This window comes from Streptomyces sp. NPDC041122, from assembly GCF_055592445.1.
This window is the reverse complement of sequence record NZ_JBVIYQ010000003.1, coordinates 619,015-732,574: the sequence shown is the minus strand read 5'-3', so window position 1 is coordinate 732,574 and position 113,560 is coordinate 619,015. Positions and strand designations below refer to the sequence as shown.

The following is a 113,560-nucleotide window of genomic DNA, read 5'->3' as shown; positions in this document are numbered from 1 at the left end:
AACTCCGGCGCCGTATCGGCTATGTGATCCAGCAGGTGGGTCTCTTTCCGCACAAGACGGTGCTGGAGAACACGGCGACCGTCCCGCACCTGCTCGGCGTGAAGCGTGGCAAGGCCCGTGAGCGCGCGGCCGAACTCCTCGACCTGGTCGGTCTCGACCCGTCGGTCTTCGGCGCCCGCTATCCCGAGCAGCTCTCCGGCGGACAGCGCCAACGCGTCGGCGTGGCCCGCGCCCTGGCGGCCGACCCGCCGGTGCTCCTGATGGACGAGCCCTTCGGAGCGGTCGACCCGGTGGTGCGCGAGCACCTGCAGAACGAGTTCCTGCGGCTCCAGCAGTCGGTGCGCAAGACGGTGCTCTTCGTCACGCACGACATCGAGGAGGCGGTCCGGCTCGGCGACCGCATCGCCGTCTACGGCGCGGGGCGCGTCGAGCAGTTCGACACCCCCTCGACGGTCCTCGGTGCCCCCGCCAATGAGTACGTGGCCGACTTCGTCGGCGCGGACCGGGGTCTGAAGCGGCTCTCCGTGACGCCCATCGAGGAGGGCGACCTGGAGCAGCCCCCCGTGGTGCACCTGGACGACCCGCTGCCCAAGGAGCTCGACGCCCGCTGGGCGGTCGTCCTGGACGGTGAGAACAACCTGCACGGCTGGATCTCCGCCGAGCACGCGCGCGGGGGCAGCGGCACGGTGCGCGCGCACGCCCGTCGCATGGAGGCCTGGCTCCCGGTCGGCGCGAGCCTGAAGCAGGCGTTCGCGACGATGCTCCAGCACGACGCGGGCTGGATCGCGGTCATCGACAAGGACAGCGAGGGCCGCTTCCTCGGTGTGCTGACGCCGGCCCGGCTGCACGAGGCGCTGCGCCGTTCGACGGCGGCGGAGGCGCGCGACATCGCGCGCGCGGAGGTCGAGCTGGAGTCGGTGACGGCCATCGGCACGGACTGAGCCGTCGGCGTACCGGCTCAGTCCGCGCTGAGCCGGCCGCTCATCCACTCCAGGCTCGCCGGGATCTCCCTGCGCCAGGTGTTGAAGTTGTGCCCGCCGCTGTCGAGCGTGATCGACGACATGCGGGTGGGGGCCTTCACCTTGCCGATGAACTCCTGGGTGTCCTCGTAGTTGTCCTCGCCCTTCTTGCTGCTGGTCACCAGGAGCGAGGTCTTGGGCGGCGGCATGTGGTCGAGGTACCACATGAGGTCGGCGCGCTTCTGCAGGTCCTTGTCGCCGTGGAAGAGATCGCCGGTGGTGACGTCGATGGGCGCCTTGTAGTACGCGGACAGGCCCACCCCCGCGGCGTACGTGCCCGGGTGGTGCATGGCGAGCTTCAGGGCGCAGTAGCCGCCCGTGGAGTCGCCGATGATGCCCCAGTTCTCCGGCTTGACGCCCACCCTGTAGTGGTCGGACACGGCGCGCGGCAGGTCGTCGGCGAAGAACGTCTCGGTCTGCGGGCCGCCGGGGATGTCCACGCACTCGGTGTCGCGCGGCGGGGCGACGGTCGGCCGCATCATGATGAGGATCATCGGCTGCATCTTGCCGTCGGCCGCCTGCTTGTGGGCGGTCTGCGGGTAGTGCAGGCCCTTGATGAGCGCCTCGGCGGTGCCCGGGTAGCCGGTGAGCGCGACGGCCGCGGGGAACTTCCGGTTCTTGTACTGCGGCTGGAAGTACTCGGGCGGCAGGTAGACGTAGGCCGGGCTGGCGATCTTCGACTGGGCGCCGCTGACCTCGATCTTCTGGATCTGGCCCCCGGTGACGGGCCGGCTGCCGCCCGGCACGTTCACGGGCTGGGTGTCGACGACCTTGACGGGACCGTCTCCTTTGGCCGGATCGTGGTCGACCACCAGTCCGGGCGCCGTCTCCTGGCCGAAGAGGTCGGCCCAGGTGGCGTAGAAGCCGAAGGCCTGGTTGGCGGCCAGGCCCACCGAGGCGAATATCGCGAGCTGGGTGGCGATGAGCAGCCCGACGCGGCCGGTGACCGCCTTCCAGCTGCGGCGGGCGAGCCGCGGCCAGAGCCAGATGGTGCCGACGAAGAGCAGTACGGCCAGCAAGACCGCAAGGCCGAGGATCTTGTTGCTCGTGAGACCCATGGGGTGTTCCTGCCTGCGCTTTCTACCTGTGCCGGGCAACGTGCCCCGGCGTGACCGGACCCGGGCCCGAACCGTGCCGACGCCTGCCGGGGGCTTGCCAGAGCTTTTCCATCGGTTTCCGGTCGGGAATGAACCCGGCTCCCGGAAGGACCGTCCTAGAGGGCGCAATGTTGCCGGATGCCGTTTTGGCGCCGGAAATCAAGGTCTCTCGCAGAACTACGGGATGCGATGTCTGTCAGGATAGATGGGGAAATGTCGGGCGGGGTTCCGGGCAGTGAGGTGCGCCACCGCGACAGCCGACTCCGCCGGCTGCTGCGTGGCCCGCGGCCGGAGGCGGTGCCGAACCTCGTCGCCAGAGCCTGCACCCTCGTCGGCCTGCTGAACGTCGCGGCAGGTGTCTTCCCCCGCTTCCGGCACAGCCGCATGCACGCCATCGCCGAGGTGCTGCCCGGCGCGCTCGGTCCGTTCGCGGCCGCACTCGCGCTCAGCTCCGGCATCCTGCTGCTCCTCCTCGCGCACGGTCTGCGGCGGCACAAGCGGCGGGCCTGGCGGGCCGCCGTGGTGCTGCTGCCCGCGGGTGCCGTGGCCCAGTTCGCGTACCGCCACTCGATCATCGGCGTGGTGATCTCGCTCGCGCTGTTCGCGCTCGTGCTGCGCCATCGGAGTGAGTTCACCGCCCTGCCCGATCCGCGCAGCCGCTGGCGGGCTCTGGCCAACTTCGTCCTCCTCGGAGCCGGTTCGATCATGCTGGGCCTGGTGATCGTCAGCGTCCACCCGGGGAAGGTCATCGGCGACCCGAGCATCACGGACCGCCTGGAGCACGTCCTGTACGGCCTCTTCGGCTTCGAGGGGCCGGTCGACTACTACGGACGCACGTCCTGGACCGTCGGTTTCTCCCTCGGCGCCCTCGGCATGCTGACCGCCCTCACCACCATCTACCTGGCCTTCCGCCCCGAGCACCCGGCGGCGCGCCTCACCGAGGACGACGAGAGCAGGCTGCGCGCCCTCCTGGAGCGGCACGGCGGCCGGGACTCGCTCGGCCACTTCGCGCTCCGCCGCGACAAGGGCGTCGTCTTCTCCCCCAGCGGCAAGGCCGCCGTCACCTACCGCGTGGTCTCCGGGGTGATGCTGGCCAGTGGCGACCCGATCGGCGACGTCGAGGCCTGGCCGGGCGCCATCGAGCGCTTCATGGACGAGGCGAAGGCGCACTCCTGGACGCCCGCCGTCATGGGCTGCTCCGAGACCGGCGGCGAGGTCTGGACCCGCGAGACGGGTCTGGACGCCCTGGAGCTCGGCGACGAGGCGGTGGTGGACGTCGCGGATTTCTCCCTTTCCGGGCGTGCGATGCGCAACGTGCGCCAGATGGTCAAGCGAATCGAGCGCAATGGCTACGAGACGCGCGTACGGCGCATCCGTGACCTCGGCGAGCAGGAGCTCGCCAGGATCCAGCGCGCGGCCGACGACTGGCGCGGCACCGACACCGAGCGCGGCTTCTCCATGGCCCTCGGCCGGATCGGCGACCCGGGCGACGGCGACTGCCTGATCGCCACCGCCCACAAGGCCGACGAGCAGCCCGGCCCGTACGGCGACCTCAAGGCCGTCCTGCACTTCGTCCCCTGGGGCAAGGACGGCGTCTCCCTCGACCTCATGCGCCGCGACCGCGCGGCCGACCCGGGCATGAACGAACTGCTCATCGTCGCCGCGCTGCAGGCGGCCCCGAAGCTCGGCATCGCGCGCGTCTCGCTCAACTTCGCGATGTTCCGCGCGGCCCTCGCCCGCGGCGAGAAGATCGGCGCGGGCCCGGTCCTGCGGGCCTGGCGCGGGCTGCTCGTCTTCCTCTCGCGCTGGTTCCAGATCGAGTCCCTGTACAAGTTCAACGCGAAGTTCCGCCCCCGCTGGGAGCCCCGCTTCGTCGTCTACCGCTCCAGCAAGGACCTGCCCCGCATCGGCTTCGCCGCCATGCAGGCCGAGGGCTTCGTGACGCTCGCGCTCCCCCGCCTCCTGCGCCGGCGGCCCCCGCAGCAGCGCCCCTGCCCGCACCGCGCGGCGGAACGGGAGGTCCAGGCGGCGTAGCTCCGCCGGCCACGGGACCTGGCCCTGCCCGACCATTCCCTTCCGCTTCGCGGCTCTCCGGGCGACGAAGGGAATGGTCGGACAGGGCCTAGGCTGGAGCTATGAGTACGTTGCGCGGGCGGGGATCGGTCCTGGGACTGCCGGAGTGGGACCGCTGCGCGGTCATGGGCGTGGTGAACGTGACGCCGGACTCCTTCTCCGACGGCGGGCGCTGGTTCGACACGACGGCCGCGGTCAAGCACGGCATCGACCTGGTGGCGCAGGGCGCCGACCTCGTCGACGTCGGCGGCGAGTCCACCCGGCCCGGCGCCACCCGCGTGGACGAGGACGAGGAGCTCAAGCGGGTCGTCCCCGTGGTGCGGGGCTTGGCCGCGGAGGGCGTCACGGTCTCCGTGGACACGATGCGCGCCACCGTCGCCGAGCAGGCGCTCGCGGCGGGCGCCGTCCTCGTCAACGACGTCAGCGGCGGCCTCGCCGACCCGCGCATGGTGCCCGCGGTCGCCGCAGCGGGCGCCCCCTTCGTCGTCATGCACTGGCGGGGCTTCCTCACCGACCTGCATGCCCGTCCGCACTACGAGGACGTCGTCCGCGAAGTCGTCGACGAGCTGCACGCGCGCGTGGCGGCCGCCATCGAGGGCGGCATCGCCCCCGAGCGCGTCGTCGTCGACCCGGGCCTCGGCTTCTCCAAGGAGGCCGAGCACGACCTGGCGCTCCTCGCCCGCCTCGACCGGCTGCACGACCTGGGCCACCCGATCCTGGTGGCCGCCTCCCGCAAGCGGTTCCTCGGCCGGGTCCTCGCGGGCCCCGAGGGCGCGCCGCCGCCCGCCCGCGAGCGCGACGCCGCCACCGCCGCGGTCTCCGCCATCGCCGCCCACCAGGGCGCCTGGGCGGTCCGCGTGCACGAGGTGCGGGCGACGGCGGACGCGGTCCGCGTGGCCCGCGCCGTCACGGGCGCGGCGGGCGGCGACCGGTGACCGCCGCCAAGACCGACGTCGAGCAGGTCGAGCTCGCCAACACCGCCTTCTACGAAGCGCTGGAGCGCGGCGACTTCGACGCGGTCTCCGACCTGTGGCTTGACTCCGACTCGGACACCGACGGCGTGGCCTCGACCTCCGAGACCGCGGACGACCACGTCCTCGCCGACTCGGTGGACGGCAGCACCGCGGAGACGACGTCCGGGGACACCGTCTCCTGCATCCACCCCGGCTGGCCCGTCCTCAGGGGCCGCGGCGAGGTCCTCAGGTCGTACGCGCTGATCATGGCGAACACCGAGTACATCCAGTTCTTCCTGACCGACCTCAAGGTCGGCGTGGCCGGCGACACCGCCCTGGTGACGTGCACCGAGAACATTCTCAGCGGCGGCCCGCCCCCGGAGGCCGGCGGTGAGCTCGGCCCGCTCGTGGGCCAGCTCGTGGTCGCCACCAACGTGTTCCGGCGCACACCCGACGGCTGGAAACTGTGGTCGCACCACGCGTCACCCGTCCTGGCCGAAACTGACGACGAAGAGGACGACGAGACACCCTCCTGAGTGGGTAAGCGACGGGAAGTGGTTGGGATCACAGGCCGCCGGGTATGGGCGGCTACCAGCCATGAGCCGCGGCCGGAACGCGGCTCGGCCGGCCTGTGCCAGGGCGGTCCGCGGGCCCCGCGGGCAAACGCTGTCGGTGCTCGCAGGTAGATTCGATCGAGGCTGGTGTGCCGACCGCACTCGGTGCAGGCCTGCCGATACCGACGATTGCAGGAGTGATTCGCGTGGATCGTGTCGCGCTGCGCGGCCTCAAGGCCCGCGGGCACCACGGTGTCTATCCGCGGGAGCGCGAAGAGGGCCAGACCTTCATCGTGGACCTGGTGCTTGGTCTGGACACGCGAGCGGCCGCGGCCGACGACGACCTGGCGAAGACCGTGCACTACGGGGTCGTGGCCGAGGAGGTCGTGGCCGTCGTCGAAGGCGAACCCGTCGACCTCATCGAGACGCTCTCCGAGCGCATCGCCCAGGCGTGTCTCAAGCACGACGGCGTCCTGGAGGTCGAGGTGTGCGTCCACAAGCCGGACGCCCCGATCACCGTGCCGTTCGACGACGTGACCGTCACCATCACCCGGAGCCGAGTATGACTGCGCCCTTCAAAGCGGGTCAGAGCGACCCCACCGTCCAGCCGGTGCCCACCTCCGTGGTCGCGCAGGTGGACGCGGCCGACAGCACCCTGTCCAACCCCAAGCGCGCCGTGATCGCCCTCGGCAGCAATCTCGGCAACCGCCTGGAGACGCTGCAGGGCGCCGTCGACGCCCTGGAGGACACCCCCGGCCTGCGGGTCAAGGCGATCTCGCCGGTCTACGAGACCGCGCCGTGGGGCGTCGACCCCGACAGCCAGCCCGCGTACTTCAACGCGGTCGTCGTGGTGAAGACGACCCTTCCGCCGGCCTCGCTCCTGGAGCGCGCGCACGCGGTCGAGGAGGCCTTCCACCGGGTGCGCGACGAGCGCTGGGGGCCGCGCACGATCGACGTGGACATCGTGGCGTACGCCGACGTCGTCTCCGACGACCCGGTGCTCACGCTGCCCCACCCGCGCGCGCACGAGCGGGCCTTCGTCCTCGCCCCCTGGCACGACGTGGAGCCCGAGGCGCAGCTGCCCGGCCGCGGCCCGGTCGCGGGGCTCCTGGAGTCGGTCACCCGCGAGGGCGTCGCCGCCCGCGGCGACCTGGAACTCAGGCTGCCGGAGTAGTCGTTGGAGAAGGCGGTCGAGGTAAGCAAGCCGATGAAGGGTCACCCGTGAAGCAACTGCGCATCAGGACGCTGGCCGGCCTCTTCCTCGCGGCCGGCGTGCTGTGCTGGTCGGGCGCCCGGCTGTGGGACTCCTTCGGCACGCTGCCGCGCGTGCCGCTGGCCGCGCCCATCGTGCTCGCGGTCATCGCCGTCGTCCTGCTCGCGACGGCCCTGTCGCTCCGTACCCGCCTGCGGGCCCAGCGGGAGCGCCGGCCCGGCGCGAAGGGCGTCGAGCCGATGATGGCCGCCCGGGCCGTCGTCCTCGCCCAGGCGAGCGCCCTCGTCGCCGCGCCCGTCGCCGGGATGTACGGGGGCACGGGCGCGTTCCTGCTGGAGTTCCTCGACATGCCGGGCCGCCGCGACCAGGCGGTGTACGCGGGGCTCTCGGTCCTGATGGGCGTCGCGGTGATAGCGGTCGCCCTCTTCATGGAGCGGGTCTGCCGGCTCCCCGAGGACGACGACGAGGACGGCGGGACGGCGGCCCCGGCGGCGTAGCCACGCCAGGACCCCCGGGACCCGCCCGTCCGCCCCGCGGCGGCCGCTACAGCAGCGTCCCGCCCTCCACCTGCGTCTCACCCAGGATCCGGTCCAGGCGCGCGAGGACCTCGGCGTCGAGCGTCACGTGCGCCGCCGCGAGGTTCTCCTCGATGTGCTTCGGTGTACGGCTGCCGGGGATCGGCACCACGTTCGGGTCCTGGTGCAGCAGCCAGGCCAGCGCCAGCTGGGCCGGGGTGATGTCCAGCTCATCGGCGACGCCCCGCACGGGCGCGAAGCGGTCGTTGTTCGCCTTCAGGTTCGCCGCGTCGAAGCGCGGCGCGTTCTGCCGGAAGTCGCCCTCCGCCACCTGCCCGACCGTGCCGGTCAGGAACCCGGCGCCCAGCGGCGACCACGGCACGAGCCCGACGCCCAGCTCCCGGGCCGCCGCGAGCATCTCCGGGTCGGCCGGCTTCCACATCGACCACTCGATCTGGACGGCCGCCACGGGGTGCACGGCGTGCGCGGCGCGCAGCTGGTCGGCCGTCACGTTGGAGAGCCCCAGATGCCGCACGAGGCCCGCCTCGATCAGCTCGGCGACCGCGCCGACGGTCTCCTCGAAGGGCACCTGCGGGTCCGGGAAGTGCGGGTAGTAGAGGTCGATGTAATCGGTCTGCAGACCGCGCAGGCTCGCCTCGGCGTAGCCGCGTACGTGCCGGGGGTCGCCGTTGACCGCCAGCTCCCCGAAGGCGTATCCGATCGGGAAGGGGTGCGGCTCCACGCCTTCGGGAAGCCGGAAACCGAACTTGGTGGCGATCGCGACCTGCTCGCGGCGTCCCTTCAGGGCCTTGCCGATGAGCTGCTCATTGTGGCCGTCGGCGCCGTAGCCGTCGGAGGTGTCGATGATTCTGGCGCCCGCGTCGACCGCCGCGAGGAGGGCGCGTTCGCCGCGCTCGTCGTCGACCTCGCCGTAGACACCCGGAGAGAGCACCATCGCGCCGTAGCCGAGGGCGGAGACCTCCAGGCCGCCGAGGTTGCGGGTGGGAAGGGAGCGACTGCGTGTATTCGTCATGCACGCAGTCTTTCGGCCATCCCCATGGTGCGTCCATCGCTTTCCGCCACCAACCCCGGTCTACTGAGAGGGAGTTGGGGGCAAAAAGACCGGAACTGATCCCTCCGCGCTCAGCGGGCCATGATCAGGCTCATCGCCTCGTTGCGCGTCGCGGGGTCCCGCAGCTGTCCGCGCACCGCGGAGGTGATGGTCTTCGCACCGGGCTTGCGGATGCCGCGCATCGACATGCACATGTGCTCGCACTCCACGACGACGATGACGCCGCGCGGCTCCAGTATCTGCATCAGCGAGTCCGCGATCTGGGTCGTCATGCGCTCCTGCACCTGCGGGCGGCGCGCGTAGACGTCCACGAGCCGGGCCAGCTTCGACAGGCCGGTGATCTTGCCGGAGGTGGCCGGGATGTAGCCGACGTGCGCGACGCCCCGGAACGGCACCAGGTGGTGCTCGCAGCACGAGGTGACCTCGATGTCCTTCACCAGGACCATCTCGTCGTGCCCGATGTCGAACGTCGTCGTCAGCACGTCCTCCGGCTGCTGCCACAGCCCGGCGAATATCTCCCGGTACGCGCGCGCCACCCGCCCCGGAGTCTCGCGCAGCCCCTCGCGGTCGGGGTCCTCCCCTACGGCGATCAGCAGCTCACGCACGGCGTTCTCGGCCCGCTTCTCGTCGAACTCACCGATCGAGCCCTCGCCGTCGAGCGTCACGGGGTCGGTCATCTGTGCCTCGTTCCTGTGCGTTCCCGTGCCTGCCTGCGCGGGTGTGAGCGTGCCGGGTGCGGGCGTACGAAACAAGCCGCGCCCCCCAGGCTAGAACCAGGGGGGCGCGGCATCCATTCCGGGCCTGCTGAGGCAGGCGGGTCAGCTCTCGGGGCGGTCCTCCGGGGCCACCTCGATGGGCTGCTCCGTACCCGCGGTGACCGCGGGGGTGGCGCCGTTCGCACCGTTCGTCAGCGACAGCTCCTTGGGGGAGAGCACCGGCGGGCGGGTCGAGGGCGTGCGCCGCGAGGAACCGGTCCACGCCGGGCGGGCCGGGCGCTTCACGATCGGGGCGAAGACCTCGGCGATCTGCTCCTTGCCGAGGGTCTCCTTCTCCAGGAGCTGAAGGACCAGGTTGTCGAGGACGTCCCGGTTCTCCACGAGGATTTCCCACGCCTCGTTGTGCGCGGTCTCGATGAGCTTCTTGACCTCCTCGTCGACCAGCGCCGCGACCTCTTCCGAGTAGTCCCGCTGGTGCGCCATCTCGCGCCCGAGGAACGGCTCGGTGTTGTCGCCGCCGAACTTGATCGCGCCGAGACGCTCGGTCATGCCGTACTGCGTGACCATCGCGCGAGCGGTGGCCGTGGCCTTCTCGATGTCGTTCGCCGCGCCCGTCGTCGGGTCGTGGAAGACGAGCTCCTCCGCCGCGCGCCCGCCCAGCATGTAGGCGAGCTGGTCGAGCATTTCGTTGCGCGTGGTGGAGTACTTGTCCTCTTCGGGCAGGACCATGGTGTACCCCAGGGCCCGGCCCCTGGACAGGATCGTGATCTTGTGGACCGGGTCCGAGTTCGGCGAGGCCGCCGCGACCAGGGCGTGTCCGCCCTCGTGGTACGCGGTGATCTTCTTCTCCTTGTCGGACATGATCCGGGTCCGCTTCTGCGGGCCCGCCACGACACGGTCGATCGCCTCGTCCAGCATGGAGTTGTCGATCAGCTTCTTGTCGCTGCGCGCGGTGAGCAGCGCGGCCTCGTTGAGGACGTTGCTCAGGTCGGCGCCGGTGAAGCCCGGCGTGCGCCGCGCGACCGCGGAGAGGTCGACGTCCGGGGCGACCGGCTTGCCCTTCTGGTGAACCTTGAGGATCTCCAGACGGCCCTGCATGTCCGGGCGGTCGACGGCGATCTGCCGGTCGAAGCGGCCGGGGCGCAGCAGCGCCGGGTCGAGGATGTCGGGCCGGTTCGTGGCGGCGATCAGGATGACGCCGCCCTTCACGTCGAAGCCGTCCATCTCGACGAGCAGCTGGTTGAGCGTCTGCTCGCGCTCGTCGTGACCGCCGCCGAGGCCGGCGCCGCGGTGGCGGCCGACCGCGTCGATCTCGTCGACGAAGACGATCGCCGGGGCGTTCGCCTTGGCCTGCTCGAAGAGGTCACGCACACGGGAGGCACCGACACCGACGAACATCTCGACGAAGTCGGAACCGGAGATCGAGTAGAACGGGACCCCGGCCTCACCGGCGACGGCGCGCGCGAGGAGCGTCTTGCCGGTGCCGGGCGGGCCGTAGAGGAGCACGCCCTTGGGGATCTTGGCGCCGACGGCCTGGAACTTCGCCGGCTCCTGGAGGAACTCCTTGATCTCGTGGAGCTCCTCGACGGCCTCGTCGGACCCCGCCACGTCGGAGAAGGTCGTCTTCGGGGTGTCCTTGGTGATGAGCTTGGCCTTGGACTTCCCGAAGTTCATGACCCGGGAGCCGCCGCCCTGCATCTGGTTCATCAGGAACAGGAAGATGACGACGATGAGGACGAAGGGGAGCAGGGAGAGCAGGATGCCGACGAAGGGGTTCTGCTTCGACGGCGAGACGGTGTAACCGTCCTTGATCTTCTTGTCCTCGAACTTGGCCTGCAAGGTCTTGGCGAGGTCGACGCCCTGGTCGCCGATGTAGCTCGCCTGGATCTTGCTGCTGCCCTTGACCTTCTGGCCATCGATGAGCTCGGCCTTGATGATCTGGTCGTCACCGGTGGTGAGCTTTGCGGACTCGACCTTGTTGTCGTTGATCGCCTGGACGACCTGGCCGGTGTCCACCGTCTTGTAGCCGCCGGACGAGCCGACGACCTGCATCAACACGACCACGGCAAGGACGGCCAGCACGATCCACATGACTGGCCCACGGAAGTATCGCTTCACGTCCATCCATACGGAGCGATGACGCCCCGTCCCTCCTGCCATAGTGAGTTTGATAAAGACTGTTCTTCGGACGGTACCTCAGCATTGTGACCCGAAGCCGCCCGGGACTGCTGGCAATCCCGCCTTCGCATGCTTCAACGGAGGGAAACGGGTGAGGGTTCCCCGGAGTACCGCCCGCGGTGCTACGGACCGTCAGCCGCCGTAGACGTGCGGGGCGAGCGTCCCGACGAACGGGAGGTTGCGGTACTTCTCCGCGAAGTCGAGGCCGTATCCCACGACGAACTCGTTCGGGATGTCGAAGCCGATCCACTTCACGTCGATCGCGACCTTCGCCGCCTCGGGCTTGCGCAGCAGCGTGCACACCTCCAGGGAGGCGGGCTCGCGCGAGCCGAGGTTCGACAGGAGCCAGGACAGCGTCAGACCGGAGTCGATGATGTCCTCGACGATCAGGACGTGCTTCCCCTTGATGTCGGTGTCCAGGTCCTTGAGGATCCGCACGACGCCGGACGACTGGGTGCCCGCGCCGTACGACGACACGGCCATCCAGTCCATCGTGACCGGGGTGGACAGCGCGCGCGCCAGGTCCGCCATGACCATCACCGCGCCCTTGAGGACGCCGACGATCAGCAGGTCCTTGCCCGCGTACTCCGCGTCGATCTTCGCGGCCAGCTCGGCCAGCTTCGCGTCGATCTCTTCCTTGGTGATGAGCACCGACTGAAGGTCGCTGCCCATGTCTTTCGCGTCCACCCGCATCACTTTCGGTCGTCCCACCGGCCGACTCGGCCCGCAGCGCACACGGGCCTCTCGTCAGCCTTGCCGGATCACCAGTCTGCCACCCTGCCGCTGAGCCACGACTTTGCCCGGGAGATTGATGGCCCCCTGGCCGCGCCAGCCGGTGATCAGACGGTCGACCTCTTCGATGTGCCGGGCGAACAGCGAGCCCGCGGGAGCCCCGGCGTCGATGGCCGCGCGACGCACGATGCGGCGCCGCACGGCGGGGGGCAGGGCGTAGAGCTTGGCGCACTCCAGGAGGCCGGTCGCGTCGCGCACGGTCGTCTCGGCCTGGGCGGCCCACGCGTCGAGGGCGTCGGCATCGTCCCGGGAGAGCTGGGCCGTGCGGGCGAGCGCCTCGACGACGCCCTTGCCGAGCGCCTTCTCCAGGGCGGGCAGGCCCTCGTGGCGCAGCCGGGAGCGGGTGTACGCGGGGTCGGCGTTGTGCGGGTCGTCCCAGACGGGCAGCGACTGGACCATGCACGCCTTGCGGGCGGTCTGCCGGTCGATGTGCAGGAAGGGGCGGCGGTAGCGGCCGGCCGTCCCCGAGGTCTCGGCCATCCCGGACAGCGAGCGGATGCCGGAGCCCCGGGCGAGGCCGAGCAGCACGGTCTCCGCCTGGTCGTCGCGGGTGTGTCCGAGCAGCACCGCGGCGGCTGAATGCCGTTCGGCGGCAGCATCCAGGGCGGCGTAGCGGGCGTCGCGGGCGGCGGCTTCGGGGCCGCCGTCACGGCCGACGCGCACGGCGACGGACTCGACCGGGGCCAGCCCGAGCGCGGTGAGGCGCACGACGACCTCGGCGGCGCGCAGTTCGGAACCGGGCTGCAGGCCGTGGTCCACCGTGACGCCGCCGGCGCGGATGCCGAGCTTGGGGGCCTCGAAGGCGAGCGCGGAGGCGAGCGCCATGGAGTCGGCGCCGCCGGAGCAGGCGACGAGCACGAGCGGCGTCGGGGCCTGCTCGCGCGCGCGGGGCGGGGGGTCGTTCTCGGTGCTGCGCTGTACGTCTGTCAGTACGTCGTGGAGTACGCGGCGGACCGCCAGGCGTATCGCCGCGACCGCAGGATGGGGACCCATGTCCGGTTCCCTTCATGAAGTTCGGGGGTGAGCCTCGGACCAGTCACTCAGGACGCACTCGGGGTGTCCGGGCCCGCTGGGGGTCCTTCTTTCCCTCGAGTCCGGTCACTCAGAGTGTGTCGATGGTGACAGAGCCGAGCCGTTCCCCGAGCATTGCACGCCTACCCATCGCCCACGGTCCCTCGGACGGGTGATTGCGGAGGCGTTCTCCTGCCATCGGCCGCATCCGGCCTCTCAGTCTCCCTTACGGTGCACCCGCGCGACCCAGTCCGCCGGTTTGGCGATCTCCGCCTTCGTGGGCAGGGTGTTCGGCGAGGTCCACACGCGGTTGAAGCCGTCCATGCCGACCTCGTCGACGACCGCGCGCACGAAGCGCTCGCCGTCGCGGTACTGGCGCAGCTTGGCGTCGAGGCCGAGGAGCTTGCGCAGGGCCTGGTCGAGGCGGCTCGCGCCGCGGGCCCGGCGCTCCTTGAACTTCTCGCGGATCTCGCCCACGGAGGGCACCACGGACGGGCCCACGCCGTCCATCACGTAGTCCGCGTGGCCCTCCAGGAGGGACATCACGGCGGTGAGGCGGGCGAGGATCTCCCGCTGGGCGGGGCTCTGGACGAGCTCGACGAGGGAGCGGCCGCCGTCGTCGGACGCGGTGTCGTCCTGCTCGCCGCGGCCGTTGCCGAACGACTGGGCGGCCTCCCTGATGCGCTCCAGGAACGTCATCGGGTCGACCTCGGTCTCGCCGAGGAACGACTGGATCTCGCCCTCGAGGTGGTCGCGCAGCCAGGGGACGGCGGTGAACTGGGTGCGGTGCGTCTCCTCGTGGAGGCAGACCCAGAGGCGGAAGTCGTGCGGGTCGACGTCCAGCTCGCGCTCGACGTGCACGATGTTCGGCGCGACCAGGAGGAGCCTGCCGCCGCCGTTCGCCGCGGCGGGGAGGTCGCGGGTGGGCGGGGCGAAGGTCTCGTACTGGCCGAGGACGCGGGAGGCGAGGAAGGACAGGAGCATGCCCAGTTCCACGCCGGTGACCTTGCCGCCGACCGCGCCGAGGACGGCGCCGCCCGCGCCGCTGCCCCGCTTGTCCTGCATCTTGTCGAGGAGGGGCTTGAGGATCTCCCGGAAACCGGCGACGTTCGCCCGGATCCAGCCGGCCCGGTCGACCACCAGGACCGGGGTGTCGTGGGTGTCCTCCGAACCCATCCGCGTGAAGGAACGGACGTGTTCCTCCGAGGACTTGGCGTGCCGACGGAGCTCGGCGACGACGGCACGCGCCTCGTCCCGGCTCACCTCTGGGCCCGGCCGCACGAGTCGGGTCGCGGTCGCCACCGCGAGGTTCCAGTCGACCATCTCCGCACCACCGATGCTCGTCATGCGTCAACGGTACGTGCTCGCTCCCTCTCGTGGAGGGGCTTGCACCCCCGGATTGGGCCCGGGGCGGGCCCCTAGGGGGTGGGGGGGCCGGTTGGAGGCGAGGTGCGGGTGCTCCGTGGCTCCGGGGCTGGGTGCGCGGTTCCTCGCGCCCCTTGGGTGGGCTGCGGTTGTGTTTCGTGTGCGGGTGCCTCGTGGCTTGGCGCGCAGTTCCCCGCGCCCCTTGGGTGGGCTGCGGTTGTGTTTCGTGTGCTTGGTGCTCGGTGGCTTGGCGCGCCGTTTCTCGTGCCCCTGGGGGCGCCTTCGGTCCTGTCGTCGTTAGCGGCAGCCGCAGTTGGCCACTGTTGAGGCCATGTGGTCCAGGGCCTTCTGGGCCGACAGGGGGTCCGTCGTGCCTGTCGTCATGAACGCGAAGACCAGCAGGCGGCCGTCCGCGTCGACCACCGTGCCGGCCAGGCTGTTCACGCCCGTCAGCGTGCCCGTCTTGGCGCGGACGACGCCGGTGCCCGGTGAGTCCTGGGGGTAGCGGTCGACGAGCGTGCCGGTGAAGCCCGCCACCGGCAGGCCCGTCACCACGGAGCGCAGGCCGGGGTGGGCCGGGTCGGCGGCGCGCTCCAGGAGCGCCGCGAGCAGCTCCGCCGGGACGCGGTCGGCGCGGTCCAGACCGCTGCCGTCGGCGAACGTCGTGCCGGAGAGGGGCAGGTCCAGCTTCTCCAGGCGGGCGCGGATCGCGCGGCCCGCGCCGTCGAAGCTCGCCGGTTCCTTGGCGGCGAGCGCGGCCTGGCGGGCCAGCGCCTCCGCGATGTCGTTGTCGCTGTGCGTCAGCATCCGCTCGACCAGGGCGGAGAGCGGCGGCGATTCGACCGTGCCGAGGGACTCCGCGCGGTCCGAGGCCTTCGAGGCGCCGGGGTCTTTCTCGATCTTGATGCCGCGGTCCTTCAGGAAGCCCGCGAACTTCTTCGCCGCGTCGCCCGCCGGGTCACCCGCGCGCGGGGCGGGCCCGCTGGAGGAGTCGTCGAGCCGGCCCTCGTCCGCCATCAGGGCGCTGACCAGGGTGAGGTTCTCGTTGGGGCCGATCGGGTGCTGCTCGGGCCCGGAGTACAGGGAGGTGTCGTAACGGAGCTTCACCTCGTCGATGCGGCGGCTCTTCAGGGAGCGTGCCGTGTCCTCCGCGAGGGTGCGCAGGCTCGCCGCGGTGTCGGTGTAGCGGCCGTCCTTGCGGGCGGTCAGCGTGGGGTCGCCGCCACCGACCAGGACGACCTCGGGTGCCTTGGCGGAGCCGGGTTCGAGCACCGCTCTGGTGGTGATGCGGTGGTCGGGGCCCGCCGCGGACAGCGCCGCGACCGCCGTGGCGATCTTCGTGGTCGACGCGGGCGTCAGCGCGTCGCCCGCGCCCTTGCCGTAGACCCGCTTGCCCGAGGCCGCGTCCAGTACGACGGCCGACCGCTGCGGGCCGAGCGCCGGGTCCTTCAGGAGCGGTTCCAGGACGTCCGCGAGGGCGCGGTCGGTCGGCGCGGGCGCCACCCCCGCGGGCGCGCCGAGCCCGGCGAGCACGGAGGGGGCGCTCGGGGCGGTCTCGGGGAGGCCGCCGGGCCCGCGACCGGCGTGATCTGTACCACCCCCGGCCTCCTGGGAAGCGGCCCGGACCCGCTCCGCCGTACGCTGACCGGAGGAGTCCCAGGGGCCGGCCGCGGCCACCGCCCCGGCCGCGATGATCAGACCGAAGGCGGCGGAACCCGCCGTGAGCTGCAGCGTCGTGAGTTTCTTGGGGAAGCCGGCGAGCTTGGCGGCGACCGGCTCGGACAGCTGTCTCAGCATCTGTCGAGGCCGCTGCCACGGCTTGAGCTCCGGCACGACGACCAGCCCCTTTCGCGATCACACATCTGCGTGAGGGACACTTAATCACCCGAAGTATGTGCTGATCATGGAGGAGCCACCCGTGGAGTTCGACGTCACCATCGAGATTCCGAAGGGTTCGCGGAACAAGTACGAGGTGGACCACGAGACCGGCCGGATCCGTCTGGACCGTCGCCTCTTCACGTCGACCAGCTACCCCGCGGACTACGGCTTCGTCGAGAACACCCTCGGCGAGGACGGTGACCCGCTGGACGCCCTGGTCATCCTGGACGAGCCGACCTTCCCGGGCTGCCTCATCAAGTGCCGCGCGATCGGCATGTTCCGCATGACCGACGAGGCGGGCGGCGACGACAAGCTGCTCTGCGTCCCGGCCTCGGACCCCCGCGTGGAGCACCTGCGGGACATCCACCACGTCTCCGAGTTCGACCGCCTGGAGATCCAGCACTTCTTCGAGGTCTACAAGGACCTGGAGCCCGGCAAGTCCGTCGAGGGCGCCGACTGGGTCGGCCGTACGGACGCCGAGGCCGAGATCGAGCGTTCCTACAAGCGTTTCAAGGACGAGGGCGGCCACTGAGCCACCCCGCCCCGAACGGGCCGTGTGACCCCCGGGGGTCGCACGGCCCGTTCGTGTATCTGTGCCCATACTGGCCATACGGAGGGTGCGTACGAGACTTATGAGAAGTGAGGGCATCAGTGGCCGAGCAGGAGGCCGAGGACCGCAAGCCTCAGTCGGACGAGGCACGCAGCGCCTTCGTGCAGCCCAGCGGTGTGGCGGCGCAGGCGCCGGTGGTCGAGGACGAGTCCCAGACCACCTCCGAGTTCGCCCTTCCCGACGGTCTCGCCACCCCGTCCGCCACGACGCAGGAGACCGAGAAGTCGGCGTTCACCACGCCGCACACGTACAGCGCCCGTAACGCCCCGCCGGCGTTCACGCCCGCGCAGGGCATACCTCTGGTGAAGCTCACCAAGGAGGTGCCCTGGCAGGACCAGATGCGCACCATGCTGCGGATGCCGGTCACCGAGCGGCCCGCTCCCGAGGCCGCGCAGAAGCAGGAGGACGAGACCGGGCCCGCCGTGCCGCGCGTGCTCGACCTGACGCTGCGTATCGGCGAGCTGCTGCTGGCGGGCGGCGAGGGCGCCGAGGACGTGGAGGCGGCGATGTTCGCCGTCTGCCGCAGTTACGGCCTGGACCGCTGCGAGCCGAACGTGACGTTCACGCTCCTGTCGATCTCGCACCAGCCGTCCCTGGTGGACGACCCCGTCACGGCCTCCAGGACGGTGCGCCGCCGCGGCACCGACTACACCCGGCTCGCGGCCGTCTTCCACCTGGTGGACGACATCAGCGACCCCGACATCGAGGTCTCCCTGGAGGAGGCCTACCGGCGCCTCGCGACCATCCGGCGTAACCGTCACCCCTACCCCGGCTGGGCCCTCACGGCGGCCGGCGGGCTGCTCGCCGGCTCCGCGTCCGTACTGGTCGGCGGTGGCGCGCTGGTCTTCCTGGTGGCGGCGGTCGGCGCGATGCTCGGCGACCGGCTCGCCTGGCTGTGCGCCGGGCGCGGGCTGCCGGAGTTCTACCAGTTCGTGGGCGCCGCGATGCCGCCGGCCGGGATGGGCGTGGCGCTCAGCTTCGTGCACACCGAGGCGTCGATGGCCTCGGCGGTCATCACCGGTGGGCTGTTCGCGCTGATCCCGGGGCGGGCCCTGGTGGCGGGCGTGCAGGACGGTCTGACCGGTTACTACATCACCGCGGCCGCGCGTCTGCTGGAGGTCATGTACCTGATCGTGGGCATCGTCTGCGGCGTGCTGATGGTGCTCTCGCTCGGCGTGATGCTCGACGCGACGAACCTGACGCCGGAGACCAAGTTCGGTGTGACCTCGTCGCGGCCGATCATCCAGATCCTGGCGTCCATGGCGTTGAGTCTCGCCTTCGCGATACTGCTCCAGCAGGAGCGCAACACGGTGCTGATCGTGACCCTCAACGGCGGCATCGCGTGGGTGATGTTCGGCGCGCTCGCGCAGACGCCGCTGGCGCTCTCGCCGGTCGCCGCGACGGCCGTGGCGGCCGGTCTGGTGGGCCTGTTCGGGCAGCTCTTCTCGCGCTATCGGTTCGCGTCGTCACTGCCGTACGTGACGGCGGCGATCGGGCCGCTGCTGCCCGGTAGCGCGACGTACTTCGGGCTGCTCGCGCTGGCGCAGAACGACCTGAACACCGGGATCAACTCGCTGACCAAGGCCGTCGCGACGGCGCTGGCCATCGCGATCGGCGTGAACCTGGGAAGCGAGGTCTCCCGGCTGATCCTGAAGTTGCCGGGGGCCGCGACGGCGGCGAACCGCCGCGCGGCGAAGCGGACCAGGGGCTTCTAGCGCGTCAGCGCTTGGCGTGGCGGCCGCGCTGGGACGGGGGCGTGCCCGGCGCGTCCTGCCGCGTCGCCGCCGCCTTCTTGGACTTGCCGCGCGCCCGCAGGAACTCGATGGCGATCGGCACCACCGAGACGAGGACGATCAGGATCAGGATCGCCTCGATGTTCTTGTGGACGAACTCGATGTTGCCGAGCCAGGAGCCGAGCAGCGTGACGCCGGCGCCCCACAGCACACCGCCGATGACGTTGAACGTGATGAACGAGCGGTACCGCATGCCGGAGACGCCGGCGATGATCGGCGTGAAGGTGCGCACGATCGGCACGAAGCGGGCCAGGACCAGCGACTTCGGCCCGTACTTCTCGAAGAACTCGTGCGCCTTGACCACGTTCTCCTGCTTGAAGAGCTTGGAGTCCGGGCGGTTGAACAGCGAGGGGCCGACCTTCTTGCCGAAGAGGTAGCCCGCCTGGTCGCCCAGGATCGCGGCGACGCAGATCAGCAGCACCGCGAGCCAGAGCGGGAAGTCCAGCTTGTTGGTGGTGATCAGCAGGCCGGTGGTGAAGAGCAGCGAGTCGCCCGGCAGGAAGAAGCCGATGAGCAGCCCCGACTCCGCGAAGACGATCAGGAGCAGGCCCCAGATGCCGAACTGGTTCAGCAGATAATCCGGATCCAGCCAGCTTGGTCCGAGCGCAAGCGTCGTCACGGTTCCGGGCTCCTGAGGGTGAGGGGGCGGTGCGGCGGCGGGTGCAGCCGCCCAAAGTTATCAACGCCGGGCGGTGCAACCGGGTTCCACGGTCCCTCTCAGGGTGCATCGTGCGACAACTGGGACAAAGCCCGGGGTGTCAGCCGTTGCGCGCGGCGTTCGCCAGGATCGCATCCCGCAGGTAGACCGCGAGGCCGGGCCGGACGGCGTCGTAGAAGGCCGTGAAGCGCTCGTCCGACACGTACATCTCGCCGAGGCAGGTGTGCAGCTCGTGCGCGCACTCGTAGTGGTGCGCCGAGATGCAGCGGCGGTGCTCCTCCGCCGCGTCCATGGCCTCGGCGGAGTCCGCGGGGACGCCGCGGTCCAGCAGCTCCGCCACGCGCGCGTGCACCGCGTTCATCTCGTCGTTGATCCGCTTCCAGTCGTCCTTGGTGTACGCGGCCGACCTGCGCTGCGACTCCCGGTAGGCCTCGGTGTCGCCCCAGCGCCGCTCGACCTCCTCCGCGTACTGGTCGGGGTCGTGGTCCCCGAAGACCTCGAACTTCTCCTCGGGGGTGAGATCGATGCCCATCTTCTTCGCCTCCATGGCGGTCTCCACGGCGGCGGCCATCTCCTGGAGCTTGTGGATCCGCGCGGTCAGCAGCTCGTGCCGGCGGCGCAGATGGACCCGGGGGTCGGTGTCCGGGTCGTCCAAGAGGGACGCCACCTCGTCGAGGGGGAAGCCGAGCTCCCGGTAGAACAGGATCTGCTGCAGCCGGTCGAGGTCCGCGTCGCTGTAGCGCCGGTGCCCCGCGTGGCTGCGCCCGCCGGGTACCAGCAGGCCGATCTCGTCGTAGTGGTGCAGCGTGCGCACCGTCACTCCGGCAAAACCGGCGACCTGTCCCACCGCGTAGCTCATGGCTTGTGCCCTTCTTCTTCCGGTACGCGGTTCAGCTTCCGTCCTCACGCCGCGTGAGGTGCAAGCCCGCGTTTTCCGGAGACCGCCGCCGGCCCCGCGGCACCGGACCGCTCAGCGGTGGTCGTCCGCGTGCGGCTCGCCCGTCGCGTACGGGTTCTCCTCGTCGTCGGCGAGCACGGCCACGAACCGCTCGCCCTCGCCCGCGAAGGTGTAGGCGCCGCCCTCGATGCGCTCGATCAGCCCGCGCGCCCACTCCAGGCCGGCGTCGGCCATGTGCACCCAGTGGTTCATGATCTCGCCGATGTGGCCCAGCTGCCCGGGGCCGCCCTCGGGCGTGTAGTAGTCCGTGACGGACGCGCGCCACGCCTCGATGGCGCTCACCCGCTCGGCGAGCAGCGCGAGCGCCTCCTCGCGCGGCAGGTCGACGATGAACCCCAGGGCAGCCGTGAGCATGTCCGGGCGCTGGTCGTACGTGGAGAGGGCGCCGCGCAGGAGGGTGAGGTACTCCTCGGTGCCCTGCTCCGTCATCTCGTACTCGGTACGCGGGGGGCCGCCCGCGGTGGACGGCGCGATCTCGTGCGCGTACAGGAATCCCTGCTTCGCGAGCTGCTTCAGGGCGTGGTAGATCGAACCCGGCTTGGCGTTGGACCACTCGTGGGCGCCCCAGTACTCCAGGTCGTTGCGGACCTGGTAGCCGTGGGCGCGGCCGTGCTGGCGCACGGCCCCGAGAACGAGCAGCCGGATCGCTGACATGTACCGCGCCTTCCCCTCAGGGCGCTCCACCACCGGGCGCCTCAGTCATCAATTTTGACTAGGGTACGGGCCCGCCAGCTCGACGAGCTCGAAGGCGGTCCTGCCGTCCAGGGACTCGCGGACGATGTCGGCGTGGCCCGCGTGGCGGCCGATCTCCTCGACGAGGTGCAGCATCAGCCAGCGCATCGACACGGCGCCGTCCTCGGGGAACCACGGCGCCTCGGGCAGCGGGAAGGTGTCGTCGAGGCTCGGCACGCCGCGGACGAACGCCTCGGTCTCGCGGGCGACGTCCGCCCAGAGGTCGAGGACCTGGGCGAGCGTCTCGCCCTCCACCAGGCGGAAGCTGTCGCCCCAGGTCTCCTGGGTGCGGGCGCGCTCGTTCGGCTTCTGCTGGGCCATGCGCAGCCAGTTCAGCTCGGTCTCCGCGACGTGCTTCACGAGGCCGCCCAGGGTCAGCTCGCTGGCGCTGGGACGGGCGTCCGCCTGCTCGTCGGTGAGGCCGATGACCGCACGGCGGACGGCGCCCCGCTGGGCCGCCACGAAGGCGATCAGGGCGCCGCGCTCGTCGCCCCGGGCTTCCGCGCTGACGTGGGTGACCATGGTGTCCGCCTCTCTCCGGCCCGCGGTGCGGGCGCTGCGGCCGGACTGCACCGCCGGCCTTTCGACACCACGGACACTACGGAGCCTTGCGGTCAGGTGCTGTCCGCAAGGCTCCGGGAGGCGGGAGAGGTGTTCCCTCAGAACGGGAAGCGCGACCTGCCGTGCTGCACGGAGATCCACTTCATGGTGGTGAAGGCGTCCACCGTGGAGTCGCCGTTCAGCCGGCCGACGCCCGAGTGCTTCTCACCGCCGAACGGGACGATCGGCTCGTCGTGCACGGTGCCGTCGTTGATGTGGATCATGCCGGTGTCGATGCGCTGGGCGAGCCGCACGCCGCGCTCGATGTCGCCGGTGTGCAGGGCGCCGCTCAGGCCGTACCGGGAGGCGTTGGCGATGCGCACCGCCTCGTCCTCGCCGTCGAAGGGCAGGACGAGCGCGACCGGGCCGAAGATCTCCTGGTCGAGCACCGGGGAGTCGGCGGGCAGGTCCGTCAGGACGGTGGGGGCCACCAGGTTCCCCTCGGTGCGCCCGTGCAGCAGTGCCGTGGCGCCCGCGGTGACCGTCTGCTCGACGAGCGTCGACACGGCCTCCGCCTGCGTGGAGTTGATGAGCGGGCCGATGTGGGTGGCCGGGTCGGACGGGTCGCCCACCTCCAGCGACGCGACCTTGGCGACGAACTTCTCGGTGAACTCGGCCTGCACGGAGCGGTCCACGAGGATGCGGTTGGCGGCCATGCAGACCTGGCCCTGGTGCACGAAGCGGCTGAAGACCGCGGCGTCGACGGCGTAGTCGATGTCGGCGTCGTCCAGGACGATCAGGGCGCTGTTGCCGCCCAGTTCGAGGACGGAGCGCTTGAAGTGCGCCGCGCAGACCGTGGCGACGTGGCGGCCGACCGTGTCCGAGCCGGTGAAGGAGATGACGCTCGGCACCGGGTGCTCGATGAGCGCGTCGCCTATCTCGGCTATGTCGGTGATGACGACGTTGAGGAGACCGGCCGGGAGCCCGGCGTCCTCGAAGACCTTGGCCACCAGGCTGCCGCCGAGGACCGGGGCGTTCTGGTGCGGCTTGAGGACGACGCCGTTGCCCAGGGCGAGCGCCGGCGCGACCGACTTGATCGACAGCAGGAAGGGGAAGTTGAAGGGGCTGATGACACCGACCACGCCCACCGGGACGCGGTACAGGCGGTTTTCCTTGCCGTCGTCCGGCGAGGGCAGGATCCGCCCCTCGGCGCTCAGCGAGAGGTGCACGGCCTCGCGCAGGAACTCCTTGGTGAGGTGGATCTCGAAGGCCGCCTTGAGCCGGGTGCCGCCCAGCTCGGCGATGATCGCCTCGGTGATCTCTTCCTCGCGGTCCTCGACGATCCGCAGGGCGCGCTCGAACACGGCCCGCCGGGCGTAGGGGTTGGTCGCCGCCCAGTCCTTCTGCGCGCGCTCGGCGGCGCGGTAGGCCTGGTCGATCTCGTCCGCCGTGGCGACCGTGATGGACGCCAGCTTCTCCCCGTCGTACGGATTGAAGTCGATGATGTCCCAGGAGCCCGACCCGGCCTTCCACTCCCCGTCGATGTACTGATGAGCCAGGTCAGTGAAGAAGGACATGAGACGGACCCCTTGCCGCGGCAGCAGACGGACGCAAACGGAAGCGCATACCTGATCTCACGTCATAGTACTTATGTTTCAGGTGAGTTGGAGAAGACCCCGGAGAAGATCTCGACTGCCCACCGGGTCGGGACTGTCCTGGTGCAGCTGCGCCACCACGCGCTCGTACTGGGCGACTTCCTCCGCCTTGTCGAGGTAGAGGGCGCCGGTGAGCTGCTCCACGTACACGACGTCGGAGAGGTCGGACTCCGGGAAGCTCAGCATGGTGAAGGCGCCGCTCTCGCCGGCGTGCCCGCCGAAGCTGAACGGCATCACCTGGAGCGTGACGTTGGGGCGCTCGGAGATCTCGATGAGGTGCTGGATCTGCCCTCGCATCACTTCCCGGTCGCCGTACGGGCGGCGCAGCGCGGCCTCGTCCAGGACGCAGTGGAAGCGGGGGGCGTGCTCGGAGGTGAGGAGCTTCTGCCGCTCCAGGCGCAGCGCCACACGCCGGTCGATCTCCGCCCTGCTCGCGCCCTTCATGCCGCGCGCGACGACCGCGTGCGCGTACGCCTCGGTCTGCAACAGGCCGTTGACGAACTGGACTTCATAGACACGGATGAGCGAGGCGGCGCCCTCCAGACCGATGTACGTCTGGAACCAGCCGGGCAGGACGTCGGAGTAACTGTGCCACCAGCCGGTGAGGTTGGCCTCTTTGGCGAGGGAGAGGAGCGCGCCGCGCTCGGCCTCGTCGGTGACGCCGTAGAGCGTCAGCAGGTCCTCGACATCCCTGGACTTGAAGCTCACCCGTCCCAACTCCATGCGGCTGATCTTCGATTCGGAGGCGCGGATCGAGTACCCGGCCGCTTCACGGGTGATGCCGCGCGACTCCCTGAGCCGCCTCAGCTGTGAGCCCAGCAGGATGCGCCGCACCACCGAGCCGCTCGACTCCCCTGCGGTCACTTCGCTCAATCCTCCCCATCGACTGGAAGCCAGCAGTCTGCCATTAAACGCTCCGGGCCGTACACGCCCGGTTACAGAAAGGAAAAGCCTTCGAAAGGCCTCCACAAGAAGTCCCGGGAAGAAATGGGCAAGAACTGGCACGGTAGCGACCAAGTCCGGCGCGTGCACGTGCATCTGCCCTTGCATCTGCTCTACGCATTCGGAACCATGGTCCGCGCGCCACCGTTGTACCGACCGCACCACCGGCGACCGACCGCGCCATCGCACCACCGCTCCATCGCTACGTACCGCGAAACCGGGGAGTGCCTCGCATGGGGACGAATGGATCGACCATGCTCGAGCCGTTAAGGCAGGGGCTACCTCCGATCGACCCATCGGCCGTCTCCGACGCGGCCTCCGTCGCCCTTCCGGCCCGCTACGAAGCGGTGGGCAGCGCACGGCAGTTCACCCGCGCGACGCTCGGCCAGTGGGACCTCGACGAGCGGTTCGACGACATCGCACTCGTGGTCTCCGAACTCGTCACCAACGCGCTGCGCCACGCGCTGCCGGCGGACGCCCCGCGCGATCACCGGGACCCGCCCGTGCGGCTGCATCTGATGCACTGGGCGTCGCGTCTGGTGTGCGCGGTGCGCGACCCCAGCGACGACAGCCCGGTGACGCGTGACGCCGAGGCCGACGACGACTGCTCGGCGGAGTCGGGCCGCGGCCTGTTCCTGGTGGACTCCTTCAGCGACAGCTGGGGCTGGCACCCGCTCGCGGGCGCGCTGCGCGGCAAGGTGGTCTGGGCGCTGTTCCGGCTGGGGTGAGGCGGGGGCCGGGCGGGGCGAACTCGGCCTGGGATGAGACTGGTTCAGCCGGTTCAGCCGGTTCAGCCGGTTCAGCCACCTATGAGGTGGTCGAACTCCCCGTCCTTCATGCCCAGAAGCATCGCCTCGATCTCGGCGCGCGTATAGACGAGCGCCGGGCCGTCAGGGAACCGCGAGTTGCGCACGGCGACATCGCCGCCCGGCAGTTTCGCGAACTCCACGCACGATCCCTGCGAGTTGCTGTGTCTGCTCTTCTGCCAGACGACCCCGTGAAGCTCCGTGGCCGCCATGCCGTTGAATGCGTGGTGCACAGGTCGCTCCCCGGTGGTGCAGTGCCGTCAGTGGCTGTAGATGCAGTGGTCAACTGTTCCGGATCATAGCTGTGTTCACATGCCGATGCATGGGCAGATGCACGTGCACGCGGGGTGTTCCCTTGGTTACAGGCCTGTCGGCGCCCGCACCGAATCCCTCCCGAATCCCCCATGTCGTGCGAACGCCGGTCACCGGCCGTGAAGTTCCTTGCCGTCGATAACGCCGGATAGCCCTGGATCGAGCCCTTCGTGCACCAAGAAGAGACGCACCCGGCGCCCTTTCTGTTCCAGGATTCAAACAACTCGTCCCGCATCAAGGTTGGCCGGATCGGTTTCCGCACGGCGAAAGGCCTCCCGTCACACCCGGGGGAATGGGGGTGACGGGAGGCCTGCGCGCCCTTTCGGGGCCGCGGTCAGCGCTTGCCGAAGCGGCGCTCGAAGCGCTCGACACGGCCCGCCGTGTCCAGCACGCGGGCCGTACCCGTGTAGAAGGGGTGGCTCGCGGACGAGACCTCGACGTCGACGACCGGGTACGTGCGGCCGTCCTCCCAGTCGACCGTCTTCGTGCCGGTCGCGGTCGAGCGGGTGAGGAAGGCGAAGCCGGCGGCCTTGTCGCGGAAGACGACGGGGCCGTACGGGGGGTGGATGTCCTTGCGCATGACGGTCAGCGCTCCTCTCGGAAGTCGGCATGGCGTCCGGCCATGGGGTCGTACTTGCGCAGCACGAGGCGGTCGGGGTCGTTGCGGCGGTTCTTGCGGGTCACGTACGTGTAGCCGGTTCCCGCGGTGGAGCGGAGTCTGACGACGGGGCGGAGTTCGTTGCGGGCCATGGGCCCAGTATACGAAAATGACTTCCGTTTTCAATAGGGGGTGCTGTTCCCCCGCCGAGAGGTACGTCACCTGGTAGCTTGGCGCGCGATTCGGCCGGGGACGGGGACGAAAGCAGGGACAGGGCACGTCCGACCCGATTCCGGCACGCCGGTGCCATGAGGGGGACTTCAAGTGCGTACGTACGTCCGTAGTGTCCGTGTGGGTGCCGCGGTGGCCGGGCTGGCCGCCGCGCTCGTCCTGACCGGTTGCAGCAGCGACGGGGACGGGGGCGGGGGTGACGGCGGGGGCAGCGGCAAGAAGGACCGCGGCGCGGCCGGGGCGAGTGGTTCGAGCGGGTCGAGCGGTTCCGAGGGGTCCGGAGACTCCGGGAGCGCGGACGGGAACGCGTCCGGCGGCTCGGGCGGCAGCCTGGAGGGGACGTGGATCGCCACGGCCGGCGGCAAGCCGCTCGCCCTCGCCGTCACCGGCAAGACGGCGACGCTGCTCGGCGAGGACGTGCTGTGCAACGGCACGGCGGACGAGAAGGCGGGCTCCCGGATGATCGACCTGAAGTGCCCCAAGGGGAACTCCGACCGTACGACGGGTCGGGTCGAGTCCGTGGACGGCAAGTCGATGAAGGTCGCCTGGGAGGGGGCCGGCCAGGACGAGTTCCTGAAGACGGAGGGCGGCAAGCTGCCCGAGGGGCTGCCGACGCAGGGCATGCCGCAGTCCTGAGGACTTGGGCAGACGGAGCTCGGGCAGGGGGGCCTGGGCAGACGGGGCTTGGGCAGGGAAGCTTGGGCACGGGCTTAGGCGGGCGGGCTTGCGCCTCCCGCTGCCTGTGCGTCCTGGCCTCAACCTGGCGTGGCCTCACCGGAGTTCCGCGGTCCGTCGCCGTCCGGTGGCGGTTGGTGCCGCGGCTGGTTCCCCTTCGTCGCCGAGCCGTCCACCAGCATCGGCGGGGGTGCGGTGTCCAGGGCGTCGGACAGTTCGTCGAGGGTCTGGAGGAGCAGGCCCGCTCCCCTGCGGACCACGCGGTCGGGGACGCCCTCGCCGTCCCACTCCGCCAGGGCCGTACGGACCGCGTCCCAGTGCGGTACGCGGCGTTCGCGCACCGCCTTCGCGCCCTGTTCCGTCGCCTTGCGCAGCGCGTCGGCGAGGCGGGCCGCGGCGGGCACGGGGGTGTCGCCCCGCTCCGGCAGGTGTGCCTCCATCAGCATGGCGACGCGGCCCATCTGGGCGAGCGCCTCCTCCGCGTCGGCGGCCACGGCGCGGGAGAGGCCGCGGTGGCGCACCGGCTCGTTCTCGGCCCGGTTCTTCGCCTCCTGCCAGGCGACGCGGGCGTCACGGGCGGCGAGCAGGGCCTCCCGTACGTCGGGGCACGCCTTGCCGGCCGGGTGGGCGTAGTGGTCGACGACCGCGGCGGCGTACCGCCCGTACGCGATCATCCAGTCGGCGAGGCGGGTGCGGAGTCTCGGGGTCTCCCAGGCGGGGTAGACCGCGTACGCGATCATCCCGAGGATGCCGCCCATCAGGGTCAGGACGACCCGCTCCGGCACGGTCTGCGTCCACTGCTGGCCGCCCATGCCGAGCAGGAACACGACGTACGCGGCGACGCAGGCCTGGGCGGCGACCTGGCCCGTGCGCATCAGCAGGTACATCATCCCGGCGCAGAACACGGCGAGCGCGGCGGACAACCCCGTGCCGGGGTGCGCCAGTTGTACGAGTCCGGAGGCGAGGGCGACCCCGATGAGGGTGCCCCCGAAGCGGGCGACGGCGCGGGAGTACGTCTGCGAGAAGTCCGGCCGCATCACCATGACCGAGGCCATGGGCGCCCAGTACCCGTGCCCGAACGGCAGCCAGGTGCCGAGCAGATACCCGGCGGCGGCGACGGCGGTGACCCGGATCGCGTGCCGGGTCACGGGCGAGTCGTGCCGGAAGTCGGCCCGAACGGCCCGCACGGCGGCGGGCAGCAACGCGAAGAGGCTGGGCCGGAGGAGCGGGACGGGCTGGGTCTCGGACGGGGGACGGGGGTGAGGGTGGGGGTGGGGGGTGCCGTTCGGGTCCGGGGGCGGGGTTACGGAGGGTGGCTTCGGGGGCGGCGGCGCCGTCACGGAGGGAGTGTCGGGGCGCGAGGTCGCGGGGGATGCCGTGTCGGGGCGGGGTGGCGTGGGGGGCGCGGGGTCAGGGCTCGGCGGCGTGGCGGATGCGGAGTCGGGGCTCGGCGGTGTGGCGGATGCGGAGTCGGGGCTCGACGGCGTGGCGGATGCGGAGTCGGGGCTCGACGGCGTGCCGGGCGCCGTGTCAGGAGGCGGTGGCGCTGCGGACGCCGAGTCAGGGCTCGGCCGCGTGCCGGACGGCGAGTCGGAGCGCTGCGGTGTGGAGGGCTCCGAGTCAGGGCTCGACGCCGTGCCGGACGGCGAGTCCGAGCGCTGTGGCGTGGACGGCTCCGAGTCAGGGCTCGGCCGCGTGCCGGACGGCGAGTCGGGGCTCGGCGGCGCGGGGGACGCCGTGTCGTGCGTCGGGGTGTTCTGCGTGTTGCCCGCCGTCTCCAGTACGTCCCTCAGGAGCGCGCCCAGGCGGGTCGCCGCGCGGTAGGCCGGGCCCGTCAGGATCGCCCCCGTGTCCGGGGTCTTCAGCGCGGCCATCGCCGCCGGCGGGACCCTGACCGGGTCGCCGTGGCGGATCGCGCGGGCCGCGGCGTCCAGGACCGAGCCCGCCGCGGCGAGGAGTTCGCGGACCCGGTCCCGCTCCTTGCCCTCCTCCGGGACGCCGACCGCCGGGTCCGCGAGGGAGGCCAGGACCGGGCGGATGCGTTCGGCGAGGCCCCGTGCGCCGTGCAGTTCCGCGGGGCGGGTGCGGGCCTGGCGCGGGGTGATCGTCGCCGCGTCGCGCGCCGCCATCAGGGGTTCGGGGTCGAACGGGGCCACCGGATCGTGACGGAGCCGGCGCGCGTAGTCCGCCTCGGCCGCCAACGCGTCGGCCAGGGCGTCGCGGTGGGCGCCCCATCTGCGTACCGGAAAGAGGATCACCAGAGCCGCCTGCACGCAGCCCCCGACGACCATCATCGCCGCGTGCCCCGCGGCCTCCGCGACCGAGGTCGGCAGGGTGACCGTCACCAGCATGATCGCGACGTTGGACGACGCGATGATGCCGACCGTCGGACCCGCCGCCCAGCTCAGGCCCGCCAGGAAGGTCCAGAGGCAGAGGAGGGCCAGGAAGAGGAGCAGGTGGGAGCCGGTGAGATAGCCGAGGAAGGTGGAGACGGCGAGGCTCGTGCCGGAGGCGAGGGCGAGCTCAGGACGCGGGCGCCAGCTGCGCTGGAACGTGGCGATCGCCGCCTGGAACGCGCCGAACGCCGAGCTCGCGGCCACCGCCGGGCCGAACAGGGTGAGGCTGACGCCGATGATGATCGCGAGGCCGGCCGCGCCCCGCAGGGCGACCAGGGGTTCCAGGCGTTTGCGCTCGACGGTCAGGCCCGAGCGAGCTGTCTCTTTCAGCGCGCGGAGCCAGGTCACTCTGCGATGATACGGGGCATATCGGGCAGGGCGGAGGCGGCGGCACCGCACCCTGGCCCCGTAGGACCCCCGTCCTCCGGGCCCTCGGTCCCCTCGGCTCCCCCCTGGCCACCCCGACCCCCGTGGCCCCCGTGGCCCCCGCATCAGGTCAGGGCAGTGCCCGGCCCCGGCCCCGGCCTCCCCGCCCGACCTCCGCCCGGTCCGCCGCCGCCGTGCCGTGGGCCCAGCCCTCGCCGTCCGTCACGCCCCGCACCCGGGTCGTGGTCGTCTCCGGGAACATCCGCTCGGCGCGGTCGGTGACGGCGACGTCGCGGGCGGCAAGCACCGGGAGCAGGTCGGGAGGCGGGCCGGCCCCGTCCCGCGCATCCCGCGCCGCCTCCCGCGCCGCCTCCGTCACCGCGTGTTCGCCGGCCTCGGCGAGGCGGGCGCCGATGCGGTGCGCGTACGCCACCAGGAAGGACTGCCGGAACGTCTTCGTGCGCTTGCGGCCCGCCGCGCGCTGCCCCGCCTCCGCCTTGGTCATCGCCGTCGTGCCCTGCACCAGGAGGGAGGTGTGGAGCAGTTCGACCGCCTCCAGGTCGGACTCGAAACCGACGACGGCCGAGAAGCCGAACGCCTCGTTCCACACCGCGCGGCAGTGGTTGGCGGCGGCGACGGCGTCGAGGAGCATCGCCTTCGCCGTCTCGTAGGGGGCGTCGACTCCGATCCGGCACGCCCCGGGGGCGTCCTCGGCGTGCGTACGGGCGGCGAGCAGCGCCTCGTCGAGGGAGTGCCGGGCCATCAGCTCCTGGGCCTTGGCGGTGAGCGCCTCGGCCTCCTCCGGGTAGCCGGTGGCCTCGGCCTTGGCGAGGAGGGCGCGGATACGGGTGAGCGTGCGGGACTCGCCCTCGACCGGGCCGGGGACGGACTCGCCCGGGGGCGGCCCGACCGGTTCGAGCGGGGGCAGGCGCAGGAGCAGGCGGTAGAGCTGGAGGTGGGTGGTGGCCCGGGTGAAGCGGTCGGTCCCGGCCGCCCGGGTCCGCGCGGGAGGCGCGCTGTGCGCGGGCGCAGTGGGCGCGGTGGGTGCGATCTCCGCCAGCTGGGCGGCCCAGCGGGGCGGCAGGTGGGCGTAACGGCCGGTCTCCGCGTGGATCAGGGCCGCGGTCAGCCGGACGTGCGGGTCGTCCAGGTCGCGGCGGACCATGCGGAGCACGTCGGCGGGCTGCCAGCCGTGCCGCCAGGCGCGGGTGAGGTACTCCTCGCCGCGGCGCCGCAACTCGTCGTCCGATGCGGGGGACGCGGCCAGGAGGGACGCGCCGGTGTCCAGGCCCGCGTCGCCGTCGCCGTACAGCGCCGCCGCGAACGCCCTGTCGATCACCGAATCCATGAGGTCAAGGGTAGACACGCCGCGGCGCCCCGAATCCCGTCCCCACGTCCCGTCCCCCACGTCCCGTCCCCCGAGACCCGGAGATCCCCTAGGGGTAGGGCAGGCCCTACCCCTCACCCGCCCCCCAGTGGTCGTGTGCCGGGCGGCTTCGGGCGGTTGGCTCCAGGCATGAGCGAAAACGTCGTACGCAACGACGGTGACGGCCGCCTCCGTCGCCTCCCCCGCCACCTCCCCCGCCGGTGTTCCGGCCGGCTCCCCCGTGCCGCGCGGACGGCGGGCGCGGCGGAGGTGACGGGACGATGAAGCGGGTTCTTCTCGCCTCCCTGCGCCGGCGGTGGAGCAGTCTGCTCGGGGCCTTCGTGGCCGTCGCCCTCGGCGTGGGGCTCGTCGCCGCCATGGGGCTCGGTCTCGACGCGAGCCTGACGGCGCCGGACCGGGCGCCCGTGCGGTTCGCCGGGTCGCCGGTCGTGGTCATGGGGCAGGACCGGCTCACGGTGCGGGTCGAGCGCGGGCCCGGCACCGACCTCGTGTCGAAGCCGCTCGCTCATCCACACCCTGTGGACATCGAACTTCTGCGCGAGCTGCGGCGGCTCGGCCCCGTCCGGCTCGACGGCGACGCGCGGGACGCCGTCGGCGTCGACGCCCCCGCGCGGCAGGTGCGCGAGACCGTCGGCGACCGTGCCCTCGTCCTCACCGGCGACGCGCGCCGCCGCGCCGACCCGGGCGCCGCGCGGGACGCCGCGGCGCTGGTGGCCGTCAACGCCTTCCTCGGCACGGCGGGCGGGGTGGCCGCCTTCGTCTCGGTGTTCGTCACCGCGTCGACGTTCGGGTTCGTGGTGGCGCTGCGGCGGCGGGAGTTCGGGCTGCTGCGGATGGCCGGGGCGACGTCCGGCCAGGTGCGCCGGCTGCTCCTGGGCGAGGCGCTCGCGGTGGGCGTCCTGGCGTCCGCCGCGGGATGCGCGCTCGGGGCGTGGGGCGGGCCGCTGCTCGCGCGGCAGCTGGTGGAGGCCGGGATCGCGCCGTCCTGGTTCCGGGTGCGGGCGGAGCTGCCGGGTGCCTGGCCGGCCGGGCCCCTCGGCCTCTCCGCCGGGTCCGGCGCCGCACCCTCGTGGCCCTTCCACCTCGCCTTCTGGACCGGTCTCGTGGTGGCCGTCTCGGGTGCGTGGGCCGCGGCGCGGCGGGCCGGGCGCGTCGCCCCGGCCGAGGCGATGCGCGACGCGTCCGTGGACACCGGCGTGCTGCCGCGGAGCCGGCGGGTCGCGGGGGCGGTGCTGCTCGCCTGCGGGATCGGCCTCCTCGTACGGGCCCTGGGCACGGACCCCTCCGCCCTGCTGAAGCGGAAGACGTACACGACCCAGCCGATGGTCCTCATCACCGCGGCTGCCGCGCTCGCGCCGCTGCTCGTGCCGCCCCTCGCCCGCGCCTTCCGGCTGCCCGGCGCCGTGGGGCGCCTCGTCCGCGCCAACTCCGCCGCCGCCGTGCGCCGCACCGCCGCCGTCGCGGCGCCGGTCCTCGTGACCGTCGCCCTCGCGGGCAGCCTCCTCGGCTCGGCGCAGACGGTGGGCGCCGCGCGGGCGGCGGAGGCCCGGGAACAGGTGCGGGCCGACCTCGTCGTCACGGGCGGGAAGCTGCGGCGCGTGGGCGTCGGGGACGTGCCGGGGGCCGCGGCGGTCTCGCCGTCCGCGTCCACCGCCGTGTTCGTACGGGAGGGGGGCAGCGCCCTGGTCCGCTCCGAGGCCCGCGCGGTGGCCGATCCCGCGGCGCTGGCGGCGACGGCCCGTCTCCCGGTCGTCGCGGGCGACGTCCGGGACCTGGACGACCGGTCCATCGTCGTCAACGAGGAGTGGGAGCGGCACGAGGTCGGCGAGCGCGTCGCGGTCCGGCTCGGCGACGGGCGGCCCGCGCGGCTGCGGATCGCGGCGGTGCTGGCGCGCGGGACGGGGAACAACGGCGCGTACGTGACGTCGGCGAACGCGCGGGCGGCGACGGTGGACCGTATCGACGTACGCCTGGAGCGGAGTCCGACCGTCGGCGGCACCGAGCCCGCTGCGGCGGCCACCACGCCCGGCACGCCCGCAGCGCCCGCCCCGGCCGCCGTGTCCACCGCCTCCGCCGCGCTCGCCGCCCGGAGCGGGGGCGAGGTGCGCACGGCCGGCGAGTGGCTGGCCGCGACGCACCCGCGGACCAAGCCCCAGACGCGCCTCGGGCTGCTGATGATCCTCGGCATCTGCCTCGTGTACACGGGCATCTCGCTCGCGAGCACCTTGCTGATGGCCACCCCGGGGCGCCGCACCGAACTGCGCTCCCTGCGCCTCGCGGGCGCCACGCGCGGCCAGGTGCGGCTGGTGGTGGCGGGTGAGGCGCTGGCCGCCGTGGCGGTGGGCACGCTCCTCGGTCTCGCCGTCACCGCACTCGGCCTGGGCGGCCTCTCCGCCGCCCTGTCCCGCCTCTCGGCCCCGGCGGCGGTGACGGTCCCGTGGGACGCGCTCGGGGTGAGCGTGGGGGTGTGCGCGCTGGTGGCGGTGACGGCGGCGGTGGCGGGGACGGCCGGGCTCCTGGGGGCGGCGGGAGGGGGGCGGCAGGACTGAGCGCCGCGAACCCCGCCCCCCTCCGACCTGAAGGACGCCAGGGGCGTCCACCACCAGAGCCCCAGCGCACCGACGGGCCCCGCCGCCGGGGTCAGCTGTCGCCGCCCTCGTCGATCAGGCGGCGCACCTCGCGGTCGACCAGGCCGAGGCGCGCCTCCGCCACCAGGGGGACCGCGCGGCGCGCGCGGCGGGCCTCGTGGACGTCGATGTCGACGGTCACCAGGCCCGGCTCCCACTTCGGCGCCTGCGCGACGACCGTGCCGCGCGGGTCGACGACGCGGGAACCGCCCCAGAACGAGGCGCCGTTCTCGTTCCCGACCCGGTTCACGAAGACGACCCAGCACTGCAGCATGCGGGCCGTGCAGGAGAGCAGCGTGTCCCAGTACAGGCCGGTGTCCATGGCCTCGGGGTCCAGGCTCGCCGCGCTGTTCGTGGGCACGAGGATGACCTCGGCGCCGTCCTGCACGGCGAGCCACGGCAGCACCGGCTGCCAGGCGTCGTTGCAGATGAGGGTGGCGGCGCGGCCGTGCCCGCCGGGCAGGTCGTACGCGCGCAGGTGCTGGCCGGGGCTGACGTGCTTGCGCTCCTCCCACGCCAGGTAGTTCGGCAGGTACAGCTTGCGGTGGACGTGCAGCGGGCGGCCGCCCGAGAAGTACGCCGACGTGTTGTACGCGCGCAGCGCGGTGTGCTCGTGGAGGCCGACCAGGGCGTCCGGACCGCCGGGTTCCGTCAGGGCGAGCAGGCGCGGGTCGTCGGCGGTGATCGACGTGTCCCTCGCCAGGCCGCCCAGGTGGTAGCCGTGCAGGCTCAGTTCGGGGAAGACGACCAGGTCCGCGCCCTGGGTCGCCGCCAGGGCGAGCTGCTCCCGCGCGGTCCGCAGGTTCTCCTCGACCCCGCCCAGGGCGCAGTCGGTCTGTGCCAGCGCCACTCGCATGGGGCGAGCCTCGCAGCGGGGGGCGGGACGCGCACGCGGGGACGGCCGTACGTGGCGCACGGGGACGGCCGTACGTGCCACGCGTGGTGAGCCGTGCGCGGTCCGCGCGCGGTGCGGCCGTACGGGGGCGGGCCCGGGGCGGGCCGGGTGGGGCGGCACCGGCGTGCGGTCGCGATGTCAGTGGCGGGTGCGAGACTCCGGCGTATGGAGCACGAACGGTGGGTCATCGCCGCCGGTGCGGGACGTGGCGCGGAGCTCGTCCCCGTCGGCGCCGACGGGCTGCCCGTCGGCGACGTGGTCCGCGCGCCCGATCTCGCCGAGGCCGTCCGGAGCCGCCCCGCCGTCGGCCGGTGGATCTGGCGGTCCACGGCCGGTGTCTATCCGCGCCTGCTCGCCGCCGGCGTCCGCGTGGAGCGGTGCTACGACATCGAGGCCGCCGAGCTCCTCCTCCTCGGTCACGAGGGCCGCCTCGGCGAGCCCCGTTCCGCGGCCGCCGCCCTCGCCCGGCTGCGCGGCGCACCCGTACCCCCCGATCCCCCGCCCCGCGCCGCCGAGCGCGGTGCCCGCGCGCAGGACTCGCTCTTCGAGGCGGGCCCCGTCGGCGTGGAGCTGTCCCTCGCGGACCTCGTGCGGGTCCACGCCGAGCAGCAGCGACGGCACGACGCCACCGCCCACCCGGCCCGCATGCGGCTGCTCACCGCATCCGAGTCCGCGGGCATGCTGGTGGCCGCGGAGATGAACGCCGCGGGGCTGCCCTGGCGGGCCGACGTCCACCGCGAGCTCCTGCGCGAGCTGCTCGGCGAGCGGTACGCGGGAGGCGGCGAGCCCCGCCGCCTCGCCGAGCTGGCCGACGAGGTGTCGGCCGCGTTCGGCCGCCGCGTCCGGCCGGACCTGGCCGCCGACGTCGTCAAGGCCTTCGCGCAGGCCGGCATCAGGGTGAAGTCGACGCGGCGCTGGGAGCTCGAAGAGATCGACCACCCCGCGGTGCAGCCCCTGATCGAGTACAAGAAGCTGTACCGCATCTGGACGGCGCACGGCTGGAGCTGGCTCCAGGACTGGGTGCACGAGGGCCGTTTCCGCCCCGAGTACACCCCGGGCGGCTCGGTCAGCGGCCGCTGGACGACCAACGGCGGCGGCGCCCTGCAGATCCCCAAGGTGATCCGCAGGGCCGTCGTCGCCGACCCCGGCTGGCGGCTCGTCGTCGCCGACGCCGACCAGATGGAGCCGCGGGTCCTCGCCGCGATCTCCCGCGACCGGGGCCTGATGGAGGTGGCGGGCAGCGAGGAGGACCTCTACACCCGGCTCTCCGACCGCGCGTTCTCCGGCGACCGCGACCACGCGAAGCTCGCGCTGCTCGGCGCGGTGTACGGCCAGACGTCGGGCGACGGCCTGAAGAACCTGGCCGCGCTGCGGCGCCGCTTCCCGCTGGCGGTCGCGTACGTGGACGACGCGGCGAAGGCGGGCGAGGAGGGCCGGCTCGTACGGACCTGGCTGGGCCGCACGAGTCCGCCGGCGGCGGGGGCCGGGGAGCACGACGAGGCGGGCATCCCGCAGGAGGCGCCTGCCGGACCCGGTTCCGGGGCCGACGGCGGCGAACCGGCGGACGGGGGCGGCGAGTTCACGCCCGGGTACGCCTCGTCCAACACCCGTGCGCGGGGCCGCTTCACGCGCAACTTCGTGGTGCAGGGCAGCGCGGCGGACTGGGCGCTGCTGATGCTGGCCGCCCTGCGGCGGACGATCGCGGAGGGCGGCCTCCGCGCCGAGCTCGTGTTCTTCCAGCACGACGAGGTCATCGTGCACTGCCCCGCCGACGAGGCCGAAACGGTGGCGCTCGCCGTCCGCGACGCGGGGAACCTCGCGGGCCGCATCGCGTTCGGGGAGACCCCGGTCCGCTTCCCTTTCACCACCGCGGTCGTGGAGTGCTACGCGGACGCGAAGTAGAAGTGGAAGTAGCGGGAGTAGCGGGAGTAGGGGAAGTGGGGGAAGTAGGGGGAGACCGGCTGGGGGGGGCGAGCGCGAGGGCCGTCTCTGCGCCTTCGCGCCCTCATGCCCTCACGCCCCTCACGCCCCACACGCCCCACACGCCCCACATCTTCGAGAGCGTCCCCGCCGTCACGCCTCCGGCAGCCGCACCGTGAACAGTGAGCCCTTGCCCGGCACGCTCCGCGCCGTCACCGTGCCGTCGTGCGCCTCCACCAACTTCCGCACGATGGACAGGCCGAGGCCGCTGCCGCCCGTCGCGCGGGTCCGTGACTTGTCGGCGCGCCAGAACCGGTCGAAGACGTGCGGCAGGTCCGCGGCGTCGATGCCGGTGCCGGTGTCGGCGACCTCGATCAGCACCCCGTCGGCCGTGGCGCGGCAGCTGACGCGGACGCTGCCGCCGCGAGGGGTGTGGCGGACGGCGTTGGAGACGAGGTTGCCGATCGCCTGGCGCAGCCGCAGCGGGTCGGCCGACACCCGCGGATCCCCGTACGCGGTGGCGCGCAGCCGTACGCCCGCGGTGTCCGCCCGCGCCTGATGCGCCGCGGCGACCTGCTCGGCGATGTCGGCGGCGCGCACCGGCTCGCGGTGCAGCCGGAGCGTGCCGGCGTCGGCGGCCGCCAGGTCCTGCAGGTCGTCGACGATGTGCTGGAGCAGCAGGGCCTCTTCGAGGAGCGAGGTGACCAGCTCCGGGTCGGTCTCGACGACGCCGTCCTCCGCGGCCTCCAGCCATCCGCGGATGTTGGACAGCGGGGTGCGCAGCTCGTGCGCGACGTCGCTGACCATCGCCTTGCGCTGTTCCTCCAGGGCCTTGCGGTGGGCCGCCATGTCGTTGAAGGCGGCGGCCAGTTGGCTGATCTCGCCCGCCGAGCGGGTGGCGCGCTCGGGGACCGGGGCGCTCGCCTCGCCCGTCTTCATGCGCCACGTCGCGGCGGTGAGCGCGCGCAGCGGCCGGGTGAGCCGGGTCGCGGCGAGCGCGGTGACGGCGACCGTGACGGCGAGGACGGCCGCGGCGAGACCCGCCAGGCGCACGGTGTTGTCCCGCGAGAGGCTGAAGCCGGGCGTGCTCCGGGTGCCGTCGGACGCGGTGATGAAGAGCAGGGCGGGCGCGGAGACGTACGGGCCGAGCTGCTCGCGGCGCGCGGTGTCGACGCAGGACGCGGCGGCGGTGGCGGCGGCGGTCGTCGCGGCCGGGGCGGAGCCTCGCGTCCTGGTGGCGCGGGATGCGGTGCCGTTGTCGGGTGAGGTGCGGGGTGCGTGCTCGGCGGAGCCCCGCGCAGGGGCGGACGGCGGGTCGGGAGCGGGACCGGCGGCGGGACCGGAGGCGGGATCGGGAGCAGGATCGGAGGGGGAGCCGGCTGCGGGGGGCGCTGGGTCGGACGCCGAGTCCGCGTAGGGCGTCGTGGACTCAAACGTCGGTACGACGGTGCCGACCGGACGCGGCCCGCTCCGCCCGCGCAGGTCGAGGCCGACCGGGACGGCGGGGAGACCGTGCCGCTTCATGCACGCGTCGGAGAGGGAGTTGAGCTTCTTGAGCGCCTTCTGCTCGGTCGCGGTGGGCAGGTCGAGCGGCGGCACGCGGCAACTGGCCTTGAGGTAGTCGCCGAGATCGTGTTCCACCTGGACGGTGGGCCGACCGCTCGGGCCGACGACGACCTCGGGGGCCGCGCCCAGCTCGGAGAGGCAGGCCGCGCTCCGGTCTGCGGCCTGCCGGAGCCGGGTGCGTTCCGCCTCGGTGAGGCGGTAGGGCCCGACCGCGCGCGGGTCGATGCGGTCGGCGGTGGTGGCGTCCGGGCCCGCGTCCCCGTCCGTACGTCCGGGGGCCAGCATCGAGTCGACGGCGAGCGGGTCGAGGACGGCGGAGGCGGTCGGGGGGAGGGAGGTGCGCTTGGGGCCGCCCTCCCCCGGCCCGCCCGCCTTTCCGGCGCCGTAAGCCTCTCCGGCGCCGTCAACCTTGCCCGTACCTCCTGCCTTGCCCGTACCGCCTGCCTTGTGGGTGCCACCCTCCCCCGGACCCGCCGCCTTGCCGGAGCCCTCCCCGCCCTCCCCGTCGCGGCCGGACCCCGGCGGTGCCGGGTGCCGCGGGGTCGCCGAGTCCGCGATGACCCTGCGGTCCTGGGTGGTGAGGGCGATGCGGCGGCCGGTACGCCGGGACAGTTCGCGGACGGCTTCGTCGGCGCCCCGCCACTCCGGGGCGCTCGCGCCGACGCCGATGAGCTTGTCGTAGATACGGGCGTCGTCGGCGAGGACCTGGCCCTGCTCCTGACGCAGGGCGCCGGACGTCGTCTGCGCCGCGAGCCACGCCGTCGCGGCGATCGAGCCGACGGAGACTAGGACGGAGACGGCGAGCAGCCGGGCGAGCAGGGACTTGCGGAGCGGGATGTCACGCGCCACGTCGCGCCGCCGCCCCGCCCACGGGGACCGTACCGGCGACGGGGGTCCCCGCCGGGACCGTACCGGCGACGGACGTCCCCGCTGGAGCCGTACCGGCGACGGATGCGCCCGTGTCCCGCGGCTCGTCCCGGCCCGCCGCGCCGCTCGCCAGCTTGTACCCCACCCCGAAGACCGTCACGAGGCGGTCCGGACGGCGCGGGTCGGCCTCGATCTTCTTGCGGAGGTTGAGGATGTGCACGTCGACCGTGCGCGCGGATATGTAGCCGGACGAACCGTGGATGCGGTCGAGGAGCTGCGGGCGCGTGAAGACCCGGTCCGGCTCCTCCGCGAGGACGCTGAGCAGGTCGAACTCGCCCGGCGTGCACTCCACGTGCCGCCCGTCCACCGTCACCTCGTGCCGCAGCGGGTCGACGACGAGACCCGCGACGCGCAGGATCCGCCGGTCGGCGTCGGGCAGCGGCGGATGCACGCCGCCGGTGCGGCGCAGCAGCGTCCGCACCCGGGCCATCAGCTCGCGCGGGCTGTACGGCTTGGTGAGGTAGTCGTCGGCGCCGAGGTCGAGGCCCAGGAGCAGGTCGTCCTCCGTGGTGCGGGCGGTGAGCATCAGGATCGGCAGCCGGGTCAGCTCGGGCGGCCCGTCCGCGTTCCGCAGGAACCGGGTGACCGCCAGGCCGTCCGTGCCGGGCATCATCACGTCGAGGATCAGCAGATCCGGCGGTCTGCGCCGCACCGCGTCGAGCGCGGCGGAACCGTCGTGGACGACGGCGACCGCGTGGCCGTCGCGCTCCAGATAGCGGCGGACCAGCTCGGCCTGTTTCTCGTCGTCCTCCGCGACCAGGACAAAAGCGCACATGGCGTTGAGGATAGGCATGCCGGTGCCCGGTTCAGGAGGGGCGAGGGGGATCCGCGCGCAGGCCTGACAGGATCCTCATAAGTGACCGGTGGGCCGGCTCAGGAGCGGTTCGACCCGCGCCCGGCCCCGCCGCCCTTCGCCCCGTGCCCGCCGCCCTTCGCCTCGGCCTCGCCGGCGCCCGGGGAGAGCTCGCCGTTGGTCCAGGCGTAGACCGTGTCGCCGTCGACCGCCACCCGGTACGCGTGCAGGTCGCCGCATTCCGTACGGGAGCGCGAGGGCGTGCGGTCCGGCCACCAGGACGCGTCCAGGTCCGGCCCGCCGACCCGGGGCGCGTCGGCACCGCAGTCCGCGCCCCGCTCCGTACGACCGTCACGGCCCCGCTCCGTACGCCCGTCATGATCCCGCCCCGCGAGCGTGTAGCGGATCAGTTTCGCCCCGCCGGTCGTCTTCACCTTGACCTTGACGTTCCGGGCGTCGTCCGGGATCCACGCGGGCAGGACGAACGCCAGGTCCCCCTTGGTCGGTGCGCCCGCCGCCGTGGCGAAGGACTTCGTCTTCTCCTTGAAGACGTGCTCGCTGACGGCGTCCGGCATCAGCGCGCTGTTCTTCAGCGTGGGCCCCGCGACGGCGACGGCCCCCGCGGCGACCAGACACCCGGCCACGGTGAAGACGACGATGCCGGCCTTCCTGCTGTCGGCACCGGCCGCGTCCCCACGGCCGCCGTCGCGGACACCGCCACGGCCACCGTCGCGGGCGTCCGCCCTCGGATCGCCCGTCCGCTGCCCGCCGGCACCGGCCTTCTTCTTGTTCAGAGGCATGGCACCAGTCTTCGGCCTCGCGCGCCGGATCACGTACGGCCGCAGGACGAAACCCCCCGTAGGTCTGGAGACAGAGGTCGTACGCCGCGTCCCCCTCAAGTCGGACGCGACCCCACGGCTACACGGGCCCGGCACCGGACCCGGCCCGAGCTGCCGGTGATCACGCCCCGCCCCTCACCCGCGAGATCTCCGCCAGCGCCCGCAACGCCCCGGCGAGCACCCCCGGCGGCGGCGACGCGAGCCCGATCCGCACGGCGCCCGGCGCCACGTGGCCGGTCTCCGGAGCCGAGTGACCGGTCACGGCGAAGGCCGAGCCGGGCGTGACGGCGATGCCCCGTTCCGCCGCCGCCCCGACGAACGTCTCGGCCCGCCAGGGCGCCGGCAGCTCCCACCAGCAGTAATAGGCCCGAGGGTCGGTCCAGAACCGCCCCCGCGCCCCCGCGTCGATCAGCCGCTCCCGGACGATGCGGTGCCGCACGGCCGCGTCGGCGCGCTTGGCCGCGGTCAGCGCCTCCACGGTCCCGTCCCCCGCCCACCGCACCAGCGCCGCCAGATTGAACGCCCCCGCCGTCCACGCCCCCGACCGCAGGGCGCGCGCGAGGGCGTCCAGGTGGCCGGGCGGGGCGGCGATCATGCCGACGGTGAGGCCGGGCGCGAGCCGCTTGGAGAGGCTGTCGAGGAAGACGACGCGGTCCGGCAGCCGGGTGGCGAGCGGCGCGGGCGCGTCCGGCGCGAGAAACCCCCACGTGCCGTCCTCGACGACGGCGAGGCCCAACGCGTCGATCACAGCGGCGAGTTGCTGCCGCCGCTCCTCGCCCGCCGTCACCGACAACGGATTCTGCAGGGTCGGCTGTACGTAGACACCGCTGAGGGACGCCTTCCGGTGGGCGTCGGCGAGCGCACCGGGCCGCATGCCCTGCTCGTCCACGGCGACCGGCACGAGCCGCAGCCCGAGCTGTGCGGCCACCGCCTTCACCAGCGGATACGTCACCTCCTCGACACCGACGCGGTCGCCGGGGCGGGCCAGCGAGGAGAGGGCCGCGGCGATCGCCTGCCGGCTGTTCCCCGCGAACAGCACGCGTGCAGGCTCCGGCCGCCATCCGCCGCGCGCGAGCACGGAGGCGGCGGCGTCCCGCGCCTGCGGGGTGCCGTCGGGCGCGGCGGTCCGGGTCGCGTCGAGCAGCACGTCGGGCCGCAGCAGCGGCGCGAGCGCCCGGCCCATGAGCACCGACTGGCCCTTCACGACCGGGTAGTTGAGTTCGAGGTTGACGGTCGCGGGCGCCGGTGGCCCGGCGGCCGGCCCCTCGGTCAGGGCGGCGCCACCGGGGTGCGGGGCGGCGGCCCGTACGAAGGTGCCGCGGCCGACCTCGCCGACGACGAGCCCGCGCCGCGCGAGCTCGCCGTACACGCGGATGGCCGTGGAGTTGGCGATCCGCCGGCGCCGGGCGAAGAGCCGCTGCGGAGGCAGCTGGTCCCCGGCGCGCAACGTCCCCGCCTCGATCTCCCGGGCCACGTCGTCGGCGACGCGCCGGTAGTCGTCCCGCCCAGTCATGCCCATCCCACCCCACTTCCGCCCGCACCCGCCCCGCACACATTGCACCGAGAGCAAAGACCCTATTGCACCGCGCAGTTGACCGCGCCTAGCCTCCCCCCATGGCAACCGCGCAGCTCAACGGCATCACCATCGGCTACGACGACGAGAACGCCCCGGCCACCCCGGCCCGCGCCCCGCTCGTCCTCCTCCACGGCCACCCCTTCGACCGCTCCATGTGGGCCCCGCAGCGCGCCGCCCTCGCCGCGACGCACCGCGTCATCACCCCCGACCTGCGCGGCTACGGCGAGTCCGGTGTCGTGCCCGGCACCACCGCGTTCGCCCGCTTCGCCGAGGACGTCGCCGCCCTCCTGGACCACCTGGGCGTACGGGAGTTCGCGCTCGGCGGCCTCTCCATGGGCGGGCAGATCGCGATGGAGTGCTACCGCCTCTTCCCGGAGCGCATCACCGGTCTGCTGCTCGCGGACACCTTCCCCGCGGCCGAGACGCCTCAGGGCAAGGCCGCCCGCAACGCCCTCGCCGACCGGCTCCTCGCCGAGGGCATGAAGGGGTACGCGGACGAGGTGCGGGACAGGATGGTAGCCCCGTACAACACGGAGGCGTCCGCGTACGTCCACCGCATGATGCTGGCCGCCCCGCCGGAGGGCGCGGCGGCGGCCCTGCGCGGCCGGGCCGAACGCCCCGACTACCAGGACCTGTTGGCCCGCGTCACCGTGCCGTCCCTGGTCGTCGTGGGCCGTGACGACACCTACACGCCCGTCTCCGACGCCGAATCCCTGCACGCCGCGCTCCCCGACTCCGTACTGCACGTCGTGGAGTCGGCGGCCCACCTGCCGAACCTGGAACGCCCCGACGAGTTCAACGCGGCCCTCCGCACCTGGCTCGCCCGCCTCACCTGAGCGGGTGCCCGCGAGGTCCGCGCCGGAACGGGGGCAAGCGCGCCCTACCAGGTCGGCCGCGCCCCCACCCCGCCGTCCACCACGAGGTCCGTGCCCGTGATCCAGGACGCCGCGTCCGAGGCCAGGAAGACGCAGGCGCTGCCGATGTCCTCGGGGCGGCCGAGCCGGCCGAGCGGGGCCGCCCGGCCCCACCGCTCCACCCCCTCGGGCCAGTCCTCGGCAAGCCCCGGCCGGTCGATGAGGCCCGGCGAGACGCTGTTGACGCGGATGCCGCGCGGCCCGTACTCCAGGGCCGCCGAGCGGGCGAACATGATCAGGGCCGCCTTCGACGCGCTGTAGTGCGCGTGGCCCGGCGCGGGGTGCGAGCCCTCGATGGACGCGATCTGCGTGACCGTACCGCCGCCGTCCTGGCCCGCCATGCGCTCGACCGCGGCCTGCGTGCAGCAGAACGCAGTCGTCACGTTCGCCTCCGACAGCTCCCGCCACTCGGCGGCCGTCATGCCGGCCAGCTCCCGTACCGGCTGGATCCCCGCCCCGTTGACCAGCGCGTCCAGCCGCCCCCGCCAGGAGTACGCCGTCTCGACGAGGCGCCGGCACTCGTCCTCCCGGGTCAGGTCCGCCGGTACGGCGACGGCGTCACCGCCCGCCGCCACGATCCCTCCGGCCAGCTCATCGGCGCGCTGCCGGCCGGTCCGGTAGTGGACGACGACCGCGGCGCCCGCCTGGGCGAACCGCCGGGCGACCCCGGCACCGATGCCGCCGCTCGCCCCGGTGACCAGGGCGACCCGGCCGGGCAGCCCCGGAAGGGTCTCGTCCCGGATGGGGGTCGTCGTCTCGTCACGCATCGGGGACGTCCTCTCCGGAGGGCATCCGCAGCGGTGCCCCTGAGCGGCACAACTCCCTGATGGTCTCCGCGCGCTCCGGGTAGCGCGCGCTCAACTCCTCGGCGTCGCCGCCCTCGTAGTCCTCGGGGACGAACCCCGGGGCCATGGTCGTCCCGAACAGCGTCCACCCGTTCCGTCCGCCGGAGCTGACCCTCGCCCCCATCCACGTCCCGGCCGGCACCACCAGCTGCACCGGTCCCCCGGCGCCCAGGACGGCCGTGCGGTCGGTGCCGTCGGGCGCGAGGAGCAGCAGCTCCAGCGCGTCGCCCTCGTAGAAGTGCCAGACCTCGTCGGTGGGCAGCCGGTGCAGGGCGGAGAAGTCGCCGGGCGCGGTGGTCAGGAGCACGATGATCGCCGACCCGGCGGGCCGGCCGTCGGCGCCCGGCGGGCCCGCCCAGGTGCGGCGGTACAGCCCGCCCTCGACGAGGAGGGGTTCGAGCCCGTGCCGGGCGGCGACCGCCTCGGGGGACGCGGGTCCGGCTTCAGCCGTTGCGGGGAGCGCGGCTGACGCCGCTGATTCGACCATGTCCGATCGCTCCCCGGACCGGGAGCCCCGTAACCAGAGCGGCGGCACCGAAAGCCACATGACCGGAATCCGCGTGACCCGGCCGGAAGCCGCGCCATGCGTTGGCCGCGCGTCAGGAGGGCCAGGTCACCCCGTACTCGCGTGACCTGGCCGCCTCCCCCATGCGTCTCCCTTTCCGCCGCCCGCAGCTCCCGCGGCCTACGCCGTCGGCGTCGCCTCGTACCCGAAGCGTGCCGCCGTCGCCGTGAGGTCCGGGTGGGCGAAGCGTTCGGCCAGGTCGCCCTCGACGATCCACTCGCGCCACTCGCCCACCTGACCGCGCCGCATGATGCGGGCGTTCTTCGTGGTCTCGCCCTCGTCGGCGGAGGCCGCGTCCTCACGGGCGCGCATCGCCTTGAAGGAGCTGCGCTCGGCCGCCCGCTCGACCACCTCCGGCGGCACCGCCAGCCCGAGCGCGGCGAGCATCGCGGTGATGGCGCCGACCGGGTGCGACTTCAGATCCTCGAACCGCACCACCGCGAACTTCGAGAACTCCGGCGCCGCCTCCAGCCAACTCCGGTAGAAGCGCGCCCAACCGGGGATCGACGGCTCGCCGTCACCGAGCCTGACCCGGTCGAGGAAGTCGGGGTACGTGAGCTTCCCGATCATGTCCGCGGCGTCCGGTATCCACGAGCCGCCGAAGGAGGAGAACCACTTGTACGACGAGTAGATGGTGTCGCGCGGGTCCCGCACCACGAGGATCGCGCTGTTCACCGCGGAGTCGGCGAACACCTCGGGGTAGAAGTGGGTCTTGATGAACCGCTTCGCATCGGGGCCGCCCGCGTCGGGTCCCTCCGCGTCGGGACCGTCTGCCGCACCGGTGCCCGCCGCGCCGCCCCGGTCGCGCTCGGACGTCGCCGCCAACCGCTTCCGGTAGTACTCCAGTTGGTCCTCGACGGCCTGCGCAGCGCCGTCCCGCTCGTCGGGCGACTCGACGTACGGGTCGAGGTACTCGAAGCCGAGCTCGTGCACGATGTTGGCCACGAGCGCCTGCCCGGACCCCGGGTCCCCGGCCACGACGATGTCGCGCTCACCGAGCAGGCGCGCACTGCGCCGGGCCAGCTCGTCCGGACGGAGTTTTTCCCGGACGGAGTCCTCGGTCATGTCACCCATCCTGTCTCTCCCCGCGACCGGGGACGTCGGAGCGAAGGCGTTGGCGGAGGCCATGGGGGAGGCCACGGCGGAGGCGCCGGCTCGGGCCGGCGCCGCTCACTTCTTGGCGCGCGCCGCGACCGCCCTGGTCAGATAGGTGACCTCGAGCTTGTCCAGGCCGGCGATGCGCTCCCGGATGAAGTCGAGGAACTTCTCGAATCCGGTGTCGCCGAGCTGGACCCGCACGTCGTTCACCGACTGCCACAGGCCGATGTAGTGGTCGACGGTCTGCTCGACGGAGTGCCGGCCCTCCAGGACGACGACGTCGTCGAAGAGCGGGCTCGCGTTGAACTTGTCCGACAGCTCCTTGATCATCTGGGGGTGGGCGGAGGTGATCCGCTTGCGCTCCCCCATGAGGCGCTTGAGCTCGTTCTCGATGTCCACGAGGATCGGGTTCACCTCGATCAGCCGCGGGTTGTAGAGCGCGACGAACCAGCCGCCCGGGCGCAGCACCCGGCAGAACTCCGCGGTGCCCACCTCGAAGTCGACCCAGTGGAACGACGAGGCCATGCTGATGAGGTCGGCCGACGCGTCCGGCAGACCCGTCTTCTCGCCCTGGCCGGCCCGCCAGGAGATCGCGTAGCCCTCGGAGTCCGAGATGCCCTCGGCCCGCATGTTGTCGTTCGGCTCGACCGCGGTGACCGAGCGGAAGCCGCCGTCCGCCACGATGCGGGTCCACAGGCCCGTGCCGGCGCCGACGTCCACCGCGTCCAGCTCACCGGCGGGCCGGCCCACCAGGCCGATCAGCGCGTCCCGCACCGAGGTCGCGTACCCCTCGCGGTACTTCGAGTAGTCCTTCGCCAGGTCGGTGAAATCTCCGTGCTTGAGCTTCGTCGACGTCGTCATGCGGGGTACGGCTCCTTTTTGTTCTTCACCGGAAACGCTCTGCACTGAAAGGGAAAAGCATCAAGAAGAACTCGTCGAATACGAGAGGTACGAGGAGTACGGGGGTACGGGGAGTACGGGGAATGCGAGTCCGGGCCGACCGCCCCGTCTCACGCCACGGCGGAGGGCATTCGCTGCTCGTGCGCGAGTCGAATCATGGTCGCGGCGGCCTTCGGGTCGACGTCCCCGTAGTTGGTGACGACGAGATCGGGAGCCGTCGGGAACTCGGCGGACTGCCCGATTCCGACGATGTCCTTGTCGTCGTTCCCGCTGTAGACGCCCTTGCTGTCGCGCCGCTTGAGTTCCTCGACCGGCACATCGAGGAGCACCTCGAAGTAGTCGGGCTGGTTCTCCCTGTTCCACCGCTGCACCTCGTGGAACAGGGAGATCGTGGCGACCACGACGACGTGCCCCTGCTCCGCGAGCAGGCGCGACAGACGGCCGTACGTCATGGACGCCTTGATCCGGCTCTCGCGGTCGAACCCGTGGGTCATGCCGAGCGCGGTCCGCACCTGGTTGCCGTCGAGGAGGATCGGCTGCTGCCCGCGCTGGAGCAGCTGGCGGACGAGTTCGCGCGCGACCGTCGTCTTGCCGGCCTCGGCCAGCCCGGTCACCCAGATGACCGTGCCTCCGGAATCGACGCCTCCAACTCCCGTGGTTCCCATGGCTGACTCCCCTCAGTGGACATACGACGGCCGAACTCTTCACAGCGCGGCGGTGCTGCTGTAAAGTTCCTCAGAAAATTTTGCGCAGCGAAATTCCATACGCAATTCCGAGCGAGCCTTGAAATGAGTCGTGAAAGCGAACCCCGAAGCGATCTCATGAAATGGGCCACCGACCGACCCCGTCAGTATTGTCCCGGCGTTTACCGGGCGTCCAATATCTGTTCGTACTGAAGCCTAGATCGGTCAGTTATGGAGATACGCCAGCTCGAGTACTTCGTGGCCGTCGTCGAGGACGGCAACTTCACCAGAGCGGCGGCCCGCGTCCATGTCACCCAGCCGGGCGTGAGCGCACAGATCCGCCGCCTGGAGCGGGAACTCGGCTACGAGCTGCTCGACCGGTCGGGCCGCACGGTCCGCCCCACCGCGGTGGGCGAGGCCCTTCTCCCGTACGCGAAGGCCGCGTTGGACGCGGTGCGCAACGCCCGGCTCGCCGTCGACCAGGTGGCCGGGCTGCTGCGGGGCAGGGTGAACGTCGGCATGGTGACGGTGGTGGCCTCGCTCGACGTGCCCGGCATGCTCGCCGAGTTCCAGGCGGACCACCCGGCCGTGGAGATCGCGCTGCGGCAGGGCGGCACCGACGACCTCGTCGACGCGCTCAAGGACGGCGAACTCGACATGGCCTTCCTCGGCATGGCCGCGGAACCCCCGAACTTCCTGCGCACCGAGGTCATCCGCGCCGACCCGCTCGTCGCGGTGCTGCGCTCCGACGACGAACTCGCCGGGCGCGACGCCCTGTTGCTGGCGGAACTCGCGGGCCGCCAGCTGATCTCGCTGCCGACCGACAGCGGCACCCGGCACCGTCTCGACACCTCGCTCGCCACGGCGGACATCGACGCGCCCGTCGCCTTCTCGGCCAGCGATCCGCAGGTGCTCGTGGACATGGCGGCGCGCGGTTTCGGGGTGGCGATCCTGCCGCGGGGCGCCGTCCGGGCGGCCGGCGACGATCTGCGGCTGATCCCGTTCCGCGACCCGGAGCTGCACGGGCGGCTCTATCTGGCGTGGCCGGACGACCGGACGATCGACCCGGCGGCGCAGGCGGTCATCCAGCACGCGCTCGACCGCATCCAGGACCGGGCGCCCGCCTAGGCCGCGGGCGGCAACCCCCTGCCGAAGTACGAGCCTTGACGTGCCGTCACTTCACTGTCTGCGGTTCACCAGTCTCGACGTCCGTATCCCGGGGCGGCGGCGGCTTGGCGGCCAGGAAGTCCTTGGCGCGGATGAGGAAGAAGGAGAACACCGCGCCGACCAGGGCCACCACACCCGTGATGACCAGCAGGTCGTTCAGCGCGCTCGCGTAACCGGAGTGGAGCGCCGTGGCCACCTGCTCCCGCAGCGCCGGCGGCACGCTGTCGCCGAGGCCGGAGACGTCACCACGCTCGACGGCGGCGGCGACGCCCGGGCCGCTGCCCGCCAGCTCGGGTACGGCCGCCAGATTGCGTACGACGTCGTCGTGCAGCGTCGTCGTGAAGATCGAGCCCAGGACGGGGATGCTCGCGGCCATGCCGACCTGGCGGAAGGTGATGTTCATGCCCGACGCGGCGCCCGACCGGTCCGGAGTGACGACGCCGACGGCGGTGGAGGCCAGCGGCGGGTTCACCACACCGCTGCCGATGCCCGCCACGACGAAGCCGGGGATGAGGTGGGTCCAGCTGCTGGAGGCGTCGTTGCCCGACATCAGGAGCAGGCCGACACCGACCAGGAGCAGGCCGGGTCCGATGAGCCACTTCACCGGCAGCCGGCTGCTCAGCCGGCCGGCGACGGTCGACGCGACCAGGGCGCACATGCTGATCACCAGCAGCCGCACGCTGGACTCCAGGACGGAGTACCCGAGGCCGTTCTGCAGATACAGCACGAGGTAGAGCAACATCGCGAACAGCGAGCCGTTCATCGTGAACGCGGCGATCGAACCGCCGACGAAGGTCGGCGTGCGGAACAGCGACAGGTCGAACAGCGGCTGGGAGGACCGGAGTTCCACGATCAGGAAGGCGATCAGGAGGACGGCGGCCGCGCTCAGCCAGACCACGACGCCGGTGTTGCCCCACTCGGTCTCGCCGGCCCGGATCAGACCGTAGATCAGCGCGACGAGCCCGCCGGTGAAGAGGACGAAGCCCGGCCAGTCGAGGCGGAGCCGACCACGCACCGGAGCCTCGTCGACCTTCCGCAGCGTCACCAGGATCGCGAGGAGACCGATGGGGACGTTGACGAGGAAGATGCCGCGCCAGCTGATGTTGCTGGCGATCAACCCGCCGAAGACGGGCCCGAGTCCGGTCGCGATGCCCGTCACCGCGCCCCAGACACCGAAGGCGACGCCCCGCTCCTTGCCCGTGAAGTTCCGGGCGAGGAGCGCGAGCGACGTGGCGTACATGACGGAGCCGCCGATGCCCTGCGCGGCGCGGGAGAGGATCAGCATCAGCGGTGTGGAGGAGACGCCGCAGAGCAGCGAGCTGACGGTGAAGACGGCGAGGCCCACCAGGAACAGCTTGCGGTAGCCGAAGCGGTCGGCCAGCGAGCCGCCGACCAGCAGCATCGCGGCGAGCGTCAGTGAGTAGGCGTCGACCACCCACTGGGCGTCGGCGAAGCTGCTGTCGAGCCCGCTCTGGATCTGCGGCAGCACGACGGTGACGATGGTGGCGTCCAGCAGGATCATGAAGGTCGCCGCGCAGACGACCACCAACGTCCACCATCGCTTGGCCATGACTGCTCTCCCCCACGCTTCTCGGGACTGCTCGGCTTGGACCGGGCCTACTTGGGCTGGACGAATTCCGGCTGGTCGATGATGCGCAGCCACGAGCCGTCGGGCTGGCGGCGCACGACCTGGGCGCGGGCGCCCGTGCCGTCCTTCGGCGGGGTGGAGGTGAGCGCGATGTCCCCGTTGATCAGCGTGGGAAGCGGCTCCTCCGGTTCGAAGTGGGGGTTCCGCGTCATCGCCATCTCCCAGATCTTGCGGATGGCTTCGCGGCCCTGGGTGATCTGCCCGGGCGGGAAGGCGACGACCGCGTCCTCCGCGTAGAGCTCCGCGACGCCGGCCGCGTCACCCTTGTTGGCGCGCTCGACGAACAGACGCGTAATGTCTTCCGGCCGGTAAGCCTTCTCGTATTCGGACACAGGGGGCCTCTCGTTCAGAGCTGATTTCCAGCACCGTCAAGCTTGGCCGCGCACAAGTGGCAAGTCCAACTCCCTTTGGTTCTGGCAACCAGAAGCAATGGATCTGGTTCGCGGCGGTGGTTGACTCGATGCGGTCGACTTCGGCTCGGCGGGCTCCAAGCCGATCGACTCCGGACCGGCCGACTGAGGAATTCCTCGGTCGACATCCATTCCCCCGGCCCGGCCGGGCCCTGTCGCACGGAGTGGCGCTTAGCACTGCCCTGAAGCGCCCGGAAGATCACTTCAGGACAGAACACATCGCCTTTTCGCCGGGCCCGCCGTACGCTCGCATCCCCCTTCTTCCTCCGCACCGCAGACCCGAAGCAGGAGGCCCCCATGAGCCATGACGGAACGTCCTTACGCGCGCTCATCCGGCGAGTGTCCCCATGAGGGTCGACGTCGCCTGGTGGCACCTGGACGGCACGCCGCAGACCATCGAGTCGATGCGCGCCCATCTGCGGGAGAACACGCTGGACCACTGGACGAAGGTGCCCGGACTGCGGCTGAAGGTCTACTTCGCCGACCGCGAGCAGAACCGCTGGGGCGCAATGATGCTCTGGGAGAACGAGCGTCCCCCGCTCGACGAGATGCCCCCGAACGCCGCCCTGGCGCTGATCGGCAGGCCGCCCGACGTGCGCGCCACCTTCGAGGCCGAGGGCACGGTGGAGGGCCGGTACGAACTCGCCGCGCTCCAGGCCCTCGGCCCCGCTTTCGCCGCCGAACAGACCGTCGGCCACCAGAAATCATGACGTTCCCATGTGCCCGCACCTGCACCTGATCCCGCACCCGCACCCGCACCCGCACCCAGGAACCGGGTGACACCGCCGGGAAGGCGACGCCACCATGAAGACGAAGAGGACGACGACACCATGAAGTCGAACACCTGGGAGATCCTCGACCTCCCGCCCGGCACCCGCCCCGACCCGGACGCCTATCTGCGGGCCGCGATGGAGTGGCACTTCGGCCCCGACACCGGCTCGCCCTACTGGCTGGAGCGCGCGAAGTCCCTCGACTTCGACCCGCGCACCGACATCGCCACCCACGCCGATCTCGTACGGTTCCCCAATGTCGCCGCCGAACTGCGCACCGTCCCCGCCGAGGACCTGATCCCGCGCGGCTACGGCGAAAACCCCGACGTGCGGGGCGTCTTCGAGAGCGGCGGCACCACCGGCGCCCCCAAACGCGTCGTGCTGCTCGGCGACTGGCGCCGCCGGCTGCTGGCGTGGACCAGCGACCAGCTCGACGCCCACGGCTTCCCCCGGGACGCAAACTGGCTGGGAATCGTCCCCAGCGGACCGCACATCGTCGGCGAGTTCTTCCGTGGCTCGGCGACCACGCACGGCACCCACGGATTCACCCTCGACCTCGACCCGCGCTGGGTGAAGCGGCTGATCTCCACGGGCCGCGGCAGCGAGGCCGACGACTACGCCGAGCACGTCGTCGACCAGGCGGCGGAGGTGCTGCGCTCGCAGAACATCGGCGTCCTCACCGTCACGCCCCCGATCCTGGAGCGGATCGCGCGCCGCGACGAGCTGGTGGAGCTGATCAACGAGAAGGTACGGGCGATCCGTTGGGGCGGCACCCAGCTCGACCCCGACTCCCGCCACGTGTACCGCACGGAGATCTTCCCCGACACGGTCTTCTCCGGTAACTACGGCAGCACCATGATCCTGGGCTTCGCCGGCGAGCGCCCGGGCCTCGGCGACGACGACCCCTGCGTCTTCGACACCCTGAGCCCGTACGTCACCTTCTCGGTCGTCGACCCCGAGACGCTCCGCCCCGTCCCGTACGGGGAGCGCGGCCGGGTCGTGGCCAGCCACGTCAGCAAGTCGTTCCTGCTGCCCAACAACCTCGAACGCGACCTCGCCACCCGCGTCGAGCCGCTCGACGGCGGCCCCGGCGACGCGGTGGCCGACATCGCGCCGGTCAGCAGGTTCGAGAACGAGGACGTAGTGGAGGGGGTCTACTGATGCGGCCGACCAGCGATCCCGTACGGCGGCCGGGAGGCGAGCCCGTGGAGCGGACGGGAAGCGAACCCGTAGAGCGGACGGGGGGCGAGCCCGCACCGCCGGGGAGCGATCCCGCGCCACCAGGCAGCGGTCCGGCCCCCTCCGTCACCGAACCGCTCCAGCTCGACGCCCTCGGCCCCCGGGGCGAGTTCCGCGCCCGGAACCGCCTCCAGGTCACCGACGTCACCGGCCGGGTCGCCGCCGAACTCAGCCTCGTACCACCGCCGTTCGTCAGCCGTGCCCTCTCCACGATGCGCCGCGCGCACCCCGCCCCGCCCGCCGAACGCATACGGCGGATCGCCGCCGCGGCCGACCTGTTCGCCACCGGCACCGTCGCGGGCCTGACCGTGCCCGACTACTGCCACCTGGTCAGCCGCGTCGGCGGCGTGCCGATCACCGAGGTCTCCTCGGCCGTCGAGCGCATCGCCGAGCGCCTCCGTTCCCTCGCCGCCGGCCTCGACCAGGCGCGCCCCGCCGGCGCGGTGACCGACTGGCGGGACCCGCTCACCCGCGCCGCGGGGCGGGCCGTGCACACACGGCGCGGCGAGGTGTTCGCCGTGCACGCGGCCGGCAACCACCCCGGCACCCACAGCCTGTGGCCCGAGGCGCTGGCGCTCGGCTTCCGGGTCGCGGTACGGCCCTCCCGGCGCGAGCCGTTCACCCCGCACCGGCTCGTCACCGCGCTGCGCACGGCGGGCTTCGGGAACGACGAGATCACGCTGCTGCCCACCGACCACGCGGGCGCGGACAACGTCCTGCGCGGCGCCGACCTCGGCCTGGTCTACGGCGGCGAGGACGTCGTACGGAAGTACGGCGCCGACCCCACCGTCCTGCTCCAGGGCCCGGGCCGCTCCAAGGTCCTGGTGACGGCCGACGTCGACTGGCGCGACCACCTCGACACCCTCGTGGACTCGGTCGCCGGGCGCGGCGGCACGGGCTGCGTGAACACGACGGCGATCCTGGTGGAGGGCGATGCGACGCCCCTGTGCGAGGCGCTGGCCGAACGGTTCGCGGCCCTGCCGAGCCTCCCGCCGGACCACCCGAAGGCCGTACTGCCCGTGCAGCCTGCCACGGGAGCCCGGGCCATCGCCGACTACGTGGCCCGCCGCGCCGCCGGCACCCGCGCCTGGCTGGGAGCGGACACGATCGCCGACGAACTCGGCGACGGCAGCGCGGTGTTGCGCCCGTCCGTCCACCAGGCCGACCGCGCCGAGGCCCCGCAGCTGGGCGCCGAACTGCCCTTCCCCTGCGTATGGGTGGCGCCCTGGCGCCCGCAGGACGGCATCACCCCGCTCCGGGACACCCTGGTGCTCACCGCGCTGACCACCCAAGAGCCGTTGCTCGACGCCCTGTTGGCGGAACCGACCATCGCCAACCTGTACGTGGGCGACCATCCGACGCACTGGATGCGCCCGGGCCTGCCGCACGACGGGTACCTCTCGGACTTCCTGATGCGCACGAAGACGGTGATACGGGACTGAGGAACTGACCTGAAGGTACGCGACCGAGGTACTGGACTGAGGAGCCTCATCCGGGGGGGGAGCGAACACTCACTGCAGGGAGGCGCGGCTGTCGACCTCCTGCGCGACGTTGAACCAGACCTCGCCGCAGGCGCGGGCCACGTTGGCGACCATGTCGACGCAGTGGGCCGGAACGCTCTCGATGAGCCGGTTCCACTCGTCCGGCGGGAGGGTCGCCGCGTCGAGGAGCCGCAGCAGCAGGCGTCCGGACTCGGTGAAGCGGATCGAGGGGTCGCGCTTCAGGATCGGGATCAGCTCGGCGGCCATCGGCGCGACGGCACCCGGCCCCGCCGAGGGCACCGGCGCCTTCTCGGCGGGGTCGGGTGCCACTCGGGCCGACACGGCCGACGTCGTCGCGGGGTCGGCGGCCACCCGCGCCGGGACGGCCACACCGGGCGCGGGTCCGGGCGCGTCCCGCCGTCCCGCGCGCGGCTCCGCGCGCCGCGGCTCCGGCAGGCCGAGGTCGCCCTGCTCCAGCCTCCTGCGCACGTCACGGGCGGTGGAACGGGAGACTCCGGCAGCCCCCGCGATCTGCCGCAGCGTGGCGTCCGGATGGCTCCGGATGAAGTCACCGGTCGCGGCGCGCGCCCCGGCGCCGTCGACGGGCCGGACCCGGCCGTCGCGGCCGATCCGCACGGGCGCGGCGGGCAGATCGTCGCCGAGCCGCCGCCGCAGGCTCCCCACCGTCTTGGGCGAGAGGCCGGCGAACGAGGCGATCATCCGGTCGGACCAGTGCGGGTGGGAGTGGATGATGCGGGTCGCCGCGGCGTTGCGGTCGGCGCGGGTCAGTGGCAGGCCGTGCGTGGTGTTGGCCCGCACCGCGACGACGAACACGTCCGGCTCGTATCCGTCGAGGAACCGCACGGCGATCTCCCGCTCCCCGCGCAGCGCGGTCGCCCGCAGCCGGTGCATGCCGTCGATGACCCGCATCGTCGCCCGGTGGACCAGGATGGGCGGCAGGTCGGCCCCGGATTCGGCGAGGACCCGGACGTGGTCGAGGTTCTCGCCGACGAGGCGGGGCGAGTCGGCCGGCCAGAGCAGGTCGACGGGGACGCGTTCGACGGGCAGATCGTGCGCCCGTATGTCCCAGGGCTTGGGCGCGGATTCCCCGCCCGCACCGCCCGCACCGCTCGCCCCGCTTGTAACGGCTTCCGTGACGTCCGTTACGGCTTCCGTGACGTCTCTCGACTCGCTCGCATACATGAACCCGTCGCCCCCTGATCAGAGTCGCCCGTCCGCTCGACGTGCGCCGCCGCTCCAACGAAACTGGAATCGCTGATTCCCACAGGTCGTTTAGGCCACCAACCGATACCCCGAATTAGTTGTTCACTCAAATTACCGCCCCCGTACGCGCGGAAGCCATCGTTCCCGATGTCACGGAAGAACCGACCGTGCGGTTTCCCGCCATTTTCGGCAAGTACCTTGACACCGAGAGGCCCATGGGCGACCTGCGGGCAGCCCATGGGCACCCGCCAATGGTCGCCCGTAACCCGAATACAAGAACCAGGACAACTGCCACCCGCGATTACTAGAATCGCGGGACATGGAACTCAGGCAGCTCGAATACTTCGTCGCGGTGGCCGAAGAGGAGAACTTCACCCGGGCCGCCGAGCGCGTGCACATCAGCCAGTCAGGGGTGAGCGCCCAGGTCAGGCAGTTGGAGCACGCCCTCGGGACGTCGCTGTTCGACCGCTCGGGCCGCAGCGTCAGGCTCACGCCCGCGGGATCGGCGGCCCTGCGGCACGCGCGGGCGGCCCTGGCCGCCGCCGACGCCGTCCGCCAGGCGGTGGACGAGGTGAACGGCCTCATCCGGGGCCGGCTCGTGGTCGGCATGGTGACGGCGTGCACGGTCACGCCGCTCTTCGACGCCCTGTCCGCGTTCCATCACAGCCACCCCGGCGTGGAGATCGTCCTGCTCGAGGACACCTCCGACCGCCTCGTCGAACGCCTGCGCGCGGGCACCGCCGACCTCGCCCTGGTCAGCACGCCGGGGACGCCGCCGCCGGGCCTGGAGGCGTACGAGATCATCCGCGAGCCCCTGGTCGCGGCCATGCCGGCCGGCCACCCGCTCACCGAGGAACCTCGGGTGACGCTCAAGGCCCTGGCCCACCACTCGGTGGTGAGCCTGCCGCCGGGCACGGGGGTGCGCAAGGTGTTCGACGACGCGTGCGCGGCGGCGGGGGTGCACATGGAGATCGCGTTCCAGGCGGGCGCGCCCAGCGCGATCGCCGACCTGGCGATCCGCGGCCTGGGGGTCGCGATCCTCTCCGAGTCCCTGGTCGCCCAGCACCGCCACCGGCTGACGACCCGCCCCATCGAGGACATCCACACGGAGCCGGTGCTCTCGCTGGCCTGGTCCTCCACGGACAATCCGGCGCTGCGGCAGCTGGTCCACCACTGCCGCCGGTCCTTCGCCCACCCGTCCCCCTTGGCGGTCCCGCCCCCGGCCGGCCCCCAGCCGCCGGCCCCCACACTGTCCCCTCGATGAGGCAGGATTGAGAACATGGCCCTCGACCTCTTCGCAGGCATCCCCGTGAACGACTTCGCGGCGGCGCTGGCCTGGTACGAACGCCTCCTCGGCACGCCACCCGCCTTCGTCGCCGACGACAAGGAGGCGGTCTGGGAACTGGCGGAACACAGATCCCTGTTCATCGAACACCGCCCCGAACACGCGGGCCACGCCCTGCACACGGTCTTCGTGGACGACCTGGACGCGATGACCACGGCGGCCACGGCCCGAGGCGTCCACCCCAGAACCCGCGAAACCTACGCGAACGGCGTCCGCAAGGCCACGTACGAGGACCCGGAGGGCAACGAACTGAGCTTCGGCGACGCACGGCTCTGAGCGGTGCGCCGGGCCCGCGGCGCCCACAGAACGACGAAACCCCAACTCAGAAGCATCTGAGCCGGGGTTCCAGTGGAGCCGCCTTCGGGATTCGAACCCGAGACCTACGCATTACGAGGGAGCCTTCGACCACGGCGGCTACCTGGCAAAGCTCTGGGTCACATACGTCTGTCCCGCGGCAACTCATCCTGTTCCATTACCCGCGATCACGGGTGTTCCCAGCCGCATCCGTACCCGAATTTGTACCGGATTCGCACTTCGGCGGCTAGGTCTGAGGGACGTCGCGGGTCCCCCCGCAGCGCCGAACCATAGCGCAGCGGTCCCGACGGTCGACACCAGTCTGACAGGTAATGCCGAGGCGTTCTGGCCTGCCATGTCCGACCCATGTGACAGGATCTCGTCGTGAGTAGTGAGCAAGATGTGAGCCAGAAGCGCCTGCGGGTCGCGGGGCTCTTCGCGGGTGTAGGTGGGCTTGAGCTCGGCCTGAAGCGGGCCGGGCTGGACACAGCCATGCTCTGTGAGGTCTGGGCACCTGCCAAAGCTGTGCTCGCCAAGCAGTTCCCCGACGTCCCGCTTGAGCCGGACGTCCGTGAACTTGAACGCCTACCGAGTGACGTCGACGTCGTAACCGCGGGTTTTCCTTGCCAAGACCTCTCGCAGGCCGGACGCACGGCAGGCATCGCGGGCAAGCAGTCAGGCCTCGTCTCCCATGTCTTCCGTCTCCTCAAGCAGCACCATCCGCGGTGGCTCGTCCTCGAGAACGTGCGGAACATGCTGGTGCTCGACAAGGGAAAGGCAATGCTCCATCTCGTAACAGAGCTCGAAGAGCTCGGTTACTCCTGGGCGTACCGACTCGTGGACTCCCGCTTCACAGGTGTCCCCCAGCGCCGCCAGCGTGTCCTCTTCGTGGCTAGCCTCACCGAAGATCCCCGTGACGTCCTTCTGTCCCAGGACGCCGGCGAGCCGGACGAGAGTGGCCGCGCTACCAACGCTCACGGATTTTACTGGACCGAGGGCCTCCGTGGTCTGGGGTGGGCCCAGGACGCGGTACCCACGGTCAAGGGTGGATCGGGATTGGGCATCCCATCCGCTCCAGGCATCTGGATTCCGGGCAATCCACCGGGCCATCGGATCGTGACTCCGTCGATCACGGACGCCGAGCAGCTTCAGGGCTTCGAAAGGGACTGGACGCTGACCGAGGCAACGGCCGATAAGAAGAGCGGCCGTGATCGCTGGAAGCTCGTTGGCAACGCGGTAACGGTCGGGGTTTCGGAGTGGCTCGGTGAACAGCTCCTCGGTCCCGGTAAGTACGATGAGGGCGAGTCCGACAGGTTGTCTGACAGTGCTCGATGGCCTACCGCAGCCTGGGGGCGCAAGGGCGAGAGGTGGCGCTCGAACGTCACCATGTGGCCGCAACACCACGAGTACACACACCTCATGGATCTGGTGGACCCGAGCGGGCTGACCCCGCTCAGCCATCGTGCTTCGGCCGGATTCTACTCCCGTACGCAGAAGGCCAAGCTGAAGTTCGACAAGAGGTTCCTCAAGCACATGGCTGAGCACGTCGAGCTGATGGACCCCGCGAACACCCGTAGCTCGGAAAACCAGGACACGTCTCGCGAGGATCGTTCTCTGGAACATGCAGCCTGAGCATGAAAGCGCCTGCAGCAGGGCAGACAGGACACCCCGTCACCGCCCTTTTGGGTTTCTCGGGTGTTGTCACTTGAGCCGCCTGAACGATCCTTGACCTGCTCCCCGATGGACAGGCGCAATGGCAAGGTGGCGTTCCTACGTGAGCACGTGGCCGCAGCGGTGTCCATACACGCACCTCGTGGACCTGGTCGACCTAGACGGGTTCGCCCCACTGAGCCACCGCGCCGCGGCGGGCTCCTACTCGCATACACAGAAGGCCAGGCTTGATTTCGACGAGTCGTACCTGATGCGCATGAGGCAGCACGTTGCCCTGATGGATCACACGACCCAAGCTCCGGTCGTCGTCAGCGGCGACCGGTAGGGTTCCCCCAGGAGGGTGCACCTTGGACGCCGTAGACATTCTGGTCAGGAGCTTGAGCAAGCCTGTCAAGATCAAGGGCGAGCTCATGCAGTACCACCCCCGAAGCGATCGACATTCAAAGATCGCCAGTTGGGGCATCATGTTCGACCTGCTGCAGACGAGCGCCCTGCTCCGCAGTCATGTCGAGTCGGGGAAGGTCGCGTTCGGCATCAACCACCAGATGACCGACTACGTGAATCACAAGCACAAGGACCTAGACCTCGTCCTGTGCCGGCCAGGCGCAGGGCACAGGCCCAAACGGAAACCCTACACGCTTGACTCCTTGGCTCAGAAGTATGGCGTCGAACTCACAGCTGATGAACAGTCAAGTCTCATGTCCCTACCGGTTATTACCGAGGCCCCCGTCTCAAGCGTGCTCGTCGCGCTGGAGGCGAAAGCGTGCATGACAGAGCACGGAAAGGCCGGCCCACGCCTCTACGACGAACTCAACTCAAGCCATCAGATCGTGCATGGCTCTTCGAACCAGGCACTCTCCGTAGGCTTCTGCATGGTGAACGCTGCAACTTCCTTCTACAGCCCGACCAACCGGCACAACGGAGGCGGGCCAAATGAGCACAACCAACCCCGTGCTGCCGTTAAGGCAATAGAGTCGGTGAGCCGTCTCCCCCGCCGCAGTGGAACCAACTCGGTGGGCTACGACGGGTTCGGAATCGTCGTCGTCGACATGCTCAACGACGGCTCAACACCGGTCGAAATCGTCACCTCGTCTCCCGCCCCCCAGCGCGGAGAAATCTTCCACTACGACTCGATGCTCCACCGCGTGGCTCATGAGTACGACGCAGCTTTCAGGAGCATCTGAGTCCATGACAACAGTAACTAAGGCGACAGGCCTCGACACGTTCCTGGAGGTCCTGGAGGCAGAGCAACGACCGCTCGCAACTGAACCCCAAGGAACCAGGAACAGCTACGCCACACGCTTCGCGAACCGCCTCGCCGTGCTCTTCGCCAACTCCCTCCGTGACACGTTCGAGGGCGTCCTTCCTCGGCCTGACGGATCGGGCCAGGAGTCACGAGCACGTACGGCGAAGGGCTACAAGAAGCTAGACGTAAACTATTCAACTCCAGAACTTGGCCTTGGACTTGGGGTGTCACTCAAGCACATCGGCTACCGAGATGCGAAGACCAAGCGCTACACAAAAAACTACACGCGGAACGACAACGAGCTCCGCGCCGAAGCGATGGACTACCACGAGCGTCAGCCGTACGCGGTCATGATCGGGGTGCTCTTCCTCCCCTACGACGCTTGTGACGACTGCACGGGGAAGAAAGCCCCTTCCTCTTTCGGCGCTGCGGTCCAGCACTTCAGGCCACGAGCGGGACGAAACACCGTGGCCGCTCCCCCCGACCAGTTCGAGAAGTTCTACATCGCCCTCTATGAGCACGATGGTGCAGAGCGGGGCAAGCTGAACTTCTATGATGTAGACCGACAAAAACCGCCTTTCGATCGGCGTCCTCACCCGGAAGAGGTCCGGTCCTTCGAGCAGTTCGTCGACGACGTTATTGAGGTCTACGACGCGAGGAATGCCCCGCCCTTCGAGTGGGCCGACGCTTGACGCGGGCTGACAGCCCAGGTCAGCCGTGCGCCTCCATGCATTCCGCACCTGGCTGCTGCGGCGGCTGTGCACAGGGGCGTTGCTGAGCCTCAGCCACCGCAGCAGCGGCGAGTTCACGAGTGCGCCGCTGCCTCGAAGCCCGCACTGCAGTTTGAACATGTGGTGCCGCGCTGCCCACCTGGAAGCCGTGCGGCCTGCCAAGTTGTCGAACCGCGCTACACCTCCGATGATCTTGCCGTGAAGCCGCAGCAGTCATTGACTTTCGCACTCGATTCGGGCTGCACTAGTAGTGCTTCGTTAGGTTCTTGGTCTGGGTCTGGTGGTTTTGAGGGGGCGGCCGCAGGTGGTGCAGGTGCCGTTCCAGCACCTCAGCAGGTCTTGGAGTATGTCGAGGGTCTGGTGGAGGCTCGGGCTGGTGCCTGGACTTTTGGGTCGAGCCTGCGCAGGGTGAGGAAGGCCTGGGCGGCGGTGACGAGGGTGACGTGGTGGTGCCAGCCGCGCCAGGTGCGGCCCTCGAAGTGGTCCAGGCCCAGGCCGTGTTTGAGTTCGCGGTAGTCGTGTGCGATGCGCCAGCGCATTTTCGCCCATCGCACCAGGTCCGCGACCGGCGTCATGGCGGGCAGGTTACTCACCCAGTAGCCGGTCGGCTCGGCGGCGTCCCAGGGCTGTTCGACGAGCAGAGTCCGTGACGGCAGCGCCCCGTTCCAGCTGTTGCGGCCGCCGGCCTGTTCCTGGCTGGTGCGGGTGGCTTCCTTGCCCGAGGGCCTCACCTCGAGCACGGCGAAGCGCGAGGTCATCGTCCCCTTGCTGCCCTGACGCCAGGAGACCTGCTCGAAGGAGACGTCGGGCGTGACGAACGTGCGCAATGGCCGGGGAGCCTCGCGATAGCGGGGCAGGGTGGGCGGCCCCAGTCCGCTGTAGACGGGCTGATGCGGTCTGGCACCCGCAGGCCGGGCAACCTCTTTGGGATCAACCGCCATGACGTAGGACCAGCCGCGTTCCTCCAGAGCGATGCGGAAAGAGACACTGCGGCCGTAGCCGGCATCGGCCACGATCACCGGCACTGCCAGGCCGTGTGCGGCCAGTTGGTCCAGCAGACCCAGTGCCAGACGCATCTTGGACACGTGACCAACCTCCTCCGGCACCCCGGCCCGGCTGCGGCGATCGTGGTCCGATGCCCATTCTTCGGGCAGGAACAGTTCCCACTCCAACGGGCACGATGCCGTGTCGGTGGCCGCATGCACGCTGACCGCGACCTGACAGTTCGCCCGCTTACCCAGTGCTCCGCAGTACTGGCGGACCACTCCCGCCGACGCGGTCCCGCGCTTGGGAAACGACACGTCGTCGACGACCCACACCTCAGGGGTCATCACGCCGTAGAACCGTTCGGCGATCCGCCGGCGAACCGGCTCCCACTCCCACGGCGACTGGTTCACGAACTGCTGGAGAGCCTGCATGTTCCCGTCCGGCAACCGCTCGGCCATCGGCTGGATCGACTTCCGGCGCCCGTCCAACATCAAACCCCGCAGATAGCACTCGCCCCACCGCCGCTGATCCTTCCGCGGCACCGAGGCAAATACATCCGCCACAAACATCGCTAACGCAGCCCGTAATCGGTTCACTTCACGTGCGTCCACACACTCCCACATGCTCCTGATCAGCATCGACGCATAGACCTAACGAAGCACTACTAGGCCGTTTCCTTCGGATCACCTCGCTGACCAGATGAAGATGGCGGCGAGGTGGAGTCCGGCGAGGTAGTTGGTGGCGGTTTTGTCGTAGCGGGTGGCCAGGCCTCGCCATTGCTTGAGCTTGTTGATGAAGCGTTCGACGGTGTTGCGCTGTTTGTAGGCGTCGCGGTCGAAGGCCGGTGGCCAGCTGCCGAGCGGGCCGAGCCGTTTGTGGTTGGCGGCCTGGTCCGCGGGCTGCGGGATCACCGCCCGGATCCCGCGCCGGCGCAGATGACGGCGGATCGCCCGTGACAAATACGCCTTGTCGGCTAGGACTACCTCGGGCGTGGTCTTTGGGGCGGCCGGTCCGCCGGGGCACCCGCAGGCGGGCCATGAACTGCTCGAATGCGGGTGCGTCACCGGCCTGGCCGGGCGTGACGACGAACGCGAGCGGTCGGCAGCGGCTGTCCGCGGCGAGGTGGATCTTGGTGGTCAGTCCGCCGCGGGACCGTCCAAGGGCATGGTCGTCCGGCTCGCCGACCGGAGCCCCTTTTGACGGGCCCCGGCGGCGTGCTGGTGGGCGTGGACGGCCCCGCCACCCTTCAGCACGTGAAGGCGACCCTCCGCGCGGCCCTGAACGATGCGATCGGGCAGCAGATCATCACGTTCAACCCGGCCGCCCACGTAGAGATCGACTCCGTACGCAAGCCGAAGACGCTCGTGTGGACGGACGAGCGGGTCGTCAAGTGGGAGCAGGCGGGCGAGAAGCCGTTGCCCGTGATGGTCTGGACGCCGCAACAGACTGGCTCCTTCCTCGACTTCGTCGCCGAGGACCGGCTGCACGCGATGTGGCACCTGATCGCCTTCCGTGGCCTGCGTCGTGGCGAGGCATGCGGGCAGCCGTGGTCCGAGACGAACCTCGACACCCACTCCCTCACCGTCTCCTCCCAACTCGTGCAGGACGGCCGGGAGATCGAGGCATCCGATCCCAAGACGGATAGCGGCTATCGCGTGGTCGCGCTCGACGACGACACTGTCGACGTTCTGAAGCGGCACCGCGAGCGGCAGGACGCGGACCACAAGGACTGGGGCTCGGCCTGGGTCGACACCGGTCACGTCTTCACGCAGGAAGACGGCTCCTGGCTCCACCCCGGCAAGGTGACCGACCTCTTCGAGCGCCTGGTCGCCGCCTCCGGGCTTCCGCCGATCCGGCTGCATGATCTACACCACGGTGCTGCGACCCTCATGCTCGCCGCCGACATCGACATCAAGATCGTGTCGGACACACTCGGGCACAGCGACACCCGGATCACGCGGGACATCTACCAGAGCGACCTGCCTCAGGTCGGCAAGAACGCCGCCGAGGCCACCGCCAAGCTGGTGCCACTCCAGCGCAAGGCCGAGGAGGGAGAAGGCCGCGCGCAAGGCCGCGAAAGCCGCCAAGAAGGCCAAGGGCAAGCCGGAAGACCGGGCAAAATCCCAGGCTAAGGCCGAGAAGAAGGTCAAGCGGAAGAAGCCCGAGAAGTAGGTCGCCGAGCGACTCCGCTCACGCAAACACTTCCACGGCACCCCCGTCGTGCCGCTCGACACGCTCAAATCCCAACTCCCCCAGGCCAACACCCGATCTCCCTGGGGCACCGCCTCCGGGCTTGGCGCTATCCCGCAGGATCCTCTTGGGAGGGTTGCCGGACTTCCGTGGCGTTGTCTGGAGGTGCCGGTTCCAAATCGCCCTGGCCGAACCTCAGCAGGTCGCGGGCTCGGACCAAACCTGGTGCGCCTCCGAGGTAGAGCGGGAGCACCAGCACGGGCAAAACGACTATCAAGATCACTTCGTCCGGGATCTGCAGGGCAGAGAGTCCCCAAGCGAGCCCCGCCGACAGGATGATCCCGGCCCCAAGAAGCAGGGCTGTCTGCTTCTTGGGCGGCTCACCAGGATCTGGCTCGGGTACGAGATCCGGCGCGGCAAGCAGCGTCTCGTACGTAGTAGCGGCGACTCCGTGCAGAATCTTGCCGAGCTTGTCGGCCAACTCGGCGGCCGCCGGCGTCCCGCTGGTCAGCAGTTCTCGGCTGCTGGCACGGAGCGTCTCCCGCACCCGCTTCGCATGCGTCGTCATTTCGACTCGCAGCCATCGTCGCTCGTCCTTCTGCGCCCTGTGGACCAGAAGACCACTGAGGCCGCTGACGGCGGCGTCCAGTTCCTTCGAGGTTGCCTTGCCCTGCCATACCTGGTGAGCCGTACTCAACGCACTGCACACCGACCGAACTGCGGGGACCTCAAGTCGGGGGCCGAAATACCTGATCGTGCCCCCAAAGGCGCCAATGAAGACCATCGTCACGGTGAAGAAGGCGGCAAGCCCACGATTAGCCTCCGCGCGCTCCGCCTGCGCCAGCGTCTGCATCCCGAAGGGGATCAGCATGGGCGCCACAATGAACACCACCGTAACGACAGTCATGACCCAGCCCTCCAACAGGCGATCTCGCACGGCCTGTCTGCAGGTAAACGGAAGCCGGAGACCCACCATGGCCGCATCGAGCTTGCCCAGTGCTCCACGGGCAACGGTTCCTGTCCCCGCCCGCTCCCTATCACTGCGCCCGCGAATCCAGCACGCGATCCGGAAGGCGAATGGATGTACGGTCCGCGCGACAGTTGGCGCGAGGAAAAGGCAATAGATCGCACAGCCCAGCAGCACGGCCATGTCGTAGCCAAGTTGGTCCCGAGCTGCTTCAGCGCCGTTCATACGCTCCTCCCCACTCCGTTGCCCACCCAGGTGCCGTAAGCCAGACCAGCCCTCCTGACGCTACGGATCTCGTCCGCCATAGGCCGTGGCTCACCATGCGCACACCGATCACCGATGGGCTTCCGAGTCATCCGTTCCGCATGCCGCACGTGCTGATCCCCCCGGTACTTCAGCATGCGTCTGACACGCTCCCCCAGGCTGCCAGGGGGATCCGCACCCACGAGTGTGGCGGCCTGAGTCCATGTGCCTGCACCCTGGGCATACGCGACGGCAACGCTCCGGTCCCCCGACTCCAGAGTGTCGAGAACCGCTGCGACACAAGGGTCTTGGCCAGCCGGGTGCATACGTTGAAGGACCTGGACGTCCAGCGGCTGCGCACCAGCTTCAGCGAGCAGACCAGTCAGGGGCTCGCTGCCGCTGCGAGTGCCTCCTTCTCCCAGCATCCGAAGCGTCTGCCCACCCACAATGCGCTCCCACAGGGGTTTCAAGGCCGCTCGCGCATGCGCGACCTCTTGGTTCAACGAGGCGATCACCGCACCGGTATCCGTGAGGTCGACGTCGACCAGCCAGTCGCCCATCAGGGCCGTCTCGACAGCTTCCTTGTGCTGCGCCCCAAGCCCGAGCCAGACGGCACCGAACTCCACTACGGCCTCTTGGTCCCCCATAAACCAGCGCCGAAGCGCTTCGGCTCCCGCAACACAGACCGGACTGATCACCTGTTGATCGAGTTCCGTCCGGCTCTTACCCGACAGCACCTGCAGAGCCTGGTCGTTGGAGGCGAGATCGCTCTTCGCGACCTCCTCTACGCCGACGTGGGTATGTTCGAGGCGATGGCAGTTGGCGCAGAGTGCAAGGAAGTTGCCGAACCGGTCCGCGTCGCCTCCTGGCCCCGTCGACACCGAGACCATGAGGTGCAACGGATCGGCAAGGTGGCGCTCCAAAGGCTCTTCGACCCCACAGGTCACGCAGGACGTCGCCACTATCGCGGGGCGTGTCACACGCCAAGTGCCCAACGGGCGCCCCTCGCTAGAACCAAACTCCACCGAACTACCTCCTCGCTGAACTTCCTTTCACCCTCTAGTGATGGGATGGAGAGCAATCAGCAGAAGAAAGTCGTGATGTGCGACACATGCTTCGACGGGCCGCCTCCCATCAGCATGCCAACACTCCGCTTGCACCCCGCCCGACCTGTGAGAACACGGCAAGTACGGCATCCCGGGTTGATCCTCCTCGTCGGCTGCTTCGCTGGCGACCATCCGCGCGCACGCGATCCGCACCAGGCGAGGCCAGCTGCCGCCAGCGACGATCACCTAGGGCTCCCAGGTGGCGGCAGTACGGTCCTCAACCGGCATGTCCGGCTCCAAGTTCGCCGCCTCGTCCAGAAGCGGCCCCGTCCGCGTCCTCATTCCCGTCACCGCGCTGATGCGCGCCGGACTGACCGGACGGCTGCTGTCGGCAAGAGAGCGCGGATGCCCGAGAAGTAGTCCAGCGAGCGACTCCGCTCACGCATGGCTCACGCAAGCACTTCCACGGCACCCCCGTCGCGCGGCTCGGCATGCCCCAGACATGAAAAACCCCAGGTCACGGCGAGTGAGTCCTGGGGTTGATCCGAGCCGCCTTCGGGATTCGAACCCGAGACCTACGCATTACGAGTGCGTTGCTCTGGCCATCTGAGCTAAGGCGGCACGCCGTCCGCACCATCGTGCGATCAGCAACGCGGCCAAGTCTACACAGTTTTCCGGGGTGCTCCGCACACCCCCTCCCCTGGGCCCGGGGAGTGCTATGAGCAGCGCTTTCCGTCCTTCGGGACGGTGCCCTTCAGGAGGTACGCGTTGATCGTCGCGTCGACGCACTCGCTGCCCCGGCCGTACGCCGTGTGGCCGTCGCCCTCATAGGTGAGCAGGTGGCCCGAGGAGAGCTGGGAGGACAGCGCCTTCGCCCAGCGGTAGGGGGTCGCCGGGTCGCGGGTCGTGCCCGCCACCACGATCGGGGCCGCGCCCTTCGCCTCGATGCGATGGGCCGTCCCCGTCGCCTTCACCGGCCAGTACGTGCAGTTCAGCGACGTCCAGGCGAGGCCCTCGCCGAAGACCGGGGAGGCCTTCTCGAAGGCGGGCAGCGCCTTCCCGACCTCGGCCGGCGAGCTGAAGGCGGGCGGCAGGTCCAGGCAGTTCACGGCCGCGTTGGCGAACATCAGGTTCGCGTACTTTCCGTCGCTGTCCCGCTCGTAGTAGCCGTCGGACAGTACGAGCAGGCCCGAGCCGTCGCGGTTCTTCATCGCCGAGGTGAGCGCGTCCCGCAGCTGCGGCCAGCCCGTCTCGTCGTACATCGCGGCGATCACGCCCGTCGTGGCGAGCGCCTCGCCGAGCTTCCGGCCGCCGCTGCCGCTCGTGGGCAGCGGCTTTCCGTCCAGCTCCGTGAGGAAGGCCTTCAGCCGCCTGCCCGCGTCCGCCGGGCTCCGGCCGCCCAGCGGGCAGTCCGCGCCGCGCGCCACGCAGTCCTTCGCGAACGACCGGAACGCCGTCTCGAAGCCTGCGGTCTGCTCCTCGTTCATGCGGCGCGCGGACAGCGAGGGGTCCATCGCGCCGTCGAGGACCAAGCGGCCCACCCGCTCGGGGTAGAGCTCCGCGTACGTCGCGCCGAGGAACGTCCCGTACGACGCGCCCACGTACGACAGCTTGTCGTCGCCCAGCGCCGCGCGCAGGACGTCCATGTCGCGGGCCGCCTCGACCGTGGACACGTGCGGCAGCATGCCGGCCGACCGCTGCTCGCATCCCGTCGCGAACGTCTCGAACGCGGAGCGCAGGGCCTCCGTCTCGCGCCGGTCGTCGGGCGTGACGTCGGTCTGCGTGTACAGGTCCATGCGGGCGCCGTCGAGGCAGGTGACCGGCTCGCTGCGGGCCACCCCGCGCGGGTCGACGGCGACCATGTCGTAGTGGGCGCGGACCTCCGAGGGGTAGCCGAGCCCCGCGTACGACTGGAGGTATCCGATCGCCGAGCCGCCGGGGCCGCCGGGATTGACCAGGAGCGAGCCGAGGCGGCCGCTCTTCTTGGTGGCCTGCTTGCGGGCGACCGCCAGCTTGATGTCGCCCGCCGCGGGCTCGGCGTAGTCGAGCGGCGCCTTCATGGTGGAGCACTCGAAGCCGGGGACGCCGCACTCGTGCCACTTCAGCTGCTGCCCGTAGTACGGCGCGAGCTCGGCCGGCATCGAGCGGGACAGCGACGCCAGGGAGGCCTCCGTCGTCGAACTCCCCGCCGAGCAGCCGGAGATGAGCAGCCCCGCGGTGACGAGCAGGGTGCCGCACGTACGGAGGGAGAGGAGACGGCTGCGACGGCCGCGAGGGCTGAGGTCCATCACGCGAGGGTAACTCTCCGCACGCCATTCGTTACTCAGCGCGCCCGTACGAGTGACTCCGTCAACGGGCGGCCAGGGGCCGGGCGGCTGAGCCCGGCCGTCGTGTGTACGCCCGCCGGACCCGTCACCCCGCCCGCAGCGCCACCGTCATCGCCTCCACCGCGAGCAGCGGCGCGACATTGCGGTCCAGCGCGGTGCGGCAGGCGCCGATCGCCTCGATGCGGCGCAGCGTGGACTCCGGCGAGGAGCCGAGCGCCAGCCGCTGCAGCATGTCCTGCACCTCCGTGTTGGCGATCGCCACCCGCGAGCCCAGCTGCAGCGCGAGCACGTCGCGGTAGAGCGCGGTCAGTTCGGTGAGGGCGAGGTCGAGGCTGTCCCGCTGCGTACGCGTCCTGCGGCGCTTCTGGCGGTCCTCCAGCTCCTTCATCACGCCGGCCGTGCCGCGCGGCATCCGCCCGCCCTGGCCCGCCCCGAGCGCCGCCTTCAGCTCGTCGGTCTCCTTGGTGTCGACCTCCTCGGCGACCTGCTTGGCGTCCTCGGTCGCCGTGTCGATCAGCTCCTGCGCGGCCTTCAGGCAGCCGCCGATCTCCGTGACCCGCAGCGGCAGCTTCAGGACGGCGGCCCTGCGCTCCCGCGCGCGCGGGTCGGTGGCCAGACGCCGGGCGCGGCCGATGTGGCCCTGGGTCGCGCGCGCGGCGGCCGCGGCGACGCCGGGCTCGATGCCGTCCCTGCGGACGAGCACGTCGGCGACCGCGTCCACCGGAGGCGTACGCAACGTCAAGTGCCGGCAGCGGGAGCGGATGGTCGGCAGCACGTCCTCCAGGGACGGCGCGCAGAGGAGCCACACGGTGCGGGGGGCGGGCTCCTCCACGGCCTTCAGAAGGACGTTGCCCGCGCCTTCGGTGAGGCGGTCGGCGTCCTCCAGGACGATGACCTGCCAGCGCCCGACGGCGGGTGAGAGCTGAGCCCGGCGGACGAGGTCGCGGGTCTCCTTCACGCCGATGGACAGCAGGTCCGTACGCACCACTTCGACGTCCGCGTGGGTGCCGATCAGGCTCGTGTGGCAGCCGTCGCAGAAGCCGCAGCCGGGGGCACCGCCCAGCGCGCGGTCGGGGCTGGTGCACTGCAGGGCGGCGGCGAACGCGCGCGCGGCGGTGGACCGGCCGGAGCCGGGCGGGCCGGTGAACAGCCAGGCGTGCGTCATCTTCGACGCCTCCGGCTGCGGGGTGTCGGTGGCGACGGCCGTCACCAGGGCGTCGGCGTCCCGGGCGGCGGCACCCAGCTGCTCGCTCACCCGCTCCTGCCCCACCAGGTCGTCCCACACGCTCATGGGGTCACCGCCTTACGCTGCGCTCTGCCTTCGGCCACCGGACATCGGCCACCACCCACCGGCCATCGGCCACCGGACTGCCCATTGTGGAGGACGCCACTGACAATCCCGTCCGGCGGCCGGTACGTACCGCCGGCTCAGCGGCCCTTCCGGCCGCGGCGCCCCCGGCCGCCCTTGCCCTCGTCCTCGTCCCGGGCCGCGTGCCCGGTCTCGTCGTCCTCGTGCGCGCCGAGCAACTCGTCCGCCAGCGACGGCAGGTCGTCGAGCGGCGTCTCCTCCGCCCACTCGGGGCGCGGACGCCGGGGCACGCCCCGCTCGTCGACCTGGGGCAGCTCCCGGGTGCGCTCGTTCTCCCCGTCGGGCGACGCCTGCGGCGCGGACCGATCGGTCGCCGCACCCCGCTCATCCCGCTCGTCCCGCTCGTCCCTGAAGTAGCCCGGCGGCACCTTGTCCTCGCTGACCGCGGGCAGGACGGCCGTCTCGTCGGCGGACCCCGCGGGAACGGGCGGCTGGGGCAGCACCTCGGTGTCGTCGGCGCCGGACCACTGCGCACCGCCGACCGTCGGCAGCACGGCCGTCTCGTCGGCCGCTCCGGACGGCGGCTTCACCACGGGCGTGGGCACGGTGGTCTCGTTGTCCGGCACGGGCGCGGGCTCCGAAGCCGCGGACGCGGACGGAGAGGGAGACGGAGAGGGAGCGGGCGACGCAGACGCGGACCGCGCGGACGCCGCCTTCGCCGCAGCCGCGGCCGCCGCCGTGGACGCCGCCGCCGCGGAAGCCGCCGCGAGGCGCCGCGCCTCCTCCGCGCGCAACAGCGCCTGCTCGGCCTTGCGCTGCTTCTCGAGCCGCCGCTCCTCCGCCTCGGCCCGCAGCCGGGCCTCTTCCTCGGCCTCGCGGCGCCGGCGCTCCTCCTCGGCCGCCCGTGCCTTCTCCTCGGCGAGCAGCCTGGCCTGCTCCTCCTCGGCCTTGCGGCGGGCCTCCTCGGCGCGCTTCTTGGCCTCCTCGGCCTGGCGCTCGGCCTCGCGGCGCTGCGCCTCCTCCAGCTCGCGCCGCTTGCGGGCCTCCTCCTCGGCGCGGAGCTTGGCGAGCTGCTCCTGGCGCTCGCGCTCCAGGCGCTCCTCCTCGGCCTTGCGCGCGGCCTCTTCCTCGGCCTTGCGCCGCGCCTCTTCCTCGGCGGCCTTGCGGGCCTCCTCGCGCGCCGTGATCTCCGCCTCGGAGAGCGGGAGCACGACGTCGAGCCGGTGCCGGATGACGGTCGTGACCGCCTCCGGCTCCTGGGAGGCGTCGACGATCAGGTACCGCCCCGGGTCGGCGGCGGCGAGCGTGAGGAAACCGGAGCGCACGCGCGCGTGGAACTCGGCCGGCTCCGACTCCAGACGGTCCGGCGCCTCCGTGAACCGCTCCCGGGCGGCCTCGGGGGACACGTCGAGCAGGCAGGTCAGATGCGGTACGAGGCCGCCGGTGGCCCAGCGGTTGATGCGGGCGATCTCCGTCGGCGACAGGTCGCGCCCGGCGCCCTGGTAGGCGACGGACGAGTCGATGTAGCGGTCGGAGATGACCACGGCGCCGCGCTCCAGGGCGGGGCGTACGACGGTGTCGACGTGCTCCGCGCGGTCGGCGGCGTACAGCAGTGCCTCGGAGCGGTGCGAGAGGCCGGCCGACGAGACGTCGAGCAGGATCGACCGCAGCCGCTTGCCGACGGGCGTCGCGCCCGGCTCGCGCGTGACGACGACCTCGTGGCCCTTGGCCCTGATCCACTCGGCGAGCGCCTCGGCCTGCGTGGACTTGCCGGCGCCGTCGCCGCCCTCCAGGGCGATGAAGAAGCCGGTGGCGCAGGTCGCCTGCGCCGGGTCGTCGCCGCCGCGCAGCGCGTCGAGCAGGTCGTGCCGCAGCGGGACGCCCTGCCGGTCGTCGGCCTTGGCGAGGACCAGCGCGGCCACCGGCAGCAGCAGCGCGCCGACCAGCATCAGCGTGAAGGCGGCGCCCCCGTGGTCGAAGACGAACTTGCCGTTGACCATGCGGTGCGGCCCGATCAGGGCGGCGATCACCGGGGCCACCAGCGCGCCGAGCGCGAGGAACAGCCGTACGACCGCGTGCAGGTGCTCGGTGGTGCGGGCCCTGCGGTGGTCCTCGACCTCCTGGTCGAGCAGCGCGTGCCCGGTGTTCGCGGCGACGCCCGCGGCGACCCCCACGAGGACGAGGAGCAGCAGCACGGTCGTCACGTCCGGCACGAGGCCCGCGGCGAGCAGCGCGACACCGGTCAGCGCGATGGCGAGCGCGAGCAGCCTGCGGCGCGAGAGGGACGGCAGCAGGGACGGGGCGGTGCGGATGCCGATGGCGGTGCCGCCGGTCAGGGCGAGAACGATCAGGCCGTACGCGACGGGCCCGCCGCCGAGGTCCTTGGCCTGCAGCACGGCGACGGCGACGGCCGCCGCGACGGCGGTGGCGACGGCGGCGCAGGCCGCGACGAGGAGCGGGATCGCGCCGGTGCGGCCCTTGTCGGGGCCGGTGCCGTTGCCGGTGCGCGGCCTGCGCAGCCCTTCGAGGGGACTGCGCGCGCGGGGCGTCTGCGTACCGGGAAGTTCGAGGAGGTAGACGATCGAGAGCGACGCGGCGAAGAGCCCGGCCGCCACGAAGGAGGCGAGCCCGGCCTGGTGCAGCTCGAACCATTCGAGGCCGGCGCCCAGGAGGTTGCCGACGAGGGTGATGACGACGAGGATCGCGGCCGCGACCGGCACCGCGAGGAATCCGGTGCGCAGGGCAAGCCGGCGCAGCGCGTCCATGTGGTCCGGCAACGGCCTTATGGTCGCGCCCTCCAGGGGCGGCGCGGGCAGCAGCGCGGGCGCCGCGCTCTCCTTGGCGACCGTCCAGAAGCGCTCGGCGACGCCGATGACGAAGGACGTCACGAGGATCATCGCGAGGGCGTTGTCCGGGGTCCAGTCGATCCACAGGGGCGCGACGATCAGCAGCGCGGCCCGCACTCCGTCGGCCCCGACCATGGTCCAGCGGCGGTCGAGGGGGCCGTCCGGCGACGTGAGCGAGGTGAGCGGGCCCAGGAGCACCGCTCCGAAGAGCAGCGTCGCGAGGACGCGCGCTCCGAAGACCGCGGTCACGGCGAGGGCGGCGCCCCGGTAACCGCCTCCGAAGGCGGCCTCGGAGATGCCCGACTGGAGCGCGAGGATCACCAGGACGAGCAGCGCGAGCGCGTCGCCGACACTGTCGACGAGATGGGCGCTCCACAACCTCTTCAGCTGCGGTACGCGCAGCAAGGCGCGGACGGCACGCTCTCGGGAATCTGCGACCAGGGCGTCGTCGGGGGCCGGGATTCCGGCCGTTGGCTGCTCGGCACGCGTCATCCGTCCAGCCTATCCGGACGTGCCGCGTCCCTGTGGAGCCACCCGAACAAACGACCGTCTGGTCCGCTTGCAGGCGGAACGTGCCGTTTCGGGGCACCGCCTGCCGGGCCCCGGAACGCCTCGTGCCGGGCACCTCGGTGAGGTACCCGGCACGGGCGGAGAGGGAGAAGCTCAGTCCTCCGAAGCCGCCGGGGACGAGGCCGCCGTCTTCTTGGCGGTCGCCTTCTTCGCGGTGGTCTTCTTCGCCGCGGTGGTCGTCTTCTTGGCGGCGGTCTTCTTCGCGGGCGCCTTCTTGGCGGGGGCCTTCTTCGCGGCCTTCTTCGCCGTCTTCTTGGCCGGCCCCTTCGCCCGCTTCTCCGCGAGGAGTTCGTAGCCCCGCTCGGGGGTGATGTCCTCGACGGAGTCCGCCGCGCGCAGGGTCGCGTTGGTCTCGCCGTCGGTGACGTACGCGCCGAAGCGGCCGTCCTTGACCACGACCGGCTTTCCGCTGACCGGGTCCTCGCCGAGCTCCTTGAGCGGCGGCTTCGCCGCGGCGCGGCCACGCTGCTTCGGCTTGGAGTAGATCTCCAGAGCCTCCTCCAGCGTGATCGTGAAGAGCTGCTCCTCGGTGTCGATCGACCGGGAGTCCGTGCCCTTCTTCAGATACGGGCCGTACCGGCCGTTCTGCGCGGTGATCTCGATGCCCTCGGCGTCGGTGCCGACCACGCGCGGCAGGGACATCAGCTTGAGGGCGTCCGCGAGGGTGACCGTGTCGAGCGACATGGACTTGAAGAGCGAGGCGGTGCGCGGCTTGACCGCGTTCTTGCCGGTCTTCGGGGTGCCCTCGGGCAGGATCTCCGTCACGTACGGGCCGTAGCGGCCGTCCTTGGCGACGATCTGGCGGCCGGTCTCGGGGTCCGCGCCCAGCTCGAAGTCACCGCTCGGCTTGGCGAGCAGCTCCTCCGCGTACTCGACGGTGAGCTCGTCCGGGGCCAGGTCGTCCGGGACGTCGGCGCGCTGGTGGTTCTCGGAGTCGCGCTCGCCCCGCTCGATGTACGGGCCGTAGCGCCCGACGCGCAGCACCACGTCGTTGCCGACCGGGAAGGACGACACCTCGCGGGCGTCGATCGCGCCGAGGTCGGTGACGAGCTCCTTGAGGCCGCCGAGGTGGTCGCCGTCGCCGTTGCCCGCCTCGGCCGCGCCGCCGGAACCCTCGCCCTCGCCGAAGTAGAAGCGCCGCAGCCACGGCACGGCCTGCGCCTCGCCGCGGGCGATGCGGTCGAGGTCGTCCTCCATCTTGGCGGTGAAGTCGTAGTCGACGAGCCGCCCGAAGTGCTTCTCCAGGAGGTTGACGACGGCGAAGCTCAGGAAGGAGGGGACGAGCGCCGTCCCCTTCTTGAAGACGTAGCCGCGGTCGAGGATCGTGCCGATGATCGACGCGTACGTCGACGGGCGGCCGATCTCGCGCTCTTCGAGCTCCTTGACGAGGCTGGCCTCGGTGTAGCGGGCCGGCGGCTTGGTGGCGTGGCCGTCGACGGAGATCTCGTCGGCGGAGAGCGCGTCGCCCTCGCTGACCTGCGGGAGCCTGCGCTCGCGGTCGTCCAGCTCGGCGTTCGGGTCGTCGGCGCCCTCGACGTATGCCTTGAGGAAGCCGTGGAAGGTGATGGTCTTGCCGGACGCGCTGAACTCGGCGTCGCGGCCGTCGGCGGCCGTGCCACCGATCTTGACCGTGACGGAGTTGCCGGTCGCGTCCTTCATCTGGGAGGCGACGGTCCGCTTCCAGATGAGCTCGTAGAGCCGGAACTGGTCGCCGGTGAGGCCGGTCTCGGCGGGCGTGCGGAAACGATCACCCGACGGGCGGATCGCCTCGTGCGCCTCCTGCGCGTTCTTGACCTTGCCGGCGTACGTGCGCGGCTTGTCCGGCAGGTAGTCGCTGCCGTAGAGCTGCGTGACCTGGGCGCGGGCGGCCGCGACCGCCGTGTCGGACAGCGTCGTGGAGTCCGTACGCATGTAGGTGATGAAGCCGTTCTCGTACAGCTTCTGGGCCACCTGCATGGTCGCCTTGGCGCCGAAGCCGAGCTTGCGGCTCGCCTCCTGCTGCATCGTCGTCGTACGGAACGGCGCGTACGGCGAGCGGCGGTACGGCTTGGACTCGACGGAGCGGACCGCGAACCGGGTGTTCTCCAGGGCCGCGGCGAGGCCACGGGCGTTGGCCTCGTCCAAGTGCAGCGTGCCCGTGCTGTTGGCCTTCAGCTGCCCGACCGAGTTGAAGTCGCGGCCCTGCGCCACGCGCTTGCCGTCGACCGTGGTGAGGCGGGCGACCAGCTGCGAGGGGTCGGAGGCGTCACCGGCGCGGCCGGTGCCGAAGGTGCCCGTCAGGTCCCAGTACTCGGCGGAGCGGAAGGCGATGCGCTCGCGCTCCCGCTCGACGACGAGGCGGGTGGCGACGGACTGGACACGGCCGGCCGACAGGCGCGGCATGACCTTCTTCCACAGGACCGGCGAGACCTCGTAGCCGTAGAGGCGGTCGAGGATGCGGCGGGTCTCCTGGGCGTCGACCATGCGCTTGTTGAGCTCGCGCGGGTTGGCGACGGCGCTGCGGATCGCGTCCTTGGTGATCTCGTGGAAGACCATCCGGTGGACGGGGACCTTGGGCTTCAGGACCTCCAGGAGGTGCCACGCGATGGCCTCGCCCTCGCGGTCCTCATCGGTGGCGAGGAAGAGTTCGTCGGAGTCCTTCAGCAGGTCCTTGAGCTTCTTGACCTGCGCCTTCTTGTCGGCGTTGACGACATAGATGGGCTGGAAGTCGTGCTCGACGTCCACGCCGAGGCGGCGCACCTCGCCGGTGTACTTCTCGGGCACCTCCGCGGCGCCGTTGGGGAGGTCGCGGATGTGCCCGACGCTGGCCTCGACTACGTAGCCGGGGCCGAGGTAGCTCTTGATCGTCTTCGCCTTGGCAGGCGACTCGACGATGACGAGTCGGCGGCCGCCCTGTGCGGTCTCGCTGGTCGGGGACAACTTCGCTCTTCTCTCCGGTCGACGCTCGGTGGTACTGCTCGGTGGCACTGCACGGTGACGTTGCTCGTGGCAGTGCGGGGGCAGTGCCCGCATGGCTGGCAGTGCCCGCATGGCTTGCGTTGCGCTGTCGCTGCGGAGTGTGACGGTACATCCCGCCCCCGTGTCAAACGGGAAAAGCCCGCAACGGCCACTCGAACGGTAACCCGACTACCGCCATTCCTGCCGCCCGGAGTGGCGACCCGCTGTCGCGGGGCCCGGCCGAGTGCCACGCACGGCCGCACCTGCGTGATCGCTGGGGAGCCGGGGCCGTGAGGGTCGGAAGGGGAGCGTCCGCGGGGGCGGACCGAGGGGGCGCGGCGGGCCGTGACAGAGGCCGTCACCGGGTGCTGAGGAGAGCGTCGGGCCTGCGGGGCGCGGTCGCCGGCGGTCTCGGCGACCCGTCGGCCGGTCAACCGGAACGAGGCGCTCCAGCCGGTTCCCCGACCCGCGTCACAGCCTCGTGAAGCACCAGACGCCGAGGAGCAGCGCGGCCGATCCGGCGAGTGCGGCGACGGCCGCCGATGCGACGGGGCTCACACCCTGGGCGACCGGGGCGCGGTGCGCGACACGCGCACCGGTCCACAGCAGCAGCCCGGCGCCGAACAGCGCGAACACCGTCCCCGCGAAGATCGCCGGCCCGCTCTCCATCGCCCTGCCTCCCCCGTGCCGCACGCCTCTGCCGCATGCCTCTGCCGGGAGGCTGACAGACGCGGGAATCGGACATACGAAATCGGGGTGAACGACGGGTTGTCGTCCGGTTTCCCGCCCCCGCCGCGTCCTCCCCGGCTCCCCGCCGTGTACTCCCCGACTCCCCCGCCGTCTACTCCCCGACCGGCAGCAGGAACCCCTGCCGTACGAGGAGCCTGATCTGCTCGGGCGTCCGGTCGCGCAGCAACACCGGGTCCTCCCCGACCAGTTGGGCGATGGCGTCCAGGATCCGCCCCGCGCTCAGCGAGCCGTCGCACACGCCCGCGAACCCGGCGCCCACCGTGTCCACCTTGGTGGCCCGCCGCATCCCGCGGTGCTGCCGCAGCACGACGTGCTCCGGGTCCTCGGCGCCCGGCAGCCCGACCTGCTCCTGCACGACCTCGTCGGCGAGCCTGAAGTGCGCGGCGAGCAGCGCGGCGTCGTCGTGCGTCCGCAGGTACTCCTGGCGCTCGAAGAACTCCCGCACCGTCTCGCCGAGCGGCTGCTCGACGGGGTGCGGCCACTCCTCCACGGTGACGGTCGGCTCGGCGGCGGCGGTCTTCCGCAGCGTGATCCAGCCGAACCCGACGGCCCGCGTGCCCCGCGCCTCGAACTCGTCCAGCCACGCGTCGTAGCGCGCGGCGTACTGCCCCGGGTCCGTGTGGTGGTCCCCCGCGTCCCGCAGCCACAGCTCGGCGTACTGCGTGATGTCCTGCACCTCGCGCTGCACGATCCAGGCGTCGCAGTCGCGCGGCACCCAGGAGCGCAGGCGGTCCTGCCACTCCTCGCCGTCCACGTGCTGCCAGTTGGCCAGGAAGTGCGCGTATCCCCCTTCGTTCAGGTACTCCCCCGCCTCCTGAACGAGCGACCGGCACAGATCGTCCCCGCCCATCCCGCCGTCCCGGTAGGTGAGCCGGGCGCCGGGCGAGATCACGAAGGGCGGGTTGGAGACGATCAGGTCGTACGTCTCGTCGGCCACCGGGCCGAAGAGCGATCCCTCCCGCAGGTCCGCCTCCGGGGCCCCGGAGAGCGCCAGGGTGAGCCGGGTGAACCGCAGCGCGCGGGGGTTCAGGTCGGTCGCCGTCACGCGCGTGGCGTGTTGCGCGGCGTGCAGCGCCTGGATGCCGGATCCGGTGCCGAGGTCGAGTGCGCTCGCGACGGGTGTGCGCACCGTGATCCCCGCGAGGGTCGTGGACGCGCCGCCGACCCCGAGGACGACGCCCTCCTCGTGCTTGCCGATGCCACCCGCGCCGCCGACCGCACAGCCCAGGTCGGAGACGATGAACCAGTCCTCGCCGCTGGGTCCGCCGTACGGACGTACATCCACCGTCGCCCGCAGCTCCCCCTCCCGCTCCGTCAGCCAGCCGCTCTCCAGGAGCGCGTCGACGGGCAGGACGCCGGCCACGCGCGCGCGTGCCACCGATTCCTGCAGCAGGAAGAGGCGTACGAGCGCCGCGAGCGTCCCGTCCCCGCGCGTGGCGCGCAGCGCGGGCACCGTCTCGCTGCGGGCGAGCGCGGTGTACGCGGGCGCCCCGAGCAGCTCGAGCAGCCCGTCGGCGGTGAAGTCGGCGCCGAGCAGCGCCTGGCGCAGGGAGGCGGCCACGGCGGCGTCGTCGGACGAGGGCAGGGGGAGGCTGGCATTACTCACCCGTCCATTGTGGCCCGGCCGGTGCGCCGACGCCCCCGGCACCGCCAGGGGTGCCGGGGGCGTCGGGAACGTACGACCCGTCAGGGGCGGGCGACCGGGAGGGGTCCGGGCCGGGCGCTAGCTCTTGGCGGACGGCGTGGCGGACGCGCTCTTGCAGCTGTCCTGCTTGCCCATCGCCTTGCCGACCTCGCCTTCCTGCAGCTTCTCCAGTGCTTCGTTGCCGCTCTTGCTCAGCTTGTCGAGCTCGCCCGCGACGTCCTTGAGGCCGTCCGCGAAGTCCGCCTGGTTCTTGGTGTCCAGGCCGTCGACCTGCTTCTTGAGGTCGCCGTAGGACTTGGAGATGCCGTTGAGCTCCTTGACGGCGTCGTCCGTCTTCTTCTTGCCATCGTCGACCGGCGGGGCGCCCGCGCTCTTCACGGCGTTGCCCATCGACTTGTAGGCGTCGGACATGTCCTGGAACGCCTTGGAGTCGGTCTTCTGGACGTCGGCCGGGGAGCTGTTGTCGGAGGTCTCCTTCTGGATCGCGGCGTTGGCGTCGGCGATCTTCTTCGACTGCGGCTGTACCGAGTCACAGACCTTCTTGGCCCAGTTGTCGAGCTTCTCGTTGCCGTCGTCGCTGCTGCACCCTGACAAAGCGAGTACCAGTACCGCACCGCCGGACAGTGCGGCTGCAAGCTTCTTGTTCACCGGATTGGTCCCTTCCATGGCTCTCGGCCCCGGAACTTACACGCCAACTGGGCGACAACCGCATGTCGGGGGCCCGGTACCACCCCTATTGCAGCCATTTGCACCAAGCGGCGTAAGGCTCCGGAGCGCGAGAGAAGCCTCACGGCTCCACCCGGGCACGCCGACGGGCGGACGGCGCATCAAAAAGCGCCGCCCGCCCGTCTGTTGGGCCGCTACCGGGCCGGGGTCAGGAGACCACTGCCGGGTCCGTCGGCTTGGCCACCCGCTCGGCGGTGTTCTCGTCGCCGACGGCGATGCCGCGCCGCTTGGAGACGTAGACCGCGCCGATGATGATCACGATGGAGAGCACCGCGATCAGCACCCGCACCCCGACGCTGGCGTCGTCCCCGTAGCTGAACTTGATGACCGCGGGCGCGATGAGCAGCGCCACCAGGTTCATCACCTTCAGCAGGGGGTTGATCGCCGGGCCCGCGGTGTCCTTGAACGGGTCGCCGACCGTGTCACCGATGACGGTCGCGGCGTGCGCCTCGCTTCCCTTGCCGCCGTGATGGCCGTCCTCGACGAGCTTCTTGGCGTTGTCCCAGGCACCACCGGAGTTGGCCAGGAAGACCGCCATGAGGGTGCCCGTGCCGATAGCGCCGGCCAGGAACGAGCCGAGCGCGCCGACGCCGAGCGAGAAGCCGACGGCGATCGGCGTGAGCACGGCGAGCAGACCCGGTGTGGCCAGCTCGCGCAGCGCGTCCTTGGTGCAGATGTCGACGACGCGCCCGTACTCGGGCTGTTCGGTGTAGTCCATGATCCCGGGGTGCTCGCGGAACTGCCGCCGCACCTCGTAGACCACGGCGCCCGCCGACCGCGACACCGCGTTGATCGCCAGCCCCGAGAAGAGGAAGACGACCGCGGCGCCGAGGATGAGCCCCACCAGGTTGTTGGGCTGTGAGATGTCCATCACCAGGTTCATCGGGGCGCCGTCGCCCAGCTTCTCGCCGACGTCCTTGGCGGCTTCCGCGATGGCGTCGCGGTACGAACCGAACAGCGCCGAGGCCGCGAGGACCGCGGTCGCGATGGCGATGCCCTTGGTGATGGCCTTGGTGGTGTTGCCGACGGCGTCCAGGTCGGTGAGCACCTGCGCGCCCGCGCCCTCGACGTCACCGGACATCTCAGCGATGCCCTGCGCGTTGTCGGAGACGGGGCCGAAGGTGTCCATGGCGACGATGACGCCGACCGTGGTCAGCAGCCCCGTGCCGGCGAGCGCGACCGCGAAGAGCGCGAGCATGATCGACGTGCCGCCGAGCAGGAACGCCCCGTACACGCCGAGCCCGATCAGCAGCGCCGTGTAGACGGCCGATTCCAGACCGAGCGAGATGCCGGCGAGGACGACGGTGGCCGGGCCGGTCAGCGAGGTCTTCCCGATGTCCTGGACGGGACGCCGGTTGGTCTCGGTGAAGTAGCCGGTGAGCTGCTGGATCAGCGCGGCCATCACGATGCCGATGGCGACGGCGACGAGCGCGAGCACCCGTGGATCGCCGTCGTGGCCCTTGATCGCCGCGTCGGTGACCCCGTCCAGGTCGGTGTACGAGGACGGGAGGTACGCGTAGACGGCCGCGGCCACGAGCGCCAGCGAGATGAACGCGGAGATGAAGAACCCGCGGTTGATCGCGCTCATGCCACTGCGGTCGGAGCGCCGGGGCGCCACCGCGAAGATGCCGATCATCGCCGTCACGACACCGATGGCCGGGACGATCAGCGGGAAGGCGAGGCCGGAGTCGCCGAACGCCACCTTCCCGAGGATCAGCGCGGCGACCAGCGTCACGGCGTACGACTCGAAGAGGTCGGCGGCCATACCGGCACAGTCGCCGACGTTGTCGCCCACGTTGTCGGCGATGGTCGCGGCATTGCGCGGATCGTCCTCCGGAATGCCCTGCTCGACCTTGCCGACCAGGTCGGCGCCGACGTCGGCGGCCTTGGTGAAGATGCCGCCGCCGACACGCATGAACATCGCGATCAGCGCCGCGCCGAGGCCGAAGCCTTCGAGCACCTTCGGCGCGTCGGCCGCGTAGACGAGCACCACACAGGAGGCGCCCAGAAGACCGAGCCCCACCGTGAACATGCCGACGACGCCGCCCGTGCGGAAAGCGATCTTCATGGCCTTGTGCGAAACAGCGGTGAGATCCTTTTCGGGTTCACCTTCCGCGGGAGTGGCCTCTCGGGCGGCGGCCGCCACGCGCACATTGCTGCGCACGGCGAGCCACATACCGATATAGCCGGTGGTCGCCGAGAACCCCGCACCGATCAAGAAGAAGATCGATCGTCCGGCGCGCTGATTCCAGTCGTCCGCGGGCAGCAGCATGAGCAGGAAGAACACCACGACGGCGAATACGCCGAGAGTGCGCAACTGTCGGCCCAGATAGGCATTCGCGCCCTCCTGGACCGCTGCCGCGATCTTCTTCATGCTGTCGGTGCCCTCGCCCGCCGCGAGCACCTGGCGGACCAGGACTCCCGCGACGACGAGCGCCGCGAGTGCGACGGCCGCGACGACGATCACGATGATCCGATTGTCGTCCGTCAGGACTGCGGCTGCGAAGGTTGAGGGGTGGTCAAACTGATGAGGGGTAGAAAGCCCCGCCATTCGTCCTCCTTGACGCTTGGGCTGAGCTCAAGATGTGGACGGATTGTAGGGAGCGGAACCTGATCAAAACAGAGCGCCACAAACGGAATTGACCTGAGATTGCTTCTCAGCAAATGATCGCGGACGGGGATTGACCCCAAAAGCGGTAATGCCTCAAAACCGTTGACGCCACCGCTTTACCGCTTCACCGATCAAGACCAATCAGTGATCCGATAATGATCAGAAATGGAAAAAGCCCTGTTCACCGTGGTGGCGGCAGGGCTACGGGCGGGGTGCCGGGCCGGAACCGGTACGACGGGGAGGGGCCACGGGCGCCGCGCCGGCCTCGTGCAGGGAGAGGCCGAACCCTGGGAGATCGCCGCGGTGACCCGGGCAGGGGCTCGGGCCGAGAGATCAGGAGAGGGGGAGCCGCAGGGGGCGGATCAAGCCCCGCACCCCACGATTCAGGCCGGATCGCACCGGTGTGAGGGGAGGGGCGGGTCTGGGGATCGGCAGAGGTCCGGGGGCAGGCCCCTGGGGAGGCAGGCGCGGGGAGGGCAAGACCCGCGGCGAGCGGGATCAAGGGATGCGTCTGGGGCCGCTGGAGGACGGTGCGGCCACCGCCCTGCGAGCTGGCTTCCAGGGAGGGGCTGGATCAAGGGACGAGCGGGATCAGGGCACGAGCGGGATCAGGGCACGAGCGGCGCCGGCGTCGTCGGCCAGCTCATGCGGATGAGGCCGCCGGACTCGTCGGCCGTGACCTCCACGTCGTCCACAAGGCCGCTGATGACCGCGAGGCCCATCTCGTCCTCGCCCTCGGCCTCCAGGTCGTCGCCCGCGCCGGGGCCCGTGCCGGGCGCGCGGTCGCCGGGCGCGGCGCGAGGCGCCTCGTCACCGACCTCGATGGAGAACTGCTTCTCGTCCTCGATCAGCGCCACCCGCACCGGCGCCGTCACTCCGCTGCTCTGATGCAGCCCGACGGCGCGCGTGCAGGCCTCGCCGACCGCGAGCCTGACCTCGTCGAGAACGGCCTCGTCCACTCCGGCCCTGCGCGCCACCGCGGCCGCCACGAGACGGGCGGTCCTGACGTGCTCGGGCAGCGCGCTGAAGCGGAGTTCAACGGTGGCCATGCATCCCCCTCGACATACGCGCGTGCGGTCAGGGGGCCGGGCCGCAGGCCCGGTCCCCTGCTGTACTGCCGGCCCGGGCCCGCGGGCCCGGGGACTCCGGCTTCCGGTCGACCGACACCACGGCCGCCACCCGATCGGCGGCAGCCACTCGGTCGGCAGCCACTCGGTCGGTTCAGTCGGTGGCCGCGACCGCTTCCTCGACCGAGGTGTGAATGGGGAACACCTTGGTCAGACCGGTGATACGGAAGATCTTGAGAATGCGCTCCTGGTTGCAGACCAGGCGCAGCGAGCCCTCATGGGCACGCACCCGCTTCAGGCCGCCGACCAGCACGCCGAGCCCGGTGGAGTCGAGGAAGTCCACGCCCTCCATGTCGACGACCAGATGAAAACTGCCGTCGTTCACCAGCTCGACCAACTGCTCGCGCAACTTCGGCGCGGTATATACATCGATTTCACCACCGACCTCGACGACCGTACGATCGCCGACGGTACGGGTCGACAGGGACAGGTCCACGGATCCTCCAGCACCTTGCTATCGAGCGGTCATCCCTCGGGACACCTCGGCAGAGCCCCCAGGACGGATCGCCAGCCGCGATGGCATTCAATCACTTACCGGCGGGCGTGCACGACGCCTTGGGACCATTGTCCATCCCGCCAGTGACACACTCGATGCCGATGGCCAAAATTTCTCCGGCCGGAGGACCCTCCACGGGCGCCCCGGCACGCACGTCCCCGCGGACCGTCCTTGACCGGCTCACCGCGGGTTCGAGCCGTGCATCGCGCGTCACTCATACGGAGCACTTGCCCCCACGTGAGGCCCGGTATGCAGTCTGGCCCGACCGCATCCGTCCCGAGGTCATATCCGCCGTCCGCGCCGCCGGGATCGAGCATCCCTGGGCCCACCAGGCAGCCGCCGCCGAGCACGCCCTGGACGGCGAATCCGTGGTCGTCGCCACCGGCACCGCGTCCGGCAAGTCGCTGGCCTACCTCACCCCCGTCCTCTCCGCCCTCCTCGACGGCTCCGAGGCCCCCAACGGTCGCGGCACCACCGCCCTGTACCTCGCCCCGACCAAGGCCCTCGCCGCCGACCAGCGCCGCGCCGTCCGCGCCCTGGCCGACCCCCTCGGCAACGCGGTGCGGCCCGCCGTGTACGACGGCGACACCCCCTTCGAGGAACGCGAATGGGTCCGGCAGTACGCCAACTACGTCCTGACCAACCCGGACATGCTGCACCGCGGGATCCTCCCCGCCCACCCCCGCTGGGCCTCCTTCCTGCGCGCCCTGCGCTATGTCGTCATCGACGAGTGCCACACCTACCGCGGCGTTTTCGGCTCCCACGTCGCCCAGGTCCTGCGCCGGCTGCGCCGCCTCTGCGCCCGCTACGGCTCCGAGCCCGTCTTCCTCCTCGCCTCCGCCACCTCCGCCGACCCCGCGGTCTCCGCGGAGCGCCTCACCGGACTTCCCGTGAAGGAGGTCGCCGACGACGCCTCACCCCGCGGCGACCTCGTCTTCGCCCTCTGGGAACCCCCTCTCACCGAGCTGCACGGCGAGAACGGCGCGCCCGTCCGCCGCACCGCCACCGCCGAGACCGCGGACCTCCTCACCGACCTCACCGTCCAGGGCGTCCGCTCCGTCGCCTTCGTACGGTCCCGGCGCGGCGCCGAGCTGATCGCGCTCATCGCCCAGGAACGCCTCGCCGAGGTCGACCGCTCGCTGCCCCGGCGTGTCGCCGCCTACCGCGGCGGCTACCTCCCCGAGGAACGCCGCGCCCTCGAACGCGCCCTGCATTCCGGCGAGCTCCTCGGCCTCGCCGCCACCACCGCCCTCGAACTCGGCGTCGACGTCTCGGGGTTGGACGCCGTCGTCATCGCCGGCTACCCGGGCACCCGGGCCTCCCTCTGGCAGCAGGCCGGACGCGCCGGGCGGTCGGGGCAGGGCGCCCTGGCCGTGCTCGTGGCCCGCGACGACCCGCTGGACACGTATCTCGTCCACCACCCCGAGGCGCTGTTCCAACAGCCCGTGGAGGCCACGGTCCTCGACCCCGACAACCCCTACGTCCTCGCGCCGCACCTCTGCGCCGCCGCCTCCGAACTCCCGCTCGTCGACGAGGACATGGCTCTCTTCGGCCCCGCCGCCGAGGAGCTCCTCCCCCAGCTGGAGGCCGCGAAGCTGCTCCGGCGCCGGACCAGGGCCTGGCACTGGACCCGCCGGGAGCGGGCCGCCGACCTCGCCGACATCCGCGGCGAGGGCGGCAAACCCGTCCAGATCGTGGAGGAGGGCACGGGGCGGCTGCTCGGCACGGTCGACGCGTCCGCCGCGCACACCACCGTCCACGAGGGCGCGGTCCATCTCCACCAGGGGCTCACGTATCTCGTGCGCCGGCTCGATCTGGAGGACTCGGTGGCGTTGGTGGAGGAGGCCGTGCCGCCCTACTCCACGACCGCGCGCGACACGACCGCGATCTCCATCCTGGAGACGGAGACCGAGGTCCCCTGGGGCGCGGGGCGCCTCTGCTACGGCTCCGTCGAGGTCACCAACCAGGTCGTCTCCTTCCTGCGTCGCAAACTCATCACCGGCGAGGTGCTCGGCGAGACCAAGCTGGATCTCCCTCCTCGTACGCTGCGGACGCGGGCGGTGTGGTGGACCGTGACCGAGGACCAACTGGACGCCGCCCGCGTCCATCCCGAGATCCTCGGCGGCGCCCTGCACGCCGCCGAGCACGCGTCCATCGGCATGCTGCCGCTGTTCGCCACGTGTGACCGATGGGACATCGGGGGTGTCTCCGTGCCGCTCCATCCGGACACGCTCCTCCCCACGGTCTTCGTGTACGACGGCCACCCGGGTGGGGCGGGGTTCGCCGAGCGGGCCTTTCACACGGCGCGGGAGTGGCTGACTGCTACGCGGCAGGCGATCGCGTCCTGCGAGTGCGAGGCGGGCTGCCCTTCGTGCATCCAGTCCCCCAAGTGCGGCAACGGCAACGATCCGCTGCACAAGCGGGGGGCGGTGCGGCTTCTTTCGGTGTTGTTGAGGGACGCGGAGGGGGAGACGGAAGGGGATGCGGAGGGGGCGGGGTAGGGGTTCGGGGGGAGGGCGTGAGGTAGGGGCCCGGGTGCGGGGGCGTGCGTCTGCGCCTGAGGGTCGGTTGTGGGGGCGAAGGCCTGGTGTAGGCCCCGGGTGCGTGGGGGCGTGCGTCTGCGCCTGGGGTTCGTCTGTGGGTGCGGGGCCGCGGGGGTATGTGCGTACTCGCCATCCCTGCGGCGCTGCCTCGCGGACAATGTTGCTATTGCGGGCTGGGTGCTCCGTGCGCACATACCCCCAGGTCCCCTCCCGTCTCGTACGCGCCTGCCGGCCGGCGGGACTGACGCCGGACTATTTGTCCTCGCCGCACCGCGCGTCCCTACCTCCGCCGGATGTGGGGTGGTGGCCGCAGGGGGAGGGGGCGGCCTAGGGGGCAGGGCCCCCGGGTGGGAGGGGGCCGGCTGGGCCCGCGCGGGAACTGGCCGTCGCGGAGAAGGGGCCCGCCGAAGAGGAGGTCGTGACCTCGGAGGTCTCGCCGTGCAGTACGCACCGCACGACCCTCACCCCCTGCGCTCCGGCCACGCGCACCGCCCCCTCGCACGCCTTGGCGGGGCCATCCGCCCACCGGTCCGCCGCCGCCAGCGCCGCCAGGTCCGCCGCGCCGCCCGCGCGGTGCCGGGCCAGCATGACCTGGGATATGGCGAGCCCCGCACCGCAGACGATGCCCAGCACGGCCATCACCACGACCACCCACACGGTCGCCGCCCCGCGGTCCCGGTCGGCCCTCATGCGTCCACCCCCACCGTCTCCTCCGCCAACGCCACCGCCTCGGAGCGCAGGCGCACTCCCAGGCCCAGTACCGAAGGCCCCGGTGGCTGTGCCGTCACCTGGACCCGCACCAGGTCACCCTCACGCCGGACGGCTACATGCGCCCCACGCGGGGCCGCCTGCCGCGCCGCCGCCACGGCCACCCCGTCCGGGTCCTGGCGGGCCGCCGCCCGGGCTCCGGCCCTGGCGGCGTCCACACACTGGATCTGCGCGGATGCCGCCAGCAGCGTCCAGATCAGCGCCATGGTGAACAGCACCAGGGTCGGCAGCACCACAGCGGCCTCCGCCGTGACGAATCCCCGGTCCGAGAAGCGCTCCACCTCAGAACGGGACATCGAGCGCCTTCTCCACGACCGCCTGCAGCGCCGCCTTCACCTGCCCGCTCGTCACCACCTTGTAGAGCAACCCCGCGAAGCCCACCGCCGCGATCAGACCCATCGCGTACTCGGATGTGACCATCCCCGCGTCCGCGCCCCTGGCGCGAAGCCACCACCTCCGTCCTCGTCGCGTCATCGCCCTCATCGGGTCCCAGCTCCGACCCGACGGTTCCTGTCGGCGCCCCGCCGTCTCGTTCATCGCATTCCCCCGCATTTCAACCTCCGTGAACATTCTTTGAGTTCTGGTGATCTCTGCTTGTCCTGCATGCGTCGCCGGCGCATGTGCCGTCGTCCTCACCCCGCCCTCAGCAGGCCCTCCGCCATGCCGATGACCACCGGCAACACCCCGATCGCCACGAACGCCGGCAAGAAGCACAGGCCCACTGGTGCCGTCATCAGGACGCCGGCTCTGCGTGCCGCCGCCGTTGCCGTGCGGCCGCGTTCGGCTCTCGCGTCCGCGGCCAGGCGGGTGACCGGAGCTGCCGTCGGGGTGCCGGAATCTCCCGTTCGTTCCAGGAGTCGGGCCAGCGCCGTCGCAGCCGGCAGCTCGGCCAACTGGCGCCATGCGCGCGAGGGTTCGCCACCCAGGCGCACCTCCGCCGCTCCGCGTGCCAGTCGTGTGCCGACCGGGCCCTGGAGGGACTCCCCGACTGCCTCGGCGGCTGTCACCGGGCTCGCACCGGCCGTTACGCACGCGGCCAGGAGGTCGGCCGCGAGGGGAAGTTGGCGGGCCGCCTCCGTCCGCGCCGATTTCTCGGCCGGGGCATTCGGGGACGCGCGGCTCCGCCCGCCCCACCGCCATGTGCCGTAAGCCACCGCCGCGCCAGCCAGCAAGCCGGGGGCCCCGCCCACCAAGGCGTAGGCGGCGCTCGCCGTACCGGCCACCAGGAGCCACTTCCGGGCCGCTCCCCCACGGCTCAGGCGCAGGGTGCGGCGCCGTGCCCGGGGGCGCGGCCCGTGGAGTGCTGAATCCGCGCGTCGGCGCAAGGTCCGTTCGCGTCGTGCGGCCCGCACGGTCAGCGCCAGCCAGAGCACGGCCACGGCGCCCCACAGGAATACCCCCAGCCTGTGGACAACGTTCATCACTCCTCCGCCCCTCGCACGATCCGCAGCGCCCACCACGCCCCGGCTGCCTCCAGCGCTCCCCCGACCGCCAGGCACACCAGGCCCGGTCCGGTGTGGAACAGGACCCGCAGCGGTTCCGCCCCCAGCGCCCCACCCATCAGCAGGCCCAGGACAGGCAGGCCCGCGAGCATCACGGCCGTGGCACGGGCGCCCGCCAACTGGGCCCGCATGTCGGCGCGTTGGTCGCGCTCCGCGCGCAGCGCCCCTTCCAGCCGTTCCAGGCCCGCGGCGAGTCCCGCGCCACGGTCCACCGCCACCCGCCAGCACGCGGCCAGCCCCAGGAGGCCTTCGGCGCCCGGTGTCCGGGCCGCCTCCCGCAGCGCCCCCGGCACATCCCCGCCGAACCGCGCCGCCGCCAGCACCGCATTCCGGGCCTCGCCGACGCCACCCCCGTCGCCTTCATCGAGAGCCAGACGCAGAGCCTCTCCCGGCTGCCGGCCTGCCCGCACCTCCCCCGCGAGCTCCCCGCAGAGCGCGATCACCGCGTCACCGCGCCGCTCCCGCTCCATGCGCGCCTCCCGGGCCCGCCGCACACGCGCCGCCACCGGCACCCCTGCCGCGCCCACGACCAGCGGCACCACGGACGCGGCCAGCAGGGCGACCGCCGAACCCGCCGCCAGACACCACCCTTCGCGCCGCATCCGCCCCCGCGCGACCGCCAGCACCCGCTGCCAAGGCCTCACTTGGGCTTCCAGTGGGGTACGCACGCCGAACAGCGCCGCCAGCCGGTGCTCCTCGGCACGTCGGGCCGTCAGCCACGCCGCACTCCCCGCGCACAGCGTCGCCGCCCACATCGTGGCGCTCACGGCCCATCACCCCATGAGCCGGCCCTGAGAAGGGAGTTCAGGCGTGCCCAACCCGGCTCCCGGGTAAAGGCCGTCTCACCCCAACGCAGCGCCGGAACCGTCGTCACCAAGCCGGACTCGCCGCGCTCCAGGACATGCACCTCGGCGATACGGCGGCGGCCCACCCTGTCGCGCACGAGATGGATCACCACCGACAGCGCGGCCGCCAACTGGCTGTGCAGAGCCGCCCTGTCGAGACCCGCCGCCGTCCCCAGGGCCTCCAGGCGGGCGGGCACGTCCCCCGCGGCGTTGGCATGGACGGTCCCGCACCCGCCCTCATGTCCGGTGTTCAGCGCGGCGAGCAGGTGCACCACCTCAGCGCCGCGCACCTCGCCGACGACCAGCCGGTCGGGTCGCATCCGCAGGGCCTGGCGCACCAGATCGTCCAGGCCGACGAGGCCTGCCCCCTCCTGATTCGCGGGGCGGGACTCCAGGCGCACCACATGCGGGTGCCCCGGGCGGAGCTCCGCCGAGTCCTCGGCGAGCACGATGCGCTCCTTGGGGCCGACCAGACCCAGCAGAGCGCTCAGGAGCGTCGTCTTGCCGCTGCCGGTGCCGCCGCTGATCAGGAAGGACAAGCGGGCGTCGAGCAGGGCGCGCAGGAAGCGATCGCCGCCGGGCGGCACCGTGCCCGCCGCGACCAGCTCCGCGAGGGTGAAGGCGCGGGGGCGCACCACCCGCAGGGAGAGGCAGGTCGAGCCCACCGCCACCGGTGGCAGCACCGCGTGCAGTCGCGTCCCGTCCGGGAGGCGGGCGTCCACCCAGGGCCTCGCGTCGTCCAGGCGTCGGCCCGCCACGGCCGCGAGGCGCTGCGCGAGCCGCCGCACCGCGGCCGCGTCCCGGAAGGTGACGCCCGTCAGCTCCAGGCCGCCGCCCCGGTCCACCCAGACGCGGTCGGGCGCGGAGACCAGCACGTCGGTCACCGTGTCGTCCGCGAGCAGCGGCTCCAGGGGGCCCGCCCCGATCAGCTCCGAGCGCAGCTGTTCCGCCGCGCCGAGGATCTCGGTGTCTCCGAGCACCCTGCCCTGGGCCCGGAGCGCTTCGGCGACCCGGGCGGGCGTCGGCTCCGTGCCGTTCTCCGCCAGCCATTGGCGTACGCCGTCCAGCATCCGGGCGCCGATCACCGAGCTCATACGCCCGCTCCCGTCGCCTCGACCGGCAGCCGCTCCCAGAAGGAGGAGCAGAACCGGGCCAGCGGCCCCCGGGCGTGGCCCCCAGGTGGTGTTCCCGCGGCCTGGGCGCCGAGCAGCCCGGCCTCCCAGGGGACTTCGCCGGCCAGCGGCAGATCGAGCAGGCCCGCGATCTCCTCGGGGTCCAGGCCACCGGAGTCCCCCGGTCCTGCGCCCGCGGAGACGAGCACCCGCAGATCCCGCAGGGCCATCCCCGCGGCCGACGCCACCCGCCGCGCCCCCGCCACCGCGCGCAGCTCGGCGGGCACCACCAGGAGCCCGAGGTCCACCTGTGCGAGCGCCTCGGCCACGGCCTCGTCCACCCGGCGGGGCAGATCCACGACCACCACACCGCCGCGCCTGCGGGCCGCCGCGACGACCGCCCGCACGGCCTCCGGGGCGACGGTGACCGCGTCCCCGCGGTCCCAGCTCAGGACCCGCAGCGCGTGCAGCTTGGGCAGCGACTCCTCCAGCGCCCCGCCGCCGACCCTGCCCCGCGAGGCGGCGAACGCCGGCCAGCGGAGTCCGTCGGCGCTCTCGCCGCCGAGGAGGACGTCCAGGCCGCCGCCCAACGGGTCGGCGTCGACGAGCATCGTGCGCCTGCCCTCCCGCGCCGCAGTGACCGCGAGCGCGCAGGCCAGCGTGGATGCTCCGGCGCCACCCCGGCCGCCGATGACGCCGACGGTGAGCGCGGGCCTGCCCACCCCCTCCGTCACGTCGGCGATGCGGTCCACCAGCCACTGCTCTCCGTCCGGCAGGACCAGCACATGATCGGCGCCGATCTCCACCGCCCGCCGCCAGACGCCGGAGTCGTCCTGATCCCGCCCGACCAGCACCACACCCCGTCGGCGCGCGGCTCCGCGCACCCGGTCCGCGGCGTCGTCCCCGACCAGCACGAGCGGGGCCGCCTCCCACCCCTGCCTGCTCGACGGGCCGCCGTGCTGCACCTCGGGCAGCGCTCCCGCGGCGGCACACAGCCTCAGCAGGTCGTCCAGCAGCTCCACGTCCTCCGTGACGATCAGCGGGCCGCACTGCCGTCCGTCGGCCTGCGCGCTCCTGTCACGTGAAATGACTCCACCCACGATCTCCATCCCCTTCACGCCGCGACACCCTTGTGAATGCCGCGCCCCGCTTGCGCGAAGAGACCGGACAAAGCAATCCGGCCATGAACTTCACGAGCGGAGCGGGCGGAATCAGCGTGCGGCGCCGCCGGAAATCGTGTGGATCTTGGTCAATAACTGTGGACAAGGCGATGCCTGTGAATATCTCCGTCACCCATACCGGTGACATCGCACCGCCTTCGCGATGACTTCCACAGCGCAGCCTCACGACTACGCTCAGTGACGGATCTTGGGCAGCCCGCAGGAGGGTCGAGAGGAGCACGAGGGCCACTCGAGGGCCGGAAGAGGATCGACGGAGGGTTCAAAAACCCATCCGGACATGCGACGACCCCCGCCGGGGGGGAGAGCGGGGGTCGTCCCCACGGTCCGACTCGGGGGGGGAGGAGCCAGACCGGGTTAGCACGGTCGCGAACGATCCGTGACTTCCATGGTGTACCCGAGAGCCTTCTCAGGCAAACCCACGCGCCTCAGCTTACGCCGAATGGTGGGCGCCTATGCTCGGCCTCGTGGAAAACCACTCCTTGCCCCGGACCGCCGCCTTCTTTGACCTGGACAAGACGGTCATTGCGAAGTCGAGCACGCTCACCTTCAGCAAGTCGTTCTACCAAGGCGGCCTGATCAACCGCAGAGCGGTACTGCGCACCGCGTACTCACAGTTCATCTTCCTCGCGGGCGGCGCGGACCACGACCAGATGGAGCGGATGCGCGAGTACCTGTCCGCGCTGTGCCGGGGATGGAACGTGCAGCAGGTCAAGGAGATCGTCGCCGAGACCCTGCACGATCTGATCGACCCGATCATCTACGACGAGGCCGCGTCCCTCATCGAGGAGCACCACATCGCGGGCCGCGACGTCGTCATCGTCTCCACTTCGGGCGCCGAGGTCGTCGAGCCGATCGGCGAGCTGCTCGGCGCGGACCGGGTGGTGGCGACCCGCATGGTGATCGGGGACGACGGGTGCTTCACCGGTGAGGTGGAGTACTACGCGTACGGCCCCACCAAGGCCGAGGCGGTCAAGGAGCTCGCCCGGTCGGAGGGGTACGACCTGGACCGCTGCTACGCCTACAGCGACTCGGCGACCGATCTGCCGATGCTGGAGTCGGTCGGGCACCCGCACGCGGTCAATCCGGACCGCGCGCTGCGCAAGGAGGCCCTCACGCGCGCGTGGCCGATCCTCGACTTCCACCGCCCGGTCCGCCTGAAGCAGCGCCTGCCCACACCGCCCCGGCCCGCCGTCGTGGCGGCCGCCGCGGTCGGTGCCGCCGCGGCCACGGCAGGCCTCGTCTGGCTCGCGAGCAGGCGCCGCGCCACCGCGTCCTGAGGTCGGGCACGGCCCAGCGGCGCCAGTACTTTCCCGTACCTTCGGTCAAGCGCCCGATTTACACCTGTTTGAAGCTAAAAGTAAAGAAGTGCGGCCAGGACTTCCGCTTACCTCAGGAGGGGAGTACAAAGGAGTCAACGGCCCGCGAGACCAAGGACATCCGAGAGGATCACCTTCAAACGCAGTAAAGGCCCCACGGACCGAAGCATGAACACCGAGCACCCACGCGACGTCGACCCGTCGATTACGGGCCAGCCGCACCAGGTGACGGGCAACGTCCCGACCTGATGGGCAACATATCGAGGACGCTTGGTAACACGGTGGACATGCCAGCGGCGGTACGGAACTCCGTACCGCCGCAACCCTGTTCGAGCCCTTTTCACCGGCCCCGGGGACCGCCCCTCCTAGGCCGCACCGCGCTGCAGCGCCTCGCAGACCGCCGTCGACTCCCTGGCTCCGAGCTCCACAGCCTTGCCGCAGTGGGCGATCCAGGCCGCCATGCCCTCCGGCCGGCCCGACGCGTAGCCGTCCAGGGCCGCCACATAGGCCGCCCGGCCCAGCTCCCCGTACCCCGCCTCCGCCGGACACACCGACTTCGGGTCGAGGCCGCTGCCCACCAGGACGATGCGCTCCGCGGCCCGCGCGACCAGGCCGTTGTGCGAGCCGAACGGGCGCAGACTGAGCAGCTCGCCGTGGACCACCGCCGCCGTCACCAGCGCCGGCGCCGTCCCGCCCGCGATGATCAGGCGGGACAGGCCCTCCAGCCGGCCCGCCACCTCCTCCGCGTCCGGCACGGGCAACTCGACCAGCGGCTCGTCCACGGGTTCGCCCGCCAGCCGCGGCCGGCCCGCGCCCTCGGCGGAGTCGGCGGCGGCGACCAGGTGCAGGCGCGCGAGCACGCGCAGCGGCGACTGCCGCCAGATCGACAGGAGTTGACCGGCCTCCGCGGTCAGCCGCAGGGCCGCGCCGAGCGTGCGCGCCTCGCCGTCACCGCTGAAGTCACTGCGTCGACGCACCTCTTCGAGCGCCCAGTCGGCGCCGGAGAGCGCCGCGGAACCCCGGGCGCCGCGCAGCGCGGCCTCGGAGGTGATCTCGTTGCTGCGGCGCCGCATGATCCGGTGCCCGTAGACCCGGTCGACGGCCTTGCGCACGGAGTCCACGGAGTCGGTCACCCCGGGGAGCTCCCCGAGGGCCGCGAGCGGATCAGCTGTCGTACTCATGAGTACGACCCTACGTACTTCCGGGCCCGCCGCCACGAAGGAGTGGTCTTCTTCACGCGCACCGGGCACCCGGCGCACCCGACCGGCTACCCTTCGTGGTCATGAAAATCGCTTTCGTAGGGAAGGGCGGCAGCGGCAAGACGACGCTGTCCTCGCTCTTCATCCGCCACCTCGCCGCGACGGGGGCGCCCGTCATCGCGGTGGACGCCGACATCAATCAGCACCTCGGCCCGGCCCTGGGCCTCGACGAGGCGGAGGCCGCCGAGCTGCCCGCCCTCGGGGCGCGGCTGCCCCTCATCAAGGACTACTTGCGGGGCTCCAACACGCGGATCCTCTCCGCGGACACCATGATCAAGACCACGCCCCCCGGCGAGGGCTCGCGCCTGCTGCGGGTGCGCGAGGACAACCCCGTGTACGAGGCGTGCGCGCGGCCCGTGGAACTGGACGACGCCACCGTGCGTTTGATGGTCACCGGGCCGTTCACCGAAGCCGACCTCGGTGTCGCCTGCTACCACTCCAAGACGGGGGCGGTGGAGCTCTGCCTGAACCACCTGGTCGACGGCCGCGACGAGTACGCGGTCGTGGACATGACCGCGGGTTCGGACTCCTTCGCCTCCGGCATGTTCACCCGCTTCGACATGACGTTCCTGGTGGCCGAGCCGACGAAGAAGGGGGTCTCCGTCTACCGCCAGTACAAGGAGTACGCGCGGGACTTCGGCGTCGGCCTCAAGGTCGTCGGCAACAAGGTGCAGGGCCAGGACGACATCGACTTCCTGCGCGAGCAGGTCGGCGAGGATCTGCTGGTCACGGTCGGGCACTCGGACTGGGTGCGCGCCATGGAGAAGGGGCGCCCGCCGCGCTTCGCGCTCCTGGAGGAGGACAACCGCCGTTCCCTGCAGGCGCTTCAGGACGCCGTCGACGCCGCGTACGACCGGCGTGACTGGGAGCGGTACACCCGCCAGATGGTTCACTTCCACCTGAAGAACGCGCGGAGCTGGGGCAACGAACGGACCGGGGCCGACCTTGCTGCCCAGGTCGACCCCGACTTCGTACTGCGCGAGCGCATGACCGCCACGGCCTGACCGGCCCGCGGGAGTGCTACTGCTTGACCGCCGGAGCGCCGGGGACGCCCTTGGGGGCCGGCGCGGGCTGGGCGGAGAGGAACGACGCCCAGCCCTCCTTCGGCGCGTTGCCGACCCGCAGGTGGGTCAGCTTCTCCAGCGTCTTGGGGTCCTGCGCGTCCAGCCAGTCCGCGAGCTGCCGGAAGGAGACGCACCGCACGTCGGGCTTGTTGCAGACCCTCTCGACGGTCTCCTCGATGGCCCGCATGTACGTGCCGCCGTTCCAGGACTCGAAGTGGTTGCCGATGATCAGCGGCGCGCGGTTGCCCTTGTAGGCGCGGGAGAAGCCCTGGAGCAGGCCGTCACGCATCTGGTCGCCCCAGTACTCGTGCTTGGACGGGTCGCCCTGCGAGGTCGAACCGGACTGGTTGACCATGAAGTTGTAGTCCATGGTCAGCGTCTCGAACTGGCGGCCGGGGACGGGGACGAGCTGCATCGACAGGTCCCACAGCCCCTCCTTCTTCTTCGGCCAGACCTGGTTGTTGACACCGCTGGTGTCGTAGCGGAAGCCCAGCTCCCGGGCGGCCCGCATGAAGTTCTTCTGGCCCTCCAGACAGGGGGTCCGGGCGCCGATCAGTTCCTTGTCGTAGTCGAAGGGCAGCGGCTTGGCCTTCTTCAGGCCGGCGTTGGACTTCCAGGCCTTGACGAAGGACTTGGCCTGCTTGATCTCGCTCTTCCAGTCCTTGACGGACCACTCCCCCACCCCGCCGCCCGCGCCGCAGAAGTGCCCGTTGAAGTGCGTGCCGACCTCGTTGCCCTCGAGCCAGGCGCCGCGGAGCTGGTCCACGGTGTCCCTGATTCCCTTGCGGTCGTTGAAGCCGATGTCCGAGCTGCCCGTCATGTGCTGGGGCGGCTTGTAGAGCTTGCGCTTGCCCTCGGGGAGCAGGTAGACGCCGCTGAGGAAGTAGGTCATCGTCGCGTTGTTCCGCTTGGCGACCTTGCGGAAGTGCGAGAAGAGCTGCTGGCTGTCCTCGCCCGCGCCGTCCCAGGAGAAGACGACGAACTGCGGCGGCTTCTGACCCGGCTTCAGGCGGGTGGGCCGGGGCAGGTGCGGCTGCTTCCCGGTGAACGACGTCGAGCCGTCGCCGATCATGCGGACGGGACTCTTGGGGGCCGGGGCTCCGGCGCCCTTCCTCGCGCCCTCGGCGCCCTTCTTCGCGCCGGTGCCGCTGTCGGCGCAGCCGGCCAAAGCCACTGCGCAGGCCACGAGGGCGGTGAGGCTCGCGGCGGTCCTCCGGGTGGCGGCCATCTTCCGCCCACCTTCTTCCGTGCAAGTAGGGACAGATCGCTCCGAACTTCGCACGGACTCTTAAATCACACTTTCCGACAAGCCGATCATTTTCTGCATTCACTCATCCGAGTGAGGTATTACCCCATTTGCACGGAAAGGCCTTTGAGGTCCTTTACTCTGCATTACGATTCGTTTACCGAGAGTTGAGCAATCCCGCCGCTGCACGCCGTGACCCACGGCCGCGACCCGCCCTCCGGAGACCTCCGGAGGACCCCTCGTTCCGCGACCGCGCTGCCCCGGAGGAGACGGGAAACATGTCTGCTTGCGTCCCCCCTCGCACCACCGACTCGGCTCACACGCCCCGCGCCAACAAGCCCCACGCCCCGCCGCCCGGAAAGCGGTTCCGCATCGCGGGCGCCGACCTCTCCGCGTCGGTCGCCGTCTTCCTGATCGCCCTGCCGCTGTCGCTCGGCATCGCCCTCGCCACCGGAGCCCCGCTCCAGGCGGGCCTCGTCGCCGCGGCCGTCGGCGGCATCCTGGTCGGCCTGCTCGGCGGCTCGCCCCTCCAGGTGAGCGGCCCCGCCGCCGGCTTGACCGTCGTCACCGCCGACCTCATCCAGCAGTACGGCTGGCGCACCACCTGCGCCATCACCGTCTGCGCCGGCCTCGCCCAACTCGGCCTCGGCTGCCTGCGCGTGGCCCGTACCGCGCTCGCCGTCAGCCCCGCCGTCGTCCACGGCATGCTGGCCGGCATCGGCGTCACCATCGCCGTCGCCCAGCTCCACATCGTGCTCGGCGGCACCCCGCAGAGCTCCGTGCTGGCCAACGTCCGGGCGCTGCCCGCCCAGTTGGCCGACCTGCATCCCGCCGCCCTGACGATCAGCGTGCTGACCCTGGCGATCCTGCTGCTGTGGCCGCGGATCCCCGGGCGGGTCGGGCGCGTGGTCCGGGTGCTGCCCGCGGCCCTCGTCTCCGTGGCCGCCGCGACCGCCGTCGCCTCCGCGGCCGGCCTCGGCGTCGACAAGGTCGACCTGCCGTCCTGGCGCAGTCACGCGCTGGCCGGGCTCCCGGACGGACCCGTGCTCGGGCTCATCGCCGCCGTGCTCACCACCACCCTGGTGTGCAGCGTGCAGTCACTGCTCGGCGCCGTCGCCGTCGACAAGGTCGTCGCCGGACAGCACGACCTGCACGCGCGCGTGCGCCGCTCCGACCTCGACCGCGAGCTGCTCGGCCAGGGCACGGCCAACATCGTGTCCGGCACGCTCGGCGGACTCCCCGTCGCCGGCGTCGCCGTCCGCAGCATGGCCAATGTGCGCGCGGGCGCCGTCAGCCGGAACTCCACGATGCTGCACGGCGTTTGGGTAGTAGTGGCCGCGCTGCTCCTGGTGCCCGTCCTGGAGCTGATCCCCCTCGCGGCGCTCGCCTCTCTCGTCATGGCCGTCGGTATCCAGATGGTCAATCTCCACCACATCAGGACCGTCACCCGCCACCGCGAGATCCTCGTCTACGCCGTCACCACCCTCGGCGTGGTCCTCTTCGGGGTCCTCGAGGGTGTGGCCCTCGGCGTCGCCGTGGCCGTGGCCGTGTCGCTGCACCGGCTCACCCGGACCCGGATCACCCACTGCGTGGTGGACGGGGTCCACCACGTCCGCGTGCGCGGGCAACTGACGTTCCTCGCGGTGCCGCGGCTCAGCCGGACGCTGCACCTCATCCCGCATGACGCCGACGTCATCGTGGAGTTGGACGGCTCGTTCATGGACCACGCCGCGTACGAATCACTGCAGTGCTGGCAGGACGCCCACATCGCGCACGGTGGAAGCGTCGAGATCACCGGCCGCTCCGGGACCCGTATCGCCGAGCCCGCGAGCTCCGCGCACTCCTGCTGCCGCCCCTGGACGCCGTGGCGCAACCACCACTGCGACCGGCCGCAGGAGGAGCAGCAGGTGGGCCGGCCCAGCAGCCATCAACTGGCCAGCGGAATCAGCGCGTTCCAGCGGAACACGGCGCCGCACGTGCGCGGTGAGCTCGCCCGGCTCGCGCGCGAGGGGCAGCAGCCCGCGCAGCTCTTCCTGACCTGCGCGGATTCCAGGGTCGTCACCTCGATGATCACCTCGAGCGGCCCCGGTGACCTCTTCGTCGTACGCAACGTGGGCAATCTCGTGCCGCTGCCGGGGGCCGAGAGCGGGGACGACTCGGTGGGCGCCGCCATCGAGTACGCGGTCGATGTGCTCAAGGTGCGGTCCATCACCGTGTGCGGGCACTCCGGGTGCGGTGCCATGCAGGCGCTGCTCAACACCCCGCCCGGCGGCGCCCAGACGCCGCTGAAGCGGTGGCTGCGGCACGGCCTGCCGAGCCTGGAGCGGATGGGCGCGCAGGACAGGGCGTGGGCGCGCCTCGCCGGCCGCGCGCCCGCCGACGCCGTCGAGCAACTCTGCCTCACCAACGTGGTCCAGCAGCTGGAGCACTTGAAGGCGCACGAGTCGGTGGCGCGCCGACTTGCCGAAAATGATCTTGAGCTGCACGGTATGTACTTCCACGTCGGAGAGGCGCAGGCCTATCTGCTGACGGAGGGCGGCGGCGCCGAGCAGCTCCCCGACGAGGTCTTCGATCAGGTGGCGCCGACAGCTCCGATCAAGGTCTAGGTCCCGCCCTCGGGAGGCTGGCCAGGTAAAGGTCTAAACCAATTTTCGGCAGGCCCTTGTCACCGCGGGTTGTGTCTGATGAGCTGTGGCTTCGGACACAACGGGCGCCCCCGGCAAAGCAGCGCAAGGGAGATGTCGTGAGCAATGAAAGCCTGGCCAACCTCTTGAAGGAGGAGCGTCGCTTCGCGCCGCCGACGGAGCTGGCAGCCGCCGCCAACGTCACGGCGGAGGCGTACGAGCAGGCCAAGGCTGACCGGCTCGGCTTCTGGGCCGAGCAGGCCCGCCGGCTGACCTGGGCCACGGAGCCGACCGAGACGCTCGACTGGTCGAACCCTCCGTTCGCCAAGTGGTTCGCCGACGGAAAGCTCAACGTCGCCTACAACTGCGTCGACCGCCACGTGGAGGCCGGCCACGGCGACCGCGTCGCGATCCACTTCGAGGGTGAGCCCGGCGACAGCCGGGCCATCACCTACGCCGAGCTCAAGGACGAGGTCAGCCGGGCGGCCAACGCCCTGACCGAGCTGGGCGTGGCCAAGGGCGATCGGGTCGCGGTCTACCTGCCGATGATCCCCGAGGCGGTCGTCGCGATGCTGGCCTGCGCCCGCGTCGGCGCCGCCCACTCGGTCGTCTTCGGCGGTTTCTCCGCGGACGCCATCGCCAAGCGCATCGAGGACGCGGACGCCAAGGTCGTCATCACCTCCGACGGCGGCTACCGCCGGGGCAAGCCCTCCGCGCTCAAGCCCGCCGTCGACGAGGCCCTCACCCGCGTATCCGTGGAGAAGGTCCTCGTCGTGCGGCGCACGGGGCAGGACGTGGCCTGGACCGAGGGCCGCGACGTGTGGTGGCACGAGGCCGTCGCCCAGCAGTCCGCGGAGCACACCCCCGAGGCCTTCGACGCGGAGCACCCGCTCTTCATCCTCTACACCTCGGGCACCACGGGTAAGCCGAAGGGCATCCTGCACACCTCCGGCGGCTACCTCACCCAGGCGGCCTACACCCACCACGCCGTCTTCGACCTCAAGCCCGAGACCGACGTCTACTGGTGCACGGCCGACATCGGCTGGGTTACCGGCCACTCGTACATCACGTACGGGCCGCTGGCCAACGGCGCGACGCAGGTCATGTACGAGGGCACGCCCGACACCCCGCACCAGGGCCGCTTCTGGGAGATCGTGCAGAAGTACGGCGTCACGATCCTCTACACGGCGCCCACCGCGATCCGGACGTTCATGAAGTGGGGCGACGACATCCCCGCGAAGTTCGACCTCAGCAGCCTGCGGGTGCTCGGCTCGGTGGGTGAGCCGATCAACCCCGAGGCGTGGATGTGGTACCGTAAGAACATCGGCGGCGACGCCTGTCCGATCGTGGACACCTGGTGGCAGACCGAGACCGGCGCGATGATGATCTCGCCGCTGCCGGGCGTGACCGAGACCAAGCCGGGCTCCGCCCAGCGCGCCCTGCCGGGCATCTCCGCCACGGTCGTCGACGACGAGGCGAACGAGGTGCCGGACGGTGGCGGCGGCTATCTCGTCCTGACCGAGCCGTGGCCCTCGATGCTGCGCACCATCTGGGGCGACGACCAGCGGTTCATCGACACGTACTGGTCCCGCTTCGAAGGCAGGTACTTCGCCGGCGACGGCGCCAAGAAGGACGACGACGGCGACATCTGGCTGCTGGGCCGGGTCGACGACGTGATGCTCGTCTCCGGGCACAACATCTCCACCACCGAGGTCGAGTCGGCGCTCGTCTCGCACCCGGCGGTCGCCGAGGCGGCGGTCGTGGGCGCAGCCGACGAGACGACCGGCCAGGCCATCGTCGCCTTCGTGATCCTGCGCGGCACGGCGAACGCCGACGACGAGGGGCTCGTCGCGGAGCTGCGCAACCACGTCGGCACCGCCCTCGGCCCGATCGCCAAGCCCAAGCGGGTCCTGCCGGTGGCCGAGCTGCCGAAGACCCGCTCCGGCAAGATCATGCGCCGCCTCCTGCGCGACGTCGCGGAGAACCGCGAGCTCGGTGACGTCACCACCCTCACCGACTCCTCCGTCATGGACCTGATCCAGACGCGGCTCCCGGCCGCGCCGAGCGAGGACTGAGCAGGCAGCAGGGCATTCGGGTACGCCCGAGGGGCCGTCCGGCAGCGCGCCGGGCGGCCCCTTTGTGCTTAAGGTGAAGATCGCCGGATACGTCCGGGCGTACGTTAGGTAAGCTAAGGATCGCGTCAACAACGCGTCATCGACGCGACAAGCTGACGCGACGAGAAGAACTAGGTGCGCCGGGAAGTCTGGTCGGCATGAGCTCAGCCCTGCCTACCCGACCGGAGGTCGACCCTCGTGACCGCGCCCGCCCCCAGCAGCAACCGCAAGGTCCTCGGCCGCCTCTCGCTCCCTGAGCGCACCTTCATCGCGAACGCGCTGCGCGCCGAGACCGTCGGCGGTGTGCTGCTGCTCGTCGCCGCCGTCGCCGCACTGATCTGGGCCAACACGGCAGGCGGCTCGTACGACGCGGTCCGCGGCTTCCACCTCGGGCCCGGCTCGCTCGGGCTGAACCTCTCCCTCCAGCACTGGGCGGCCGACGGGCTCCTCGCCGTCTTCTTCTTCGTGGCCGGCATCGAACTCAAGCGCGAGCTGGTCGCGGGCGATCTGCGCGACCCGAAGGCCGCCGCGCTGCCCGTCATCGCCGCGCTCTGCGGCATGGCCGTGCCCGCGCTGGTGTACTTCCTGACCAACACCGTCGGCGGCGGCTCGACGGACGGCTGGGCCGTGCCGACCGCCACCGACATCGCCTTCGCCCTCGCCGTCCTCGCGGTCATCGGCACCTCGCTGCCGTCCGCGCTGCGCGCCTTCCTGCTGACCCTCGCCGTCGTCGACGACCTCTTCGCGATCCTGATCATCGCGATCTTCTTCACCAGCGACCTGAACTTCGCGGCGCTCGGCGGCGCCGTCCTCGGCCTCGTCGTCTTCTGGCTGCTGCTCAGGAAGCGGGTGCGCGGCTGGTACGTCTACGTGCCGCTGGCGCTCGTCATCTGGGGCCTGATGTACAACAGCGGCATCCACGCCACCATCGCGGGCGTCGCCATGGGCCTGATGCTGCGCTGCCACAAGGAGGGCGAGGGCGCCGAGAGCGAGGAGCACTCCCCCGGCGAGCACATCGAGCATCTCGTACGTCCCGTCTCCGCGGGCCTCGCCGTGCCGCTGTTCGCCCTGTTCAGCGCGGGTGTGGTCGTCTCGGGCGGCGCACTCGGCGATGTCTTCACCCAGCCGGAGACGCTCGGTGTGGTGCTCGGTCTCGTGGTCGGCAAGGCGGTCGGCATCTTCGGCGGCACCTGGCTTGCGGCCCGCTTCACCAAGGCCGAGCTGAACGACGACCTGGCCTGGCCGGACGTGTTCGCGGTCGCCTCGCTGGCCGGCATCGGCTTCACCGTGTCGCTGCTCATCGGCGAACTCGCCTTCACCGAGGACCCGCTGCTCACCGACGAGATCAAGGCGGCCGTCCTGTTGGGCTCGCTGATCGCGGCGGTGCTCTCCGGGATCCTGCTGAAGGTGCGCAACGCCAAGTACCGCAAGCTGTGCGAGGACGAGGAGCGCGACGAGGACCTCGACGGCATCCCTGACATCTACGAGATGGACAAGCCGGACTACCACCTGCGGATGGCCGCCATCCATGAGAAGAAGGCCGCGGAGCATCGCAGGCTTGCCGAAGTCGCGGGTGGGGAACGCAAGGACAGCAACGGTCCGGCATGATCTGAGCAGACATATCTCAGAAGAGATCAGAAGAGATAAAGGGGAGAACGCGATGAGCTCACCCGACGGCCCCGTCGGCGCCGAGCGCAGCCTCGGCCAACTGGTCGCCTCGGCGACCGGCGAGATGTCCGCGCTGGTGCACGACGAGATCGCGCTGGCCAAGGCCCAGCTGCGGCAGGACGTCAAGCGCGGCGCGGTCGGCGGCGGCGCGTTCGCCGCGGCCGGCACGGTCCTCATCTTCTCGTTGCCGATGCTGAGCTTCGCGCTCGCCTACGGCATCCGCACCTGGAGCCACTGGAACCTCGCGATCTGCTTCCTGCTGTCCTTCGCCGCCAACCTGGTGGTGGCCGGGCTGCTCGCGCTGATCGGCGTCGTCTTCGCGAAGAAGGCCAAGCAGGGCAAGGGTCCGCAGAAGGTCGCCGCTTCGGCCAAGGAGACGGCGGCCGTACTGGGGAACGTCAAACCGCACCCCCGCTCGGCCAGCCCCGCGAGTGTCGTCGAGGTCCGGGTCGGTGAGACGGGGGCGACTGTGGCACGCTCGTCCTCATGACGGACCCCGCCACTCCATCGGCCCAGCCCTCCGCCTCTGTCGTACGCATCGAGGGGCCCTGGACCCACCGGGACGTGGCCGCCAACGGGGCGCGCTTCCACATCGCCGAGATGGGTGACGGGCCGCTGGTCCTGCTCCTGCACGGCTTCCCGCAGTTCTGGTGGTCGTGGCGGCACCAGATGGTGGCGCTCGCCGACGCGGGCTTCCGGGCCGTCGCGATGGACCTGCGGGGCGTGGGCGGCAGCGACCGCACCCCCCGCGGCTACGACCCGGCGAACCTGGCGCTCGACATCACGGGCGTCGTGCGCTCCCTCGGCGAGCCGGACGCCGCGCTCGTCGGGCACGACCTGGGCGGTTATCTGGCGTGGACGGCGGCCGTGATGCGGCCCAAGCTGGTGCGCCGCCTCGCCGTCTCCTCGATGCCGCATCCGCGGCGCTGGCGCTCGGCGATGCTGTCGGACCGCAGGCAGACGGCCGCGGCCTCGTATGTGTGGGGCTTCCAGCGGCCGTGGGTGCCGGAGCGTCAACTGGTCGCGGACGAGGGCGCCCTGGTGGGCCGTCTGGTGCGGGACTGGTCCGGGCCCGGGCTGCCGGACGACGAGGCGGTGGAGACGTACCGGCGGGCGATGTGCATCCCCTCCACCGCGCACTGCTCGGTCGAGCCGTACCGCTGGATGGTGCGGTCGATGGCGCGCCCGGACGGCATCCAGTTCAACCGCCGCATGAAGCGGCCGGTGCGCGTGCCGACGCTGCATCTGCACGGCTCCCTCGACCCGGTGATGCGGACCAGGAGCGCGGCGGGCTCCGGCGAGTACGTCGAAGCCCCCTACCGCTGGCGGCTGTTCGACGGGCTCGGGCACTTCCCGCACGAGGAGGATCCGGCGGCGTTCTCGACCGAGCTGGTGAACTGGCTGAAGGACCCGGAACCGGATCGGTGACGTTCCGGGGCACCCGGGGGCGCGCACCCTCGGGGAACACATGTCCTACGAACGCCAATTGCCTCCCGCATAGGCCAATTGGGGCCCCTGGGCGCGGTTACCGACCATGAGGCCCGGGCACACGTCGGGGTATGGGCTGGACGCACGACTACAGTGACGTAGCACGCAATCGCCGCTCGGCCACAGCGCTGAACAGCCACGAGAGGGGCGGGCCACAGGAGCAAGGCCGTTACGGCCCCCCTCAGGCGATGGGTATTCCGCGCATTCTCCGCCGCAGGGCCCGCTGGGTCTCCGCGCGGCTCCGCCATACGCGCGACTGACTCCGCCCGCCGGGCACCCCCACCACTCCCGCTCTAGAGCGCGCAGCCCTGGCTGTCGACCTCCTGGTCGGCGGTGCGGCCGCGCCTGATGTCCTCGCGCACCTCGTCCGCCGTCAGCGCATAGCCGGTGTCCGGGTCGTCGAGCGACTTCGCGAAGACCACGCCGTAGACCTTGCCGTCGGGCGTGAGCAGCGGGCCGCCGGAGTTGCCCTGACGGACCGTCGCGTAGAGCGAGTACACGTCGCGGTGCACGGTGCCCCGGTGGTAGATGTCCGGGCCGTTGGCCGTGATGCGACCGCGCACGCGCGCGGGGCGGACGTCGTACGGCCCGTCCTCGGGGAAGCCCGCGACGATGGCGCCGGCACCACTGGGCGCGGCCTTCGACGTGAACTGCAGGGCCGGCGCCTTCAGCGTGGGCACGTCCAGTACGGCGATGTCGCGCTCCCAGTCGTAGAGCACGACCTTCGCGTCGTACGTCTGGTGGTTGTCGCCTATCTGGATCGTCGGGTCGTCCACGCCGCCGACCACGTGCGCGTTCGTCATCACGCGGCGGTTCGCGAAGACGAAGCCGGTGCCCTCGAGCACCTTGCCGCAACTGCGGGCCTCACCGCGGACCTTCACGATGGAGCGCTTGGCCTTGGTGGCCACCTGGCTCTTGGCGAGCTGGGGGTCCGGGGGCTGCACTTCCTTGATGGGCTCGTTCGAGAACGGGCTGAAGACCTGCGGGAAGCCGTTGCGCGCGAGGACCGAGCGGAAGTCGGTGAACCAGGTGTCGGCCTGGCCCGGCAGGGCACGGTCGACGCCGAGCAGCACCTTGGAGCTGCGCAGCTCCTTGCCGAGCGTCGGCAGCGTCGCGCCCGCGAGGAGGGAGCCGAGCAGCCAGGCGACGAGGAGCATCGCCACCACGTTCACCAGGGCGCCGCCCGTCGCGTCCAGGGCGCGGGCGGGCTGCCAGGTGATGTACCGGCGCAGCTTGTTGCCGAGGTGGGTGGTGAAGGCCTGACCGATCGAGGCACAGACGATCACGATGACGACGGCCACCACCGACGCGGTCGTACCCACCGCGGCCTCGTCGTCGTCCGTGAGCGCGTCCCAGACGACCGGCAGCAGATAGACGGCGACGAGACCGCCGCCCAGGAAGCCGATCACCGACAGGATGCCGACCACGAAGCCCTGGCGGTAGCCGACGACCGCGAACCACACGGCGGCGAGCAGCAGCAGGATGTCCAGCACGTTCACCGATTCAATCCTCGCCTCGCATCGCGGTCGCCGTTCCCCGCAACCTTGTCATGCGCGCCAGTCGAGCGGGACCTGCCTCCTGCGGTCCCAGGGGCGCTCCCAGCCCGCGAAGTGCAGGATCCTGTCGATCACTCCGGCCGTAAAACCCCAGACCAGAGCGGATTCGACGAGGAAAGCCGGGCCGTGGTGGCCGCTGGGGTGGACGGCCGTCGCGCGGTTCGCGGGGTCCGTGAGATCGGCCACGGGAACCGTGAAGACGCGGGCCGTCTCGTTCGGGTCGACGACACCGACCGGGGTCGGGGTGCGCCACCAGCCGAGCACGGGCGTCACGACGAAGTCGCTCACCGGGATGAAGAGGCGCGGCAGTTCGGCGAAGAGCTGGACGCCGCGGGGGTCGAGGCCCGTCTCCTCCTCCGCCTCGCGCAGGGCGGCGCGCAAGGGCCCCTCGCCCCGCGGGTCGCCGTCCTCGGGGTCGAGGGCGCCGCCGGGGAAGGAGGACTGGCCGGCGTGCGAGCGGAGCGAGCCCGCGCGCTCCATCAGGAGCAGCTCGGGGCCCTTCTCGCCCTCTCCGAAGAGGATGAGGACGGCGGACTGGCGTCCGGCGCCGCTCTCCGGGGGCAGGAAGCGGCTCAGCTGGAGCGGCTCGACGGTCCGCGCGGCGTGGACGACCGGGTCGAGCCAGGAGGGGAGGCCGGTGGTGGAGAGGAGGGGGTGGGAGTCCTGGCTGACGCTCCCGTTGTCCGCACTCGCCGGGTTGGTCGTGTTCGTCTTGTCCGTCGCGTTGGCTGCGTTCATCGCGTTCGTCGTGTTCGCTGCGTTCGTCGTGTTCGCCGCGCTTGTCGCGCTCGTCGTCTTCGCCGTGTTCCTGGCGTTCGTGGTGTTCGTGGTGTCCGCCGTGTTCGTCGTGTCGCTCGCGTGCGTCATCGGCACCCCCGTCCGTCTCTGGACAACGCTCTTTCCCCTCGCGTTCGTTCCGGCTGCCGTCGTCGTCACCCCGCGGCGAGCGGGGGCGCGGGCTTGCCCGGGTAGTCGGCCGGCGGCTTGAGGCGCTGGCCGGGGAAGCCGCCCATCTCGTACTTCAGCAGCTTCTTGGCCTTCTCCGGGTCGGTCTCCCCCTCCCCGTACGACGGACAGAGCGGGGCGATCGGGCAGGCTCCGCAGGCGGGCTTGCGGGAGTGGCAGATGCGGCGGCCGTGGAAGATCACGCGGTGCGAGAGCATCGTCCACTCGCTCTTCGGGAAGAGCGCGCCGACCGCCGCCTCGACCTTGTCCGGGTCGGTCTCGTCGGTCCACTTCCAGCGGCGGACAAGACGCCCGAAATGGGTGTCCACGGTCAAACCAGGCACTCCGAAAGCGTTGCCCAGGACCACGAAGGCCGTCTTGCGGCCCACGCCGGGCAGCTTCACCAGGTCCTCCAGGCGCCCCGGGACCTCGCCTCCGAAGTCGTCGCGCAACACCTTGGCCAGACCCATGATCGACTTGGTCTTCGCCCGGAAGAAGCCGGTCGGCCGGATCAGCTCCTCGACCTCCTCGGGGACGGCGGCGGCCAGGTCCTCCGGGGTCGGGTACGTGGCGAAGAGGCGCGGGGTCGTCTGGTTCACCCGGAGGTCGGTGGTCTGCGCGGAGAGCACCGTGGCGACCAGGAGCTCGAACGGGTTCTCGAAGTCCAGCTCGGGGTGGGCGTACGAATACACCTCGGCGAGCTCGCGGTTGATGCGGCGGGCCCGGCGGACGAGCGCCGTGTGGGACTCGGTCTTGGCGGGGGCCGTTTTCGCGGGGGCCTTCTCGGTGGATGCCGTCTTCGCGGTCGTCTTCTTGGCTGGCGCCTTCTTGGTGGCGGTCTTGATGGCGGTCTTCTTGGCGGGCGCCTTCTCGGCAGCGGCCTTCCCCGCCGGGGCCACGCCCGTTTCGGCCGTCTTCTTCTTCGCCGCCGTCTTCTTGGCCGCCGCCGTCTTCTTGGCGGGCGCCGCCGGCGTCGTCTTCTTCGCGTTCACAGGGCCGACCTCTTCACCGGGGACACCAGGGGAACTGTCCAATTTGTCGCTTTATCGGGGGAGACGGACGCTTGTTCGCCCACAGCGGAATCACGGGGCGCGGCCACCTGCTCAGCCCCCTCGGCCTGCGCTCTCACCGGCTTTTTGGACACCCGGCCAGCCTAGAGCCCGTCACTGACATCCGTCCCTGACCCCATGGATCGGCCCCCAATTGGCCCCCTCCCGCACAGCTTGCGACGCCGGTGCGGCAGACTTGTGACTGATCACACTGTTTGGACCGTCCGGCAAAATGGGGAACACGGACCCCTGATATGCGGGGGAAACAAGATCCCCTGAGCAGGTCGACAAGGAGAGAACTCGTGGACGACGTTCTGCGGCGCGCCCCGCTCTTCGCGGCGCTCGATGACGAGCAGGCCGCGGAGCTCCGCGCCTCCATGAGTGAGGTGACGCTCGCGCGGGGGGATGCGCTCTTCCATGAGGGTGACCCCGGAGACCGGCTGTACGTGGTCACCGAAGGCAAGGTGAAGCTCCACCGCACCTCGCCCGACGGCCGCGAGAACATGCTCGCCGTGCTCGGTCCCGGCGAGCTCATCGGTGAGCTGTCGCTCTTCGACCCGGGCCCGCGGACCGCCACGGCGTCCGCCCTCACCGAGGTCAAGCTGCTCGGCCTCGGTCACGGCGACCTCCAGCCGTGGCTGAACGCCCGGCCCGAGGTGGCCGCCGCGCTGCTGCGCGCCGTCGCCCGGCGCCTGCGCAAGACCAACGACCAGATGTCCGACCTGGTCTTCTCCGATGTGCCGGGCCGTGTCGCCCGTGCGCTCCTGGACCTGTCGCGCCGCTTCGGCGTGCAGTCCGAGGAGGGCATCCACGTCGTGCACGACCTCACGCAGGAAGAGCTCGCCCAGCTGGTCGGCGCCTCCCGCGAGACGGTCAACAAGGCGCTGGCGGACTTCGCCGGGCGCGGGTGGCTGCGGCTCGAGGCCCGCGCGGTGATCCTGCTGGACGTGGAGCGGCTGGCCAAGCGGTCGCGCTGACGCTGTGTCTGTACGTCGATGGGTTCCGCCTCTTGTGAGGCGGGACCCATCGGGCTTTTGTGGGCGCCTCTTTTGGGGGCTCCTGTGGGGCGCCGGCTCTCAGATCAGTCCGTGTTCCCGCAGATAGTCCAGCTGCGCGCGGACCGAGAGCTCCGCGGCCGGCCACAGGGAGCGGTCCACGTCCGCGTACACGTGGGCGACCACGTCCGCCGCCTCGACGTGGCCGTCCTCCACCGCCGTCTCCACCTGGGCCAGGCGGTTGGCCCGGTGCGCCAGGTAGAACTCGACCGCCCCCTGCGCGTCCTCCAGGACCGGGCCGTGGCCCGGCAGCACCGTGTGGACGCCGTCGTCGACCGTCAGGGAGCGCAGCCGGCGCAGGGAGTCCAGGTAGTCGCCGAGACGGCCGTCGGGGTGCGCCACGACCGTCGTGCCGCGCCCGAGGATCGTGTCGCCCGTCAGGACCGCGCGGTCGGCCGGGAGGTGGAAGCAGAGCGAGTCGGCGGTGTGGCCGGGGGTGGGGACCACGCGCATCTCCAGGCCGCCGGTGGTGATGACGTCACCGGCCGCGAGGCCCTCGTCGCCCAGGCGCAGGGCGGGATCCAGGGCGCGTACATGAGTACGGGTCAGCTCCGCGAAGCGGGCCGCGCCCTCCGCGTGGTCGGGGTGGCCGTGGGTGAGGAGGGTCAGGGCGACGCGCTTGCCGGCCTTCTCCGCCGTCTCGACGACGTGGCTCAGGTGGGCGTCGTCCAGCGGGCCCGGGTCGATGACCACGGCGAGCGGTGAGTCCGGCTCGGAGACGATCCAGGTGTTCGTGCCGTCCAGCGTCATCGCGGACGCGTTGGGGGCGAGGACGTTGACCGCGCGTGTGGTGGCGGGGCCGCTGAGGACTCCGCCGCGCGGCTGGCCGGGGAGGGCGGCGGCGTCTGTCATGCGGGGGGTGCTCCTGTCTGGGGCGGGGGTACGGGGTGCGGGCTTACGGGGTGCGGGCTTACGGGGTGCGGGCTTACGGGGTACGGCGTGCGGGGCGCGGCTTACGGGTGGGGGGGGTGGTGCCGGGTGCCTGGGCGCCGTCCTGGGGTGCTGTGGGGCCTCTGCGGGCCTCTGGTGGGGTCCGGTGGGTGCCGGCCCGGCCGGTGCCTGCGGGGCGCGGGGGCGTGCGTCTGCGCCTGGGGCTCGTCCGTGGGTGCGGGGCCGCGGGGGTATGTGCGTACTCGCCATCCCTGCGCCACTGCCTCGCGGACAATTTTGCTAGAGCGGGCTCGGTGCTCCGTGCGCACATACCCCCACGTCCCCTCCCGTCTCGTACGCGGCTGCGGGCCGGTTGCTCGATCCGCTCAGGGCCGGTCGTTTCGGGTCATCGAGGGTGCCTCGGGAATGTGCTTCGTGAACTCCTCGTGGCCAGGCCAGGTGAGGGTCAAGGTCGTGCCCTCCAGGTGAGCCCTCGCCAGGACCGGGGTCATGTCCTGGGCCGGGGCCGCGGCCAAGGTGTCACCGGGCGTCCGGTGGGACCTCAGGGCGCGCAGGGTCGCGATCGTGGGCGGCATCATCAGGAGTTCGCCCGCGTCGTAGCGGGCCGCCGCCTCGGACGGGGTGATCCAGACCGTGCGGTCGGCCTCCGTCGAGGCGTTGCGGGTGCGCTGGCCCTCGGGCAGCGCGGCCACGAAGAAGAACGTGTCGTACCGCCTGGGCTCGAACTCCGGGGTGATCCAGCGCGCCCACGCGGCCAGCAGGTCGCTGCGCAGATGCAGGTTCCTGCGGTCCAGGAACTCGGCGAAGGAGAGGTCGCGGGCCACCAGGGCCTCGCGGTCCGCCTCCCAGCCGTCGCCCGTGGTGTCGCCGACGACCGTCTCCGGGCTCGGGCCCGCGAGCAGCACGCCCGCCTCCTCGTACGTCTCGCGGACCGCCGCGCAGACGATCGCCTGGGCCTCGGCCTCGTCGCCGACGCCCAGGCGGGCCGCCCAGGACGCGCGCGTGGGGCCCGCCCAGCGCACCAGGTGGTCGTCGTCGCGCGGGTCGACGCCGCCGCCCGGATACGCGTACGCGCCCCCGGCGAAAGCCATGGAGGCGCGTCGGCGCAGCATGTGCACTTCCGGCTCGCCACCGCCCTCCCTGAGGAGCATGACGGTCGCGGCGCGGCACGGGGTCGCCGGAGTCAGCTCGCCGCTCGCGAGGGCGCGGATGCGGTCCGGCCACTCCGGGGGGTACCACTGCCCATTTGCCATGGGCGGAGGCTATCCCTTGGTGCGCGGATGTTCGAGAGGCAATGATCGGCGCCTACAGGGGGGCCGGTTTGCGCCACCCCTGTCGGGCCGACATGCGTCTACGCCTCCGTCAGTTCCACCTGGATCTCGACCTCGACCGGGGCGTCCAGGGGGAGCACGGCGACGCCGACGGCGCTCCGCGCGTGCACGCCCTTGTCGCCGAGGACCTCGCCGAGCAGCTCACTGGTGCCGTTGATGACGCCGGGCTGGCCGGTGAAGTCCGGGGCGGAGGCCACGAAGCCGACGACCTTCACGACGCGCGCGATGCGGTCCAGGTCACCGGCGACCGACTTGACCGCGGCCAGCGCGTTCAGCGCGCAGGTGCGGGCCAGGTCCTTGGCCTCCTCCGGGGTGACCTCACCGCCGACCTTGCCGGTCACGGCGAGTTTGCCGTCCACCATCGGGAGCTGGCCCGCGGTGTAGACGTACACGCCGGACTGGACGGCCGGCTGGTAGGCGGCCAGCGGCGGCACGACCTCCGGCAGCGTGAGCCCGAGCGACGCGAGCTTCTCCTCGACGGCGCTCACGCCTGCTTCTCCCGCTTCAGGTAGGCCACGAGCTGCTCGGGGTTGTTCGGACCCGGCACGACCTGGACCAGCTCCCAGCCGTCCTCGCCCCAGGTGTCAAGAATCTGCTTCGTGGCGTGGACGAGCAGAGGCACGGTTGCGTATTCCCACTTGGTCATGTGGCCGACTGTAGTCGGTGTGACGAGCTGCTCAGGGTGGGCTCCTGCATGGTCCGGGCGGGGACTGGTTAGGCTCGGAAGGGTGAGCAGGCTCCAGGTCGTCAGCGGCAAGGGCGGTACCGGCAAGACCACGGTGGCCGCGGCCCTCGCGCTCGCCCTCGCGACGGAGGGCAAACGCACCCTCCTCGTGGAGGTCGAGGGCAGGCAGGGCATCGCGCAGCTCTTCGAGACAGAAGCGCTGCCCTATGAGGAGCGGAAGATCGCCGTCGCTCCCGGGGGCGGGGAGGTGTACGCCCTCGCCATCGACCCCGAGCTGGCGCTGCTCGACTACCTCCAGATGTTCTACAAACTGGGGGGCGCGGGCCGCGCCCTGAAGAAGCTCGGGGCCATCGACTTCGCCACCACCGTCGCGCCCGGACTCCGGGACGTGCTCCTGACCGGCAAGGCCTGCGAGGCCGTGCGCCGCAAGGACAAGAGCGGGCGGTACGCGTACGACTGCGTGGTCATGGACGCGCCGCCGACCGGTCGCATCACGCGCTTCCTGAACGTCAACGACGAGGTCGCCGGGCTCGCCAAGATCGGGCCGATACACAATCAGGCCCAGGCGGTGATGCGGGTGCTCAAGTCGCCCGAGACCGCGGTGCATCTGGTCACCCTCCTGGAGGAGATGCCCGTCCAGGAGACCGCCGACGGGATCGCCGAGCTGCGCGCCGCGCAGCTGCCCGTGGGGCGGCTCATCGTGAACATGGTGCGGCCCGCCGTGCTGGACGAGGCCGAGCTGAAGCTGGGCCTGGAGCAGGCGCCCCGTACGGCCGTCGCCAAGTCGCTGTCCGCCGCCGGGCTCGGCGGCGCGCGGCGCGGTGGGGCCGCCGACCGGCTGGTCGGGCCGCTCCTGGAGCAGGCCGCCGAGTACGCCGAGCGGTTCGCCCTGGAGCGCGACCAGCGCGCCGTGCTGACCGGGTTCGGCCGGCCCCTGCACGAACTCCCGCTCGTCACCGGCGGGATGGACCTCGCGGGCCTCTACGAGCTCGCCACGGAACTGCGGAAGCAAGGGATCTCATGACCGGGGACCGCACGACCAAGGAATCGGCGCGGACCCTGGAGCACGGCCGGGTGCTGGACGTGGACGCCCTGATCGACGACCCGGAGACCCGGATCGTGGTGTGCTGCGGCTCCGGCGGCGTCGGCAAGACGACCACGGCGGCCGCCATCGGGCTGCGCGCGGCGGAGCGGGGCCGCAAGACGGTCGTGCTGACCATCGACCCGGCGCGCAGGCTCGCGCAGTCCATGGGCATCGACTCGCTCGACAACGTGCCGCGGCGGGTCAAGGACATCGAGGGCTCCGGCGAGCTGCACGCCATGATGCTCGACATGAAGCGCACGTTCGACGAGATCGTCGAGGCGCACACCGACAAGGAGCGCGCCCGGGCGATCCTCGACAACCCCTTCTACCAGTCGCTTTCGGCGGGCTTCGCGGGCACGCAGGAGTACATGGCGATGGAGAAGCTGGGGCAGCTGCGCTCCCGCGACGAGTGGGACCTGATCGTCGTCGACACCCCGCCCTCGCGCTCCGCGCTGGACTTCCTGGACGCCCCCAAGCGCCTCGGGTCCTTCCTGGACGGCAAGCTGATCCGGGTCCTGATGGCGCCGGCGAAGGTGGGCGGACGGGCCGGGATGAAGTTCCTGAACGTCGGCATGTCGATGATGACGGGCGCCCTGGGCAAGCTGCTCGGCGGGCAGTTGCTGCGTGACGTACAGATGTTCGTGACGGCGATGGACAGCATGTTCGGCGGGTTCCGCACGCGGGCCGACGCCACGTACCGGCTGTTGCAGGCGCCCGGGACGGCGTTCCTGGTGGTGGCCTCGCCGGAGCGGGACGCGCTGCGGGAGGCCGCGTACTTCGTGGAGCGGCTCGCGGCGGACGACATGCCGCTCGCTGGTCTCGTGCTGAACCGCGTGCACGGCAGCGGTGCCGCCCAGCTGTCGGCCGAGCGGGCCCTCGCCGCCGCGGAAAATCTTGAGGAACGCCGCATTGTGGATCAGGAGGGCGGGAAGGAAGGAGTTCGTAACTCCCCCGAGAATCACGCGACTTCAGAGAACCCCGCGCCGTC

General features: G+C 71.4%; 98 protein-coding genes, 1 tRNA gene and 3 pseudogenes (2 of these 102 running past the window's edge). 38 read left to right on the top strand and 64 right to left on the bottom strand.

Annotated features, from left to right (window positions below; translation table 11 throughout):
• Positions 1-941 carry the 3' portion of an ABC transporter ATP-binding protein gene (locus ACZ6B8_RS15720; protein ID WP_471607532.1) on the top strand. 217 nt of this gene lie to the left of the window's left edge, so 941 of the gene's 1,158 nt are visible here — the last part of the coding sequence; the start codon falls outside the window, past its left edge; its stop codon occupies positions 939-941.
• Between the two features lie 17 nt (positions 942-958).
• Here ACZ6B8_RS15720 and ACZ6B8_RS15715 read toward each other — a convergent pair whose 3' ends face one another.
• The gene (locus ACZ6B8_RS15715) at positions 959-2,077 is read right to left on the bottom strand and encodes an alpha/beta hydrolase (protein ID WP_471607531.1); all 1,119 of its coding nucleotides are present in this window, start codon (positions 2,075-2,077) and stop codon (positions 959-961) included.
• A gap of 252 nt (positions 2,078-2,329) precedes the next feature.
• Between ACZ6B8_RS15715 and ACZ6B8_RS15710 the strand changes: the two genes are divergently transcribed.
• From ACZ6B8_RS15710 to ACZ6B8_RS15685, 6 genes are all read left to right on the top strand, one after another.
• Positions 2,330-4,150: a phosphatidylglycerol lysyltransferase domain-containing protein gene (locus tag ACZ6B8_RS15710; RefSeq protein WP_471087509.1), complete on the top strand. Its 1,821-nt coding sequence runs from the start codon at positions 2,330-2,332 to the stop codon at positions 4,148-4,150.
• 101 nt (positions 4,151-4,251) lie between these two features.
• On the top strand, positions 4,252-5,124 hold the full coding sequence (gene folP, locus ACZ6B8_RS15705) for a dihydropteroate synthase (protein WP_471087506.1): 873 nt from the start codon (positions 4,252-4,254) through the stop codon (positions 5,122-5,124).
• Complete coding sequence (locus ACZ6B8_RS15700) at positions 5,121-5,678, top strand: nuclear transport factor 2 family protein (protein WP_471087504.1); 558 nt, start codon at positions 5,121-5,123, stop codon at positions 5,676-5,678. The genes folP and ACZ6B8_RS15700 overlap by 4 nt, the downstream gene beginning before the upstream one ends.
• Positions 5,679-5,902: 224 nt before the next feature.
• Positions 5,903-6,262, top strand: a complete 360-nt coding sequence (gene folB / locus ACZ6B8_RS15695; RefSeq protein WP_150217102.1) for a dihydroneopterin aldolase — start codon at positions 5,903-5,905, stop codon at positions 6,260-6,262.
• Positions 6,259-6,870, top strand: a complete 612-nt coding sequence (gene folK, locus ACZ6B8_RS15690; RefSeq protein ID WP_471087501.1) for a 2-amino-4-hydroxy-6-hydroxymethyldihydropteridine diphosphokinase — start codon at positions 6,259-6,261, stop codon at positions 6,868-6,870. The genes folB and folK overlap by 4 nt, the downstream gene beginning before the upstream one ends.
• A gap of 47 nt (positions 6,871-6,917) precedes the next feature.
• Entirely contained in the window at positions 6,918-7,406 is a 489-nt protein-coding gene (locus ACZ6B8_RS15685) for a DUF3180 domain-containing protein (protein ID WP_471087497.1), read from the top strand.
• A gap of 46 nt (positions 7,407-7,452) precedes the next feature.
• Here ACZ6B8_RS15685 and ACZ6B8_RS15680 read toward each other — a convergent pair whose 3' ends face one another.
• The 7 genes from ACZ6B8_RS15680 to dacB all read right to left on the bottom strand — a co-directional run bounded on the left by ACZ6B8_RS15680 (position 7,453) and on the right by dacB (position 16,355).
• The gene (locus ACZ6B8_RS15680) at positions 7,453-8,457 is read right to left on the bottom strand and encodes an aldo/keto reductase (protein ID WP_471607530.1); all 1,005 of its coding nucleotides are present in this window, start codon (positions 8,455-8,457) and stop codon (positions 7,453-7,455) included.
• Positions 8,458-8,567: 110 nt separating this feature from the next.
• Positions 8,568-9,173, bottom strand: a complete 606-nt coding sequence (gene folE / locus ACZ6B8_RS15675) for a GTP cyclohydrolase I FolE (protein ID WP_471087491.1) — start codon at positions 9,171-9,173, stop codon at positions 8,568-8,570.
• 141 nt (positions 9,174-9,314) lie between these two features.
• Positions 9,315-11,336 carry an ATP-dependent zinc metalloprotease FtsH gene (gene ftsH, locus ACZ6B8_RS15670; RefSeq protein ID WP_471087488.1) on the bottom strand — a complete coding sequence of 674 codons (2,022 nt, stop codon included), beginning with the start codon at positions 11,334-11,336 and terminating at the stop codon, positions 9,315-9,317.
• A gap of 186 nt (positions 11,337-11,522) precedes the next feature.
• Positions 11,523-12,083 (bottom strand): hypoxanthine phosphoribosyltransferase, encoded by a 561-nt coding sequence (gene hpt / locus ACZ6B8_RS15665; RefSeq protein ID WP_471087700.1) that lies wholly within the window; start codon positions 12,081-12,083, stop codon positions 11,523-11,525.
• Positions 12,084-12,137: 54 nt separating this feature from the next.
• Entirely contained in the window at positions 12,138-13,175 is a 1,038-nt protein-coding gene (gene tilS / locus ACZ6B8_RS15660; protein ID WP_471087485.1) for a tRNA lysidine(34) synthetase TilS, read from the bottom strand.
• Between the two features lie 234 nt (positions 13,176-13,409).
• Positions 13,410-14,540, bottom strand: coding sequence for a zinc-dependent metalloprotease (locus ACZ6B8_RS15655; RefSeq protein ID WP_471087482.1), 1,131 nt, complete (start codon positions 14,538-14,540; stop codon positions 13,410-13,412).
• Between the two features lie 315 nt (positions 14,541-14,855).
• Positions 14,856-16,355, bottom strand: coding sequence for a D-alanyl-D-alanine carboxypeptidase/D-alanyl-D-alanine endopeptidase (dacB, locus tag ACZ6B8_RS15650; RefSeq protein WP_471087479.1), 1,500 nt, complete (start codon positions 16,353-16,355; stop codon positions 14,856-14,858).
• A 121-nt stretch (positions 16,356-16,476) separates the two neighbouring features.
• Here dacB and ACZ6B8_RS15645 point away from each other — a divergent pair, with 121 nt between their 5' ends.
• Together ACZ6B8_RS15645 and ACZ6B8_RS15640 are read left to right on the top strand one after the other, a co-directional pair.
• Positions 16,477-16,968 carry an inorganic diphosphatase gene (locus ACZ6B8_RS15645; protein WP_055568469.1) on the top strand — a complete coding sequence of 164 codons (492 nt, stop codon included), beginning with the start codon at positions 16,477-16,479 and terminating at the stop codon, positions 16,966-16,968.
• Between the two features lie 119 nt (positions 16,969-17,087).
• Positions 17,088-18,761 carry a threonine/serine exporter family protein gene (locus ACZ6B8_RS15640; RefSeq protein WP_471087476.1) on the top strand — a complete coding sequence of 558 codons (1,674 nt, stop codon included), beginning with the start codon at positions 17,088-17,090 and terminating at the stop codon, positions 18,759-18,761.
• 4 nt (positions 18,762-18,765) lie between these two features.
• Here the strand turns inward: ACZ6B8_RS15640 and ACZ6B8_RS15635 are convergent, their stop codons facing one another.
• From ACZ6B8_RS15635 to ACZ6B8_RS15610, 6 genes are all read right to left on the bottom strand, one after another.
• Positions 18,766-19,458 (bottom strand): DedA family protein, encoded by a 693-nt coding sequence (locus ACZ6B8_RS15635; protein ID WP_471087473.1) that lies wholly within the window; start codon positions 19,456-19,458, stop codon positions 18,766-18,768.
• A 139-nt stretch (positions 19,459-19,597) separates the two neighbouring features.
• Positions 19,598-20,356: a MerR family transcriptional regulator gene (locus tag ACZ6B8_RS15630; protein WP_471087470.1), complete on the bottom strand. Its 759-nt coding sequence runs from the start codon at positions 20,354-20,356 to the stop codon at positions 19,598-19,600.
• Between the two features lie 111 nt (positions 20,357-20,467).
• Entirely contained in the window at positions 20,468-21,109 is a 642-nt protein-coding gene (locus tag ACZ6B8_RS15625) for a PadR family transcriptional regulator (protein WP_471607529.1), read from the bottom strand.
• A gap of 48 nt (positions 21,110-21,157) precedes the next feature.
• Positions 21,158-21,709 (bottom strand): DinB family protein, encoded by a 552-nt coding sequence (locus ACZ6B8_RS15620; RefSeq protein WP_471607528.1) that lies wholly within the window; start codon positions 21,707-21,709, stop codon positions 21,158-21,160.
• Positions 21,710-21,846: 137 nt separating this feature from the next.
• The gene (locus ACZ6B8_RS15615; protein ID WP_471607527.1) at positions 21,847-23,304 is read right to left on the bottom strand and encodes an aldehyde dehydrogenase family protein; all 1,458 of its coding nucleotides are present in this window, start codon (positions 23,302-23,304) and stop codon (positions 21,847-21,849) included.
• Positions 23,305-23,382: 78 nt separating this feature from the next.
• Positions 23,383-24,246 (bottom strand): helix-turn-helix domain-containing protein, encoded by an 864-nt coding sequence (locus tag ACZ6B8_RS15610; RefSeq protein WP_471087458.1) that lies wholly within the window; start codon positions 24,244-24,246, stop codon positions 23,383-23,385.
• A gap of 311 nt (positions 24,247-24,557) precedes the next feature.
• Between ACZ6B8_RS15610 and ACZ6B8_RS15605 the strand changes: the two genes are divergently transcribed.
• The gene (locus ACZ6B8_RS15605) at positions 24,558-25,052 is read left to right on the top strand and encodes an ATP-binding protein (protein ID WP_471087455.1); all 495 of its coding nucleotides are present in this window, start codon (positions 24,558-24,560) and stop codon (positions 25,050-25,052) included.
• Positions 25,053-25,123: 71 nt separating this feature from the next.
• On the opposite strand, the gene ACZ6B8_RS15600 is transcribed toward ACZ6B8_RS15605, so the two are convergent.
• From ACZ6B8_RS15600 to rpmG, 3 genes are all read right to left on the bottom strand, one after another.
• Positions 25,124-25,363 (bottom strand): DUF397 domain-containing protein, encoded by a 240-nt coding sequence (locus ACZ6B8_RS15600; RefSeq protein WP_223775964.1) that lies wholly within the window; start codon positions 25,361-25,363, stop codon positions 25,124-25,126.
• 413 nt (positions 25,364-25,776) lie between these two features.
• Positions 25,777-26,022 (bottom strand): type B 50S ribosomal protein L31, encoded by a 246-nt coding sequence (locus tag ACZ6B8_RS15595; RefSeq protein WP_471087452.1) that lies wholly within the window; start codon positions 26,020-26,022, stop codon positions 25,777-25,779.
• 5 nt (positions 26,023-26,027) lie between these two features.
• Complete coding sequence (gene rpmG, locus ACZ6B8_RS15590) at positions 26,028-26,192, bottom strand: 50S ribosomal protein L33 (RefSeq protein WP_471087449.1); 165 nt, start codon at positions 26,190-26,192, stop codon at positions 26,028-26,030.
• A 199-nt stretch (positions 26,193-26,391) separates the two neighbouring features.
• On the opposite strand from rpmG, the gene ACZ6B8_RS15585 reads away from it, so the two are divergent.
• Positions 26,392-26,907, top strand: coding sequence for a hypothetical protein (locus ACZ6B8_RS15585; protein WP_471607526.1), 516 nt, complete (start codon positions 26,392-26,394; stop codon positions 26,905-26,907).
• Between the two features lie 119 nt (positions 26,908-27,026).
• Here the strand turns inward: ACZ6B8_RS15585 and ACZ6B8_RS15580 are convergent, their stop codons facing one another.
• Both ACZ6B8_RS15580 and ACZ6B8_RS15575 read right to left on the bottom strand, forming a co-directional pair.
• Positions 27,027-29,690, bottom strand: coding sequence for an FUSC family protein (locus ACZ6B8_RS15580; protein ID WP_471607525.1), 2,664 nt, complete (start codon positions 29,688-29,690; stop codon positions 27,027-27,029).
• Positions 29,691-29,838: 148 nt separating this feature from the next.
• Entirely contained in the window at positions 29,839-31,056 is a 1,218-nt protein-coding gene (locus tag ACZ6B8_RS15575; protein ID WP_471607524.1) for a DUF2786 domain-containing protein, read from the bottom strand.
• 299 nt (positions 31,057-31,355) lie between these two features.
• Here ACZ6B8_RS15575 and ACZ6B8_RS15570 point away from each other — a divergent pair, with 299 nt between their 5' ends.
• Complete coding sequence (locus ACZ6B8_RS15570) at positions 31,356-33,644, top strand: FtsX-like permease family protein (RefSeq protein WP_471607523.1); 2,289 nt, start codon at positions 31,356-31,358, stop codon at positions 33,642-33,644.
• Between the two features lie 91 nt (positions 33,645-33,735).
• On the opposite strand, the gene ACZ6B8_RS15565 is transcribed toward ACZ6B8_RS15570, so the two are convergent.
• A complete protein-coding gene (locus ACZ6B8_RS15565; RefSeq protein WP_471087434.1) occupies positions 33,736-34,578 on the bottom strand; it encodes a nitrilase-related carbon-nitrogen hydrolase in 843 nt (280 codons plus the stop codon).
• 204 nt (positions 34,579-34,782) lie between these two features.
• Between ACZ6B8_RS15565 and ACZ6B8_RS15560 the strand changes: the two genes are divergently transcribed.
• Positions 34,783-36,519, top strand: coding sequence for a bifunctional 3'-5' exonuclease/DNA polymerase (locus ACZ6B8_RS15560; protein ID WP_471607522.1), 1,737 nt, complete (start codon positions 34,783-34,785; stop codon positions 36,517-36,519).
• Between the two features lie 171 nt (positions 36,520-36,690).
• On the opposite strand, the gene ACZ6B8_RS15555 is transcribed toward ACZ6B8_RS15560, so the two are convergent.
• The 4 genes from ACZ6B8_RS15555 to ACZ6B8_RS15540 form a co-directional block, all read right to left on the bottom strand.
• Positions 36,691-38,952 (bottom strand): sensor histidine kinase, encoded by a 2,262-nt coding sequence (locus tag ACZ6B8_RS15555; protein ID WP_471607521.1) that lies wholly within the window; start codon positions 38,950-38,952, stop codon positions 36,691-36,693.
• Complete coding sequence (locus tag ACZ6B8_RS15550) at positions 38,942-39,805, bottom strand: response regulator transcription factor (RefSeq protein WP_471087425.1); 864 nt, start codon at positions 39,803-39,805, stop codon at positions 38,942-38,944. The genes ACZ6B8_RS15555 and ACZ6B8_RS15550 overlap by 11 nt, the downstream gene beginning before the upstream one ends.
• 98 nt (positions 39,806-39,903) lie before the next feature.
• Complete coding sequence (locus tag ACZ6B8_RS15545; RefSeq protein ID WP_471607520.1) at positions 39,904-40,623, bottom strand: hypothetical protein; 720 nt, start codon at positions 40,621-40,623, stop codon at positions 39,904-39,906.
• A gap of 160 nt (positions 40,624-40,783) precedes the next feature.
• Entirely contained in the window at positions 40,784-42,175 is a 1,392-nt protein-coding gene (locus ACZ6B8_RS15540) for an aminotransferase-like domain-containing protein (protein ID WP_471607519.1), read from the bottom strand.
• Positions 42,176-42,276: 101 nt separating this feature from the next.
• On the opposite strand from ACZ6B8_RS15540, the gene ACZ6B8_RS15535 reads away from it, so the two are divergent.
• Positions 42,277-43,074, top strand: coding sequence for an alpha/beta fold hydrolase (locus ACZ6B8_RS15535; RefSeq protein WP_471607518.1), 798 nt, complete (start codon positions 42,277-42,279; stop codon positions 43,072-43,074).
• 44 nt (positions 43,075-43,118) lie between these two features.
• Here the strand turns inward: ACZ6B8_RS15535 and ACZ6B8_RS15530 are convergent, their stop codons facing one another.
• The 5 genes from ACZ6B8_RS15530 to ACZ6B8_RS15510 all read right to left on the bottom strand — a co-directional run bounded on the left by ACZ6B8_RS15530 (position 43,119) and on the right by ACZ6B8_RS15510 (position 47,225).
• Positions 43,119-43,919, bottom strand: coding sequence for an SDR family NAD(P)-dependent oxidoreductase (locus ACZ6B8_RS15530; RefSeq protein ID WP_471607517.1), 801 nt, complete (start codon positions 43,917-43,919; stop codon positions 43,119-43,121).
• Positions 43,912-44,484 (bottom strand): cupin domain-containing protein, encoded by a 573-nt coding sequence (locus ACZ6B8_RS15525; RefSeq protein ID WP_471087410.1) that lies wholly within the window; start codon positions 44,482-44,484, stop codon positions 43,912-43,914. Before ACZ6B8_RS15525 ends, ACZ6B8_RS15530 begins: the two co-directional genes overlap by 8 nt.
• A gap of 198 nt (positions 44,485-44,682) precedes the next feature.
• Positions 44,683-45,627, bottom strand: a complete 945-nt coding sequence (locus ACZ6B8_RS15520) for a sulfotransferase domain-containing protein (RefSeq protein WP_471607516.1) — start codon at positions 45,625-45,627, stop codon at positions 44,683-44,685.
• A 105-nt stretch (positions 45,628-45,732) separates the two neighbouring features.
• Positions 45,733-46,521 carry a class I SAM-dependent methyltransferase gene (locus ACZ6B8_RS15515; protein WP_471607515.1) on the bottom strand — a complete coding sequence of 263 codons (789 nt, stop codon included), beginning with the start codon at positions 46,519-46,521 and terminating at the stop codon, positions 45,733-45,735.
• 149 nt (positions 46,522-46,670) lie between these two features.
• A complete protein-coding gene (locus tag ACZ6B8_RS15510; protein WP_362374664.1) occupies positions 46,671-47,225 on the bottom strand; it encodes an adenylyl-sulfate kinase in 555 nt (184 codons plus the stop codon).
• 249 nt (positions 47,226-47,474) lie between these two features.
• On the opposite strand from ACZ6B8_RS15510, the gene ACZ6B8_RS15505 reads away from it, so the two are divergent.
• On the top strand, positions 47,475-48,371 hold the full coding sequence (locus ACZ6B8_RS15505; RefSeq protein ID WP_471607514.1) for a LysR family transcriptional regulator: 897 nt from the start codon (positions 47,475-47,477) through the stop codon (positions 48,369-48,371).
• Between the two features lie 46 nt (positions 48,372-48,417).
• Here the strand turns inward: ACZ6B8_RS15505 and ACZ6B8_RS15500 are convergent, their stop codons facing one another.
• Entirely contained in the window at positions 48,418-49,980 is a 1,563-nt protein-coding gene (locus ACZ6B8_RS15500) for an MFS transporter (RefSeq protein WP_471087397.1), read from the bottom strand.
• A 47-nt stretch (positions 49,981-50,027) separates the two neighbouring features.
• Positions 50,028-50,390 carry a YybH family protein gene (locus ACZ6B8_RS15495; RefSeq protein WP_471087394.1) on the bottom strand — a complete coding sequence of 121 codons (363 nt, stop codon included), beginning with the start codon at positions 50,388-50,390 and terminating at the stop codon, positions 50,028-50,030.
• A 425-nt stretch (positions 50,391-50,815) separates the two neighbouring features.
• On the opposite strand from ACZ6B8_RS15495, the gene ACZ6B8_RS15490 reads away from it, so the two are divergent.
• The 3 genes from ACZ6B8_RS15490 to ACZ6B8_RS15480 all read left to right on the top strand — a co-directional run bounded on the left by ACZ6B8_RS15490 (position 50,816) and on the right by ACZ6B8_RS15480 (position 53,919).
• A complete protein-coding gene (locus tag ACZ6B8_RS15490) occupies positions 50,816-51,178 on the top strand; it encodes a hypothetical protein (protein WP_471087391.1) in 363 nt (120 codons plus the stop codon).
• Between the two features lie 120 nt (positions 51,179-51,298).
• Complete coding sequence (locus ACZ6B8_RS15485) at positions 51,299-52,399, top strand: phenazine antibiotic biosynthesis protein (protein ID WP_471607513.1); 1,101 nt, start codon at positions 51,299-51,301, stop codon at positions 52,397-52,399.
• Positions 52,400-52,443: 44 nt separating this feature from the next.
• Positions 52,444-53,919 (top strand): aldehyde dehydrogenase family protein, encoded by a 1,476-nt coding sequence (locus ACZ6B8_RS15480; protein ID WP_471607512.1) that lies wholly within the window; start codon positions 52,444-52,446, stop codon positions 53,917-53,919.
• Between the two features lie 69 nt (positions 53,920-53,988).
• On the opposite strand, the gene ACZ6B8_RS15475 is transcribed toward ACZ6B8_RS15480, so the two are convergent.
• Complete coding sequence (locus ACZ6B8_RS15475) at positions 53,989-55,161, bottom strand: ParB/RepB/Spo0J family partition protein (RefSeq protein WP_471607511.1); 1,173 nt, start codon at positions 55,159-55,161, stop codon at positions 53,989-53,991.
• Positions 55,162-55,501: 340 nt separating this feature from the next.
• Here ACZ6B8_RS15475 and ACZ6B8_RS15470 point away from each other — a divergent pair, with 340 nt between their 5' ends.
• From ACZ6B8_RS15470 to ACZ6B8_RS15445, 6 genes are all read left to right on the top strand, one after another.
• Entirely contained in the window at positions 55,502-56,446 is a 945-nt protein-coding gene (locus tag ACZ6B8_RS15470; protein WP_471607510.1) for a LysR family transcriptional regulator, read from the top strand.
• Positions 56,447-56,461: 15 nt separating this feature from the next.
• Positions 56,462-56,803: a VOC family protein gene (locus ACZ6B8_RS15465; RefSeq protein ID WP_471087376.1), complete on the top strand. Its 342-nt coding sequence runs from the start codon at positions 56,462-56,464 to the stop codon at positions 56,801-56,803.
• 420 nt (positions 56,804-57,223) lie between these two features.
• Positions 57,224-58,453, top strand: coding sequence for a DNA cytosine methyltransferase (locus ACZ6B8_RS15460; protein WP_471607509.1), 1,230 nt, complete (start codon positions 57,224-57,226; stop codon positions 58,451-58,453).
• A gap of 181 nt (positions 58,454-58,634) precedes the next feature.
• Entirely contained in the window at positions 58,635-58,817 is a 183-nt protein-coding gene (locus ACZ6B8_RS15455; protein WP_471607508.1) for a hypothetical protein, read from the top strand.
• A gap of 22 nt (positions 58,818-58,839) precedes the next feature.
• Positions 58,840-59,676: a hypothetical protein gene (locus ACZ6B8_RS15450; RefSeq protein ID WP_471607507.1), complete on the top strand. Its 837-nt coding sequence runs from the start codon at positions 58,840-58,842 to the stop codon at positions 59,674-59,676.
• 4 nt (positions 59,677-59,680) lie between these two features.
• The gene (locus tag ACZ6B8_RS15445; protein ID WP_471607506.1) at positions 59,681-60,430 is read left to right on the top strand and encodes a hypothetical protein; all 750 of its coding nucleotides are present in this window, start codon (positions 59,681-59,683) and stop codon (positions 60,428-60,430) included.
• Positions 60,431-60,798: 368 nt separating this feature from the next.
• On the opposite strand, the gene ACZ6B8_RS15440 is transcribed toward ACZ6B8_RS15445, so the two are convergent.
• Both ACZ6B8_RS15440 and ACZ6B8_RS15435 read right to left on the bottom strand, forming a co-directional pair.
• Positions 60,799-62,067, bottom strand: coding sequence for an IS701 family transposase (locus tag ACZ6B8_RS15440; RefSeq protein WP_471607505.1), 1,269 nt, complete (start codon positions 62,065-62,067; stop codon positions 60,799-60,801).
• A 72-nt stretch (positions 62,068-62,139) separates the two neighbouring features.
• Positions 62,140-62,617: pseudogene (locus ACZ6B8_RS15435) on the bottom strand (IS5 family transposase); the annotation flags it as partial.
• Positions 62,618-62,682: 65 nt separating this feature from the next.
• On the opposite strand from ACZ6B8_RS15435, the pseudogene ACZ6B8_RS15430 reads away from it, so the two are divergent.
• Positions 62,683-63,628 (top strand): annotated as a pseudogene (locus ACZ6B8_RS15430) (tyrosine-type recombinase/integrase); the annotation flags it as partial.
• 127 nt (positions 63,629-63,755) lie between these two features.
• On the opposite strand, the gene ACZ6B8_RS15425 reads toward ACZ6B8_RS15430, so the two are convergent.
• The 14 genes and pseudogenes from ACZ6B8_RS15425 to bldG form a co-directional block, all read right to left on the bottom strand.
• Positions 63,756-64,838, bottom strand: coding sequence for a hypothetical protein (locus ACZ6B8_RS15425; protein WP_471607504.1), 1,083 nt, complete (start codon positions 64,836-64,838; stop codon positions 63,756-63,758).
• A complete protein-coding gene (locus tag ACZ6B8_RS15420; RefSeq protein ID WP_471607503.1) occupies positions 64,835-65,803 on the bottom strand; it encodes a hypothetical protein in 969 nt (322 codons plus the stop codon). The genes ACZ6B8_RS15425 and ACZ6B8_RS15420 overlap by 4 nt, the downstream gene beginning before the upstream one ends.
• 249 nt (positions 65,804-66,052) lie before the next feature.
• Positions 66,053-66,226, bottom strand: a pseudogene (locus tag ACZ6B8_RS15415) (DUF3631 domain-containing protein); the annotation flags it as partial.
• Between the two features lie 223 nt (positions 66,227-66,449).
• A tRNA-Thr gene (locus tag ACZ6B8_RS15410) sits at positions 66,450-66,523 on the bottom strand.
• Positions 66,524-66,618: 95 nt separating this feature from the next.
• Positions 66,619-68,190, bottom strand: a complete 1,572-nt coding sequence (locus ACZ6B8_RS15405; RefSeq protein ID WP_471607502.1) for an alpha/beta hydrolase — start codon at positions 68,188-68,190, stop codon at positions 66,619-66,621.
• A 124-nt stretch (positions 68,191-68,314) separates the two neighbouring features.
• Positions 68,315-69,520 (bottom strand): DNA polymerase III subunit delta', encoded by a 1,206-nt coding sequence (locus tag ACZ6B8_RS15400; RefSeq protein ID WP_471087370.1) that lies wholly within the window; start codon positions 69,518-69,520, stop codon positions 68,315-68,317.
• A gap of 137 nt (positions 69,521-69,657) precedes the next feature.
• Entirely contained in the window at positions 69,658-72,876 is a 3,219-nt protein-coding gene (gene tmk, locus ACZ6B8_RS15395; RefSeq protein ID WP_471087367.1) for a dTMP kinase, read from the bottom strand.
• A 171-nt stretch (positions 72,877-73,047) separates the two neighbouring features.
• Positions 73,048-75,873: a type I DNA topoisomerase gene (gene topA / locus ACZ6B8_RS15390; protein WP_471607501.1), complete on the bottom strand. Its 2,826-nt coding sequence runs from the start codon at positions 75,871-75,873 to the stop codon at positions 73,048-73,050.
• Positions 75,874-76,362: 489 nt separating this feature from the next.
• Entirely contained in the window at positions 76,363-76,560 is a 198-nt protein-coding gene (locus ACZ6B8_RS15385; protein ID WP_471087361.1) for a hypothetical protein, read from the bottom strand.
• A gap of 172 nt (positions 76,561-76,732) precedes the next feature.
• A complete protein-coding gene (locus tag ACZ6B8_RS15380; RefSeq protein WP_471607500.1) occupies positions 76,733-78,247 on the bottom strand; it encodes a DUF7059 domain-containing protein in 1,515 nt (504 codons plus the stop codon).
• Between the two features lie 117 nt (positions 78,248-78,364).
• A complete protein-coding gene (locus ACZ6B8_RS15375; protein ID WP_362374620.1) occupies positions 78,365-78,952 on the bottom strand; it encodes a small secreted protein in 588 nt (195 codons plus the stop codon).
• A gap of 208 nt (positions 78,953-79,160) precedes the next feature.
• Positions 79,161-81,563, bottom strand: a complete 2,403-nt coding sequence (locus ACZ6B8_RS15370) for a sodium-translocating pyrophosphatase (RefSeq protein WP_471087355.1) — start codon at positions 81,561-81,563, stop codon at positions 79,161-79,163.
• A gap of 668 nt (positions 81,564-82,231) precedes the next feature.
• On the bottom strand, positions 82,232-82,672 hold the full coding sequence (locus tag ACZ6B8_RS15365; RefSeq protein ID WP_471087352.1) for an ATP-binding protein: 441 nt from the start codon (positions 82,670-82,672) through the stop codon (positions 82,232-82,234).
• A 172-nt stretch (positions 82,673-82,844) separates the two neighbouring features.
• Positions 82,845-83,186, bottom strand: a complete 342-nt coding sequence (gene bldG / locus ACZ6B8_RS15360; RefSeq protein ID WP_003975386.1) for an anti-sigma factor antagonist BldG — start codon at positions 83,184-83,186, stop codon at positions 82,845-82,847.
• 80 nt (positions 83,187-83,266) lie between these two features.
• Here bldG and ACZ6B8_RS15355 point away from each other — a divergent pair, with 80 nt between their 5' ends.
• Positions 83,267-85,747 (top strand): DEAD/DEAH box helicase, encoded by a 2,481-nt coding sequence (locus ACZ6B8_RS15355; RefSeq protein WP_471607499.1) that lies wholly within the window; start codon positions 83,267-83,269, stop codon positions 85,745-85,747.
• 369 nt (positions 85,748-86,116) lie between these two features.
• Here ACZ6B8_RS15355 and ACZ6B8_RS15350 read toward each other — a convergent pair whose 3' ends face one another.
• The 7 genes from ACZ6B8_RS15350 to ssd form a co-directional block, all read right to left on the bottom strand.
• Positions 86,117-86,479: an Rv3654c family TadE-like protein gene (locus ACZ6B8_RS15350; RefSeq protein ID WP_471607498.1), complete on the bottom strand. Its 363-nt coding sequence runs from the start codon at positions 86,477-86,479 to the stop codon at positions 86,117-86,119.
• On the bottom strand, positions 86,476-86,853 hold the full coding sequence (locus tag ACZ6B8_RS15345) for a TadE family type IV pilus minor pilin (protein ID WP_471607497.1): 378 nt from the start codon (positions 86,851-86,853) through the stop codon (positions 86,476-86,478). The genes ACZ6B8_RS15350 and ACZ6B8_RS15345 overlap by 4 nt, the downstream gene beginning before the upstream one ends.
• Positions 86,840-86,977, bottom strand: coding sequence for a DUF4244 domain-containing protein (locus ACZ6B8_RS15340; protein WP_355810965.1), 138 nt, complete (start codon positions 86,975-86,977; stop codon positions 86,840-86,842). The genes ACZ6B8_RS15345 and ACZ6B8_RS15340 overlap by 14 nt, the downstream gene beginning before the upstream one ends.
• A gap of 212 nt (positions 86,978-87,189) precedes the next feature.
• Positions 87,190-87,978 (bottom strand): type II secretion system F family protein, encoded by a 789-nt coding sequence (locus ACZ6B8_RS15335; protein ID WP_471607496.1) that lies wholly within the window; start codon positions 87,976-87,978, stop codon positions 87,190-87,192.
• Positions 87,978-88,814: a type II secretion system F family protein gene (locus ACZ6B8_RS15330; RefSeq protein ID WP_471607566.1), complete on the bottom strand. Its 837-nt coding sequence runs from the start codon at positions 88,812-88,814 to the stop codon at positions 87,978-87,980. Before ACZ6B8_RS15330 ends, ACZ6B8_RS15335 begins: the two co-directional genes overlap by 1 nt.
• 8 nt (positions 88,815-88,822) lie before the next feature.
• Positions 88,823-89,998: a TadA family conjugal transfer-associated ATPase gene (locus ACZ6B8_RS15325; protein WP_471087337.1), complete on the bottom strand. Its 1,176-nt coding sequence runs from the start codon at positions 89,996-89,998 to the stop codon at positions 88,823-88,825.
• On the bottom strand, positions 89,995-91,125 hold the full coding sequence (gene ssd, locus ACZ6B8_RS15320; protein WP_471607565.1) for a septum site-determining protein Ssd: 1,131 nt from the start codon (positions 91,123-91,125) through the stop codon (positions 89,995-89,997). The genes ACZ6B8_RS15325 and ssd overlap by 4 nt, the downstream gene beginning before the upstream one ends.
• Positions 91,126-91,649: 524 nt before the next feature.
• Here ssd and ACZ6B8_RS15315 point away from each other — a divergent pair.
• Positions 91,650-92,474: an HAD family hydrolase gene (locus tag ACZ6B8_RS15315; protein WP_471607495.1), complete on the top strand. Its 825-nt coding sequence runs from the start codon at positions 91,650-91,652 to the stop codon at positions 92,472-92,474.
• Positions 92,475-92,878: 404 nt separating this feature from the next.
• Here ACZ6B8_RS15315 and ACZ6B8_RS15310 read toward each other — a convergent pair whose 3' ends face one another.
• Positions 92,879-93,694, bottom strand: coding sequence for a Fic family protein (locus ACZ6B8_RS15310; RefSeq protein WP_471087331.1), 816 nt, complete (start codon positions 93,692-93,694; stop codon positions 92,879-92,881).
• Positions 93,695-93,795: 101 nt separating this feature from the next.
• Here ACZ6B8_RS15310 and ACZ6B8_RS15305 point away from each other — a divergent pair, with 101 nt between their 5' ends.
• A complete protein-coding gene (locus tag ACZ6B8_RS15305; protein WP_471087328.1) occupies positions 93,796-94,776 on the top strand; it encodes an ATP-binding protein in 981 nt (326 codons plus the stop codon).
• 16 nt (positions 94,777-94,792) lie between these two features.
• On the opposite strand, the gene ACZ6B8_RS15300 is transcribed toward ACZ6B8_RS15305, so the two are convergent.
• The gene (locus ACZ6B8_RS15300) at positions 94,793-96,064 is read right to left on the bottom strand and encodes a polysaccharide deacetylase family protein (protein WP_471607494.1); all 1,272 of its coding nucleotides are present in this window, start codon (positions 96,062-96,064) and stop codon (positions 94,793-94,795) included.
• Positions 96,065-96,360: 296 nt separating this feature from the next.
• Between ACZ6B8_RS15300 and ACZ6B8_RS15295 the strand changes: the two genes are divergently transcribed.
• The 6 genes from ACZ6B8_RS15295 (at position 96,361) to ACZ6B8_RS15270 (ending at position 104,236) form a co-directional block, all read left to right on the top strand.
• Complete coding sequence (locus ACZ6B8_RS15295) at positions 96,361-98,688, top strand: bifunctional SulP family inorganic anion transporter/carbonic anhydrase (RefSeq protein ID WP_471607493.1); 2,328 nt, start codon at positions 96,361-96,363, stop codon at positions 98,686-98,688.
• 137 nt (positions 98,689-98,825) lie between these two features.
• Positions 98,826-100,781 carry an acetate--CoA ligase gene (acs, locus tag ACZ6B8_RS15290; protein ID WP_471607492.1) on the top strand — a complete coding sequence of 652 codons (1,956 nt, stop codon included), beginning with the start codon at positions 98,826-98,828 and terminating at the stop codon, positions 100,779-100,781.
• A 237-nt stretch (positions 100,782-101,018) separates the two neighbouring features.
• Entirely contained in the window at positions 101,019-102,428 is a 1,410-nt protein-coding gene (gene nhaA / locus ACZ6B8_RS15285) for a Na+/H+ antiporter NhaA (RefSeq protein ID WP_471607491.1), read from the top strand.
• A 52-nt stretch (positions 102,429-102,480) separates the two neighbouring features.
• Positions 102,481-102,978, top strand: a complete 498-nt coding sequence (locus ACZ6B8_RS15280) for a phage holin family protein (RefSeq protein WP_469250428.1) — start codon at positions 102,481-102,483, stop codon at positions 102,976-102,978.
• On the top strand, positions 102,975-103,916 hold the full coding sequence (locus tag ACZ6B8_RS15275) for an alpha/beta fold hydrolase (RefSeq protein WP_471087312.1): 942 nt from the start codon (positions 102,975-102,977) through the stop codon (positions 103,914-103,916). The genes ACZ6B8_RS15280 and ACZ6B8_RS15275 overlap by 4 nt, the downstream gene beginning before the upstream one ends.
• Before the next feature lie 131 nt (positions 103,917-104,047).
• Positions 104,048-104,236, top strand: a complete 189-nt coding sequence (locus tag ACZ6B8_RS15270) for a hypothetical protein (protein WP_471087309.1) — start codon at positions 104,048-104,050, stop codon at positions 104,234-104,236.
• Between the two features lie 33 nt (positions 104,237-104,269).
• On the opposite strand, the gene ACZ6B8_RS15265 is transcribed toward ACZ6B8_RS15270, so the two are convergent.
• The gene (locus ACZ6B8_RS15265; RefSeq protein ID WP_471607490.1) at positions 104,270-105,475 is read right to left on the bottom strand and encodes a MarP family serine protease; all 1,206 of its coding nucleotides are present in this window, start codon (positions 105,473-105,475) and stop codon (positions 104,270-104,272) included.
• Positions 105,476-105,523: 48 nt separating this feature from the next.
• The gene (locus ACZ6B8_RS15260) at positions 105,524-106,270 is read right to left on the bottom strand and encodes an NUDIX hydrolase (protein ID WP_471607489.1); all 747 of its coding nucleotides are present in this window, start codon (positions 106,268-106,270) and stop codon (positions 105,524-105,526) included.
• Between ACZ6B8_RS15260 and ACZ6B8_RS15255 the strand changes: the two genes are divergently transcribed.
• Positions 106,257-106,520, top strand: coding sequence for a hypothetical protein (locus tag ACZ6B8_RS15255; RefSeq protein WP_471607488.1), 264 nt, complete (start codon positions 106,257-106,259; stop codon positions 106,518-106,520). The two genes, ACZ6B8_RS15260 and ACZ6B8_RS15255, sit on opposite strands and share 14 nt — an antisense overlap.
• Here ACZ6B8_RS15255 and nth read toward each other — a convergent pair.
• Positions 106,465-107,469, bottom strand: coding sequence for an endonuclease III (gene nth / locus ACZ6B8_RS15250; RefSeq protein ID WP_471607487.1), 1,005 nt, complete (start codon positions 107,467-107,469; stop codon positions 106,465-106,467). The two genes, ACZ6B8_RS15255 and nth, sit on opposite strands and share 56 nt — an antisense overlap.
• 359 nt (positions 107,470-107,828) lie before the next feature.
• On the opposite strand from nth, the gene ACZ6B8_RS15245 reads away from it, so the two are divergent.
• Complete coding sequence (locus tag ACZ6B8_RS15245) at positions 107,829-108,503, top strand: Crp/Fnr family transcriptional regulator (RefSeq protein WP_016642758.1); 675 nt, start codon at positions 107,829-107,831, stop codon at positions 108,501-108,503.
• A 99-nt stretch (positions 108,504-108,602) separates the two neighbouring features.
• Here the strand turns inward: ACZ6B8_RS15245 and ACZ6B8_RS15240 are convergent, their stop codons facing one another.
• The 4 genes from ACZ6B8_RS15240 to ACZ6B8_RS15225 all read right to left on the bottom strand — a co-directional run bounded on the left by ACZ6B8_RS15240 (position 108,603) and on the right by ACZ6B8_RS15225 (position 111,449).
• Positions 108,603-109,433: an MBL fold metallo-hydrolase gene (locus tag ACZ6B8_RS15240; RefSeq protein WP_471607486.1), complete on the bottom strand. Its 831-nt coding sequence runs from the start codon at positions 109,431-109,433 to the stop codon at positions 108,603-108,605.
• Positions 109,434-109,837: 404 nt separating this feature from the next.
• Positions 109,838-110,725, bottom strand: coding sequence for an NUDIX hydrolase (locus ACZ6B8_RS15235; protein ID WP_471607485.1), 888 nt, complete (start codon positions 110,723-110,725; stop codon positions 109,838-109,840).
• Positions 110,726-110,823: 98 nt separating this feature from the next.
• Positions 110,824-111,291: a RidA family protein gene (locus ACZ6B8_RS15230; RefSeq protein WP_355810910.1), complete on the bottom strand. Its 468-nt coding sequence runs from the start codon at positions 111,289-111,291 to the stop codon at positions 110,824-110,826.
• Positions 111,288-111,449: a DUF4177 domain-containing protein gene (locus ACZ6B8_RS15225; protein ID WP_003975360.1), complete on the bottom strand. Its 162-nt coding sequence runs from the start codon at positions 111,447-111,449 to the stop codon at positions 111,288-111,290. Before ACZ6B8_RS15225 ends, ACZ6B8_RS15230 begins: the two co-directional genes overlap by 4 nt.
• Positions 111,450-111,531: 82 nt before the next feature.
• Here ACZ6B8_RS15225 and bagA point away from each other — a divergent pair, with 82 nt between their 5' ends.
• On the top strand, positions 111,532-112,512 hold the full coding sequence (bagA, locus tag ACZ6B8_RS15220) for an ATPase BagA (protein WP_471087293.1): 981 nt from the start codon (positions 111,532-111,534) through the stop codon (positions 112,510-112,512).
• On the top strand, positions 112,509-113,560 hold the 5' portion of the coding sequence (gene bagB, locus ACZ6B8_RS15215) for an ATPase BagB (protein WP_471607484.1). It continues 334 nt past the right edge of the window; the window shows 1,052 of its 1,386 coding nt (coding positions 1-1,052); it begins with the start codon at positions 112,509-112,511; its stop codon lies beyond the right edge, outside the window. The genes bagA and bagB overlap by 4 nt, the downstream gene beginning before the upstream one ends.

What these genes read in the sequence shown, in the direction of transcription:
- ACZ6B8_RS15715 (WP_471607531.1), bottom strand. Translation starts at nt 2,077, where the DNA reads ATGGGTCTCACGAGCAACAAGATCCTCGGCCTTGCGGTCTTGCTGGCC.
- ACZ6B8_RS15710 (WP_471087509.1), top strand. Translation starts at nt 2,330, where the DNA reads ATGTCGGGCGGGGTTCCGGGCAGTGAGGTGCGCCACCGCGACAGCCGA.
- folP (WP_471087506.1), top strand. Translation starts at nt 4,252, where the DNA reads ATGAGTACGTTGCGCGGGCGGGGATCGGTCCTGGGACTGCCGGAGTGG.
- folK (WP_471087501.1), top strand. Translation starts at nt 6,259, where the DNA reads ATGACTGCGCCCTTCAAAGCGGGTCAGAGCGACCCCACCGTCCAGCCG.
- ACZ6B8_RS15680 (WP_471607530.1), bottom strand. Translation starts at nt 8,457, where the DNA reads ATGACGAATACACGCAGTCGCTCCCTTCCCACCCGCAACCTCGGCGGC.
- folE (WP_471087491.1), bottom strand. Translation starts at nt 9,173, where the DNA reads ATGACCGACCCCGTGACGCTCGACGGCGAGGGCTCGATCGGTGAGTTC.
- ftsH (WP_471087488.1), bottom strand. Translation starts at nt 11,336, where the DNA reads ATGGACGTGAAGCGATACTTCCGTGGGCCAGTCATGTGGATCGTGCTG.
- hpt (WP_471087700.1), bottom strand. Translation starts at nt 12,083, where the DNA reads ATGCGGGTGGACGCGAAAGACATGGGCAGCGACCTTCAGTCGGTGCTC.
- tilS (WP_471087485.1), bottom strand. Translation starts at nt 13,175, where the DNA reads ATGGGTCCCCATCCTGCGGTCGCGGCGATACGCCTGGCGGTCCGCCGC.
- ACZ6B8_RS15655 (WP_471087482.1), bottom strand. Translation starts at nt 14,540, where the DNA reads ATGACGAGCATCGGTGGTGCGGAGATGGTCGACTGGAACCTCGCGGTG.
- dacB (WP_471087479.1), bottom strand. Translation starts at nt 16,355, where the DNA reads ATGCTGAGACAGCTGTCCGAGCCGGTCGCCGCCAAGCTCGCCGGCTTC.
- ACZ6B8_RS15630 (WP_471087470.1), bottom strand. Translation starts at nt 20,356, where the DNA reads ATGAGCTACGCGGTGGGACAGGTCGCCGGTTTTGCCGGAGTGACGGTG.
- ACZ6B8_RS15625 (WP_471607529.1), bottom strand. Translation starts at nt 21,109, where the DNA reads ATGTCAGCGATCCGGCTGCTCGTTCTCGGGGCCGTGCGCCAGCACGGC.
- ACZ6B8_RS15620 (WP_471607528.1), bottom strand. Translation starts at nt 21,709, where the DNA reads ATGGTCACCCACGTCAGCGCGGAAGCCCGGGGCGACGAGCGCGGCGCC.
- ACZ6B8_RS15615 (WP_471607527.1), bottom strand. Translation starts at nt 23,304, where the DNA reads ATGTCCTTCTTCACTGACCTGGCTCATCAGTACATCGACGGGGAGTGG.
- ACZ6B8_RS15605 (WP_471087455.1), top strand. Translation starts at nt 24,558, where the DNA reads ATGGGGACGAATGGATCGACCATGCTCGAGCCGTTAAGGCAGGGGCTA.
- ACZ6B8_RS15595 (WP_471087452.1), bottom strand. Translation starts at nt 26,022, where the DNA reads ATGCGCAAGGACATCCACCCCCCGTACGGCCCCGTCGTCTTCCGCGAC.
- rpmG (WP_471087449.1), bottom strand. Translation starts at nt 26,192, where the DNA reads ATGGCCCGCAACGAACTCCGCCCCGTCGTCAGACTCCGCTCCACCGCG.
- ACZ6B8_RS15575 (WP_471607524.1), bottom strand. Translation starts at nt 31,056, where the DNA reads ATGGATTCGGTGATCGACAGGGCGTTCGCGGCGGCGCTGTACGGCGAC.
- ACZ6B8_RS15570 (WP_471607523.1), top strand. Translation starts at nt 31,356, where the DNA reads ATGAAGCGGGTTCTTCTCGCCTCCCTGCGCCGGCGGTGGAGCAGTCTG.
- ACZ6B8_RS15565 (WP_471087434.1), bottom strand. Translation starts at nt 34,578, where the DNA reads ATGCGAGTGGCGCTGGCACAGACCGACTGCGCCCTGGGCGGGGTCGAG.
- ACZ6B8_RS15560 (WP_471607522.1), top strand. Translation starts at nt 34,783, where the DNA reads ATGGAGCACGAACGGTGGGTCATCGCCGCCGGTGCGGGACGTGGCGCG.
- ACZ6B8_RS15550 (WP_471087425.1), bottom strand. Translation starts at nt 39,805, where the DNA reads ATGTGCGCTTTTGTCCTGGTCGCGGAGGACGACGAGAAACAGGCCGAG.
- ACZ6B8_RS15545 (WP_471607520.1), bottom strand. Translation starts at nt 40,623, where the DNA reads ATGCCTCTGAACAAGAAGAAGGCCGGTGCCGGCGGGCAGCGGACGGGC.
- ACZ6B8_RS15540 (WP_471607519.1), bottom strand. Translation starts at nt 42,175, where the DNA reads ATGACTGGGCGGGACGACTACCGGCGCGTCGCCGACGACGTGGCCCGG.
- ACZ6B8_RS15535 (WP_471607518.1), top strand. Translation starts at nt 42,277, where the DNA reads ATGGCAACCGCGCAGCTCAACGGCATCACCATCGGCTACGACGACGAG.
- ACZ6B8_RS15530 (WP_471607517.1), bottom strand. Translation starts at nt 43,919, where the DNA reads ATGCGTGACGAGACGACGACCCCCATCCGGGACGAGACCCTTCCGGGG.
- ACZ6B8_RS15525 (WP_471087410.1), bottom strand. Translation starts at nt 44,484, where the DNA reads ATGGTCGAATCAGCGGCGTCAGCCGCGCTCCCCGCAACGGCTGAAGCC.
- ACZ6B8_RS15520 (WP_471607516.1), bottom strand. Translation starts at nt 45,627, where the DNA reads ATGACCGAGGACTCCGTCCGGGAAAAACTCCGTCCGGACGAGCTGGCC.
- ACZ6B8_RS15515 (WP_471607515.1), bottom strand. Translation starts at nt 46,521, where the DNA reads ATGACGACGTCGACGAAGCTCAAGCACGGAGATTTCACCGACCTGGCG.
- ACZ6B8_RS15510 (WP_362374664.1), bottom strand. Translation starts at nt 47,225, where the DNA reads ATGGGAACCACGGGAGTTGGAGGCGTCGATTCCGGAGGCACGGTCATC.
- ACZ6B8_RS15505 (WP_471607514.1), top strand. Translation starts at nt 47,475, where the DNA reads ATGGAGATACGCCAGCTCGAGTACTTCGTGGCCGTCGTCGAGGACGGC.
- ACZ6B8_RS15500 (WP_471087397.1), bottom strand. Translation starts at nt 49,980, where the DNA reads ATGGCCAAGCGATGGTGGACGTTGGTGGTCGTCTGCGCGGCGACCTTC.
- ACZ6B8_RS15490 (WP_471087391.1), top strand. Translation starts at nt 50,816, where the DNA reads ATGAGGGTCGACGTCGCCTGGTGGCACCTGGACGGCACGCCGCAGACC.
- ACZ6B8_RS15485 (WP_471607513.1), top strand. Translation starts at nt 51,299, where the DNA reads ATGAAGTCGAACACCTGGGAGATCCTCGACCTCCCGCCCGGCACCCGC.
- ACZ6B8_RS15475 (WP_471607511.1), bottom strand. Translation starts at nt 55,161, where the DNA reads ATGTATGCGAGCGAGTCGAGAGACGTCACGGAAGCCGTAACGGACGTC.
- ACZ6B8_RS15470 (WP_471607510.1), top strand. Translation starts at nt 55,502, where the DNA reads ATGGAACTCAGGCAGCTCGAATACTTCGTCGCGGTGGCCGAAGAGGAG.
- ACZ6B8_RS15465 (WP_471087376.1), top strand. Translation starts at nt 56,462, where the DNA reads ATGGCCCTCGACCTCTTCGCAGGCATCCCCGTGAACGACTTCGCGGCG.
- ACZ6B8_RS15445 (WP_471607506.1), top strand. Translation starts at nt 59,681, where the DNA reads ATGACAACAGTAACTAAGGCGACAGGCCTCGACACGTTCCTGGAGGTC.
- ACZ6B8_RS15425 (WP_471607504.1), bottom strand. Translation starts at nt 64,838, where the DNA reads ATGAACGGCGCTGAAGCAGCTCGGGACCAACTTGGCTACGACATGGCC.
- ACZ6B8_RS15405 (WP_471607502.1), bottom strand. Translation starts at nt 68,190, where the DNA reads ATGGACCTCAGCCCTCGCGGCCGTCGCAGCCGTCTCCTCTCCCTCCGT.
- ACZ6B8_RS15400 (WP_471087370.1), bottom strand. Translation starts at nt 69,520, where the DNA reads ATGAGCGTGTGGGACGACCTGGTGGGGCAGGAGCGGGTGAGCGAGCAG.
- tmk (WP_471087367.1), bottom strand. Translation starts at nt 72,876, where the DNA reads ATGACGCGTGCCGAGCAGCCAACGGCCGGAATCCCGGCCCCCGACGAC.
- ACZ6B8_RS15385 (WP_471087361.1), bottom strand. Translation starts at nt 76,560, where the DNA reads ATGGAGAGCGGGCCGGCGATCTTCGCGGGGACGGTGTTCGCGCTGTTC.
- ACZ6B8_RS15375 (WP_362374620.1), bottom strand. Translation starts at nt 78,952, where the DNA reads ATGGAAGGGACCAATCCGGTGAACAAGAAGCTTGCAGCCGCACTGTCC.
- ACZ6B8_RS15370 (WP_471087355.1), bottom strand. Translation starts at nt 81,563, where the DNA reads ATGGCGGGGCTTTCTACCCCTCATCAGTTTGACCACCCCTCAACCTTC.
- ACZ6B8_RS15365 (WP_471087352.1), bottom strand. Translation starts at nt 82,672, where the DNA reads ATGGCCACCGTTGAACTCCGCTTCAGCGCGCTGCCCGAGCACGTCAGG.
- ACZ6B8_RS15355 (WP_471607499.1), top strand. Translation starts at nt 83,267, where the DNA reads ATGGCATTCAATCACTTACCGGCGGGCGTGCACGACGCCTTGGGACCA.
- ACZ6B8_RS15350 (WP_471607498.1), bottom strand. Translation starts at nt 86,479, where the DNA reads ATGAGGGCCGACCGGGACCGCGGGGCGGCGACCGTGTGGGTGGTCGTG.
- ACZ6B8_RS15345 (WP_471607497.1), bottom strand. Translation starts at nt 86,853, where the DNA reads ATGTCCCGTTCTGAGGTGGAGCGCTTCTCGGACCGGGGATTCGTCACG.
- ACZ6B8_RS15340 (WP_355810965.1), bottom strand. Translation starts at nt 86,977, where the DNA reads ATGGTCACATCCGAGTACGCGATGGGTCTGATCGCGGCGGTGGGCTTC.
- ACZ6B8_RS15335 (WP_471607496.1), bottom strand. Translation starts at nt 87,978, where the DNA reads ATGAACGTTGTCCACAGGCTGGGGGTATTCCTGTGGGGCGCCGTGGCC.
- ACZ6B8_RS15330 (WP_471607566.1), bottom strand. Translation starts at nt 88,814, where the DNA reads ATGTGGGCGGCGACGCTGTGCGCGGGGAGTGCGGCGTGGCTGACGGCC.
- ACZ6B8_RS15325 (WP_471087337.1), bottom strand. Translation starts at nt 89,998, where the DNA reads ATGAGCTCGGTGATCGGCGCCCGGATGCTGGACGGCGTACGCCAATGG.
- ssd (WP_471607565.1), bottom strand. Translation starts at nt 91,125, where the DNA reads ATGGAGATCGTGGGTGGAGTCATTTCACGTGACAGGAGCGCGCAGGCC.
- ACZ6B8_RS15315 (WP_471607495.1), top strand. Translation starts at nt 91,650, where the DNA reads ATGCTCGGCCTCGTGGAAAACCACTCCTTGCCCCGGACCGCCGCCTTC.
- ACZ6B8_RS15310 (WP_471087331.1), bottom strand. Translation starts at nt 93,694, where the DNA reads ATGAGTACGACAGCTGATCCGCTCGCGGCCCTCGGGGAGCTCCCCGGG.
- ACZ6B8_RS15305 (WP_471087328.1), top strand. Translation starts at nt 93,796, where the DNA reads ATGAAAATCGCTTTCGTAGGGAAGGGCGGCAGCGGCAAGACGACGCTG.
- ACZ6B8_RS15300 (WP_471607494.1), bottom strand. Translation starts at nt 96,064, where the DNA reads ATGGCCGCCACCCGGAGGACCGCCGCGAGCCTCACCGCCCTCGTGGCC.
- ACZ6B8_RS15295 (WP_471607493.1), top strand. Translation starts at nt 96,361, where the DNA reads ATGTCTGCTTGCGTCCCCCCTCGCACCACCGACTCGGCTCACACGCCC.
- ACZ6B8_RS15280 (WP_469250428.1), top strand. Translation starts at nt 102,481, where the DNA reads ATGAGCTCACCCGACGGCCCCGTCGGCGCCGAGCGCAGCCTCGGCCAA.
- ACZ6B8_RS15275 (WP_471087312.1), top strand. Translation starts at nt 102,975, where the DNA reads ATGACGGACCCCGCCACTCCATCGGCCCAGCCCTCCGCCTCTGTCGTA.
- ACZ6B8_RS15270 (WP_471087309.1), top strand. Translation starts at nt 104,048, where the DNA reads ATGGGCTGGACGCACGACTACAGTGACGTAGCACGCAATCGCCGCTCG.
- ACZ6B8_RS15260 (WP_471607489.1), bottom strand. Translation starts at nt 106,270, where the DNA reads ATGAACGCAGCCAACGCGACGGACAAGACGAACACGACCAACCCGGCG.
- ACZ6B8_RS15240 (WP_471607486.1), bottom strand. Translation starts at nt 109,433, where the DNA reads ATGACAGACGCCGCCGCCCTCCCCGGCCAGCCGCGCGGCGGAGTCCTC.
- ACZ6B8_RS15235 (WP_471607485.1), bottom strand. Translation starts at nt 110,725, where the DNA reads ATGGCAAATGGGCAGTGGTACCCCCCGGAGTGGCCGGACCGCATCCGC.
- ACZ6B8_RS15225 (WP_003975360.1), bottom strand. Translation starts at nt 111,449, where the DNA reads ATGACCAAGTGGGAATACGCAACCGTGCCTCTGCTCGTCCACGCCACG.